We start from the raw sequence: 115,343 nt of genomic DNA, 5'->3' as shown, positions 1-115,343 counted from the left end.
TGCGCGCTTCGCCCTCGTGCTCGCGCACGGCGCGGGCGCGGGCATGACGCACGCGTTCATGGAGACCGTGGCGCAGGGCCTCGCCGAGCGCCGTATGGCCTGCCTGCGCTACCAGTTCCCGTACATGGAACGCGGTTCGAAGCGGCCCGATGCACCGCCGCTCGCGCATGCCACGGTGCGCGCGGCCGTGGCCGGCGCTGCCGCGCATTTCCAGGGGCTGCCCCTGTTCGCGGGCGGCAAGTCCTTCGGCGGGCGCATGACCTCGCAGGCCCAGGCACTGGGCCTGCTGCCCGAGGTGGCCGGGCTGGTCTTCCTCGGCTTCCCGCTGCACGCGGCCGGCAAGCCCTCGATCGATCGCGCGGCGCACCTCCACGAGGTCGACGTGCCGATGCTGTTCGTGCACGGCGCGCAGGACAAGCTCGCGGAACCGTCCTGCTTCGCGCAGGTCGTCGATTCGCTCGGTGACAGGGCGAGCGTCGACGAATACGCGGCCGCCGACCATGGCTTTCATGTGCCGAAGAAATCGGGCCTGACGGACGCGCAGGTGATCGAGCAGATGCTCGATGCGGTGGCGGTGTGGATGCAGGCCTGGCTGCTGCCCTGAGCCCGGCTCAGCGCAGCGCGCGGCAGAAGCGGTCGATGCGCCGGCAGGCCATGTCGAGCGATGCGTCGTCGAGCGCATAGGCGATGCGGAAGTACGGCGCCAGCCCGAAGGCCGCGCCGTGGACCACGCCCACATCCGCCTCGTCGAGCAGCGCGAGCGCAAGGTCCTCGTCGCTGGCCAGCACGGTACCGGCCGCGGTCGTCCGGCCGATCAGTGCCTCGCACGAGACGAAGGCATAGAAGGCGCCCGACGGCCTGTCGCAGCGCAGGCCCGGCGTGGCGTTCAGCGCCGCGACCAGCTGATCGCGGCGCCGCTCGAAGGCGGCGCGCGAATGCGCGATGAAGTCCTGCGGTCCGTTCAGCGCCGCGAGCGCCGCATGCTGCGAGATCGAACTGGCCCCCGAGGTCTGCTGGCCTTGCAGCTTCTCCATGGCATCGAGCAGCCAGCGCGGGCCGGTGCCGAAGCCGATCCGCCATCCGGTCATGGCATAGGCCTTCGACACGCCGTTCATCGTCAGCGTGCGCGCGGCGAGGCGGGGTTCGGCCTGGGCCAGCGTGTGGAAGGCCAGCCCGTCGAAGACCAGGTGCTCGTAGATGTCGTCGGCCAGCACCAGCACCTGGGGATGGCGCAGCAGCACCTCGGCGAGCGCGCGCAGTTCCGCGAGCGTGTACACGGCGCCCGTCGGATTGCTCGGCGAGTTGAGGATCAGCCACCGGGTGCGCGGCGTGATCGCGGCCTCCAGCGCTTCGGGCCCAAGCTTGAAGCCGGACTCGCTACCGCAAGGCACCACGATCGGCCTGGCGCCGCACAACTGCACGATCTCGGGGTAGCTGACCCAGTAAGGCGCCGGCACGATCACCTCGTCGCCGAGGTTCAAGGTCGCCGCGAGCGCGTTGAAGATCACCTGCTTGCCGCCTGAACAGACGATCGTGTCCTGCCAGCCGACGTCCAAGCCGTTCTCGCGCCGGAACTTGGCCGCGACGGCTTCGCGCAGCGCGCGCAGGCCCGCGACCTGCGTGTAGCGCGTATGGCCCTCGCGGATGGCCGCCACGGCCGCGTCGCCGATGTGCGCGGGCGTGTCGAAGTCGGGCTCGCCGGCCGACAGCGAGACGATGCTGGCACCGCCCGCGCGTCGCGCCGCCACCCGGTCCATCATCCGGTAGGTCGCGGAGGGCTGCGCGGCCGCGAGATGCACGTTCAATCGCGCGACCGACGCCGCTGCACTGGCGTCGCTCATGGCGTCTTCCGCTGCAGCGTGTGGTAGCCCATCGCCGCGCGCGCTTCGCCGAGCGTCTTGCCTTGCTCGATCCAGGCGCGGATCTGCGACTCGGCGGTCTCGATCCGGCGCGCGAGTTCCGCGACCTCGCGGGCCCGCGCGCGCGGCACCACCAGCACGCCGTTCGCGTCCGCCACCACGATGTCGCGCGCGACCACGCGGGCCTGGCCGATGGACACGGGGAGGTTCACGCCCTCGACCTGCACGCGGTCCTTGCCGGTGCGCATGAAGCGCCCGCGCGTGAACAACGGGTAGCCGTCGTTCAATGCCTTCGACACGTCGCGGCAGACGCCGTCGATCACGGTGGCGGCGATTCTTCGCCGGCCCGCGTACTGGGTCATGATGTCGCCCCAGACCGTGCAGTCGGTGCGTCCGCCGTTGTCGATGACGAGCACGTCGCCCTCGGCCACGTCGTCGATGAAGTCGCCGACCGAGCCCGCGGGCGTGCTGGCCGGAACGTACTTCACCGTGAAGGCGGGCCCCACGGTCACGCCGGCGTAGTCGGCCAGCGGCGCGAGGCCGAAGCAGTGGCCCGGCAGGCCGAGCTTGTCCATGGCGTCCGAAACGCCGGGGGTATCGAGGCCTTCGAACAGGGCCACGAGGTCCTTGTCTTCTTGTTGCATGGGAATGGCTTTCACTGGGAGTGTGGTGATGGATGTCAGAGGCCGTGCGCCGACAGGGTCCGGTCGAGCCAGCCCTGTTCGACGCGCCCGGTGGCGATCTCCGCCTTGATCGCGTCCTCGGCCCGGGCGGTCTGCGCGACGGCCGCGAGCAGGCGCTCCCCGTCCGCGGGATCGAAGCAGACCACGCCGTCCTCGTCGCCGACCACCACGTCGCCCGGATGCACCACCTGCCCGCCGACGCAGACGTCGCGGTTCATGGAGCCGGGGCCGAACTTGTAGGGCCCGCGATGCGTGCTGCTGCGTGCGTGGCATGGGAAGTCGGCCTCGAAGAAGGCGCGCGTGTCGCGGATCGCGCCGTCGATCACGAAGCCCGCGCAGCCGCGCTGCATCGCGTAGAGCATGATCAGTTCGCCGACCAGCGCGTTGTGCGGATCGCCCGCGCCATCGATCACGAGCACATGGCCGGGCTCGATGTCCTTGAGCGCTCGATAGATCAGCAGGTTGTCGCCGGGCCGCGCCTTGATAGTGAAAGCGGTGCCGACCAGCTTGCGCGCGCGGTGGAAGCGCTGCAGGCCGACGATGCCCGACAGGCGCCGCAGGTTGTCGCTGAGGTGCGGCGTGACGACGTCCCGCAGCGCGGCGGTCAGCGCCTCGGGCGCCAGTTGAGGGACGGGTCCGATGTCGAAGTTGGAAAGGGTCACGGTGTGCTCGCTGGGTGTGGTGGTCTATCGCGCGGCCGCGTAGCTTTCCATCGGCAGGTCGTTGGGGTCCTGCCAGAGCTTCTGCAGCGCGGCGGGCGGCGCCATGTTCAGTCGTACGTTGCGCGGCGGAATGGGTTCGGCGTACCACTTGTTCCACAGCGTCTTCATCTCGCCCGAACGCATCATGTCGCGCAGGGTCCGGTCGGCCAGCGCCTTGAGCGGCGCGTCGTCCTTGCTCAGCATGATCGCCAGCGGCTCGGTGTTGAGCACCTCGCCCACCACGGCGAAGTCGGCCGGCTTCCTCGCATTGGCGATCGACGCATTGAGCAGCCCCGCGTCGATCACCCAGGCGTCGGCCTTGCCCGATTCGAGGATCAGGAAGCTCTCGGCGTGGTCCTTGCCGAGGATCTCGTTGAACTTCAGGCCGGTGGCGCGGCTGTTGCGGCGCAGATGCTGGACCGAGGTCGTGCCCGTGGTCGCCACCACGGTCCTGCCTTCGAGGTCCTTGATCGAGCGGATGCCCGAGGTGGCGCGCACCGCCATGCGCACCTCCTCGATGTAGGTGGTGAGCGTGAAGGCGACGTCCTGCTGGCGGGCCTGGTTGTTGGTGGTGGAGCCGCATTCGAGGTCGACCGCGCCGTTCTTCACCAGCGGCACGCGGTTCTGCGAGGTCACGACCTGGTAGCGGACCTCGAGCTTCTGCAGGTTCAGCTGCTTCCTGATCGCGTCGACGATCCGCTGGCAAATGTCGACCTGGAAGCCCACTGCCTGGTCGCTGCCCAGCACATAGGACATCGGCAGCGAGCTGTCGCGCACGCCGAGCGTGACCACGCCCGTGCTGCGGATGCGCTCGAGGGTCTGGGCCGGCGCTTCGGCGGCGCTGCCCAGCGCGAGCGCGGCCGCCAGGAGGATTGCGATTTTTCTCATGGAATACCTCGGAGGACTGGACGATGTGGATCGGTCTATCGCGCCTCGGCGGGCTGGCGCTCTTCCATCACCGCCGCGAAGTGCCTGTCGTGCATGGCCTCGGCCACCGACTGGCCGGCGCGGATCCGCGCCACCATGCCAGCCTGGTTCGCGGCCGTTCGTTCCGCGATGTCGAGGATCTCGTCGATGCGCGCGGCCGGCACGAACACGCAGCCGCAGCGATCGGCGATCACGAAGTCGTCCTGCGCGACCTCGACGCCCGCGACCTTCACGGGCGCGCCCGAGCCCGTCTGCACCAGGCGGTTGCGGGCACTGACCATGGTCACGCCGCGGCCGTACACCGGGTAGCCGATGGCCTCGCTGCCCTCGATGTCGCGGCTGAAGCCGTCGATCACCGTGCCGCGGATGTGCTTCATGGTGGCGGCATTGGCGACGATGTCGCCCCAGCACGAGACACCCTCGATGCCGCCGGCGATCACGAGGATCCGGTCGTCGCCCTGGCTCTCGGCGATCACGCTGGTGATGGGATGCACCGTCAGGCCGCCGCTGGCCTGCTTGGGCGCCAGCTGGATGGTGGAGGCGCGGCCGACGATCGTCGGGCACTGCCACAGCGGACGCAGGCCCACCGTGGCGCCGGGCAGTTCGAGGAAGTCCAGCGCGTCGGACACGGTGTTGGTGTCCAGGTCGGCGAGGCGGGAGAGTCGTTGGGCGTCGGTGGTCATGGTCTTTCAGGGGCTGGTGGCGCCGAGGGAGGCGATCGGGTCCGTCATGGCGTTCACGGGTGCAAGGGACAGCCGATGTTCCGGGGCCGGGTGCGATACGTCCATTCGCAAGAAGGGAAGAACTTGATACGCTAGGCCTATCGATGATCAACTTCCGCCTGCTCCGCCATCTCTACCTTTTCTCGGTGGTCGCCGAGGAACTTCACTTCCGGCGCGCCGCGGCGCGGCTCGGCATGTCGCAGCCGCCGCTGACCGAGCAGATCCAGGTGCTGGAGGCCGCGCTCAAGGTCCGGCTCTTCGAGCGCTCGAGCAAGGGCGTGCAGCTCACGGCCGAGGGCGCGGCCATCCTGCCGGCCGTGAAGAAGCTGGTGTTCCAGATGGACCGCGTGGAGGTCTCGGTGCAGGAGGCGCTGCGCGGCCGCGGGCGCATGCTGACCATCGGCGCCATCACCACGGCCATGGCCAGCCCCCTGCCCGCGGTGATCGAGCAGCTGAAGGCCGAGGTGCCGGACGCGAGCATCTCGGTGATCGAGATCGACAGTGCCGAGGCGCTGCTCGCGCTCGACGAGGGCGTGATCGACGTGGCCTTCGCGCGCATCGAGGGCGACGCGGGGCAAGGGGTGCAGGCGCGGCCGCTGCGCACCGAGCGCCTCGGCGTCGCCCTGCCCGCGTGGCACCGTCTGGCCGCGCGCAAGACCATCGCGCTGCGCGAGCTGGCGGACGAGGAATTCATCATGTTCCCGCGCGCGGTGAGCCCGAGCTTCTTCGACGGCATCGTCGCGGCCTGCCGCGCGCACGGCTTCACGCCGCGCATCCTGCACGAGTCGCGCTCGGTCACCTCGCAGATCGCCATGGTCGGCTGCAGCCAGGGCATCGCGCTGGTGCCGCTGGGGCTGCAGGAGCTCGGCGGCGAGCGGGTCGCGATCAAGCCCTTGAAGGAACAGGTCGACGTCGTGACCATCGCGGTCGCATGGAGCGCGCGGACGCGCGATCCGATGGTCGAGCGCATCGTCGCCATTGCCGCCGCGGTGGGCGCGGGCGGCGGGGCGCGGAAGTCCGCGGCGAGAAAGTAGGCGAGGCCGCCGCTACTTCGCGACGATCACCACCAGCACCGACGCATCCTCCCCATCGGCCGAACGCAGCTTGTGCGCGATGGTGGAGTCGAACTGCACGCAGTCGCCCACGTTGAGCATCTCCTTGCGGTTGCCGATCTGCAGCTCGATGCGGCCGGTCAGCACGTAGAGGATCTCCTCGCCGTCGTGGTGGCTCATGATCTTGCTGTGGCCGCCCGCGCGCTCGCCGGGGCGCAACACGAAGGCGCGCATCAGCCGGCCCTGGCTGACGCCGGCGACCAGCGACATGTAGGTGCGGGCCTCTTCCTCCGACGGCGCGGGCGCGCGCACGATGGATACGGCATCGGCCACGGTGGAGCGGCCGAACAGGTTCTCGACGGTGACGCCCAGCGCACTCGCGATCTTCAGCGCCGACTCGATGGACGGCTTGGAGATGCCGCGCTCCACCTTCGACAGGTAGCTGCGCGTGAGTCCGGAGTCGCTGGCCAATTGCTCGAGCGTCAACCCGCTCTGCACCCGCAGGAACTTGAGATTCAGCGCCATGTGTCTGTGGTGTCCATGCGGTCGATCTTAGCGTCGGCGCAGCGGGGCCGGGGGCTCAGCAGTCGAGCGGCGCCGGGGCGCCACGGGTCTGCCGGCACCAGTAGTCGAAGGTGGCGTTGACGATCGAGGGCTTGAGCAGGTAGTCGTGCGCCTCGCGCGCGAGCACGTCGTCCACCGGCGTCAGCGGGCCGAAGGCCTGGGCGCGGATCTGCATGCGCGCGGCGCGCTCGAGGTAGACCGACAGGTAGGTCGCCTCCTCGATGGTCTGGCCGGCCGTGAGGTAGCCGTGGTGCGCGAGCACGATGGCGCGCTTGCTGCCGAGCGCGCCCGAGATGATCACGCCCTCCTGGTCGGCGATCGGAACGCCGGGCCATTCTCCGAGGAAGGCGCAGTCCTCGTGCAGCGGCGTCATGTCCATCTGCGAGATCACCAGCGGCTGGCGCGCGGCCGCGAGCGCCGAGGCCCAGGGCGAGTGGGTGTGGATGATCGACTGCACGTCGGGCCGTGCGCGATACACCCACAGGTGGAAGCGCGTGGCGGGGTTGGGCATGCCGGTGCCGGTCAGGGTGTTCAGGTCCTGGTCGACCTCGATGAAGTCCTCGGGCGTGGCCTCGTCGAAGCCGAGGCCGAAGCGCAAGGTCCAGTAGGCGCCGGGGCGTTCCGAGCGCGCGCTGATCTGGCCCGCGAGCCCGGCCTCCTGGCCGGTCATCGCGAGGATGCGGCAGGCATAGGCCAGCGTCTCTTTCATGGTGCGCGGCGCGCCCGCCAGGTGCTGCGCCATCTCGCGGGTGGCGCGCTCGTCGAAGTATTCCTTGCTGCGAAGTTCTGGGGTCATGGTTCGATGGAGAGAAAGTGTGGGGGTGGAAGGAAGAGGCGCGGCGTTCAGGGCACGGCCGCCAGCACCATGTCGACCAGCCGCTGGACCAGCGGCGATTGCGGCTTGCCCGCGCGCGTGATCACGACCACGCGCCGGCGCATCAGCGGCCGTTCGATGCGGACCTTGCGCAGGTCGTTGTCCTGCAGCAGCTTGTCGGGCATGCGGGTGGGCAGGATGCAGGCGCCCATGCCCGCGGCGACCAGCTTGACCAGGGTGTCGACGGTCTCGGCCTCGGCGACGATCGGCAGCTTCAAGCTGCCCTGGCGCACCATCTTGCCGAGCGCATAGTGGGCCGGAAAAGCCACCAGCCTCGGCCGCTCCTCCGTGAGGTCGATGGTCTCGCCATGGGCACTGTCGCGCGTGGCGATCAGGCACATCTCGTCGTCGAACAGCGGCCGCGTGTCCAGCGTTTGCGAGGCGACGGCCGTGTCGTAGACCAGGCCGATGTCGGCCTTGCCGTTCTCCACCAGCTCGGCCGCGTCCGACGAACTGCGGCACATCAGCGACAGCGCGACGTCGCTGCATTCGGCCGAGAAGCGCGCCACGATCTCGCCGAGCAGGTAGTAGCTCAGGGTATGGACCGCCGCCACCCGCACCGTGCCCTGCGACACGCCGTCGTGCTTGCGCACGCAGTCGACCGCGGCGTCGATGCTGCGGTAGGCGGCCTCGGTCTTCTCCTTCAGGCCGCGACCGGCTTCCGTCAGCTCCACGCCGCGCCCGTTGCGCACGAACAGCGGCTGGCCGAGGCAGCTCTCGAGCGTCGCCAACTGGCGGCTCAGGCCGGGCTGGGTCTGGTCCAGCGCCTCGGCGGCGCGCGAGAGCGACTTCAGGCTCGCGATCTTGAGGAAGTACCGCAGCTGGCGGTCGAGGGAGTCCACGCGATCCGATCAGGCGTTCACGTCGACGATCAGGCGCCCGGCGACCTTGCCGTCGATCAGGTCCTGCGCGGCGGGAATCGCCTGCGCGAGGCCGATGGTCGCGGTCATCGCGAGCGTTTCGTCCGCGCCCAGGGTGCGCTGCAACTGGGTCCAGGCCTCCAGGCGCCGGGGCAGCCCGGCCTTCACGCTGTCGATGCCCACGAGCGTCACGCCGCGCAGGATGAAGGGCGCGACGGTCGACGGGAAGTCCATGCCCTGCGCCAGCCCGCAGGCCGCGACCACGCCGCCGTACTTCGTGGCGGCGCAGGCATTGGCCAGCGTATGGCTGCCCACGCAGTCGACGACTGCGGCCCAGCGCTCCCTCTGCAGCGGCTTGCCCGGCGCGGACAGCAGCTCGCGGCCGATCACCTCGTGCGCGCCCAGTGCCTTCAGCCGCGCGGCCTCCTGCGGGCGGCCCGTGGCGGCCACGACCCGGAAGCCGCGCCTGGCCAGCAGGCTGACGGCGAAGCTGCCCACGCCGCCGTTGGCGCCGGTCACCAGCACCTCGCCGGCCTGCGGTCCGATGTCGCGCTCGATCGCGAGCACGCACAGCATGGCCGTCAGGCCCGCGGTGCCGATCGCCATCGCATGGCGGCTCGTGAGGCCCGCCGGCATCGCCACCAGGTACGAGGCCGGCACCCTCGCCTTCTGTGCCAGCCCGCCCCAATGGCCTTCGCCCACGCCCCAGCCCGTGAGGATCACCTTGTCGCCGGCCTTGAAGTCGGGCGACGCGCTCTCGCCGACCGTGCCCGCGAAGTCGATGCCAGGCACCATCGGCCACTGGCGCACGATCGGGCCACGGCCGGTGATGGCGAGCGCGTCCTTGTAGTTGAGGCTCGAGAACTCGACGTCGACCGTGACGTCGCCCTCGGGCAGCGCCGAGGCCTCGAGGGCCTTCACGGTGGCCAGTGTCTTGCCGTCCTGCTGGGTCAGGTGGATCGCGTTGAACATGGGATTCCTTGGGTTCGTCTTCAAAGGGCCGACCGCAGCGAGTCGGCCAGCGCGTAGTGGGTGGCGCAGCGCACCTCGATCACGGCCGGGCCGCGCACGGCCAATGCCTCGGCCATGACCTGCGCGGCCTCGTCCGCATGCCGCACCACATGGCCCGAGGCGCCGAAAGCCCGGGCGAGCGCGGCGAAGTCGGGGTTGCGCAGGTCGGTGCCACTGACGCGGCCCGGATAGGAGCGCTCCTGGAACGAGCGGATCGTTCCGTACGAGGCGTTGTTGGCGACGACGATCTTCAGGTCGATGCCGCGGTCCACCGCGGTCGCGAGCTCGTTGCCGCTCATGAGGAAGCCGCCGTCGCCGCAGAAGGCGATCACCTGCCGCCGAGGATGGCGCAGGCCCGCGGCCAGGCCCGCGGGCACGCCCATGCCCATCGCGCCGCAGGCCGAGCCGAGCAGACGGTTCGACGGCCCGAGCCGCAGCGCGCGATGCACCCAGGCGGCGAAGTTGCCCGAGTCGGTCGTGAGGATCGTGTCGTCGCGCATCGCGCCGCGCACGGCGTTGATCACATGGCCCAGCACGTCCTGCGCGGGCACGCGGGCTTCGTTCCAGCTGTGCGCCGCGTCGCGCGCATACAGGCCCGCGCGCAGCCATTCGCTCCGGTCGGTGGACGGCGGCGTGATGCGCAGCAGCGCGTCCACGAAAGCGCGCGCGGTCGACACCACGCCGAGCGTGGTCGCGAAGTGGCGGCCGATCGCGCCGGCATCGGGGTACACATGCAGCAGCCTCTGCGCGTCGGGCGACTGGCGCGGAACGGTGAAGCCCTGCGTCGACACATCGCCGAGCCGCGTGCCGATGCCGACGACGAGGTCGGCCTGCGCGAACAGCGCCGTGTGGACGGCGGAGGGAAAGAAGCCCAGTTGCCCGAGCCAGTGCGGATGCGTGTTGGGAAAAAGATCCTGGTTCTTGTTCGTGACCGCGACCGGCAACTGCCAGGCCTCGCTGAGCGCGACCAGTTGCTGCCTGAAGGCGCCATCGGCGCAGGCTTCGCCACCGACGATGAGCACCGGCCGCTCGGCCCGCGCGAGCAGCGCGGCGGCATCGTCCATGGCCTGCGCCGACGGCTCGGGTCGCGCGACGCCGAAGCGCGTGGCGGCGCATCGGGGGATCTCCTGGGCCAGCAGGTCTTCGGGCAGCTCGACGATCACCGGGCCCGGCGTGCCGCTGGCCGCGGTCGAGAAGGCGCGCGCCAGGGTCTCGGCGGCCTGCGACGCGAGATGGATGCGGGCGGTCCACTTCGCCATCGGCCCGAACAGGCGCGCCGCATCGATCTCCTGCACCGCGTCGCGCCCCAGGTTCGGCAGGTCGACCTGCCCGACCAGCACCACCAGCGGCAGCGCCTCCTGCGAGGCTACGTGGATGCCGATGGTAGCGTTCGCGAGGCCCGGCCCGCGGCTCACCATCACCACGCCTGGCATGCCCGTCAGCCGCGCATCGGCCGCCGCCGCGAGGCTGGCCGAGCCTTCGTGGCGGCAGGTCATGAGATCGAAGTCCTCGCGGCCGTACAGCGCATCGAGCAAGGGAAGAAAGCTCTCGCCCGGCACGCTGAAGGCGCGCTGCACGCCGTGAAGGGCGAGGCTGTCGGCAAGGAGATCGGCGACGCGGAATGGCATGGATGGATCGGGTTCGAGGCGAAGTGGTTGTGCGTTCATGCGAGGAGAGACCTGGCCAGTCGCAGCGGCGCGGTGGTCAACGCCTGCAGCCGTTCGAACGAGAGACCGTCGACCATGCGGCTCACCACCAGCCCGTCGGGCTCGACCTCGATCACGGCCAGGTCGGTGAAGATGCGCCGCACCACGCCCACGGCGGTCAGCGGGAAGGTGCAGGCCTCGACGATGCGCGACTCGCCCTCCTTCGTCTGGTGCTCCATCAGCACCCAGATCGACTTCGCGCCCACGGCCAGGTCCATCGCGCCGCCCACGGCCGGCGGCGCCGAGCCATCGAGGCCCATGCTCCAGTTGGCGATGTCGCCGCGCGCGTTGACCTGGTAGGCGCCGAGGATGGCGATGTCGAGGTGGCCGCCGCGCATCATCGCGAACGACAGGCCGGTGTCGAAGTAGGAGCCGCCCGGCAGGATGGTGACGGGTGTCTTGCCTGCGTTGATCAGGTCGCGGTCCTCCGCGCCCGGCGCCGGCCGCGGCCCGATGTGCAGGATGCCGTTCTCGCTGTGCGTGATCACGCCCGAGGCTTCGGTGATGTGGTCCGACACCAGCGTCGGAAAACCGATGCCGAGGTTGACGAAGCTGCGCGGCGGCAGCTGGGAGGCCGCCAGCGCGGCCAGTTGTTCGCGCGTGAGTCTGTTCATCCCCGATCTCCCAGGAAGACGCGGTCGACGAAGATGCAGGGCGTCACGATGCATTCGGGATCGAGGCCGCCGACCGGCACGATCTCGTCGACCTCGAACACCACCGTGTCGGCCGCGGTGGCCATCACCGGCGAGTAGTTGCGCGCCGTCTTGTTGTAGACGATGTTGCCCATGGTGTCGGCCTGCCTGCCCTTGAGCAGCGCGAAGTCGGCGCGCAGCGGCTTCTCGAGCACGTAGTCGCGCCCGTCGATGCGTTCCACGCGCTTGCCCTCGGTCAGCACGGTGCCGATGCCCACCGGCGAATAGAAGCCGCCGATGCCCGCGCCGCCGCAGCGGATGCGCTCGATCAGCGTGCCCTGCGGCACCAGCTCGAGCTCGACCGTGCCGGCGCGGTAGGCCACGGTGAAGGCCTTGGCGCTGCGCGGGTACGAGCAGACGATCTTGCGCACGATGCCGGCCGTGAACCAGAGCGACAGGTCGTCCGCATCGGCACCCGCGTTGTTGGAGATCACGGTGAGTTCGCGCACGCCCAGCGCCAGCACGGCTTGGATGATGGCGCGCGGCAGGCCGGCACCGCCGAACCCGCCGACCAGCAGCGTGGCGCCATCGCGCAGGCCCTCGAGCGACTGCGCGGCGCTGTCGACGACCACATGTCTCAGGCTCATGGTTGCTGGGCTCCTTGTTGCTCCCCGCGGGCGAGGGCCGAGGGATAGGCCGCGGCCAGCCCGCGGCCGATGCGGTCGTTGAGCATCTCGGTGCTGCCGTCGGCGAAGGCCGCGAGCCGCACTTCGGACGCGAGCGCGACCAGGCCGCTCGGCGCGGTCGCGCCCACAGCGCCCATCGCGCGGATGCATTGCTCGATGCCCTCGGTGGCGGTCTGGACCGCGATCTTCTTGGCGCTGGCCGCGAGCTCGGGGCCGCAGGTGCCGGCATCGATGCGCCGCGCCGCCTTCACCACGAGCGCATTGGCGGCCTCGAGACGGGCCGCGACCTCCGCGAGCGCCCATTGCAGTCCCTGGTGCGCGAGCAGCGGTTGGCCGAACGCGGTGCGCAGGCCGCAGTACGCAACGGCCGTGCACAGCGCCGCATGCAGCGAGCCCGTGCACATGGCCGCCACGTGCACGCGCGCCGCGTTGATGGCTTCCATCGAAGCGCGGAAGGCTTCGCCGGGGGCGTGGATCAGCGCCCAGTCGGGAACGAAGTGCTGCGCGAAGCGGATCTCGGCGAGCCTGAATTCCATCGCGCCCGGCAGCTCGTGCGGCGTCGCGGCGAAGGCCTTGCCGGCCTCGGGCTCGACCAGGAAGCCCGCGATCGCCTGCGACCCATCGGCCGCGGTGGTGCGCGCGAGCACCATCAGCAGGTTGGCGATGGCGCCGTTGCTGACCCAGGCCTTGCTGCCGTCGAGCAGCCAGCCGCCCTCGGTGCGCACGGCCTGCGAACGCAGTTGCGTGAGGTCGCTGCCGGCCGTGGGTTCCGACATCGCGGGCGCGCCGATCAGCCGGCCGGACAGCAGCCCCGGCAGCAGGCGTTCCTTCTGCACCGCCGAGCCATGCCGCCACAGCCGCGTTGCCATGCCCTGCATGTTGTTGAGGCAGAAGGCCGCGGCGAAGCCATGGCCCGCCATGGTCTGCGCGATGCGGACCTTGCAGAGGAAGGAGGCGCCGAAGCCGCCGCCCTCCTCCGGCACCTGCAGGCCGAGCATGCCCAGCGCGGCCCATTGCGCGATCACCGTGCGTTCGCAGGGCTCGCCGCGCGAACGCGCCTGCGCGAGCCGCGGCGCGAGCACCTCGGTGCAGAAGCGCTCGGTGTCGCGCACCAGCGCCAGCTCGCGCGCCGTGAGGCCGCTGTCCAGTTCGTCGAAGAAGCTCATGGTCAGCGCCTTCCGTCTCAATCGACGATCGGGAAGTTGGAGTCCTTCACGAACTTCTTCCAGTAGTCGATTTCCTTCTTGATGTCGGCCGCGAAGGACGCGGGCGTCGAGCCCTTGATGGCCACCGCGCCGATGGGCGCGAGGCGCTTCTCGAAGTCCTCGCTCGCGATCGCGCGGGTCAGCGCGGCCGAGGCCTTGGCGATGATCTCGGGCGGCGTCTTGGCGGGCGCCACGAGGCCGAACCAGGGCGAGATGTCCATGCGCGCGGCGCCGGCCTGCTGCAGCGTGGGCAGTTGCGGGAACAGCGCCGAGCGCTCGTCGGCCGCGATGGCCAGGGCGCGCAGCTTGCCGGCCTGCACCTGCTGCGCGACGGTGGATTCGGTGAAGAAGCCGACCTGCACCACGCCCGCCATCAGGTCGGTGATGGGCTGGCCGCCGCCCGGGTAGTTCACCAGCGTGAGGTCGACGCCGTTGAGCACGCCGAACAGCGCGCCGCCGAAATGCGAGGACGCGCTGTAGGTCGCGCTGTAGTTGAGTTCGCCGGGATGGGCCTTGGCATAGGCGACGAACTCCTTCACATCCTTCGCGGCCAGCGTGGGGTTCACCACCATCAGCACGCGCTGCTTCGCGAACTTGCCGATGGGCTCGAAGTCGGCCACGGGGTCGTAGGGCAGCTTGCGGAACACGGCCGCCGCGCGGGTCTGCACCGACTCGGCCGTGAGCATCAGCGTGTCGCCGTCGGGCTTCTGCTTCGCGACGTAGGCGGCGGCCACGGTGCCGCCCGCGCCACCGCGGTTTTCGATGATCACCGGCTGACCCAGCTCCTTCGACAACGACTGGCCGACGATGCGCGCCACGATGTCGGTAGGCCCGCCGGGCGGGAAGCCGACCACGAGACGCACGGGCCGCGTGGGCCAGGCCTCCGTGGCCATCGAAGCAGCAGTGGTCGCGACGAATGCGGCGCAGACCAGGGACTTGAGCAAGGGAGAGATTCGCATGTGGATACCTCGGAACGTGGGATGAATATGTCCCATATGACACTTTGTGTCAAATCGGAGAACGAGCGTTTTCCGTTGAATAACAGCTATGCGTCAGAGGGAGAGGAAGGCGTTGTGGCCTGCGGAGGAACGGAGCACCGTTCATGCCAAAAGGAAACTTTGGGTCCTGCTTCGGCGGTGGGCAGGCCTTCGGGACGGTCGTTGGAATGGAGCGAGCTCGGCCCCGCGCTGGAGGCCTCCTGCCGAATGGGCGCGGGCCGCCGGCGCGCCTCGCGGCCGGCGCGCGAGCCATGCATCGCGCGAGATAGCAGCTATGCGGCTGCGGCCCTTCATGCGCGGCCCGCGACGGGCCCGGATGCACGGCCGCGTGCGCCGCGACGGTGCGCTACAGCGCCTCGAGCGCCTGCTTCAGGTCCGCGATCAGGTCGTCCACGTCTTCCAGCCCGACCGAGAGGCGCACCAGCTTCATGGTCACGCCTTCGCTGAGCCGCGCGCCCGGCTCCACCTGCTGGTTGGCGCGGATCAGGGCGCCCGGATGCGTGATCAGCGTCTCGGTGTCGCCGAGGCTGATCGCGCGCGAGATCAGCCGCAGCCGATCGATCATGCGGATCGCGCCCTGCTCGCCCGACTTGAGGTCGAACGAGAGCATGCCGCTGCCGTGCTTCATCTGGCGCTGCGCGATCGCATGGCCCGCGTTGTCGGCCAGGAAGGGATAGCGCACCACCTCCACCGCCGGATGCGCGGCGAGCATCTGCGCGATCTTCAGCGCGCTCTCGCCATGCTGGCGCATGCGCAGCGTCAGGGTCTTGAGGCCGCGCAGCACCAGGAAGCAGAGCATCGGCGACAGCGTGGCACCGGTCAGGTAGCGCAGCCCGGCCTTGCGGATCTTGTGGATGGTGGCGGCGTCGCCCAGCACCACGCCGCCGAGCAGGTCGCCATGGCCGTTGATGTACTTGGTCAGCGAATGCACCACGAGGTCGGCGCCATGGTCCATGGGCCGCTGCAGGGCCGGCGACGCGAAGGTCGAGTCGACCACCACCCTGGCGCCATGCCGGCGGGCGATGTCGGCCAGCGCCCGGATGTCGAGCACCTCGCCGGTCGGGTTGACCGGCGATTCGAAGTACACGATCTTGGTCTTGTCCGACAGCGCCTGCTCGAGATGGCGCGGATCGGAGAAGTCGACGCGCCGCACGCGGATGCCGAAGCGCGGCAGCCCGTCGGCCAGCAGCAGGCCCACGGTCGAATAAGCCGTGTGGTGCGCAATGAGTTCGTCGCCGGCCGACAGCAGGGTCAGCAGCGTGGCGCTGATGGCGCCCATGCCGGAGCCGGTGACCAGGCCCGCCTCGGCGCCCTCGAGGTCGGCCAGGCGGCGCTCGAGCAGCGCCTGCGTGGGGTTGTGCTGGCGGCCGTACACGTACTTCTCGCTCTCGCCCGAGAACACGGCGGCCGCGTCGGCGGTCGATTCGAAGGCATAGGTCGAGGTCAGGTAGATCGGCGGCGACACGGCGCCGAAGGCATCGGCCTCGTGGCCCGCGTGGATGGTCCGGGTCTGGAATCCCGCCGCGTGGGCGGCTTCGTTCGATGGCATCTGTGCTCCTGGTGGTTGTGAATAAGTAACGCGCGGGTCAATGGACGATCTGGCTCAGGAAGAGCCGCGCGCGCTCGGTCTGCGGATCGGCGAAGAAGCGCTCGGGCGCGCCCTGCTCGACGATCTCGCCGCGGTCCATGAAGATCACGCGGTCGGCGACCTTGCGCGCGAAGCCCATCTCGTGCGTCACGCACAGCATCGTCATGCCGCTCTCCTGTGCCAGGCCGATCATCACGTCGAGCACCTCCTTGACCATCTCGGGATCGAGCGCCGAGGTGGGCTCGTCGAACAGCATGACCTTCGGGCCCATGCACAGCGAGCGCGCGATCGCCACGCGCTGCTGCTGGCCGCCCGAGAGCTGGCCCGGGAACTTGCCGGCCTGCTCGGGAATGCGCACGCGCTCAAGGTACTTCATGGCGGTCGCGCGGGCCTCGGCCATCGGCTTCTTCAGCACCCAGACCGGGCCCAGCGTGAGGTTCTCCATCACCGTCAGGTGCGGGAACAGGTTGAAGTGCTGGAACACCATGCCCACGTCGCGGCGGATGGTCTCGATGTGGCGCAGGTTGTTGCTCAGCTCGGTGCGGTCGATGACGATGCGGCCGCTCTGGTGCTGCTCGAGGCGGTTGATGCAGCGGATCAGCGTCGACTTGCCCGAGCCCGACGGGCCGCAGACGACGATGCGCTCGCCGCGCGCCACGTCGAGGTGGATGTCGCGCAGCACGTGGAACTGCCCGTACCACTTGTTGACGGCTTGCATCTGGATGATCGGTTCGGTCACGGCGGAGTCCTTCGTTCTTGTTGGGGTCATGGCGGCGCTACTTGACTGCGTTGTCGCTGGCGTGGCCGGTGGCGAGCGAGCGCTCGAGCGAGCGGCTGTACTTGGAGAGCGAGAAGCAGAAGACGAAATAGATCGCGCCGATGAACAGGTAGGCCTCCACGCCGAAGCCGCCCCAGGCCGGGTCGGCCAGCGCGGCCTTCGCGGCCTGCGTGAGGTCGAAGATGCCGATGATCACGACCAGCGAGGTGTCCTTGAACAGCGCGATGAAGGTGCTGACCAGCGGCGGTATCACGACCTTCAGCGCCTGCGGCAGCACCACGCGCCGCATCTGCTGCGCATACGACAGGCCGATGGACTCGGCGCCCTCGTACTGGCCCTTGGGGATCGACTGTAGGCCGCCGCGCACCACCTCGGCGATGTAGGCCGCGGCGAACAGCACGATGGCCAGCTGCGCGCGCAGCAGCTTGTCGATGCTCATGCCCTCGGGCAGGAACAGCGGCAGCATCACCGAGGACATGAACAGGATGCTGATCAGCGGCACGCCGCGGATCAGTTCGATGTAGCCCACGCACAGCGCCTTGATGGCCGGCATCCTCGAGCGGCGCCCGAGCGCCAGCACCACGCCGAGCGGAAAGGCGAAGGCGATGCCGAAGGTCGAGAGGATCAAGGTCAGCGGCAGGCCGCCCCAGCGCACGTTCTCCACGTAGCTCAGGCCGAACAGGCCGCCCCACATCAGAACCGCGACGAGCGCGAGCACGCCGATCCAAAGCATCGTGAGCCTCAGGTCCCACGTGCGCCGCGCGGCGCTGTAGACCAGCGTGCCGATCAGCGCCAGGGTCGCGAGCAGCGGCCGCCATTGCTCGTCGTAGGGATAGGTGCCGAACAGGATCAGCCGGTGCTTCTCGGCGATGAAGGCCCAGCAGGCGCCGCCGGGCGCGTTTCGGCAGCCCTGCGCGGTCGGCGACGAGAAGGTGGCCTTCACGAGGAGCCAGTCGACCAGCGGCGGCACGGTCATCAGCAGCAGCCACAGGCACAGCAGGGTGCCGAGGATGCCCGCGGGCGACTGGAACAGGCGTGCCCGGATCCATGGCCAGGCACGCAGGGCGCGCTCGGGCGGGCGCGGGGTGGCGGTCGTGCCGCCGGTCAGTGAAGTGGTGGGGTTCATGTCAACGCTCGACGAGCGCGATGCGCCGGTTGTAGGCATTCATGGCGAGCGAGATGCACAGGCTCACCGTCATGAAGGCGGCCATGATGATCAGGATGCCCTCGATGGCCTGGCCGGTCTGGTTCAGGGTCGTGTTCACCACGGAGACGAGGTCGGGATAGCCGATGGCCACGGCCAGCGAGCTGTGCTTGACGAGGTTGAGGTACTGGCTCGTGGCCGGCGGCACCATCACCCGCAGCGCCTGGGGCAGCACCACCAGCCGCAGCGAACGACCGCGCCGCAGGCCCAGCGATTCGGCCGCCTCCCACTGCCCGCGGTTCACCGACTGCACACCCGAGCGCACGATCTCGGCGATGAAGGCCGCGGTGTAGCTCACGAGCCCGACCAGCAGCGCGAACAGCTCGGGCGAGAGGTTCCATCCGCCGGCGAAGCCGAAGCCGCTCGGGTGCGGGACCTCCATCGACAGTTGCGCGCCGCTCAGCGCCCAGGCCAGCACGGGCAGGCCCGCGAACAGTGCCGCCGCCCAGGGCGCGAGCGCCATCGGATGGCCGGTCAGCGCCTGGCGTCTTTTGCTCCAGCGCGCGAGCAGGAAGGTGCCCGCGCCCGCGACGGCCAGCGCGCCGACCATCCATGCGAGCGAGTCGCCGAGCAGCGCCGGCATCAGCAGCCCGCGGTTCGACAGGTACACGCCCGGCAGCGGATGGTGCGCGGCGCGCGGCCCCGGCATGCTCTCGGAGATCAGCGCATACCAGAGCAGCAGCTGCAGCAGCAGCGGCACGTTGCGCACGCATTCCACGTAGGCCGCGGCCAGCCGCGACACCAGCCAGTTGCCCGACAGCCGCGCCACGCCGACCAGGGTGCCGAGCACGGTGGCCAGCACGAGCGCGATGAGCGACACGCGCAGCGTGTTGAGCAGGCCGACGACGATGGCGCGGCGGTAGCTATCGGCCGGCGTGTAGTCGATCGGCGTCTCGCCGATCGCGAAGCCTGCCTCGCGGTCGAGGAAGGCGAAGCCGGTCGAGATGTTGCGTGCCGCCAGGTTGTGCAGCGTGTTCGACACCAGGTACCAGGCGGTCAGCGCCACCAGCGCGACCACGACGACCTGGTAGACCAGCGCGCGCAGGCCGGGGTCGTTCCACGACAGGCGCGCGCGCGGCCGCGGGGGCATGGCGCCCGTGTTTTCTTCGGTCATGGGAAATCCTCGATTCGCTTCGGGTACGGCCGTGCCGGCGGTTGCCCGCCGGCACGGCCTCTCTCGTTCAGGAACGAATCAGCGGATCGGCCAGCCGTACATCAGGCCGCCCTTGGTGTAGAGCGCATTGAGCCCGCGATCGAGCTTCATCGGGCTGCCCGCGCCGACGCTGCGGTCGAAGACCTCGCCGTAGTTGCCCACCTGCTTGATGATCCGGTAGGCCCACTTGTCGTCCACGCCCAGCGCCTTGCCCATGCCGGGCACGGTGCCGAGGATGCGCTGGATGTGCGGCGCCGGATTCTTCAGCGCCTCGTCGACGTTCTTCGAGCTCAGGCCGTACTCCTCGGCCTCCAGCATCGCGTTGAGCGACCAGCGCACGATGTTGAACCAGGCCTCGTCGCCCTGGCGCACCATCGGCCCGAGCGGCTCCTTCGACAGCGGCTCGGGCAGGATCACGTACTTGTCGGTGCTGCCCAGGTTGATGCGCGCCAGCGCCAGCTGCGACTTGTCGAGCGTGATGCCGTCGCAGCGCCCCGACATGAAGGCGCGCTTGATCTCGTCCACGGTGTCGAGCAGCACCGGCTTGAACTCCATCTTCAGTCCGCGGAACCAGTCGGCCAGGTTGAGTTCGGTGGTGGTGCCCGGCAGCACGCAGATGGTGGCGCCCGCGAGCTTCTTCGCGCTGGTGACGTTCGAGTCCTTCGTCACCATGATCCCCTGGCTGTCGTAGTAGTTGACGCCCACGCCGATCAGCCCGAGCGTGGTGTCGCGCGTCAGCGTCTGGGTGGTGTTGCGCGTCAGCACGTCGATCTCGCCGGACTGCAGCGCGGTGAAGCGCGCCTGCGTCGTGAGCGGAACCACGCGGAACTTGGTGGCGTCGCCGAACATCGCCGCGGCGATCGCGCGGCAGGTGTCGACGTCGATGCCCTGCCATTCGCCCTTGCTGTCGGTGAAGGCGAAGCCCGGCAGATTGGTCGACACGCCGCACTGCACCAGGCCCCGTTTCTTGACTGCGTCGAAGGTGGTGCCCGCATGGGCGCGGGTTCCGACGGTGAGGACGAGCAAGGCGCTCAGCGCAAGGCCCAACAGCTTCATGGAGTGTCTCTTTCTGGAATTCTCGGGATCAGGCGGAATGGCTTCGAAGGGCCACGCATCCTTCGCGGCTTGGGTGCCGCCGCGAAGTGCGCGAAGTATCGGGACGATGGCCCGTGAAGGCCATGTACGAAGCGCCATATCAGCTATACCGCCGGGCCGGTCGCCCTCCTCTCATTCGCTGTCCATGAAGACGCGGCGCAGCTACCAGCGATAGGTCGCCGTGGCACTCACCTGCCGCAGGTCGCCATAGGAGCAGAAGTTCGCATCGCAGCCGCCGAAGTAGGCCTTGTTGGTCAGGTTGCGCAGGTTGAGCGCCAGGCTCCAGCGCTCGAAGTCGTAGCCGACCATGGCGTCGAACAGGGTGTAGGCCGGCACCTTGGCCGGGGCGGCACTGCCTTCGCCGCGGGTCGAACCCGAGTAGCGCACGCCGAGGCCCGCCTTGACGCCGTTGGCGAAGCGGTAGTCGACCCACAGCGCGGCGCGCTGCCTGGCGACCGCGTTGGGCTGGGTGCCGATGTCCTTGGGGTTGCTGCTGGCGATGGTCTTGTACTGCGGGATCCAGGTGTAGCTCAGCGACACGTTCATCTTCGGGATCGGCTGGAACAGCGCCTCGAGTTCCAGGCCGCGCGACAGCACCTCGCCCGTCTGGCGCGGCTGGAAGTCGGGGTCGTACGAGAGGTAGTTCCTGCGCCGCAGGTCGAAGACCGCCGCGCTGTAGCTGTCCTTGGTGCCCGGCGGCTGGTAGCGCAGGCCCGCTTCGTACTGCCGGCCGGTCTCGGGATCGAAGGGACGCCGGGTGTCGGGGTTGATCGTGAGCACCGGCGTGAACGATTCGGAGTAGCTCAGGTAGGGCGCCCAGCCGCTGGGCGCCAGGTAGACCAGCCCCGCGCGCTTGGTGAACTTGTGGCTGCGGATGCGCGTGACGCTGTCGGCGAGGCGGTCGGTCGATTCGGTTTCGGCGCTGTCGTAGCGCCCGCCGATCGTCGCCACCCAGTGCTGCGCGAACCTGATCTGGTCCTGCAGGTAGAGGCCGGTCTGGGCCAGCGTGCTGTCGCTGGAAATGTACGGGTCGGGCACCTGCACCGGACCGCCGTAGACGGGCGCGAACACGTCGATGGGCGCGAAGCTGCCGCCGTAGCGGCTGATCTGGTCGTAGCGCGAGCGCTGGTATTCGAGGCCGACCAGCGCGGTGTGCTGCGTGGCGCCGAGCTGGAACCGGGCCTGGGCCTGGTTGTCGACCACGAACTGCTTCGCCTTCTCCTTGCTCGCGAACACGACGCGGTCGAACTGCCGGAAGTTGGCCGGGCTGTCGGCGTTGTCGGGATCGACGGTGCGGTATCCGGCACCGGGCCAGGTCTGCTGCAGGTCGGTGCGCAGGCGGCCGTAGCGCAGGTTCTGGCGCACGGTCCAGGTGTCGCTGAAGCGGTGCTCGAACTGGTAGCCGACCATCCACTGGTTCTGGTCGAAGCGATCGAAGCCGGGCTCGCCCAGGAAGGTCGAGGCGCGGATCCTGCCGTTCGGGTTGGGCAACAGCGTTCCCCTGACCGGCGCCGCGTTGTAGACCACGCCCGAGCGGTCGCGCAGGAACTGGGACAGCAGCGTGAGGCTGGTGTCGGCGGAAGGCTTCCAGGTCAGCGAAGGCGCGAGGTAGAGCCGGTCGTCCTTCTCCTTGGCATCGATCGGCAGCTTGGCGTCGCGCGCGACGCCGGTGATGCGATAGAGCCACTTGCCCTCGTCGTCGAGCGGGCCCGAGAAATCGCCGGCCACCTGGCGCCGGCCGTGGTCGCCGATCTGCAGCTGCATCTCGCGCAGCGGCTGGGTGGTCGGCCGCTTGCTGGTCTGGTTGATGATGCCGCCCGGGCTGCCCTGGCCGAACAGCACCGATGCCGGGCCGCGCAGGACCTCGACCCGCTCCAGGCCGTAGTTGTCGGTCCGCCACAGGCCCCAGGTGTTCATGTTGCGCAGCGGCATGCCGTCCAGGTAGTTGCCGGGCGTGTAGTTGGTGAAGCCGCGCAGCGAGATCCAGTCGAAACGGCTGTCGGCGCTGTAGGCCGAGGTCACGCCGGGCGTGTAGCCCAGCGCCGTGCCCAGCGTCCGCGCGCCGATGGCATCCATGCGCTCGGCCGTGACCACGGAGATCGACTGCGGCGTCTCGATGATCGGCGTGTCGGTCTTGGTGGCGCTCGCGCTGCGCAGCGCCACGTAGCCGCGCACCGGCCCGGTCACGGTCTCTTCCTGCGCGTTGACGGTCACCGGGGGCAGCGTCGCGCCCGGCGCCGGGGCCGTCGACTCCTGCACGATCACCGCCGTGCCGTCGACGCGGGCCGCGAGGCCGCTGCCGGCCAGCAGCCGGTCCAGCGCCTGCCTCGGGCTCAGGGCGCCCGAGACGGCCGGCGCCATCTTGTCGCGCACCAGCGCGGGCTGGACGATCAGCTGCATGCGCGTCTGCAGGGCCCAGTCGCCGAGGGCCTGGCCCAGCGGCTTGGCGGCGATGTCGAAGCGCACGGCACCGGCCGAGAGATCGATGCCGGCGGTCTGGGCGTGCAGCGGTGCGACGGCGAAGACCAGCGCGCAGGCAATGGCCAGCGGCGCGGGGCGCAACGGAAAGCGGGACATGAGGGGTTCTCCAGAGATGAAACGGATGGCAGTCAGCCGTGGAGACGGGCGAGCTTCCGGATACCCCAGGTCGGGCCCGCGAAAAAATCGATGCGCGCGACTAATCGATGCGCGCGACTGCGCGACCCCTCTATCGGGCCAGCACCACTTCCGCGGCGCCGCCCTCGGTCTCTTTCAACCGCACGGGCAGCGAAGCCGGCAGCACGCGCCGGAAGGTCGCCATGTCGCGCGGATCGAACACGCCGGTGATCGGCAGGGCCGCGACGGCGGGGTCCGCGATCACGAGCCGCGGATCGCCATAGCGCGCCAGCTCGGCCAGCGCGCGGTCGAGGCGCTGGTTGTCGAAGCGGACGCGGTGATCGCGCCAGGGCGCGAGGCCGGCGCTGGAGACCGGCGAGACGGCCGACAGCGCGCCTTGCGCATTGCTCGAGACCTGCTGCCCGGGCGACAGCAGCAGGTCCGCCTCGGTGCCCGCGCCGCGCGCTGCCTGCCCGACACGCACCCGACCCTCCTCGACGGCCACGTGCACGCCTTCGCTGCCGGCGATGTCGGGCGTGTGGCGCACGAAGAAGCGCGTGCCCACGACGGTGATGCGCAGCGGTCCGGCCAGCACGTGGAAGGGACGCGCGGGATCGCCCTGCACGGAGAAGGCCGCCTGGCCTTCGAGCAGCCGGACCTCGCGGCGCTGGCGGTAGTAGCTGATCTCCAGCCGGGTCGCGGTGTCGAGCCGCAGGCGGCTGCCGTCGGGCAGCGGCACGTCGAGCTGCTGCCCGCGCCGGGTGGCCATGGCCTGCACGAACACCGGCTGGGCTTCCCAGTGGTTCCAGGCGAGCAGCCCCGTGCCGGCCGCCACGGCCACGACGGCCGCCACCGCGACGGCGGGCACCAGCACGCGGCGCCGCGAGGGCATGGCCGGCATGGCGGGTGTCCCGGCGGGGCTGGCGGCCTCCATGGCGCGGTCGTAGGCCAGGTTGCGTTGCAGCAGGCTTCGCATGTCCTGCGGGATCGCATCGAAGGCCTGCCATTCGCCGCCCCAGCGTTCGAAGGCCTCGCGGTGCAGCGGATCGGCCGCGAGCCAGTCCTGGAAGGCCTGTTCCTCGCGCGCGCCGAAGGCTTCGCCGCGGCGGCGGACAAACCAGTCCAGCGCTTGCTCGCGCATGCGCGAGGCATCGGCTGGCTGGATCGATGGGTGGCTCATGGGGCGTTGGTTCTCGTCGAGGTAGACGTGCGGGCGGTCGAATACCCTAGGTCGGACAGCGGTACGGTTTTCTCACTCGAGCCGCGAGCGGTGGAGCTTCCTGCGCGGCGTGGCGGCGGCGTTGCCGTCGCCGCCCGCGGACAGGTTGCGGCAGCGCTCGCAGGCATCGAGCGCATGCTTGAGGTGCTGTTCCACCATCTTGACCGAAATGCCCATCTGCGCGGCGACCTGGGCATAGCTCAGGCCGTCGAAGCGGTTGAGCATGAAGGCTTCGCGGCAACGCGGCGGCAGATTGTCGATGACCGAAACCAGCGCCAGCAGGCCCTGGCGCGAGGCCAGCGCGGTTTCGGGTTCCCAGCTTCGCGGGCCCGGCGCTTCGACGGGTTCGAGCTGCGCGGGCGGCAGCTCCACGCCGGCGCGTACCCTGCCGTGGCGCTGGTGATCGATCACGAGGTTGCGTGCGGTCTGGTAGAGCAGCGCGCGCGGATCGCCGATGGTCGAGCCCGAGGCCTGCGCCGCATAGACGCGCGCATAGCTTTCCTGCGTCATGTCGGCCGCAACGCTGCGGTCGGACACCTTGCGGGAAAGAAAGCCCAGCAATTCGCGGTAATAACGCTCGAACACAGCCCGCCGAAGTCCTGAAATAGGTTGGTCGAAGTCCCTGGGGCAGGTTGGCTTCGGCGCGGCGTGGCTGACCTGATGCGGTTCGGAAGCGTCCGAACGCGCCGGGATTATCCGCGATGGGATCGGGGCCCCGGCCGATCAGGTTCCGTTCACGCAAGGCTTCTAGCATCCGCGCATGCTGCTCGCACGCATCCGCCGATTCGCCGAAGCGCACCACCGCGCGTGGTGCCTCGCGGGCATCCTGCTGGTGTTCCTGCAGCCGTTCATCGCCGCCCACTTCTGCTGCGACGGCATCGAGGACGAGCCCATGCTGCGGGTGCGCGCGCTCGGGGAAATGAGCCAGTTCGAGGCCGACGACCGCGAGAACCACGCCAGCGACCGCGAGACCACGATCTTTGCGCAGGTGCCCGCGGGCATCGATCACCCCGATACGCTGAGTGCCGGCCTGGGCACGCTGCTGGCGCTGGTGCTCGCGCTGCTGCCGCTGGCGCGGGTCGCCAGCCGGCCGGTCGCGCCCACCGGCCGCATCGGCCCCGAGCAGGTGCCGCCGCGCGGCGGCGCGCCGCCACCCGCCTTCCCCTGGAGGCGCCGCCCTCCCCCCACCGCTCCGCCCCCGACGCACTGAGAGAAGCGACGCCTCGCGCGCCGCCCTTCCCGCCGCGCATGCCCTGCCGCGGCGACCCATCTCTTCCTCGAACGGAGGTTCCCCGTGTTCGTCCTTTTCGGGCGCGCCAGCCGCGCCCGGCGCAGCCCTGCGCCTTTCGCGCGCAGCAGCCCGCCGTCTTCCCTCCTCTTCGTCCCTGCGCGGGAGCGCATGCCATGAGCGACCTGAATCTCACCCTCTTTCAATGGCTGGCGGCCGGCACGCCGCCGGCGCGGCCCGCGCTGTGGCTCGCCACCGCCTTCGCGCTCGGTGGTGCCTGGCTCAGTGCCGGGATCATCGGCTTCGCGATCTGGAAAAAGGCGGCCGACCGGGCCTACCTGTGGATCGTGCTCGCGGCCGCCGGGCCCTGCGCCATGCTCTCCCATGCCATCGCGTTGCGCCTGGACCAGCCGCGCCCCTTCGTGCTGGGCCTGGCCCAGGCCTACATCGAGCATGCGGGCCGCGGCTCGCTGCCCAGCACGCATGCGAGCGTGATGTTCCTCGTGGCCGTGGCCTGCCTGTTGCGCCCGAGCCTGCGCCGTGTCGGGCTCGCACTGCTGGCCTCGGCCATCGTCACGGGCTGGGCGCGCATCTACGTGGGCGTGCATTTCCCGATCGACATCGCCGCCGGGCTCGCCCTGGGCGCGGTGCTCGCGGGTGCGCTCGCCATCGCGCTGCGGCTCGCGCGCCGGCTCCTGCCGGCCGAAGGCGCGGCCCCGGCCACGTGGAGGATGCCGTGAACGCGCAGACATTCTTGCGCCGCGCGCCCGAAGCGGTAGCGGCGGTCGAAGCGATAGCGGCGGCACCGGCGCCGCTGCCGGCGCCCACGCCCCCCGAAGGGCGGACGCTCAGCCTCTCCTGCGTGATCCCCTGCTTCAACGAAGGGCCGAACCTGCGCCGGCTGCTGCCGCTGCTGGAGGACATCCTCTGGTCCACGCACATGAGTTGGGAGATCGTGATCGTCGACGACGGCAGCACCGATGACACGGCCGCGGTGGTCGATGCCTGGTGCGAACTGCCCGGCTTCCGCTGCATCTCGCTGTCGCGCAACTTCGGCAAGGAGGCCGCGCTCACCGCGGGACTGGCCGCGGCGGTGGGCGACGTGGTGGTGCTGCTCGACGGCGACCTGCAACATCCGCCCGAGCTGGTCCACACGATGCTCGCGCAGTGGCGCGCCGGTGCCGAAGTGGTCTATGCCGTGCGCGAGCGGCGCGACGACGAGAGCCCCGTCAAGCGCCTCGGCAGCCGGCTCTTCTATCGCCTGCTCAATGCCTCGGACCGCTTCGCGGTGCCCGAGGACGCGGGCGACTTCCGGCTCATGGACCGCAAGGTGGTCGATGCGCTGATGCGCCTGCCCGAGCGCGGCCGCTTCATGAAGGGCCTGTATGCCTGGATCGGCTTTCGCGCGGTGGCGCTGCCCTACACGCCGGCGCCGCGCGCCGAGGGCCGCTCCAGCTTCAACATGCGCCGCCTCGTGCTGCTGGCGCTCGACGGGCTCACCGCCTTCACCACCTGGCCGCTGCGCATGGTGAGCGTGGCGGGCCTCGCGATCGCGCTGCCGGCCTTCGCCTATGGCCTCTACCTGTGCGCCGAGCGGCTGCTGTTCGGCAATGCGGTGTCGGGCTGGACCACGATCGTCGTGAGCCTGATGTTCTTCATCGGCATCCAGCTGATCTCCACCGGCATCCTCGGCGAGTACATCGCGCGGATCTACGAGGAGTCGAAGGGGCGGCCGCTGTACGTAGTGCGTGGCGAGCGTGGCGGCGGTCTCGCCACGGAGGGTTCATGAGAGCGGATACGCCAGGGCAGGCACGTGTTTTCTGGGTCGGTGTGGTGCTGGTCGCGTGGCTGCTGGCGACCTCGGGGGCGCGGTCCCTGATGGCGCCCGACGAAGGCCGCTACGTGGGCGTCGCGCTCGCCATGCTGCATTCGGGCGACTGGCTGGTGCCGCGGCTCGACGGCCTGCCCTTCTTCCACAAGCCGCCGCTGTTCTACTGGATCGGCGCCGCGGCGATGGGCGTGGCGGGGCCGGTCGAATGGGCCGCGCGGCTGCCCTCGGTGCTGGGCGCCAGCGCCGCCGGCATCGCGCTGTTCGCCTTCCTGCGGCGCTGGACCGACGACCGGCTCGCGCTGTGGTCGACGGTGGTGCTCGCCACCATGCCCTACTTCTTCCTCGGTGCGCAGTTCGCCAACCTCGACATGCTGGTGGCCGGCTGCATCTCGGCGACGGTGCTGCTCGCGGCCTGGGCGGTGCTGGCCCACCACGAGGCGCAACCATGGCGCGGTGCGCTGGCGGGGGCGCATGCCTGCGCCGCGGCCGGGCTGCTCGCCAAGGGGCTGATCGGCCTGCTGCTGCCGTTCCTGGTGCTGCTCGCCTGGTGCGCCTGGACGCGACGGCTGGGCACGCTGTGGCGGCTGTGCCGCTGGCTGCCCGGCTGGGTGCTGCTGCTCGCGCTCGCGGCGCCCTGGTTCGTGGCGATGCAGCGCGCGTACCCGGACTTCTTCGACTACTTCGTGATCACGCAGCACTTCCGGCGCTTCGCCTCGAGCGGCTTCAACAACGAGCAGCCGTTCTGGTTCTATCTGCCCGTGCTGGCCGCGCTGACCCTGCCATGGTCGATCGGCCTGCTGCTGCCGCGCCACAAGAACGCGGCGCCGGACATCGGCACCACCACGCGCGACATCGACCGGCTGATGGGGGTCTGGCTGATCGTCATCGTGGTCTTCTTCTCGCTGCCGCGCTCCAAGCTCGTCGGCTATGTGCTGCCCGTGCTCGCGCCGCTGGCTTTTCTGGTGGCGCGGCGCATCCTGGCCAGCGGCCCGATGCGCGAAGGACGAGGCCTGAAGGTGGCCGCCGCCGCGGCGATGGCGCTGTGCCTCGCGGGCGTGGGCACGCTGGTCGCGATGCCGCCGCCGGGCGCGAGACTGCACCTGCCCGCGGGCCAGCGCATCGGGCCCGGCGACCAGGTGCTGATGCTCGACAGCTACGTCTACGAGATCCCCTTCTACTGGCAGTTGCGCGCGCCGGTGATGGTGCTCGGCGACTGGAAGCAGCAGCCGGAGCGCGACGACTGGCGCAAGGAGCTCGCGGATGCGGCGCGCTTCGACAAGGCCCGGGCCTCGCGGCTGCTGGTCGATGCGTCGCAGCTGCCGGCGATCCTGTGCGCGCCCCGCACCACCTGGCTGGTCGGTCCCAACAATTCGCAGCTTGCGCATCCATGGCTCGCGGGCACGAAGCTGGTGGCGGTCAACGATCGGCTGGCCGTGTGGCGCCATGACGGCGCCACGCGGCGCGGGTCGCACTGCGCGGGCATTCCCGACGCGGCCCCGAACGCGGACGCGCAGCCATGAGCCCATCGCCACGCGAGGCCACTGCCGAGGGCCCGCGCTCGATCTGCATCTGCGTCGACGACTTCGGCATGGGGCATGCGATCAACGAAGCGGCGCTCGTGCTCGCCGAGCGCGAGCGCATCAGCGCCGTGGGTTGCATGGTGCGGCGCGCCGCCTGGCTGTCGGGTGCGCGCCTGCTGCGCCGGCTCGACCGGCAGCGCACCGACATCGGCCTGCACCTGGACCTGACACGCCCGGCCGTGCCCGGCGGCCGCGAACCGGGGCTGCTCGCGCTGCTGCTGGCGCCGCGGCTGCGCCCGGCCGCACGGCTGGCGATCCAGGCGGAGATCCGCACCCAGCTCGCGCGCTTCGAGGACGCGATGGGCCGCGCGCCCGCCTTCGTCGACGGCCACCGGCACGTGCACCAGTTCGCGGGCGTGCGCGAGCTGCTGGTCGCGGAGCTCGCACGCCGCTATCCGGACGCGCCGCCGTGGCTGCGCAGCACCGAACCCGGCTGGCGCCACGGCAGCGACGGCTTCAAGGCGGCCGTCATCCACGGCCTGGGCGGCGCGGCGCTCGCGGCGCTGGCGCGCGAGCACGGCATTCCCACCAGCCGGCGCCTGCTCGGCGTCTATGGCTTCTCGGGCGATGGCCAGGCCTACCGCGCGCGCCTGCTGGCCTGGCTCGCGGTGGCAAGACGGGGCGACGTGCTGATGTGCCATCCCTCGCTGGGCCGGGTGCCCGGCGACCCGCACGGTGCGGCGCGCATGCGCGAGTACGCGGTGCTGCGCGCGCTGGCGTTGCCCGCGGCCGGCGAGCCGGGCGCGATCCGGATCGCGCCGCTGTCGGCGGTGCTCCAGGGCGGCTGAGCGCGCCCGTCGGCGGGAGCGCCGGCGTTGTCCGGTTGCGACGCCTGCGTCCGGCATGCAGACGAAGTTCGTACAATGAGAACTATTCTCAACGAGCTGCGCGGCCTGCCGTCCTCCGATGTCCACCTCCGATGCCTCCGTGCGACTGGTCGCCACGCTGTACGGCGAACACCATTCGTGGCTGCTGCAGATGCTGCGGCGCAAGCTCGGCAACATCGAGAACGCGGCCGACTTGGCGCAGGACACCTTCGCGCGCATCCTGTCGGCCAACGAGACCGGCCCGCTGCGCGAGCCGCGCGCCTACCTCACGACCGTGGCCGGCCGCATCGCGGCGCAGTACTTCCGCCGCCTCGCGCTCGAGCGTGCCTACCTCGAGGCGATCGCCCACCTGCCCGAGGCCACGAGCCCCTCGCCCGAGGCACGCCTGCTGGTGCTCGAGGCGCTGGCCGCGGTCAGCCGCGTGCTCGACGGGCTGAAGCCGCGCACGCGCGAGGTCTTCCTGCTGTCGCAGCTCGACGGCCTGCCCTATGCACAGATCGCGCAGCGGCTCGGCGTGTCGATCCACATCGTGCAGAAGGACATGGTGAAGGCCTATGCGCATTGCTACGACGCCGTCTATGGCGGCTGAGGTCGGCACGGCGCCACGGCGCGCGGTCTTCCAGCCCGCGGGCAATGCGGCGCTCGATCGCGCCATCGTCGCGCAGGCGGTCGAATGGCTGGTGCGGCTGCAATCGGGCGCCGCCTCCGCCGCCGAGCGCGCGGCCTGCGAGCAATGGCGCGGCGCGCACCCCGACCACGAAAAGGCCTGGCAGCGCGTGCGCGGCCTCGGTGCCGACCTGCGCGACGGCGTGCATGGCCTCGCGCCCGAGACGGCCCGCGGCGCCTTGCGCGGCGCCGACGCGGCGCGGCGGCGCTGGGCGCTCAAGGCCTTCGTGTTGGCCGCGAGCGGCGGCGTGGGCGCCTGGGCGCTGCGCGACGACATGGCCTGGTGGCGCGCCGACTACCGCACGGCCACCGGCGAACAGCGCAGCGTGCTGCTGCCGGACGGCACGCGCGTGGTGCTGAACACGCGCAGCGCGATCGACGTGGATTTCAGCGCGGCCGAGCGCGGCATCCGCCTGCTCGGCGGCGAGATCATGGTCAGCTCGGGCCACGATGCGGCCGCGCGGCCGCTGGTCGTGCATGCGGGGCCCGGGCGCGTGGTGCCGATCGGCACGCGCTTCCTGGTGCGCGCGCCCGATGGGCCCGCCACGGGCGAGGTCGTCGTGCTCGAAGGCCTGGTCGAGCTCAGCGTGGCCGGCCGCGAAGGCACGCTGCGCCTGCCCGCGGGCCAAGGCGCGCGCTACGCGGCGGATGGCATCTCGGCACCCGAGTCCAGCAGCGAGAACGCCGCGGGCTGGACCCAGGGCGTGCTGGTGGTCGAGCGCATGCGGCTCGACGACTTCCTCGCGGAGCTGGGGCGCTACCGCCCGGGCGTGCTGCGCTGCGACCCGGCGGTGGGCGCCATCCTCGTGAGCGGCGCGTTTCCGGTCGCGCGGACCGATGCGGTGCTCGACATGCTGGAAGAAACGCTGCCGGTACGTCGCCGTTCGCTCGGCCCTTACTGGACGACGATCGCGGCGCGATAGCGTGGGCACGGGCCGCGAAAAAAGATCGAAGAAAAACGGCAGGTTTCCAGACCTCGTGCATCAAGCAGGAAGAGACACCCCGCAGCGAAGGCTGCGGGGGCCCCATCTTCCAACGATCACGGAGAGTTCTTCCCATGGCATTCGATGCTCGGTCCGCCGCCCGGACCGGCCCCTTCCCGCTCGCGCCCTTCGCCCGCTCCGGCTGCCTGAGCGCGGCGCTGGCGCTGCTCGGCGCCTCGGCCGCTCCAGCGCTGGCCCAGCCCGCGCCGGCCGCCGAAGTGCCGCGCAGCTACGCCATCGGCGCCGGCTCGCTCGACAGCGTGCTGGGCCGCTTCGGCCGCGAGTCGGGCACCATGATCGCGATCGACCCGACCCTGACGCAGGGCCTCGCGAGTCCCGGCCTGCAGGGCAGCTATGCGGTGCACGAGGCCCTGGCCAGGCTGCTGGCCGGCAGCGGGCTCGAGGCGGTGCCGGGGGCCGGCGGCGGCTGGCGCTTGCGCCGGATCGGCGCGCCGGCCACGGGCGCGAGCGCGCTGCCCGACGCGGCGGCCGAGGCCGCGGCGCGCACCGGCACGCTGGCGCCGGTGGTGGTCAGCGCCCAGCGCGAACGGCTCTACGACGTGCAGGACGTGAACGCCGGCGCGCTCGGCGTTCGTTCGCTGCAGGACCTGCCCTTTGCCGTCGGCTCCTACACCGTCGACACCATCGAGAACCAGCGCGCGCGCACCGCGCTCGACGTGCTGCGCAACGATCCCTCGGTCACGCCCACCTCGGGCTTCTCCTCGTTCGACGGCGTCGCGGTGCGCGGCTTCTCGGCCAACTCCTTCAACAACGTGCGCCGCGACGGCCTGCTGGCGAACATCTACAGCGACGTGCCGCTGGAGAACAAGGAGCGCGTCGACGTGCTCAAGGGGCTGTCGGGCTTCCTGTACGGCGTGGGCGAGCCCAGCGGCATCGTCAACTACGTGCTCAAGCGCCCGACGCGCGAGCGCTTCGCCAGCGTGAGCGCCGAGGTGCGCAGCTACGGCGGGCGCTATGCCAGCGTCGATGCCGGCGGTCCGCTCAACGAGGCCGGCACCGTGGGCTACCGCTTCAATGCCGCGAGCGAGCGGGTCGGCGACTTCACCCATTTCGGCGACCTGCGGCGCGACTTCCTCAGCGGCGCGGTGGACATCAAGCTCAACCGCGACGCGCTGCTGCAGCTCGACTTCGACTGGCAGCGAAAGTCGCTGGCCGCCAGCGGCATGATCGGCCCGCGCAGCGACGGACTGCTGGTGCCCGCGCGCAGCTTCGATCCGCGCACGCTGGTCGGCCAGCCCTGGGGCCAGTACAAGACCGACGCGTGGAACCTCGGCGCGCGGCTGAACTACGCGCTCGGCGAGAACTGGGACCTGACGGCGCAGTTCGCGCTGAGCCGCACCAAGCGCAACGCGATCTTCTTCAACGCCTCGAAGGTGGCGCCGAACGGTGACGTGCTCGCCGGCAACACGCGCTACGAGGGCGAGGCCTATCCCACCACCGCGGGCCAGGTGTTCGCGACCGGGCGCTTCGAGACCGGCTCGATCGGGCACGAGGCGGTCATCGGCTACTCGTACTCGAGCCTGCAGTCGCCCGACGGCGACTACCTGCGCTTCCCGCAGTACATCGGCAACATCTATCGGCCGCTGCCCTACTTCGCGCCCTTCATCCCCGAGGACACGCACCTGCCCGCGAGCAAGGCGCGCCAGAGCAGCCTGTTCGCGAGCGACACGATCTCCTTCGGGCCGAACTGGCAGCTGCTGATCGGCGCGCGCCACATCGACTACAGCAGCGACATCGGCAGCAAGTACGACGGCACGCCGAAGTACACGACCAACGTGACCGTGCCCACGGTGAGCGCGATGTACAAGCCCTCGGAGCGCACCACCTTCTACGCGACCTACGGCGAGGGCTTCGAGCAGGGAGCCTATGCGCCGAGCTATGCCGACAACGCGCTGCAGAAGCTCGGGCCGATCAAGAGCCGGCAGTACGAGGTCGGCGTGAAGAGCCGCGTGCGCGACGGGCTGATGGTGACGGCCGCCGCCTTCGACATGGACAAGCCGCTGCAGGCGATCTCGCCGGCCGACAACGTCTTCCGCCAGCAGGGCCGCCAGCGGCATCGCGGCGTGGAGTTCACGGCCAATGGCGAGATCACGCCGCAACTCAGTGGCATCGCCGGCGTGTCCTGGCTCGACGCGCAGCAGCGCGAAACCGGCGACCCCGCGCTCGAGGGCCGCCGCCCGAGCAACGTGGCACGCTTCCAGGCCAACCTGTTCCTCGACTACCGGCTGATGGCGGTGCCGGGGCTGTCGCTCAACACCGGCATCTACCACGTCGGCAACCGGCCGCTGGACCGCGCCAACACGCTGATCGTGCCGAGCTTCACGCGCTGGGACCTGGGCGCGGCCTATGTCACGCGGCTGATGGGCGCGCAATCGATCCTGCGGCTGTCGATCGAGAACGTGACGAACCGGCGTTACTGGAGCTCGGTCAACTACGGCGGCGTGACGCAGGGCAATCCGCGCATCGTCCGGCTGTCGATGACGGCCAACTTCTGAAGGAGGCCCGCATGAAGATCGATGCAAGGGGTGGTCTGCGGCACATGGTCCTGGCGCTCGCGGCCCTGTGCTGCGGCGCGTCGTCGGCCCATGGCGTGTGGGTCGCGCAGCGCGCGGGCGAACTGGCCGTGGTACTCGGCGAAGGCGCGCTCGACGAGGCCTACGAGCCGCGGCAGCTGCGCGAGACGAAGGCCTTCACCGCCACCGGCGCGGCATCGCAGGTGCAGGTGTCGGCGCGTGCGCGCAACGCGGTGGTCGAGCCGGCGAAGGACGCAGCCGTGCTGTGGGTGGCGCTCGAGGACGGTTTCTGGTCGCAGGGCCGCGACGGCAAGTGGGTCAGCGGCTCGCGCCTGCAGGTGCCCGATGCGCGCAAGGCCGGGCACTACATGAAGTACGGCACGACCCTGCTCGCACCGGTCCGCCTGCCGTTCGCGCCGCTCGGTGCCGAGTTGGAGATCGTGCCGCTGGCCGATCCCTTCGCGCTGCGGCGCGGCCAGCGCCTCGCGGTGCGCGTGCTGTCGAAGGGCCGGCCGGTGGCGGGTGTCGAGGTGATCGGCGATTTCACGGGCCACACCGCGGGGCCGCGCGTGAAGACGGACCGCGCGGGCCGCGCCACGGTCACGCTGGGCAGCAGCGGTCTCAACGTGATCGCGGCCTCGCTGGTGCGCCCGCGCGGCGACAGGAGCGAGGCCGACGAGGACGGGCTCGAAGCCACCCTCGCGTTCGTGCTGCCGCGCGCCGGCCACTGAATCGCGCGGGGCCAGGTAGCCACAAGGCACTACAATGCGAAGGATTCCTATTTAGAAACAGAGGGCGGCAGCAGGTCTGCACGAGAAAGCGCATGGTGGTCGGCGAATCAGCCCTGCAGCGGGAGGTCCACGCGCTCTACAGCGATCACCACGGGTGGCTCTGCGGGTGGCTGCGGAGCCGGCTCGGCAACAGCTGCGACGCGGCGGACATCGCGCACGACACCTTCATGCGCGTGTGGACCGGCTACCGCGCCGATGCCATTCCGCCGCTGCGCGAGCCGCGCGCCTACCTCACGACCGTGGCGCGGCGCCTGATGGTCAATCACTTCGAGCGCCAGTCGCTCGAGCGCGCCTACCTGGCCTCGCTGGCCCTGCTGCCCGAGGCGCTGGTGCCCTCGGTCGAGGAACGCGCCATCCTGCTCGAAACGCTGCACGAGCTCGACGCCCTGCTCGACGAACTGCCGCCCCCGGTGCGCACCGCCTTCCTGATGTCGCAGCTCGAAGGCCTGTCCTACGACGAGATCGCCGCGCGGCTGAAGCTCAGCGTGCGCACCGTCACGCGCTACATGGCGCAGGGGTTCCGGCAATGCCTGCGGCTGATGCTGGCGCAGGGCGCGTGAGACCCGCGGGCGCCCCGGTCGATCCCCGGCTGCTCGACGAAGCCGCGCAGTGGCTCGCGCGCCTGCATGCCGGTCGCCCGAGCGCCGCCGACCTGCGGGGCTGCGAGGCATGGCGCAACCAGAGCCCCGAGCACCAGCGCGTCTGGCAGAGCGCCGAACAGTTGAGCCGCCGCTTCGGCGCGGTGCCCGCGGCCGTGGGCATGCCGGTGCTCGACCGGCGCCGGGACGCGGCCGGCCGGCGCGCGCTGCTGCGCACGGTGGCGCTGCTGCTCGGCGTGCCATCGGCTGCATGGATCGGCTATCGCACCCTGCCCTGGCAGGCGATCGGTGCGGACATCAGCACCGCCACCGGCGAGCGCAGGCACCTGACGCTGCCCGACGGCAGCGGGCTCGACCTCAACACCGCATCGGCCGTGAGCCTGGACTTCGACGACACGCAGCGGCTGCTGCGCCACCGGGCCGGGGAAATCCTGATCGAGACCGCGCCCGACCCGCGCCCCTTCCTCGTCCGGACCGCGCATGCCAGCCTGCGTGCGCTGGGCACGCGCTTCGTCGTGCGCAGCGACGACGCGCGCGGCCGGCTCAGCGTGCTGGAAGGCGCGGTCGAGATCCGGCCCGCGCGGGATCCCGGCGCACCCGTCATCGTGCCCGCGGGGCGCCAGGCCTTCTTCAGCGCGACGACCGTGTCGGCGCCGCGCGCGCTGGCGGCCGGCGCCGATGCCTGGGCCCGCGGCGTCCTCTACGCCGAGGAGATGCGGCTCGCGGACTTCGCGGCCGAGCTCGCGCGCTACCGCAGCGGCGCCCTGCATTGCGATCCGGCCGCGGCCGAGATCCGCGTCTCGGGTGCCTTCCAGCTCGACGACACGGACCGAATCCTGGAACTGCTGGCCCAGACCCTGCCGGTGCGCATCGAACCCAGAACACGCTATTGGGTGACCATCGCCGCGCGTTGACCGACCCCACCACCACCCCCCTTTGGCCCGCCACCCCGGCGGGTTCTTTTTTTTTGCGCCGCCCTGTCCGGTTTTCGCGGCTCGCCTGTCATGCAGGACGAGACCCGCTTTCAACGACCGACGACAGGACCCCTCTTCATGACCGAACGGCCCCGCCCTTCCGCTTCCCGAACCCTCCGCGCGGCGCCGCCGCGCCCGCTCGTGCGCAGCGTGCGCGGCGCGCTGTGCCTGCTCGGCCTGTGCGGCACGCTGGCCGCGCCGCTGGCGCGGGCCGCCGATCCCGCCGTGGCCCAGGCTCCCGCGCGCTACGACATTCCCGCCGGCCCGCTGGGCCCGGCGCTGCTGAATTTCGCGGGCCAGGCCGGCGTCAACCTCAGCATGGACCTGGGACGCACGCGCGGCCTCGCGACGCCGGGCCTGCGCGGCGCGTTCGCGGTGCAGGAAGGCTTCGACCGCCTGCTGGCCGGCAGCGGCCTGCGCACGCGCGCGCTGGGCGGCGGCAACTTCACGCTGGAGGCGGCCGATGCGGCGGCACCGGCCAGCCGTCCCACGCCTTCGGGTGCAGCAGCGCCGGCCGTCGAACCCGCGAGCCCGGGCGATGCGCTGGCACCGATCACGGTGACCGACCGCACGCAGAGCAACCTGATGGCGCCCACGCGCCAGGTCACGGTGATCGAGCGCCAGGAGCTCGAGGGCCTGCGCCAGGGTTCCGACAGCGTGGCCACCCTGCTGAGCAAGGTGGTGCCGGGCATGGCCGATTCCAGCCACACCATCACCGACTACGGCCAGACCCTGCGCGGGCGCAACATGCTGGTGCTGGTCGACGGCATCCCGCTCAACACCAACCGCGACTCCTCGCGCAACCTGGCCAACGTCAACCCGGCCGACGTCGAGCAGATCGAGGTGCTGCGCGGCAGCAGCGCGATCTACGGCAGCGGCGCGGCCGGCGGCATCGTCTCCATCCGCACGCGCCAGCCCGACGGGCAGACGCGCGCCGAGACCACCGTGACCGGCGTGACGCCGCTGTCGCGCATCGGTTCGGCGGGCTTCGGCGGCGAGGTGCAGCACTACTTCTCGGGCGCGGGCGAGAAGATCGACTACACGCTGAGCCTCGGCGCGCGCCGCGTCGGCGCCTCCTACGACGCGAAAGGCAACCGCATCGCGCCCGAGCCGAGCCAAGGCGACCTGTTCGACTCGAACATCTACAGCGCCTCGGCCAAGATCGGCTGGCGCATCGATGCGAACCAGCGGCTGCAGCTGTCCGCGAGCCACTACGACGCGAAGCAGGACACCGACTACGGCTCCGATCCCTCGGTGGCGAAGCTGCCCGCGGGCAGCGCCGCGGCTCGGCCGCTGCGCGGGCTGCAGCTGGCCGAGCAGAACCGCGTGAAGAACACGCTGGTGGGCGTCGACTACCAGCACCGCGACATCGCCGGCAGCTCGCTGGCCGCGCAGTTCTACTACCGCGACTTCTTCACCCGCTTCGCGCCCTTCGATGCGCGCGGCGTGTCGGTGCGCGGCGCCAACGTGGACCAGGTGACGCAGAACTCCGAGGTCTACGGCGGCCGGCTGACCATCAAGACGCCACTGGGCGCGGACAAGAAGACGCAACTGACCTGGGGCGCCGACTTCAACCAGGAGCGCAGCGACATGCCGCTGGACGTATTCGATCCGCGCCTGTACGACCTGAGCGGCGGCCTGCGCTTCCTCAAGACCGGCTCGCGCATCTTCATGCCGCCGATCACCACGCGCAGCCTCGGCGGCTTCGCCCAGCTGCAGCACCGTTTCGACGACCGGTGGTCGGTCGAAGGCGGCGTGCGCTACGACCGCGCGCGCACGCGCTTCGACAGCTTCGTGCCGCTGTCGCAATCGCGCGTGGCCAACCCGCGCCCGGTCAACGGCGGCGCGGTCGACTACAAGGGCTGGACCTACAACGCGGGCCTGGTCTTCAACCCGACCAAGGCGCACGACCTCTACCTGTCGTACAGCCAGGGCTTCGAACTGCCCGACATCGGCCTGCAGGTGCGCAATGCCACGCCGGCCTTCAACATCGCGGGCTCCGACCTGCAGCCCGTCAAGACCGACACCTTCGAGCTCGGATGGCGCGGCCGGTTCTCGAACGTGGTCGCGAACCTCGCGGCCTTCCAGTCGCAGTCGGACCTCGGCGCCGTGCAGAGCTTCAACAACGGGCTGAACCTGCTGCGCACCAAGGAGCGCATCCACGGCCTCGAAGGCGCGCTCGACTACTTCAGCGACGACGAGCGCTGGGCCCTGGGCGGCAGCTTCACCTGGATGAAGGGCCGCGAGCTGCCGCAGGGCGCCGCGCGCTACCAGGACATGACCGGCTACCGCATCCCGCCGCTCAAGCTGACGGCCTACGTCGAGTACAAGCCCGACGGCCGGTGGAGCCACCGGCTGCAGGCGACTTCGTATTCGGGCAAGGACTACCGTCTCGATGGCGTGAGCAGCTTCGGGCGCCGCGACACCAGCGGCTACACCACGGTCGACCTGATCAGCCGCTGGAAGATCGACGACAAGAACAACCTGGCGATCGGCGTGGAGAACCTCTTCAACCGGAAGTACTTCCCGCTCTACAGCCAGCTGCTTCGCAGCAACAACAACACGAGCCGCCTGCCGGCGCCCGGAGCGGTGCTGAAGCTGAGCTACACGCACCGCTGGTGAGGCGGTTCGGCGGCGACGCGAAGCTCAGTCGTCCCGCGCTTCGCGGCAGGCTTCGCACAGCACCTGCACTTCGACGGCCTCCACCGCGGCCGCCGGTACGTGGGCCTTGCAGGCATCGGCGATGAGCCGCGACAGCAGGCCCGTGCCCCGGAGGTCGACCCAGCGCCGGCAGCCGGTGCAGACCAGCCGGCCCGCGGCGTCGCAGGCATCGCTGTCGGGCAGGCTGTAGGTCGAGACGGCGCGGCCGTTGCGCTCCACCAGCAGGTGCTGGATCGCGCCCTCGGCCGCCAGCCGCTTGAGCGCCGAATAGATGGCCGACATGTTCATCGGCGTGCCCCGTTGCGTGAGCCTGCGGTGCAGGTCGCGTGGATGCAGGTTGCCGCCCTCGGACTCGGCCATGGCCGCGAGGATGCGCTCGTGCTGCAGCTGGTTGCGGTCGGTGACGCCGGAGTGCGGTCCGAACGCCGGATGGCGCAGGCCCGCCTTGCGGTTGACGAGGCGGGTCATCGCGTCGGGCTGCCACGACGGGCTCGTGGGTGGATTCATCATCGGGCTCCTGAAACCTTCGGCTCGCAGGCAGACACGGCCGGCGGGCAATGAAGCCCGCCGGCCACGCGCATCAGAACTTCGCGTTCAGCGACACGCGGAACGAGCGCGGCGCGCCCGGCGTGATGTTGGTGTTGCTGTTCGCGTTGAGGAAGTACTTGCGGTTGAACAGGTTCTCGACGTTCAGCTGCATCTGCACGTTGCGGTTGAGCGTGAAGAACACGGCCGCGTCGACGCGCGTGTAGCCCGGCAGCACCACGTTCGGGAACGGTGCCGCGTTGGTCACGATCTGCTCGCTCGACGCGAACATCTTGGCCTGGTGGATCACGCCCGCACCCGCGCCCCACATCGGCGTGAAGTCGTAGCGGTTCCACAGCGCGAAGGTGTGCTTGGGCACCTGGCCCACGCGCGCGCCCGCGCGGATCGTGGCCGAGGTGTCGGCCTTGAACTTGGCGTCGGTGTAGGAGTAGCCGCCCGAGACGCTCCAGGCTGGCGTGATGTTGCCGCTCAAGCCGAGCTCGAAGCCCTGGGTACGCTGGCCGTCGCTGAGGATGGTGCGCGCGCCGGTCGGGTCGGTGGGGTCGAGCACCACCACGTTGGAGCGGTCGAGGCGGTAGAGCGCGGCGGTGGCCGCGAGCGCGGGCAGCACGTCCCACTTGGCGCCGATCTCGTAGTTCTTGAACCTCTCGGGTTTGAGCGCCGACGAGCTCAGCGTGAGCGAGGACAGCTGGTCGCCCGCGCGCGGCTGGTAGGCGATGCTGTAGTTCGCGTACAGCGACAGCGGTTCGACCGGCTTGTAGATCACGCCCAGGCGCGGCGACACGAGGTCGTCGTTGGTCTTGAAGCGGTCGCCGTTGCGGTTGTTCTGGAAGTCGACGCGGAAGCGGTCGTAGCGCAGGCCCGCGATCAGCTGGAACTGCGGGCTCAGCTCGATCTGGTCCTGCACGTAGAGCGCCGCGACCTTGGCGGTGCCGCTGTTGTTGGCATCGGTGGCGGACTGGCGGTAGAACACCGGCGCATAGGTCGCCGGCAGCCACAGCGGCACGTTCACGCTGGTGGCCGTGTTGTTGAAGTAGCCGGTGTTGCGGAAGTTGTCGGTGTCCTGCTTGCCGATCTCCGCGCCCACGAGGAACTTGTGCTTCACCGCGCCGGTGTTCAGCGTGAAGCTGACGTCGGTCTGGTTGAAGAAGCTCTTGCGCGTGGTCGCGTTGTCGTAGGCGCTGATCGCCACCGTGGTGCCGAGCGCGTTGACCGCGCCGGGGAACACGTTGCGGTAGAACTTGTCCTGCTCGGACCAGCGCGTGCGGTTGCGCAGCACCACGCCGTTGTCGAACTCGTGCTCGACGAGTGCGTTGAAGGCATCGAGCGAGGACCAGGTCGGGCTGCCGGCCGCGTTGCCGAAGAAGGTCGAGGGATCGGTGACCACCGGCACGCCGCGGAACGAGGTGATGCCGCGGTCGGCGATGCGCTTGTCCTTGAAGTGCTCGTAGCCCAGCGTCACCAGCGTCTTCGCGCTCGGGCGCCAGCTCAGGGTCGGGTTGATGCCCGAGCGCTCGAGCCAGACGCCGTCGCGGTAGCTCTTGGAGTTCTCGTACAGGCCGTTGAGGCGGAACGACAGCTGGTCGTTGATCGGCTGGTTGATGTCCGCCGTCAGGCGGCGGTTGCTGTGCGAGCCCAGCGTGACCGAGGCGCCGTACGAAGGCGTCCACTCGGGCTGCTTGCTCACGCGGTTGATCAGCCCGCCGGTGGCGCCGCGGCCGAAGATCATCGCGTTCGGGCCCTTGAACACTTCCACGCGCTCGATGTTGTAGAGGTCGCGGTAGTACTGGACGTCGTCGCGGATGCCGTCGATGAAGAAGTCGCCGGTGGTGCTGATGCCGCGGAAGATCGGCGTCTCGCGGTTGCCCTCGCCCTGCGCGAAGCCCACGCCCGGCACGTAGCGCGCGGCCTCGGCAATGCTCTGCACCGCGCGGTCGCGCAGCTCGTCGCTGGTCACCACGCTGATCGACTGCGGCGTGTCGCGCAGCGGCGTGTCGGTCTTGGTGGCGGTGGTGCTGCGCTTGGCGGCATAGCCCTGCTCGGTGCCCGTGACGGTGATGGGCGGCAGCGAGTTGCTGCCGTCGGCGGTCTGCGACCAGGCGGTGGATGCGCCGAGGGCCAGGGTGGCGCCGGCGGCGAGCAGGTGAATCGCCCGGACGACGGCGCTGGGCGCGATCGCGGGTGCCATGCCCGGAAGGCGCGGGCTGCGTGACTTGTTCATTTGGAACTGATGAAGGGAAGAGAAGGCGCATTCGCGCCGGCTGCGAAAGAGCGCATCGCCGCTGCCACCTCCCCCTTCTGATCGCGGCCGCGAAAGAGGCGGAAATACGAACGATTCGCAATTTCGAGCAAATGTAGAAGCAGGTAGTAGTACTGTCAAGTGCTACTGATTCGGCGCGATGCGAGGCATCCAAGCCAGGTTCAAGGGAGATAAACGGAAGGTGTCGGCGCTGAAAGCCAAGGATCAGTAGTCTTCAGGAGAACTACTTTCGTGTTGGGGAAATGCCACGCAAGCGCGCACGGCCGCCCCTCCGGCGCGTCCCGGATCCAGACGAATCGGAGGGGTCAGGAGGGCTTGGTCGGGGTCTTCTCGACCCGCGCCGAGCGCACGCCGCTGATCTGGCCGCGCACGACCTTCCAGAAGTTCTTGGTGCCGTCGAGCAGGCGCCAGGCGTTCGAACGGTGCGCGAGCACGCCGACCTCGGGCAGCACGTCGCGCAGGTTCTTCAGGCCGAGGATCTTCAGGTACTTGCGCACGGTGGTCGGGCTGTGGATCAGCAGCACCACGCGCCAGCCGTAGTGACGCCCGAGCAGCAGCATGCCGATCGCGCTTTCGAGGTCGTCGAGGTCGCCGTTGAACTCGTCGACGGCCCGGTCGACGATGCTGAGGATTTCTTGATCGTTCACGGCCACGGCGATACCCCTGAGTGCTGCTGAGCGCTGTTTCTGTTGTCGAAGGCGCGACGGCAGTGTCGCACGCGGCCGTTCGAGGAGGGCCGTGCGATACTTTAACAATGAGAATCGTTGTCATCTCGACGCCGCGCGGATTCACCGATGTTTGACGCCTTCGTCATCACCCTGCGCGAGCTGGCCGAGCTGATCCTGATCGTGGGCTCGCTGCATGTCTGCCTGCGCGAGTCGCGGCGCTTCTCGCTGATCAAGTACGTCGGCTGGGGCCTAGGCCTGGGGCTGGCGCCCGCCGCGGCGCTGTCGGTGCTGCTGATGGACGCCTCCGTCGACCGCAACGTCAGCGCCGGCCTCAGCACCCTGATGGCGATCGGCATCCTGGTCATGGCCACGAGCATGGGCGCTTCGGTGCGGCAGATCCGCGGCCGCGTCCACCTGTTCCACGAAGCCTGGCTCGACAGCCCGGCCGCGCCCTTCCTGGTCGTGGCCTTCGTCGCGCTGTCGGCCTTTCGCGAATCGCTCGAGATCGCGGTCTTCGTGCGCGCGATCGGCGCGCGCGCCGGCATGCTGGATGCCGCGCTGGGCGTGCTGCTGGGCGTCGCCGCCACCGGGCTGCTGCTGCCCGCTTGGAAGTGGCTGCACCTGCGCGCGCGGCTGCTGCTGGCGTTCCGGGTCTCGGCGCTGCTGCTGGCCCTGCTCGCGATCCAGCTGCTGCTCTACAGCGTGGCCGACCTGCTGCGCATCCCCGAGCTGCGCGACGACGGCGTGGCCTGGGCGCTGACCGTGGCGCCCTTCTTCGAGGAGGGCGCGCGCCATGCCTGGCTGTGCGCCGTGCTGATGCTGCCGCCGCTCTACTGGGTGCTGCGCGGCTGGTGGTCGGAGACGGCCGCGCGCGTCGAGTAGTTCAGTCCGGCGTGCCCGCGCTGCAGCGGTTGCACGCGATCCACACCACGATGTCCTCCTTCGAGGCCACGGGCAGTCCCTGGTCGGCCCCGACCTTCGCGACCTGCTCGCGCAACTGGATGTCGTCGGCGACCACGCTGGCACCGCAGCTTCGGCACTGGAAGCGGATGCGCGACGAGGCGCGCTCCTCGCCATAGAGGTAGGTGAACACGGGTCGCCCGCGCACCTGCCGCACCCGCCGCTCGATCACCCGCTTCTTCTCGAGCAGCTGCAGCGTGCGGTACACGCGCGACACCGCGGCGGCATTCGATTCCTCGACCCCGCGCGGATAGAGCTCCTGGGCCGTGCAGGCCTGGCCCGCGTTCGACATCAGCCGGCCGAGGATCTGCAGGCGCTCGGGGTTGACGCGGATGTCCGCGTCCTCGAGGCGGCGCTGAATGGCGGCGTCGTCGAGCGTTGCTTCCCGGTATTTTTCAGCAGGCATGGGCATGGTCGATGGGGCTATACGGTGGCCGCCGCGGTGCGGCGCGCTCTCCAAAAGCATGATGCAGCGCAGTTGCAAAACTGCCGGACGGATTGAAAACAGCAGGTAAAGATGGCTGCATCCGCATGATCGGTTCAGCGCAGGCGGTCGGCGCGCAGCCGCTGCCGGTCGTCGGTCAGCGAGCGCGCCGCCAGGTAGACCGCGCCGGCGGCCGCCACGCCGCCGGCGCCGGTGAGCAGGAACAGCAGCAGGATCTGGTACTTCGCGGCCTCGACCGGGTCCATGCCCGCGAGCAGCTGGCCGGTCATGATGCCGGGCAAGGTGATCACGCCGGCCGCCGACATTTGGTTGACGATCGGGATCATCCCCTTGCGGATGGACGAGCGGATCAGCGCCGCCATCGCCTGGTGAATGGTCGCGCCCAGCGCGAGCCGGGCCTCGATGCGCGCCCGCCCCTCGGTCACGCCTTCGAAGAAACTGTCGAGGCCCAGGCTGGCCGAATTGAGCACGCTGCCGAGCACGATGCCCATCAGCGGGATCGCATAGCGCGGGTCGTACCAGGGCTGCGGCCGGATCGCGGTCATCAGCGCCAGCACCACCGTCGCCACGCTCGACACGCCCACGGCCGCCGCGCCGATGCCGAAGTTGCCGCCGCCGCGCAACCGGTGCGCGGGCCGCACCGCCACCTCGCGCGCCGCGGCCAGGATCATCAGCAGCACGATGGCCAGGGTGGCGCCCGGCGAAGCCGCCGCGAACACGAAGCGCAGCACCAGCCCCACCAGCAGCAGCTGCACCACCATGCGCGCGGCCGCCCACAACACCTGCCGATGCAGTTGCAGCCCCAGCAGCAGCGAGGCGAGCGCGTTCAGCAGCACCAGCACCGTGGCCAGCACCAGGTCGGTGGCGTCGAGATGGATGGGGCTCATGCGACGCTCCCCGCCGGCTGCAACCGGCCCGCGTTCAGTTCGAGATGACGTGCCGCGACGCGCGCGGCCTGCTCGTGCGAATGCGTGACCCAGAGCAGCGTCAGCCCCGCGGCCTGTTCGCGCGCCAGCAGCGCTTCGACCGCGAGCGTGGTGGCGGGGTCGAGCGAGGCGGTGGGTTCGTCGAGCAGCAGCACCACGGGGCGATGCGCGAGCGAGCGCAGCAGGGCCAGCCGCTGGCGCTCGCCGGTCGACAGCCGTGCGATGTCGGCCTGCAGCACGTCGCGCGGCAGGCTCAGCTCAGCGATCCATCCCGCGAGCTCGCCGCGATCGAGGCCGGCCGGGAAGTGCTCGGCCACGCCCATGCCCCACCACGCCGGCTCCGCCGCCTGGTAGATCACGCGCCGGCGCCATTCGGGGCCCGACAGCGTCGCGCGATCGATGCCGTCGAGCACCACGCGGCCCTCGCCCGGGTCGAGGTCGGCCACCAGCCGCAGGAACACGCTCTTGCCCGAGCCCGAGGGACCGAGGATGGCGATGCATTCGCCGCGCGCGGCCTGCAGCGCGATGGGGCCGACATGCAGCGCACGCAGGCCCTCGATGGACAGGTGGGCCGGGCCGGGGGCGGAAGGACGGGAAAGCTCGGGCATGCGCGAAAGAATGGCCAAAGCCCCGAGCTTGCCGATCAAGCTGAACGGCGGCTGAAGCGCCGCCTCCGCGCGCGCCTTCTCAGTACACGTCGCGCCGGTAACGCCCCTCGGCGATCAGGTCGTCGAGCGTGGCACGCCCCAGCGCGGCCTCGAGCGCCTCGTCCACGCCCGCGGCCATGCCGTGCAGGCTGCCGCAGACGAAGATCGCGGCGCCCTCGCCCACCCAGCGGCGCAGGTCGCCCGCATGCTCGCGCAGGCGGTCCTGCACGTAGATGCGCGGCGCATGGTCGCGCGAGAACGCGAGGTCGACGCGCTCGACCTGGCCCCCGGCCTGCCAGTGGCGCAGCTCGTCCATGAAAAAGGCGTCGCGCGCCAGCTGGCGTTCGCCGAACACCAGCCAGTTGCGCCGGTGGCCGCGCTCGATGCGCTCGCGCAGGTGGCCGCGCAGGCCGGCATAACCCGAGCCGTTGCCGACGAAGATGCAGGGGCGGTCGTCGGCCACGGGCGCGAAGCCGGGGTTGGCGAGCAGGCGCAGCGGCACCTGGGCCATCAACGGCGCATGCGCAGTGAGCCAGCCCGAGGCAATGCCGAGGCCCTGCTCATGGCGCGCCTGCCGCACGAGCAGCCGCAGATGGCCCTCCGAGGGCAGGCTCGCGATCGAATAGCGGCGCGTGGCCAGCGGCACCAGCGCATCGACCAGCGCCTGCGCATCGAGGCCTTGCACCAGCGACTGCGGCGCGGGCACGGCACTGCGGGCCAGGGCTTCGGCGAGCGTGCAGTGCCGGCCCTGGAACACGACCGGTGCATCCGCGGTCCAGGGTGTCGCGCGCAACAGGGCCGCTACCGTGTCGGCCGCGAGCCGCGGCTGCAGTTCGGCCAAGGCGCCGGGCCGCCACGCAGCGGCCGCTTCGGGCGGCGCGGCGAGTTCGATCTCGTAGAGCGGCGCGCCCAGGCTGCCGGGATTCAGCAGCCGGCGCGCGCTCAAGGTCCAGGCTTCGAACGCGGGCGCTAGCGGTTCATCGGCCAGCGCCTCGGCCGGCCCCGCATCGGCGCCGCGCAGCGCCACCAGTTGCCGGCGCCAGCGCGCAAGCGCGGCCGTGTCGCCGTTGTCGACCTCGATCATCGGAAACAGCGACTGCGCGCCCGCCGCCACCAGCGCATGGTCGAGCGCATGGCCGAAGCCGCAGAAGCGCGCGTAGTGCCGGTCGCCGAGCGCCAGCAGGCCGTAGCGCAGGTGCGCGAGCGCATCGCCACCGACCTGCACCAGCCGCTGCGCGAAGCGCCGCGCCGCGTCGGGCGGGCCGCCCTCGCCGAAGCTGCTGGCCACCAGCAGCAGGCGCTGGTGATGGCGCAGTTGCTCGGGGTCGAGCCGCGCGAGCGAGGCCACGGTCACGCGCAAGCCGCCGGCCTCGAGCGCGGCGGCGCTGCGCAGTGCGATGCCCTCGGCCGTGCCCGACTGGCTCGCGAAGGCCACGAGCACGCCTTCTGGCGCTGTCGCGCCATCTGCCGACGGCCGCCCTGCCCCAGCGGCAAGCGCTGCGCGTTCCGCGGCCACCGCGCGCTTCTTGCGCCGGCGGTCGAGGTAGAGCATCCAGCCCGTGACGGTGAACACCGGCAGCATCAGCGCCGCCAGCATCATCGCGATGCGTCCCGGCAGCCCGAAATAGGTGCCCATGTGCAGCGGATAGATGGCGGCCAGGAAGCGGCCGCCCAGAGGCTTGGCGTCATGGCGCTCATCCTGCGCGACCTCGCCGCCCGGCAGGCGCACCGTCATGCGGTTGCGCGCGCGCTCGTGGGCCGGATGCGCATCGAGCCAGGTGAACAGCACCGTGGGCGCGGCGCCCGTGGGCACGCGCAGGATGACCTCGCTCCAGCCGCTCGCGGCGGCCTGGCGCTGGAACGTGGCCCAGGCGGGCGCCACGTCGACCGCGCCGGCGTCGTCGCGCTGCATGTTGCGCACGCGCGGCGCATTGCGTGCCTGCGCTGGCGCGCGCGGCTGGCCCGCGAAGGCATCGACGCGGTCGCGCACGGCGTCGAAGGCCCAGTAGACGCCGGTGGTGGTGAACACCAGGTACATCAGCAAGGCGCAGGTGCCGGTCACCGAATGCAGCCCCCAGAGAAAGGGCCGGCCCTTGAGCGCCGGGTCGAAGGTCAGCCACGCGCGCCAGTCGAGCGGCCGCCGCGGCCAGCGCAGGTACAGGCCCGAGAGCGCCAGCACGAACAACCCGATCGCCAGCACGCCGGCCGCGACGCGGCCCGGCTCGCGCGGCAGCAGCAGCCAGCGGTGCAGCGTCTCGACCCATTCGAAGAACTCGGCGCCCACCAGCGGCGGCAGCGGCCGGCCCGCATAGGGATCGAGGTAGACGGTGTCGCCGCGGCGCTCGCCGGGGCGCGGCGCGAAGATCACGCGCGCCGCGGCGCCGGGTTCGGCGAACAGCGCGAGCGTGCCGACCTGGCGGCCGGGAAAGGCCTCGCGCACGGCCGCGAGCAGCTGCGGTGGCGCGAGCGCTTCCTTGTCCTGCACCGCCACATGGCGACCACCGGGATTGAGCGCGTCGATCAGCTCCTCGCGGAACGACAGCACCGCGCCGCTGAGCCCGATCACGAGCAGCACGCTGCCCGCCGTGATGCCCAGCAGCCAGTGCAGCTGGAACCAGGCCTGGCGCCATGTCGGCATCGTCATTCAGCGCGCTCCCGCGGCCCAGTCCACGGCCGCGTCGAAGAGTGCGCGACCGGCCGGTGCCAGGTTGGTGAAGCCGTCGTTGCCGAGGAAGACCATCACGCGGCGCGCGGGCGCGAGCGACTCGTAGTCCATGGTGGCGCCTTTCTCGTAGCCGAAGATGGCCGCCTTCTCGGGCTGGCCGTAGAGGGTGGCGATGGTGGTGGCGCCGAGTCCGGGCCGGCCCCAGCTCATGCCGGCCTGGCGCACATACACATTGGCCACGCCGGCCGGCAGGCCCGCACCCATCGGATGCGGCGCGTTCACCAGCCAGAGGTAGCGCTCCTTCGCGGCCTCGCCGAAATCGACGTCATGGCGCTTGCCCGTCATCGCGAGGTCGTCGAGCAGGTCGTTCTCCCAGGTCAGCAGCGGCACCGGCAGCTGGCGCCAGCCCGGATGCACGTCCTTCGCGGCCACGGTCGACGAGATCACGACCAGCTCGGCGCCCGCCGCCGCGGCCGGCCCCACCGCCTGGTCGAGCACGGCGACCGCGAAGCCGCGCGTGCCCAGGTGCTGCGCGACCTGCTCGTCGACCGCCGCGTTCGGGCTGCCGCGCTGCACCAGCAGCACGAGCTTGCGGCCGGGTGCCGGCTGTGCGCCGGCCGTGCCGGCCAGTCCCGCGGCAAGCGGCATGGCGAGCCGCAGCAGTGCGGACCGGCGATCGATGGAAGCGGCGTCCTTCATGCCTAGAACTCGAAGGTGGTGAGCAACGACACCTGGCGCGCGTCGCCCATGGAGATGAAGTAGGTGTTCGCGGCCGAGGGGTAGTAGGTCTTGTCGAACAGGTTCTTCACGTTGAGCTGGAACTTGACCTTGCGGCCGTGGATGCGCGTGTCGTAGGTGGCGAAGGCATCGGCGGTGGTGTAGCCCGGCAGCACGAAGCTGTTGGCCGAGTCGCCGGGCCGCTTGCCCACGTAGTGCACGCCGCCGCCCACGCGCAGCCGGCCCTCGGCGCCGAAGACCTGGCCGAAGTCGTACACGGCCGACAGCGACGCGGTCTGGCGCGCCACGTTCCACAGGCGGTTGCCGGCGTACAGCGGGTCTTCGGTGGTCTTGGCGTCGATGTAGGCGTAGCTCGCAATCGCGCTCCAGTTCCTGCCGAGCTCGCCGGCCACGTCGAGCTCGAGGCCGCGCGAACGCGCCGCGCCCGAGGTGCGCCAGTCGGTCAGCTTGGTCACGTCGTTGAACTGCGAGACCAGCACGTTCTTCTTGCGGATGTCGAACAGCGCCACGGTGCCGGTGAGGCCGCCGGCCAGGTCGAGCTTGGCGCCGAGCTCCCACGACTTGCCCTGCTCGGGCGCCACCGAGGCATCGACGATGTAGCCCGAGGACAGCGGCGCGATGGTCGAGGTGGGCTTGAGCGACTCGGTGTAGCTGCCGTAGAGCGACAGGCTGTCGCTCCACTTGTAGACCAGCCCCACGCGCGGCAGCACCTTGGAGCCGTCGGTGTCGGTGTTGGCCTTGAACGGACGGCCGCGGCCCGCGGTCTGCGACCACGCCTGGTAGCGCAGCGCGGCCACCGCGATCCAGCGCTCGCCGAGATGGATCGAGTCCTGGAAGAAGAAGGACTGGTTGTGCAGCTTGTCGGTCTGGTCGCTGTCGCTGGCCGACACGGTGGCCGAGGGGAACTCGAGGCCGTAGACCGGGTTGAGGTAGCTGAAGCTGCGCGTGACGGCCTGGCGCAGCAGGTCGGCGCGGTAGATCTTGCGGTACTCGGCGTCCCAGCCGAACTGCAGGTCGTGGCGCATGCCGCCGAGTTCGACGCGGCCGTCGACATAGGCGGTGGCGTAGCTGTCAGTGCTCAGCGCGCCGTGCGTGGCGTCGTTGCTGCGCGTGAGCGTGCCGCGCGTGGTGTTGAGGCCGGTGATGCGCAGCTGGTTGGCGTCGTAGGTCTCGCGGTTGTAGCTGAGGTTCAAGTGGCCGGCCCAGCCGCCGCCGAACTGGTGGTCGACCGAGAGCTGGGCCAGGTGGCTCTCGCCGCGCATCTCGTTCCAGGGCTCGTCCAGGCGTCGGGTCTTGGGCAGGTCCAGCGGGCTCTTGGTGCGCGGGTCGAGCGCGGTGCCGCGGTCGAAGGGCGTCACGAACTTGCGGTACTCGTACCAGAGCACGGCCTGCGTGTCATCGCCATACCAGGCCAGCGAGGGCGCGACCAGCGTCTCGCGGTGGGTGCCGAAGTTGCGCCAGTAGTCCTCGTCGACGCGGTCGACGATCAGCCGGTAGGCCAGGCCGTTCTCGCCGATGGGGCCGGTGGTGTCGAGCGTCTGGCCGCTGCCGTTGCGCCCGCCCGCGTAGCCCGAGGCGCCCAGCGACAGCGCGGTGCGCTGGGTCAGTTGCGGCTTCTTGCTGACCACGTTGATCACGCCGCCCGGGTCCATCAGGCCGTAGAGCAGCGAGGACGGGCCCTTGAGCACCTCCACGCTCTCGGCCGCGGCGTTGAGGCCGCGGCCCTGCACCAGCGGCATGCCGTTGTGCATGATCGAGCCGTCGCGGTTGCCGCCGAAGCCGCGCTTCATCAGCGTGTCCTGCGTGCTGGCCAGGGTGTTGCCCTGGTTGATGCCGCTGACGTTGGCGAGCGCATCGTCGATGTTGCGCGGGCGCTGGTCGCGGATCACCTGCGCGGGCACCACGTTGACCACCTGCGGGATCTCGAGCACCGGCGCGGTGGTGCGCAGGGTCGAGGCGTCGGGCGTGGGCTGGTAGCGGTCGTCGGCGTCGCCGGGAACGGGTGCCGCGCGCGCCACCACGCGCACCGCGGGCAGCGCGCCGGTGCCCTCGATCACGCCGGGCTCGGCCTGCGCGCTCGCCGAGCGACGCAGGATGAATTCGCCGGCACCACCCTCGACCGCCTCGAGGCCCGTGCCCGCGAGCAGCGTGGCGAAGCCGGCCTGCACCGTGAAGCTGCCGTCGAGGCCGCGCGAGTTCAGGTCCCGGGTGTGGGCGGGATCGAAGGACAGCGCCACGCCGGCCGCGGCCGCGAAACGGCCCAGCACCGCGGCCAGCGGGCCGGGCTCGATGCGGTAGGCGCGTGCGGCGCCGGGCGCGTTGGCGCTCGCGGCGGGCCGGGCCGGCTCGGCGGCCAGCGCCGCGACGGGCATGGCGGCCGCCAGCGCCAGCAGGCACAGCAACGCCTTGGAGACGGGGGTGGGTGAGGACGGGTGCGCGTGCATGGGATTCCTTCGGCAGAACTGCAATCCATGGCGCTCGCCATGGTTCTCAGGAGGAAGGCCGAACGAAATCGGAAAAGATGAAAGGCGGCGGAAGATTTTTTGCGCGGGCCCTGGATGCAGGAATCAGGCCGGCACCAGCGAGACCCAGTAGCGCGTGAGGCTGGCCACGCGCACCGGGAAGCTGCGCGCGATCACCGACAGCGCCCTGTCGGTGTCGTGGATCGGAAAGGCGCCCGACACCTTGAGGTTCGCCACCGCCGGATCGCAGGCCAGCCGGCCGCGCCGGTAGCGTGCGAGTTCGGCCACCACTTCCTGCAGCGTCCAGTCGTTGACGACCAGGCTGCCCTGGGCCCAGGCGGCCGAGGCCGCGTCGGCCGCCTGCGGCACGCCCACGCCGTCGCTGCCGATGTCGACCTGCTGGCCGGCCTGCAGCCGCAGCGCGCGTTCGGGCGCATTCGCGGCCCGGACCTCGACCGCGTCGTCGAGCACCGTGACGCGCGTGATGCCGCCCTCGCTGCGCACGGTGAAGCGGGTGCCGAGCGCGAGGATGCGGCCCTGCGCGGTCTCGACCAGGAAGGGGCGCGCATCGTGGCTGCCGGGCATGCGGTGGCGCGCGGTCTCCGCGAGCAGCTCGCCCTCGCGCAGCCGGACCAGCCGGCGCGTGCCGTCGAACACCACGTCGACCGCGCTGCGCGTGTTGAGCAGCAGGCTCGAGCCGTCGGCGAGGTCGATGCTGCGCTGCTCGCCAGTGCCGGTGCGGTAGTCGGCCAGCAGCGCGGGCCAGCTCCCGCCCCCATCGGCCACCTGCCACGACAGGTAGCCGAGCGCGCCGCCCGAGGCCACCAGCGCGACGCCGCGCAGCAGGCGCCGGCGGTCGGTGCGCGCCGCGCCGGCCGCGCGCAGGGTCGAGGCGGCGATGTGGCCGGGCACGCGCTGCAGCGTGGCCTGCATCGCCTCGAGCTTTTCCCAGGCACGGCGGTGTTCCGCATGCGCGCGGTGCCAGCGGCGCCAGGCCTCGTGGTCGGCCGGCGTGGCCTCGCCCGAGCACAGCTGCGCGTACCAGGCGATCGCCTCCTTGCGCACGCGGGCCTCGTGGCCGGCGGGCAGGCCGATGTCGCCGGCCGGCGAATCGAGTTCGAATGCGCTCATGGCGCGAGCAGGTAGCAATGCTCGAGCGCCTTGAGCATGTAGTTGTTGACCGTGCGCACCGTCACCTGCAGCCGCTGCGCGATCTGCGCATAGGTCAGGCCCTCGAGCTGCGAGAGGATGAAGGCCTGGCGGATCGCGGGCTTCATGCCGTCGAGCATGGCGTCGATCGCGCTCAGCGCCTCCAGCACGATCGCGCGCTCTTCGAGCGAGGGCGATTGCGGCTCGGGCAGCGCGGCCAGGGTCTCGAGGTAGGCGCGTTCGAGCGCGCGGCGGCGGTGGAAGTCGACCACCAGCCCGTGGGCGATGGTCGCGAGGTAGGCGCGCGGCTCGGCGGCGGCCACCGGCTCCTTCTTGCCGAGCACGCGGACGAAGGTGTCCTGCGCGAGGTCGGCCGCGTTGTGCGGGCAGCCCAGCTTGCGGCGCAGCCACCCCTGCAGCCACCCGTGGTGGTTGCTGTAGAGCGATTGCACTTCGTGCGGAGGCACGAACTCGGCGGCCGACATGGCATCTCCCCGCAGCGACTGGCTGCGCTCAGGATTTAATACGAATGGTTCTCAATTTTAGCAGTCGACTTCAGGCCTGGGTCCGGCCCAGTTTGAAGTTGCAAACGATTCGCAATTAGAATCAAACGCTTACACCCGCACCGACGCCACGCCGCCCGTGTCGCACAAGCACTCCATCGACTCCCCGCTGATCGCCGCGCTCGTGAGCCACTACGAAGAACTGGTGGACCACGTGCGGCGCCTGAGCTTCGGCCGTGGCGAGCGCGGCGCCGCGCGCGAGATCGTGCACGAGGTCTGCGCCGACCTGATCGAGACGCCGCCGCGCACGCCAATCCACACGCCGCTGGCCTTCCTGCGCATCCTCTCCAAGCGCCGCGCGGTCGACCGCTGGCGCGCCGAGCGCAGCCGTGACGCGCTGATCGAGCTGATGGCCGAGCCGCCCGAGGCGCTCGACCTGCACGAGCCGGCGCGCATCGTCGCCGCGCGCGAGGGCATCGAGGTGTTGGCCGAGGCCATCGCGTCGCTGCCGCAGCGCTGCCGCGAGGTGTTCGTGATGCACAAGGTGCACGAGCTGCCGCAGGCCGAGGTGGCGGCGCACCTGGGCATCTCGGTCAAGGCGGTCGAGAAGCATCTGCGCCGCGGCATGGAGGCCTGCGCCCGCGCGCTGGTGGATTTCCATGGCTGAGCGTCGCGACGCATCGCCGCGTGTCCTCGCTGGCGAACCTGTCGGCGTGCCGCTCGCGCCCCCCGGCGGCGCCGCGCTCGACGAGGCGCTCGACGCCGGCCGCGACACGCTCAAGGCCCTGTTCCCGCTGCCGCCGGCGCGCGCCAAGGCCGCGCCGCGGCGCACCGGACGCACGGTGGGCGCGGCGCTGGCGCTGGTCTTCGCCATGCTGGCCTGCCTCTGGGTGCTCGACCCGGCCTACCGCCACGAGCAGTTCGCCAGCGCCGTCGGCGAGCGCCGCCAGGTCGAGCTGACCGACGGCTCCCGCCTGACGCTCGACACCGGCACCGAGCTCGCGGTGTCGTGGCACCTGCGCAGCCGCCGCGTCGAGCTGCGCCAGGGGCGCGCGCGCTTCGCCGTCGCCAAGGCCGTGGTGCGGCCCTTCGAGGTCGACGCGGGCCGGGCCCAGGTGCGCGTGGTGGGCACGGTGTTCGACGTGCGCCGCGATCCGGCCGAGGTGCAGGTGGTGGTGTACGAGGGCAAGGTCGAGGTGCGGCGCGCCGGCGAGGCGCAGGCCGCGCTGGTGACGCCGGGCCGCGCGCTGCGCGTCGGCAACGACAGCGGCAACGGCCAGCCCGCCGCGGCGCAGCCGGTCGACATCGATGCCGAGGGCGGCTGGCAACAGGGCCGGCTGGTCTTCAGCCGCACGCCGCTGTCGCAGGCACTGGCCGAGATGCAGCGCTACCGGCGCGAACCGGTGCGGCTGCGCGAGGACCCGGCGCGCCCGATCGGCGATCTCGCGCTCTCGGGCACCTTCGACAGCGCCCAGACCGACCGCGCGCTCGAGCTGCTGCCGCGCATCCTGCCGGTGCAGGTCGCGCGCCTGCCCGACGGCACGGTCGAGGTGCGGGCGCGCTGAGCTCGGAAAATTTCTTCGCCGCGAGGTAGGGTTGGCCGCGGCCGGATCCGACAGACCTTCAGAGAGCCCATCACTTTCCGAAGGAACCGACCCCGTGAGCCGCCCTACCGCCCGCATTGCCGGGCTTCTTCGCCAGACCCGGCACCAGATCGTCCTGCCGCTGCAACTGCGCGGCCCCTTCCCGCGCCGTGCCGCGCTGGCCTCGGCCTGCGCGCTGGTCGCCTGCATGGCGCAGGCGCAGGCCGTGCGCCATGCGCTCGACCTGCCGGCCGCCCCGCTCGAGCGCTCGCTCAACGAGCTCGCGCGCCTGACCGGCGTGCAGGTGCTGTTCGCCTCCTCGCTGACGCAAGGGCGCAATGCGCCCGCGCTGCGCGGCAGCTTCAGCGCGCAGGAGGCGCTCGACCGGCTGCTGCAGGGCACGGGCCTGTCGGCGCGGCCGCAGGGCGGCCAGGCCTTCACCGTCGAGCCGGCCTCGCCCGCGGCCGCCGCCGGTGCCGGTGCCGCGCTGCCCGAGATCCGCGTCACGGCCGATGCCGGCCGCGAGAACCCGCTGGGCCCGCCCGTGCGCTTCGCCGCCACGCGCAGCGCCACCGCGACCAAGTCCGACACGCCGCTGCTCGAGGTGCCGCAGACCGTCAACGTCGTGACCGCGCGCGAGATCGACGCCCAGGGCGCGCAGAACCTCGGCCAGACCCTGCGCTACACGGCCGGCGTGCTGTCGGAGACCTTCGGCGCCACCTCGCAGTTCGACATCTACACCCAGGTGCGCGGCTTCCGTCCCGACCTCTACCTCGACGGCGTGCAACTGCCCTACGGCGCCGCCGGCAGCGGCTTCGCGAGCGCGGTGGTCGATCCCTACGTGCTCGAGCGCGTCGAGGTGCTCAAGGGGCCGTCGTCGGGCCTCTATGGCCAGAGCGGCCCCGGCGGCATCGTGAACATGGTGAGCAAGCGCCCGACCGAGACGCCGCAGCGCGAGATCGAGCTGCAGGCCGGCAGCTTCGGGCGCAAGCAGGTCGCGGCCGACCTCAGCGGCCCGCTCAACGCCGAGGGCACGCTGCGCTACCGGCTGGTGGCGCTGGCGCGCGAGGCGGGCACGCAGGTCGACTTCGTCGACAACGACCGCCGGCTGATCGCGCCCTCCATCACCTGGCAGCCCGACGCGCGCACCAGCTTCACGCTGCAGGCCTACCACCAGACCGAGCGCAACGCCCACACGCTGTTCAACTACCTGCCGATCCAGGGCACGCTGCGGCCCAACATCAACGGCCGCCTGCCGTTCGAGCGCTACGCGGGCGAACCGGACTTCGACCGCCTCAGCCGCGACCAGAGCTGGCTCGGCTACAGCTTCGAGCACCGCTTCAGCGACACCGTGAGCTTCCGCCAGAACATGCGCGCCGCGCGCACCGAGTTCGAGGGCCGCGCCATCACCATCCTGCAGACCGGCGGCCTGCTGCCCGACCAGCGTACCTTGCGTCGCACCGCCGCCAACACCGCGGCCAATGCCAGCACCTTCAGCATCGACAACCAGCTCGCGCTGCGCTTCGACACTGGCTCCGTGCGCCACGATGCCCTGATCGGCATCGACCACCGCCGCGAGATCGGCGACTTCGATTTCGGCCGCCGCGCCGCGCCCAGCCTCGACGTCTATGCGCCGGTCTACGGGCAGCCGATCGTCGACCCCGGCTTCAACCTCAGCAACACCACGTCGCGGCTCGAACAGACCGGCCTGTACTTCCAGGACCAGATGCGTCTGGGCGGCTGGATCGCCACGCTGGGCCTGCGGCACGACGATGCCAAGACCCGCACCGTGAACCGGCGCGCCAGCACCGCCACGCAGCAGAGCGACAGCAAGACCACCGGCCGCATCGGCCTGGGCTACCTGTTCGACAACGGCATCGCGCCCTATGTGAGCTATGCGACCTCGTTCCAGCCGGTGTCGGGCAGCAGCTTCGGCGGCGTGCCCTTCCAGCCCACCACCGGCAAGCAGGTCGAGGCCGGCCTCAAGTACCAGCCGGCCAGCGGCATCGGCCTGTTCACCGCCTCGGCCTTCGAGCTCACCGAGCAGAACCGCGTCACGCCCGACCTCGCGAACACCGGCTTCAACGTGCAGACCGGCGAGGTGCGCGTGCGCGGCCTCGAGCTCGAGGCCAAGACCGAGCTGATCCCGGGCCTGAACCTCACGGCCGCCTACGCCTGGCTGCACCACCGCATCACGCGCAGCAACACGCCCTCGGAAGTGGGCGCGCGGCTCTACGGCACGCCCGACCACCAGGGCTCGCTGTGGCTCGACTACGAACTGCAGCGCGGCGCCCTCGCGGGCCTGGGCCTGTCGGCCGGCGTGCGCCGCATCGGCGCCACCTTCGACGCCAGCAACCTCTACCGCATGCCGGCCTACACGCTGGTCGACATCGGCCTGCGCTACGACCTGGGCCGCGCCAGCCCCTCGCTGCGCGGCGCGCGCCTGAGCCTCACGGCCTCGAACCTCGCCGACCGCTACTACATCTCCACCTGCAACACCACCTCGGGCTGCACCCTGGGCAACCGCCGCACGGTGATCGCCTCGCTGAGCTACCAATGGTGAGCCAGGCCCGGCTTCGGCTGTGGTCCGCGGTACACCGCTGGACCAGCCTGATCGCGACCACCCTGCTGCTGCTGACCTGCGTCACCGGGCTGCCGCTGATCTTTCACGACGAGATCGAGGACTGGCTCGACCCGCCGCCCGCGCGCCAGCAGCCGGCCGCCGACGCCGTCGCGCCCGCGCTCGATGCGCTGGTGGCGCGCGCGCTCGCGGCGCATCCCGGCCACGTGGCGGTGTCGCTCGGCTTCTCGCGCCCCGCGCCGGGTTCCACCGAACCGCCCACGGTCGTGATCGCCACCGGCCCCGATCCGCAGGCGCCGTTCGCGCAACTGCGCCGCCACACCTTCGACCTGCGCGACGGCACCTTGCTGCAGTTGCCGCCGCCGCGCACCGGCGGCTTCATGGACACCGTGCTCGAGCTGCACAAGAACCTGCTCGCGGGCCTGCCGGGCGCGCTGCTGCTCGGCGCCATGGGCCTGCTGCTGGTGGCCTCGGTGGTCTCGGGCGTCGTGGTCTACGGGCCCTTCATGCGCAAGCTGCGCTTCGGCACCGTGCGTGCCGGCCGGCGCGCGCGCTGGCTCGACCTGCACAACCTGGTCGGCATCGGCATCGCGGCCTGGTTGCTGGTGGTGGGCACCACCGGCGCGATCAACACGCTGCACGACCCGATCGCCGCGCACTGGCGCGCCGAGGTGCTGCCGCAGATGACCGGGCCCTACCGTGGCCTGCCGCCGCCCGGGCGGATCGGCTCGATCGATGCCGCCGTCGCCACCGCGCGCGCCGCGGCGCCGGGCATGGAGGTGCAGTCGGTGTTCCTGCCGGGCACGAACTTCGCCACGCCGCATCACTTCGGCGTCTACCTGCGCGGTGCCACGCCGCTGTCGATGCGCATCCTCAAGCCCGCGCTGGTCGACGCGGCCACCGGGACCTTGAGCGACATCCGCGAGATGCCGTGGTACGTGAAGGCGCTGTTCGTCTCGCAGCCGCTGCACTTCGGCGACTACGGCGGGCTGCCGATGAAGTGGATGTGGCTGGTGCTGGACCTGCTCGCGATCGCCGTGCTGGTGAGCGGCCTGTACCTGTGGGCCGTACGGCGGCGTCGCGTCGCGGAGGTGCCGCCATCGCGTCCGCGCGGCGAGTCCGAGGCCGCCACCGAAGGCAGCCCCTCGACCTGGCGCATGCCGAAGCTGCTCGCGCTGTGCATCTGCGCGGGGCTCGGCGTGGCCTGCGTCACGACCGACGCGGCGCTCAAGTGGGCGGCCGACCTCGCGTTGGCGATCCCGCTCGCGGTGGTCTTCTGGTTCGTGCTGCGCGGGCTGCGCAGGTAGCGGACCGCGGGGCCGTTTTCAGGTGCGCGCCGCCGCCTGGGCCTCCAGGCGGTCCGCGACCTCCCTGAGCGCCGCCAGCGGCGAGGCCCGCAGCCGCTGAACGACCGCGGCCAGGTAGTGCTTCGGCGCGGTGTCCGGAATGCGTTCGAACCAGCGCACTGCCGTGTCGATCTCGCCCTGCTCGGCCAGCATGCTCGCGTGGCTGCAGCACCCGCGAAAGTCGCCGGCCTCGGCCGACGCCCGATAGAGCGCGCGGGCCCAGTCCCGGTCCCGCGGCACGACGAGGCCGTCCTCGTGGTAGCGGCCGAGCATGTTCATCGAACGCGCATGCCCGAGCGCCGCCGCGCGCCGGTACCAGTCGAAGGCCGCGGCGTGGTCCAGCGCGATGCCGCGCCCCGTCGCCAGCAGGTTGGCGAGGTTGTACATGCCCCAGTCGAGGCCGAGCTCGGCGCTCGCGCGGTAGGCGCTCGCCGCGCGCTGCGGATCGGGCGCGGTGCCCCAGCCATGCTCGAAGCAGCGTCCGAGCATGTTGGCCGCCATCGGATGGCGCTGCTCGGCCGCGCGCTGGAACCAGGCGAAGGCCGAGGCCTCGTTGCGCGCCACGCCGCGGCCACCGAGCAGCCATTGCCCGAGCACTGCCTGCGCTTCGGCATGCCCCGCATGGGCAGCCGCCGACAGCCAGGTCGCGGCGCGCTCGGGCGGGCCGGCGAGCAGCGCGTCCCACTGCGCGCGCGTCAGGGTGTTGAGCGCGCTCGCGTTGGGGAACACGAACGCGGGGGATGCGCCTTCGCTGCTCACGCTCGTCGTCGCATCAAGCGCTTCGTCGATCAGAACGAGAAGTTGCCCGTCAGCGTCACCGAGCGGCCCGGTGCGATGTTCGCGTAGTGCGTCGAGTAGGCCGTGTTGTAGTAGATGCGGTCGGTCAGGTTCTGCACGTTGAGCTGCAGGTTGAAGCTCTTGTTCACGCGGTAGCCGGCCATCGCGTCGATGCGGGTGTAGCCCGGAATGCTGCGCTTGATCAGCGTGGCGCCGCCCGTGCCGGCCGCCCAGGCGAAGCCGCCGTAGACCTCGCTCTGGTAGAAGGCGCCCAGGCCGAAGGTCCAGTCGGAGGTGGGCTTGTAGGTCGCCCAGATGCTCGCGCTGTGCTTCGGCGTGTTCGGGAAGGGCTGGCCCGTGCCGGCGTTGGGTACGTAGACCGTGCGGCCGTTGGCGTCGGTGGTGCTGCTCTGGCCGAGGTTCTTGCCCTTGCTGTCGAGCAGGGTGTAGCCGCCGAAGACCGAGAGCTGGTGCGTGATGTTGCCCGAGAAGCCGAGCTCGAAGCCGCGCACCTGCTTGTCCCCGGCCAGCGACACGGTGCCGTCGGTCGGGTTGGTGATGCGCGCGTTGGTGGTCTCGATCTGGAAGATCGCGCCGGTCAGCGACAGCTTGCGCTCCAGCAGGTCCCACTTGGTGCCGAGCTCGATGCTGCGGTTCTTCTCGGGCTTCAGGTCGATCGCGGTGTTGGCCACGCCGCCCACGGTGCCGCTGAGGGCCTGGCTCTCCGAGCCCTGGCCCAGGCTGTTGCCGCCCGGCGTGGAGGAGGTTCCGATCGAGGCGTAGATGCTGCCGTTGCTGGCGGGCTTGTAGACCACGCCGAACTGGTAGTTCAGCAGCGTGTCGTTGCGCTCGAACTTCGTGCGGATGCCGCTGGTGAGCACCGGCAGCGCCATGCCGCCGGTGGCGGTGGTGCTGGGATAGGGGTTGGTCTGCTGCGTCTTGTAGCTGTCCAGGCGCAGGCCCGCGTTGACGATCCACTGCGGCGACAGCTCGATGCTGTCGAAGCCGTAGAGCGACGCGGTGTCGGTGCGGTAGCTGGTCGGGTTGCCGTTGGGCACGAAGGTGCCCAGCCACGGATCGCTGGACGTGGGGTAGTAAAGGCTCGTGCAGACGAAGCTCGAGCCCACGCCGGCGCCGCCCGGGCACTTCTGCTGCGCCGTGTAGGCGCGGTTGACCTGGGTGTAGCTGTCGTTGTCGGCGCGCTCGCGCGACAGCTCCAGGCCCGTGACGTAGCTGTGCTTGACGCTGCCGGTCTGTAGCTTGCCGCTGAGCTCGGTGGCGTTGGCGAAGGTGTCGATGTCGCGCATGCTGCCGTTGAAGCGGCGCCACACCAGGCCGCGCGCCACGTTGCCCTGGCTGTCGTCGGGCTGGGTCCAGATGTAGTCCATGCTGCTCTTGGTGAAGCGCGTGATGTTGCGCAGCTTCATCTCGGGCGAGATGTCGTGTTCGACCTGCAAGGTGACCGAGTCGGACTTGTCCTTGCGGAAGTCGCGGCCCTCGACGCCGTACCAGTTCTTGCGGTCGAAGCCGTAGGTCGGCTGGAGCTCGACCACGCCGAAGCGCGGGAAGCTCGCGGGCAGGTAGTAGGGAATGCCGCCGTCGGGCACGTCGTCGGTGCGCATGTGGAACAGCGACAGCGTCACGCGCGTGGGCGTGCCCAGGCCCCAGCTGATCGAGGGCGCGATGCCGAAGCGCTTGTTGCTCGGGCCGTTGCGGCCCGCGACGTCGGCGCCGAAGTCCATGAGGTTCAGGCGGAAGGCGCCGTTCTCGCCGAAGCTGCGGTTCCAGTCGATCGTCTCGCGGTGGTACTTGTCGCTGCCCAGTCCGACCGAGCCGAGGAAGAAGTTCTCCTGCTTCGGTGCCTTGGTGTAGAGGTTGATCGTGCCGCCGGCGCCGCCACGTCCGCCCGAGGTCGAGTCCGGTCCCTTGACCACTTCCACCGACTCGAGGTTGAAGACCTCGCGCGTGCTCGGCGCGATGTCGCGCAGGCCGTCGACGAAGGTGCTGGCCTGGCTGTCGTAGCCGCGCAGGAACGGCCGGTCGCCGACCGGGTTGCCGCCCTCCCCGGCGCCGAAGGTGATGCCGGGCGTGGTGCGCAGCGCTTCGGTCAGCGTCGTCGCGTTGATCTGCGTCATCACTTCCTGCGGAATGACGGTGACGGACTTGGGCGTGTCGAGCAGCGGCGCGGTCTGCTTCGAGGACGAGGACTGCTCCACCTTGTAGTCGGGCGCCGCATCGACCTGCACCTCCTTCAGCGCGCCCTGCGCATGCGCCGCGCCGACCGATCCGAGCGCGACCAGGGTGGCGGCGGTCCTGGTGGCGGCGTGCGCGTTGAGATAGCGCGAAGTCGAGTGCTTGCGGCTTCTGATGTAGGTCATGTTGTGAGTGATTTGTCGAGGTGAAAGCGCTGCCGGCGCGCGGCGCCGGCGGTCACGCGGCTGTGCACTGGAGGTGACATCGGCGTAACAAAGTATCCGCAAATGATAATGACTCGCACTATCGATTTACGGCATCTTTACCTTTGGTTTGCAGAACTTGTTGCCGTCTGACGACGCGATGAATTCGAATGAGAACTTATCTCATTACGAATAAAACACGTGCTGCGTGCGCCCGCTCATGCGTCGAATTGCGGTGATGCAGAGCGCCGAATGCCCTCGAGGACGTCGCATTTGTCGAGCGGGACATCGCTATTTCGCCAATGCGTTGAGCAACGGAAATAGAAATGGCAATGCCCCTGGCATTGGCGCGCCAATTCGAATGCATTGCGGACCGAGTCTCCATGGCGACATCGGCATGCGCGAACGGCAATCCGCGCATCGACGACCGCGCCCTAAGCCAGCGCCGAACGCAGCTCCCGCACCCCGCGCCCCAGCTTGCGCCGCAGCAGGCTGCGCACGGTCGCGGCATCGGCATAGCCGACCTCGCTCGCGATCTCCTCGAGGCCCTGGCCGATCGAGACCAGGTGCTGCGCATGCTCGACGCGCAGGTCCTGGAAGAAGGCCAGCGGCGACTTGCCGAGCACGGCCTCCATGCGCCGCTGCAAGGTGCGCGGGCTGACCGCGAGCGCGTCCGCGGCGTCGTGCAGCGAGAAGCCGCGCGCGAGGCGTTCGCGGGCCCAGCGCTCGAAGCGCTCGATCAGCGGATCGGCATGCGCGAGGTGGTCGGGAATGATGTACTGCGCCTGCGAGGGCCGCTTGTCGACCAGCATCAGGCGCGACACCAGCGCGGCGGTCTCGGGACTCGCCTGGCGCATCAGCCACAGCGCGAGGTCGAGATGCCCCATCGCCGCGCCCGCCGTGACCACGCGGCCCGAGGCGACCACCATGCGCGACTCGTCGAGCCGCACCCGCGGATAGCGCTCGCGGAACAGCGGCGCCAGCGGCCACATGGTGGTGGCCTCCTGGCCGTCGAGCAGGCCGGTCTCGGCCAGCAGGAAGCTCGCGATGCAGGCGCCGCCCACGCCGCTGCCCTGGGCATGCCAGCTGCGCAGCATGGCCATGGCATCGCGCACGTCGCGCCGGCCCAGCGCCTCGACCAGGCGCGCGGGCTGCTTGGTGTTGAGCGCGGGCACCAGCACCCAGTCGGGCTGGCGCATTTCGTCCGCGGGGTCCACCCCCATGGTCAGGCCATGCGCGGTGCGGATGCGCTGGCGCACGCCGACCACGCGCAGCTCGAAGGGCGGCCGCGCCGCGCCCTGCTCGGCCGCCACCTCGTTGGCCGCGGAGAACAGGTCGAGGAACACGCTCAGGCCGGTGTCGAACACGCCATCGAGCGCCAGGATCGCGAGCTTCATCATGGCGCGAATGATACCAATATTGTCATTTACGACCATGGCGCCATTGGGAAGGCCCGCCTACGCTAGGGACCATGACATCGCCCATCGACTCCCCCCTGGACCGTTCGGCCTGGACCGCGCTGGTCGGCCTGCAGGCCCACCTGGGCCACGGCAACGCCCTGGCCCGCCGCTACCACCCCGAGGTCGCGCCGTTCGCGGGGCTGGTCGAGGAAAGCCCGGCCGCCTTCGAGGCGCTGCGTGCGCTGCTGGGCCCGGACGATCGCGTCATGGTGCCCACGCTCGCGCCGGTCGCGGGCATCGACGGCCTGCAAGCCAGGCTGCTGGGCCAGGTCCTCCAGATGGTCGCGCTGCAGCCCGGCACGGGCCGCGCGGCGCAGCTGCAAGCCACGCCGTTGAACGCCTCCGACGTGCCCGATGCCCTGGCCCTCGTCGCCCGCACCCGGCCCCTTCGGCCCGCGCACGCTCGAGATGGGCGACTACCTCGGCGTCCGCGACCAGGGCCTGCTCGTGGCCATGGCCGGCGAGCGCATGCGCTTCGACGGCCACGCCGAGATCAGCGCGGTCTGTGTCGACGACGCCTGGCGCGGACGCGGCCTGGCCGCCGGCCTCGTGAACCTGCTGCGCGCGCGCATCGAGGCGCGCGGCGAGACCGCCTTCCTGCACGTGCTCAGCGACAACGCGAATGCGATCGCGCTCTACGAGCGGCTCGGCTTTCGCCATCGCCGCACCCTCTTCCTGCACCAGATCGCCCTGGCCACCGTTTGACTCACCCCGCGCTGCGGCGCACAAGGAAACACCATGAAGATCCAAGGTTCCGTCGTATTCGTGACGGGCGCCAACCGGGGCCTCGGCCTCGAATTCGCCCGCCAGGCGCTGGCGCTCGGCGCCGCCAAGGTCTATGCCGCCGCGCGCGAGCCCTCGCAGATCCCGCTGCTGGGCGTGCTGCCGATCCGGCTCGACGTGCGCGATCCCGCGCAGGTTGCCCAGGCCGCGGCCGATTGCCGCGACGTGACGCTGCTGATCAACAACGCGGGCATCGGCCGGCTCGGCGGCTTCGTCGGCGGTGACGCCGAGACCGACCCCGTGGCCGTCCTGCGCGAGCAGCTCGAGACCAACCTCTTCGGCATGCTGCACATGAGCCGCGCCTTCGCGGGCGTGCTGGGCCGCAACGGCGGCGGCGCGATGCTCAACCTGCTGTCGCTCTTCAGTTGGGCCAACACGCCGATGATCGGCGCCTACGGCGTGAGCAAGGCCGCGGCCTGGGCGCTGACCAACGGCCTGCGCCACGAGCTGCGCGCGCGGGGCACGCAGGTGGTGGGCTTCCATGCCGGCCCGATCGATACCGACATGGTGCGCGCGCTCGAGGTGCCCAAGGCCTCGCCCGAGGACGTGGTGCGCCAGTCGTACGCGGCCATCGAGGCCGGCCAGGAGGAGGTGCTGGTCGACGAGGGCACGCGCCAGGTCAAGGGCGCGCTGTCGCAGGGCATCTACCTGCGGGACGTCATGGCCGGGTGATTTCTGTGGGCAGGAGGACGCGTTGTCCGACGCGCGAAGCGCCGGCATGCGCCGGAAGATGGCTTCATGAAGATCGCCACCTTCAACGTCAACGGCATCCACAGCCGGCTCGACCGGCTGCTCGAATGGCTCGCCGAATCGAAGCCCGACGTGGCCTGCCTGCAGGAACTCAAGTCGCCCGACGCCAAGCTGCCGCTCGCGGCGATCCGGCGCGCGGGCTACGGCGTGGTCGCGCACGGCCAGCCCGCCTGGAACGGCGTGGCCATCCTCGCGCGCGGGCGCGAGCCGATCGAAACCGGGCGCGGCCTGCCGGGCATGGAGGACGACCCGCAGAGCCGCTACCTCGAGGCCGTGGTCGACGGCGTGCTGGTCGGCTGCCTCTACCTGCCCAACGGCAATCCGCAGCCCGGGCCGAAGTTCGACTACAAGCTCCAGTGGTTCGAGGCCTTCCACAAGCATGCGAAGAAGCTGTTCGCGAGCGGCCTGCCCGTGGTGCTCGCGGGCGACTACAACGTCGTGCCCACCGACGCCGACATCTACAACCCCGCCTCGTGGCGCGACGACGCGCTGCTGCAGCCCGAGAGCCGCGCCGCCTACGCGTGCCTGCTGAAGCAGGGCTGGACCGACGCGATTCGCGCGCGCCATCCCGAACGCGCGCCCTTCACCTTCTGGACCTACTGGCGCAACCGCTTCCCGCGCGACGCCGGCCTGCGCATCGACCACCTGCTGCTGAACGCCGAACTCGCGCCGCTGCTGCGCGATGCCGGCGTGGACCGCGACGTGCGCGGCCGCCCCGGCGCGAGCGACCACGCGCCGGCCTGGATCGAACTCGACCTGCCCGCGTCGTCACGCCAGTAACAAAACCGTCACCGGCCGGTGCGAGCATGCGCGGTTCTCACAAGGCGCCCCGTCTTTGCCGCACCGATGCGACTCCTCTTCCGATCGTGCGCGTCGTTCGCGCTGCCGGCGCGCCGCCCTCTGGATGCTCTGCGGGCTCGCGGCGCCGATGCTGGCCGCCGCTGAGCCGGCCGTGGCGCCGCCGCTCGCCGCCGCGCCCGATGCCATCGAGGCGCCGTCCTTCGAGTTCGACCTGCCCGCGCAGCCGCTCGCGCTGGCGCTCGACCGCTTCGCCGACCTCACGGGCCGCGCCGCGCTCTTCAGCAGCACGCTGGTGGCCGGGCGCACGTCCTCCGCCGTGCGCGGGCGCCTCGCGCCGCTGGCCGCGCTGCAGGCGCTGCTGCAGGGCACGGGTCTCGAGGCGGAGGAAGTCAGCGCGGGCCGCGTCGCCGCGCTGGTGCTCAAGCCCGCAGGCCCGCCGCCCTCGGCCCCTGTCGCCGCCGCCCCGCGCGCGGGCCAGGAGAACTACGACAGCCTGATCCAGGCGCGGGTCTGGGAGGCGCTGTGCGCCGCCCCGCTGACCGCGCAGGGCGGCTACCGCTCGCTGCTGCGCTTTCGCATCGATGCGGCCGGCCGCGTGCAGCGCGCGCAGCTGCTCGGCGGCAGCGGCGATGCGCGGCGCGACCTGCTGCTGGTCGAGGCGCTCGAGCGCGTGCGCATCGGCCGCGCGCCACCGCCGCAGATGCCGCAGCCGGTGACGATGCTGATCCTGCCCGAGCAGGGCGGAACCCCGGCCTGCACCGCCGGGAAGCACTGACGATGTCGGAAGAAGTCCGGCTGCTGCTGCTCGACTTCCTGTCGCAGCGCTATGGCGACCTCAAGCGCCGGCTGACGCGCGTGCTGGGCAACGACGACCTCGCGGGCGACGCGCTGCAGGACACCTGGCTGCGCCTGCGGCGGCTCGAGGACCAGGCGCCGATCGTGAATCCGCGCGCCTTCCTGATGCGCATGGCCGTGAACATCGCGATCAACGACCTGCGCAGCCAGAGCCGCGTGGTGCCGCGCAGCGAGGTCGACGCGCTGCTCGAGGTGCCCGACGCGGCGCCCGGCCCCGAGCAGATCGCCGAGTCGCGCTCCGAGATGGAGGCGCTGCAGAAGATCATCGCGCGCATGCCGCAGCGGCGCCGCGACGTGCTGCTGCTCGTGCGCTGGGAAGGCCTGCCGCAGAAGGAGGTGGCGCAGCGCCTGGGCATCTCGCTGCACACCGTCGAGCACGAACTCAAGCGCGCGCAGGATTTCTGCGCCGCCCAGATGGGAAAGAAAAAATAGTTGGCGGATTCGCGCCCCGCCAACTGTCTTGCACCAGTGACACCATGAAGACACCCTCCGCACCGATCGACGATCCCGCCGCAGCCGCCGAGGCGCTGCGCGAGGAGGCGCGCATCTGGTTGAGCCGGCTGGCGGGTGCCGAGCCCACGCAGATGGACGTGCAGGCCTTCCAGCGCTGGCAGCGCACCAGCCCCGCGCACGCGGCCGCCTTCGACGAGGCCAGGCGCCAGTGGGCCTCGATGCGGCTCGCGCTCGGCGGCCTGCTGCGTACCGATCCGAAGTTCGCCGCGCGCCACGAGCGGCTGCGCCATGGCGCCTCGGCCCAACCGGGCCGCCGGGCCTTTCTCGGCGCGGCCGCCGGCGCGGCGGTCGCGGCCGGCGTGGTGGCGGTCGTGCATCCGCCGCTGGGCCTGTGGCCCGCGGCCGGCGAATGGCGCGCCGACGAGCGCACCGCGACCGGCGAGCAGCGGGAGCTCCTGCTGGCGCGGCAGGTGCGCGTCACGCTGAATACGCAGACCAGCGTGCGCCGCCAGGCCGAAGGCCTCGAGCTGATCGCGGGCGAGGCCGCGATCGACCTGCCGGCCGAAGGCGGCGCCCCCTTCGTCGTGAGCGCGGGCGCGGGCCGCGCGCTGGCGGGCGGCGACGGACCGGGCCGCTTCGAGCTCAGCTACCTGCAGGGCAAGGCCTGCCTCAGCTGCCTCGAAGGCACGGTGCGCCTCGAGCATCCCGCGGGCACGCGGCAGCTGCAGGCGCGCCAGCAGCTGGTGTACGACGCGCAGGCCATCAGCGGCGTGCGCGCGATCGAGCCGGCCGACCTGTCGGCCTGGCGCCGCGGCGAGCTGGTGTTCCGGCAGACGCCGCTGGCGCGCGTGGTGGACGAGATCAACCGCTACCGGCCCGGCCGCGTGGTGCTGCTGGCGGCCTCGCGGCGCGACGACCCGGTCAGCGGGCGCTTCTCGATCGCGGTGCTCGACGAGGCGCTGCTGCAGATCCAGCACTCGTTCGACCTGCAGGCGCGTTCGTTGCCCGGTGGATTGCTGGTCTTGAGCTGAGCCGGCCGCGCAAGAAAAGAGCGCGCGAAAAAGAGAGAAGAAAAAAGTTGGCGGATTCCACCGCCCTCCCGTGTCTTGCAAGGACGGCCCGTCGCGATGCGAAGGGCGGCACCACACGACGACTTCACTCATTGGCGGGAATCTCACATGAACACGCGCGCGCGCATCGGCAGGCCACGACAGTCCCTGGAACCAGGGCGGGAGCATTTCAGTCTGGCGCCGATCGCGCGCGCCATCGCACTGGTGCTGGTGGCCGGCGGCGTGGTCGGCCCGGCCCAGGCACAGCGCGCCTTCAGCGGCGCCTGGTTCAATGCCAAGGGCACGGCGCAGAGCACGGCCGCGGCCACGGGCTACCTGCCGAACGGGCAGCCGGCCTCCAGCCTCACGAACCCGCAGGCGCTGCAGCAGCGCAACAACGCGCAGTGGCAGCGCTCGCTCAACAACCTGAACCTGGCCGCGCAGTCGATCGCGGCGCAGCAGGCCGCGCAGGCGGCGGCGCGGCAGGCGGCGCAGAACGACGACTCGGTGCCCGACGGCCTGGTCGACGGCGGCCTCAAGGTCGACAGCCAGAGCCTCAGCGCGGGCTGGCTCAACGCCAAGGCGCCGCAGCAGAGCCTGGCCGAGGGCCGCACGCAGGTGCGCATCGAGCAGACCGCGGAGAAGGCGATCCTCAACTGGGAGAGCTTCAACGTCGGGCGCAACACCACGGTGCAGTTCGACCAGCGCGCCGGCACCCTGCCCGACGGCAGCAACGGCTGGGTGGCGCTCAACCGCGTCAACGATCCCAGCGGCAGGCCGAGCCGCATCGCGGGACAGATCAAGGCAGACGGCTCGGTCTACATCGTCAACCGCAACGGCATCGTCTTCACCGGCAGCAGCCAGGTCGACACGCGCTCGCTGGTGGCCAGCGCGCTGCGCCTGACCGACCGGCAGTTCATGGCCGGCATCAACACCAACGAGCTGCTCAAGGATCCCTACGGCAGTCCCACCAACACGCCGGCGCCGCAGTTCGGCGAGTTCCCCGAGGTCGCGCCCTACACCATCGACACCACGGTCGAGAACTCGGCGCCCTGGTTCACGCCCTCGCACGTGCCCGGCAGCGTGAGCGTGCAGGCCGGCGCGCGGCTCACGGCGCAGAAGGGCGGCAAGCTCATGCTGTTCGCGCCCAAGGTCGCGAATGCCGGCACCCTCTCGGCGCCCGACGGCCAGGTGGTGATGGCGGCCGGCGAGAACGTGTGGCTGTCGAGCGTGCCCTCGAACGCCGGGCCCGACACCGTGCCCTACTACCTGAGCCCGGCGCGCGGCTTCGAGGTCGCGGCCTCCGCGGTGCCGGCCATCGCCTTCGGCTACTACGGCGCGATGTACGGCATCGGCCAGCTCTCGCCCTCCGATTCGCAGCAGCGCTGGGTCAAGGGCGTGCGCGACACCGTCATGCCCGCGATGGTGGCGCGCGCCGCCGAGGTCGGCTACCAGGTCGACAACAGCGGCCAGATCGACGCGCCGCGCGGCGACATCACGCTCACCGGCCGCACCATCGCGCAGAACGGCATCCTGCAGGCGAGCTCGGCGCTCAACAATCGCGAGGGCTCGATCCGGCTGCAAGGCTGGAGCCAGGGCCTGCTGAGCCGCGAGGGCGAGTTCGCGGTGCCGATGTTCTGGGACGCTGGCACGGTCACTTTCGGGCGCGGCAGCGTGACCGCCGTGATGCCCGACCTCACTGACAAGACCGAGCTCGAGCTCGGCGCGCTGGCCACGCGCTACCGGCCCGGGCGCATCGTCGTGGGCGGCGAGCGCATCGACGTCCAGCGCGACGCGCGCCTGGTCGCGCCCGCCGGCGAGATCCGGCTGCTGGCCACGGCCCAGCCCTCGGGCGTGGTGCCCGACAAGCCCGCCAACAACGACGCCAGCCTGCGCGACGGCAGCCGCATCTACATCGACGATGGCGCCTGGCTCAGCGTGGCCGGGCTGCAGGACATCCCGCTCTCGATGGCCAGCAACCTAGTCACGGCCGACCTGCGCATCAACGAGCTGCGCGATTCGCCGCTGTACCGCGATTCGTGGCTGCGCGGCCAGAAGGTGGTGGTCGACCGGCGCGTGCGCGGCGTGTTCGGCAATGGCCCGATGGCCGGCGTGCTGTGGATCGGCGAGAACGACCCGGGCGCCTGGGTCGGCACGCCGCTGGCCGATGTGTCGACGTGGGTCAACCTCAGCAAGACCACGGTCGGCGAACTCGCCACCCTGGGCGGCCACATCAACCTCAAGGCCGGCGGCTCGGTCATCACGCGCGCCGGCTCGATGCTCGACATCGCGGGCGGCTCCGTGAAGTACGGCGACGGCTGGATCGACACCACCAAGCTGCTGAGCGCCGACGGCCGTGTGGTCGACATCGGCCGCGCCACGCCCGACATGCAGTACGTCGGCATCGCCGGGCGCTTCAGCGACAGCCATGCGCGCTGGGGCGTCACCGACGACTGGCGCAGCGCGCTGATCGGCCGGCCGCGCTTCGAGCCCGGCTACACCGAGGGCCGCGATGCCGGCTCGATCCAGGTCTTCGCGGGCGAGGCCTACATCCTCGAAGGCGGCATCTGGGGCGGCACGGTCGCGGGCGAACGCGCCACCCAGCCGGTGACGCAAAGCCGCGGCGGCCGCCTGGTGCTGGGCAACGCCGACAACCCCGCGTTCTCGTTCTCGCCCGGCCAGCTGATCCTCGGCAACCGACCCGAACTGCTGCCGGCCGACTTCACGCTCGAGAGCCCGGTCGACAGCCGCTTCTTCACGGTCGACGGCGAGGGCCGCTACACCAAGACCAGCTGGCTCTCGACCGACACGCTCGAGGCCGCCGGCCTCGGCGCCATGACCTTCAACGTCGGCAAGGGCTTCCTGCTCGAGAAGGACGCCGTGCTCAGGCTCGAGCCCGGCGCCGCGCTCAACGTCGGCCTGGCGACCCTCGACACCAACGTGCCCGTGGCCATCGAGGGCACGGTCCGCGCGCCCGGCGGCTCGGTCAACCTGCCATCGGGGCAGGTCAAGCTCGGCGCGAGCGCGCGCATCGACGTCTCGGGTTCCTGGGTCAACACGGTCGCCGACGGACCCGACCGGCTGCAGCACGCGATCAAGGGCGGCTCGATCATCCTGGGCGCGCTGCAGGCCGAGACGGGCGCGGTGCTCGACGTGTCGGGCGGCGGCCAGGTCTCGGGCAGCGCAACGAAGCGCAGCGTCACGACCGGCAACGCCGGCGCGATCCAGCTGCTGACGCTGGGCAGCGCCGACACCCTCGATCGGCTCGACCTGCGCGCCTTCTCGGCCGGCTCGGGCGGCGCGCTGTCGATCAACGCGAACGGCTACGACGTGCAACTGGGTGGCAACAACGACGGCGGCGACGCGCTGCTGCACCTGCCCGCGGACCTCTACGCCTCGCGCGGTTTCCGTTCGCTGACCGTCGACAACGCCAAGGGCATCGTGGTGCCCGAGGGCGTGGCGGTCTCGCTGCGGCCGCAGGCCATCGATCTCGGCGGCGTCGATGCCACGCGCATCGCCTCGGGCGCGAACCTGGCCGAGCTGGGCCCGCTGCGCGCGCTGCCGCTCGAGCAGCGGCTCGCGCGCGCACCCGCCTCGCTGCTGCTGGCGGGCAACACGGTGGAGGTCGGCACGGGCGCGCGCATCGAGGTCGACACCGGCGGCTCGCTCCAGCTCGGCAACGACAGCGGCGCGATCGGCGTCGTGCCCGGCAGCATCGTCGTGCGCGGCACGCTCGAGGCGCCGGCCGGCCGCATCGGCCTCTACAGCGCCGGCGAGCTCCGGCTCGCGGACGGCGCGAGCCTGCTGGCGCGCGGCGTGCCGGCGATCCATCGCGACGGGCCCGTCGGCCGCAGCGGCAGCGTGCTCGACGGCGGCCGCGTGCTGCTGCGCGGCGACGTGCAGCTCGACGCGGGCAGCCTGATCGACGTGTCGGGCAGCGCGGGCGAGATCGACGTGCCGCGCCAGGGCTTCGCGCGCGATCGCGGTGTCGCGACGCTCGCGCTGGCCAGCGATGGCGGCAGCATCGAGATCGAGGGCCATGCCCAGGTGCTGGGCACCCTGCGCGCCCGCGCGGGCGGTGCCGGCGCGCGCGGCGGCAGCCTGAAGCTCACCAGCGCCGGCGGCGCGGAATCGCCGGCCGACCAGCTCAAATGGATCATGCTGCAGTTCGCGGGCGGCGAAGGCGTCGCCAAGTGGGCGGACGCGATCGGCGTCGACTACAGCAGCTACTTCTCGACGGCCGCCGGCCCCTTCGTGTTCACGCGCGAGATGGTCGAGCTGTTCGAGGCCCTGCCCGATGCGGCCGACTTCCGGGTCGTGAACAAGGTGCCGGCCGCCGGCGGCGGCCCCGCCCTGCCCGATGCCACGGCCTTCTTCGCCGACGGCTACCTCGAGGAGATCCTCAACTTCGGCCCCGGCTTCGACCTGCGCGGCGTGTTCACGGGCGCGGCCAGCGCCAAGCCGCCCTCGGTGCTGCTGGCTTCGGCCGTCAACGAGGGCGGCTTCGACCAGTTCGCGATCCAGACGCCGAAGACGGTGCGCCTCGACGGCGTGCACCTCCAGCTCGGCCGATCGATCACCATCGGCGGCACGCTCGCGAACGCGGGCCGCGCCGATGCCAGCCTGCGGGCGCCGCGCATCGTGCTGTCGACGCCCTCGGTGACACCCGGCAACGCGGCCGCCGAGCGCGCCGGCAGCCTGAACCTCGATGCCACGCTGATCGACATCGACGGCGGCGCCGCGATCCGCGGCTTCGCCGACACGGTGCTGACGGCGCGCGACCTGCGCATCGCCGACAACGTCGAGGCGCCCGGTGCCGTGCTCGACGTCGAGGGCCGTCTGCTGATGCAGGCGGCGCAGGTCTATCCGGCCACCGGCGCCAAGGCCACGATCCGCGCCACCGATGCGATCCGCATCGAGCGCAACGGCGAGGCCGAAACGCCGCTGTCGGCCGCCGGCAGCCTGACGCTCGAAGCGCCGCGCATCGCGCAGAACGGCGTGCTGCGCGCGCCCTTCGGCCAGATCGTGCTGAAGGCGGGCGAAAGCGTGACGCTGGGCGCGGGCAGCATCACCTCGGTGTCGGGCGACGGCCTGGTGCTGCCCTACGGCGCGCTGCGCAACAACGAGTTCTGGACCGACCCGACCCGGCCCCAGACCGAGGCCGCGGTCGACCTAAACGCACCGCCCGAGAAGCGCATCACGCTCGATGCACCGAGCGTGGAACTGGCGGCGGGCTCGGTGGTCGACGTGGCCGGCGGCGGCGACCTGCATGCGCGCGAGTTCGTGCCCGGCACCGGCGGCTCGCACGACCTGCTCGCCATGCCCGGCGTGTTCGCGATCCTGCCCGCGAGCCGGGCCGCCATGGCGCCGGGCGCCGCGGTGGGCGAACGCATCTGGCTCGCGGGCGGCCAGGGCCTGGAGGCCGGCTGGTATGCCGTGCTGCCCGCGAGCTATGCGGCGCTGCCGGGTGCCTTCGCGGTCATGCCCGGCGGCGGCGTGGCCTCGGCCAGCGCGACCCGCACCGTGGCCGTGGCCGACGGCTCGATGGTGGTCTCGGGCTACCGGGGCGATGGGCTGACCGGCGCGCGCGAGGTCGGCTACACCGCCTGGCGCGTGCTGCCGGGCCAGGCGCTGCGCGGCTACAGCGAATACAACGAGGCGCTGGCCAGCGAGTTCTTCTCGTCCGATGCCTTCCGGCTCACGCAGTACCGCCGCACCGGCACCGACATCGCGATCCCGCGGCTGCCGGTGGATGCCGGCTCGCTGGTGCTGCGCGCCACCGACTCGCTCAAGCTCGACGGCCGCCTCGACATGAAGGCGGCGGCCGGCGGGCGCGGCGGCATGCTGGACATCGCGGCGCAGAAGATCGCCGTGGTGGGCGCGGGCCAGGACGGCGGCGCGCTGCGCGCCCAGGGCTACCTGGTGATCGACGCGGCCTCGCTGTCGAACACCGGCGCGGCCAGCCTGCTGATCGGCGGCGTGCGCACCGGCGACCCGCTGGGCATGCGCGTCGAGGTCACGGCCAGCGACATCGTGGTGCGCAACGACGGGCAGTCGGCGCTGTCGGGCCCCGAACTGATCCTCGCGGCGAGCGGCCAGGTCACGGTCGAGTCGGACAGCGTGCTCACGGCGCGCGGCGGCACGGCCAGCACCGGCAGCCTGGTGATCGCGCCGCAGGCCAAGGCGATCTACACCGACCCCGACGGCTGGCTCGACGACAACTACGACGGCGTGATCGACGCCAAGGACGCGCTCGACGACGTGCTGACCGCGAAGGCGCGCGACTGGGGCGCGCTGATCCGGCTGTCGAACGCGGGCGACGCGCGCGTGCTGCGCGAGGGCGTGGACCTGAGCGAAGGCGGCCGCGCGCTGATCCAGGAAGGCGCGGTGCTGCAGGGCGGCGCCTCGCTGACCATCGACGCCACGCGCGGCACCACCCTCGCCTCGTCGGCGCAGGTCTCGGGCAGCGGCATCACCCTGAGCGGCGGCCGCGTGGGCTTCGGCGGCGGCAGCGAGGGGCTGGTGTTCGACCAGCGCGCGCTGGCCCAGCTCGCGAATGCCGAGCGGCTGCGGCTGCGCAGCTACACCAGCATGGATTTCCATGGCGACATCGACTTCGGCCGCGCCGGCCTCGGCAACGTGACGCTCGACGCGGCCACGCTGGCGGGCTACGGCAACGCGAGCGTGGTGCTGCGCGCCCAGGGCCTGACCCTGGAGAACAGCGTGGCGGCGGTGGCCGATGCCGCCGCGCTGCCGGTGGGCACCGGCACGCTGGCGATCCGCGCCGACGAGCTGGTGCTGGGCACGGGCGACAAGTCGGTGCAGGGCTTCGGCCAGCTGGAACTGGCCGCCACGCGGCGCATCCTCGGCGAAGGCAGCGGCTCGCTCGATGCCGGCGCGGCCGACATCCGGCTCGCCACGCCGCTGCTGACGGCGCGCGCTGCGGCGACGCAGGCCCTGCGCACCACCGGCCTGCTGGCGCTCGCGGGCGGCCAAGGCGCCGCGACCGAGGCCGACCCGGCCGATGGCCAGGGCGCGCGCCTCACGCTGGCCGGCGGCCGCGTCGACCTGGCGTCGCAGGTGCTCGCGCGCGGCGGCTCGGTCAACGTGACCGCGGCCAGCGGCGACCTGCGGTTGCGCGAAGGCGCGGCGATCGACGTCTCGGGCTTCGAGAAGCGCTTCTTCGACGTCACCCAGTACGGCGACGCGGGCTCGATCGCCCTCACCGCGATCGGCGGCTCGGTGCGGCTCGACGCCGGCGCCGCGCTGCGCCTGGCGGGCGCCCCGGCCGGCGGCGCGGCCGGCACCCTCGCGCTCACCGTGACCGGCAACGGCGCCGTGGTGCTCGACGGCCTGCTCGATGCCCATGCCGCGAGCGGGCAACGCGCCGGCTCGATCTCGTACGACAGCGCCTCGCTGCCCGACTTCGCGGGCCTGAGCGCGCGGCTCAACGACGCCGGCTTCCAGGCCTCGCGCTCGTTCCGCGTGCGCAGCGGCGACGTGCTGCTCGACGGCACCACGCGGGCCGAGGACTTCCTGCTGGTGGCCGACCAGGGCCACGTCACGCTAGCCGGCATGCTCGACACGCGCTCGGCCTATGGCGGGCGCATCCGCGTGGTGGCCGGCGACGGCATCACGATGAACGCGAACGCCGCCCTGCTTGCCGGCGCCACCGGCCCGCTGGGCTATGGCTCGGTCACGCTCGACGCGGCCGATGGCGCGCTCGACCTGCGCGGCGGCCGTATCGACGTGGGCGGCGGCCAGGGCGGCCGCGTGCGCCTGCGCGCCGGCCAGACGGCGGCGCACGACGACCTGCGGGTGACGGCACTGAATGCCGACATCGTCGGCGCGCAGTCGGCCGTGCTCGAGGGCGTGGCGCGCTACGACGTGGCCGACTACGACGGCCTGAGCGTCGACTCGGTGAAGGCCGACGCCATCGCGCATGCGCGCACTTTCGAGGGCAAGGCGCAGGCCATCGCGGCGCGGCTCGGCGCCAGCGGCATCGCCGTGATGCCCGGCATCGAGATCGGCAGCGCGGGCGATCTGGCGCTGCAGTCGGACTGGAACCTGGCGCAGGATTTCGCCACCGCGCGCGAAGGCTCGCTGACCCTGCGCGCCGGCGGCAATCTGCTGCTCAACGGATCGATCAGCGACGGTTTCTCCGATGCGACCACCGCCGGCAGCCTGCAGACCGGCCGCTCGTGGAACCTCGCGCTGGTGGCCGGCGCCGACCGCGGCTCGGCCGATGCGCTGGCGCTGGTGCCGCTGGCCGCGCAGGCGGCCGGCCAGGGCACGATCACGCTCGGCGCGGCCGACGCCGGCAAGCTGGTGCGCACCGGCACCGGCGAGATCGAGCTGCGCGCCGGGCGCGACCTGGTGCTGGCCGACAAGGTGTCGGCCATCTACACGGCCGGGCGCCGCGACACCACCACCTACGACGACTTCACTGCACCGGCCGACGCGGCCTACGGCATCGACGGCGGCAGCATGCGGCTGGTGGCCCAGGGCTCGGTGCATGCCAAGCCCACCGACCAGAGCTTCGTCGAATGGCTGCGGCGCCAGGGCCAGGGCAACTGGCGCACCGGCCTGTTCTCCGACTGGTCCGACGAATGGGGCACGCGCTTCACCGGCATGCAGCCGAGCTGGTGGATCGACCCGGGCCAGTTCCAGGGCCTGGGCGCGCTCGGCGGCGGCAACCTGGCGCTGGAGGCCGGCGGCGACCTCGACAACGTGGTGGCGGTGCTGCCGACCAATGCCCGCCTGCGCGGCGCGCTGGCACCGGGCCAGGCGGCCACGCTCGAGATGCGCAACGGCGGCCTGTTCGACATCAAGGCGGGCGGCACGATCCGCGCCGGCCACTACTACGTCGGCCGCGGCGCCGGCAGCATCACGGCCGGCGAGATGGCGGTCGGCCGCACCGTCACCGCCACCGACGCCAATGGCGTCCACACCTGGGACATCGCGCCGATCCTCGCGCTCGGCGACGCCACGCTCGACGTGCGCACCCAGGGCAACCTGCGCCTGGAGACCGTGGTCGACCCGCTGCTGCTGCAGGCACCGCTGGTGTTCGATCCCTGCTGCGGTCCGGTCGATCCGGGCGCCTACATGAGCGGCCACACCAACCGCACGGCGCTGCGGCTGGTCTCGCTCGGCGGCGACCTCACGCTGGTCGACACCACCTATGCCGAGAGCCGCCAGATTCCCTACATGCCGATCTTCCGCGACCCCGACGGCTCGCCCTATGCCGAGAGCGCGATCGGCCAGGGCGGCAACCGCTACCCGGCCGCGACGCAGGTCGTGGCCATGAGCGGCTCGGTGATCGTGCAGGGGCCGGTCTACACCATGACCGCGCCGATGGCCGTGACGCCGGAGTTCGGCTATATCGCGGCGCGCGCACCGGGCGCGCCGGCACCGCAGGCCGACTTCCAGCTGCTGGCGGCGCAGGACCTGGTGTTCCGCTCCGAGGGCACGGGGTCGCTGGTCAGCGTGCCGCGCATCGTGCTCTCGCGCGCAGCGCCCGAACTCATCCCCTCGCCGCTGATGCCGCGCGGCCGCGAGGAGGAGTCGGGCTCGGGCATCGGCCTGGACGGCGTGCTGCAGAACACCTTCGGCTCGTCCTACTCGCGCCAGCTCGGGCTCAACAATCCCGAGAAGATGCCGCTCGACGGCGACCACTCGCCGAGCCGCATCTATGCGCTCGGCGGCTCCATCCTCGGCGCCACAGTGGCGACCAACGAGGAGAGCTGGATCCGCGCCGGCCACGACATCCGCCAGGTCTCGTACAACCTGCGCAACCTGCATGGCAGCGACGTCTCGATCGTCTCGGCCGGCAACGACGTCATCGGCAGCGCGACCGACGTGGTCGGCAGCAGCCCCGGCATCGTGATCGAGGGGCCCGGCGCGCTGCTGGTGAGCGCGGGGCGCGACATCTTCGCGCCCGGTGCGCGCGACGGCAACACCTTCCCGCTGACCATCCAGTCGGTCGGCAACCAGAGCTATGCCTTCAACGCGAGCGAGCCGCGCACCCAGACCTTCGTCAAGGGCCTGCCCGAGCGCGGCGCCTCGATCACGCTGATGGCCGGCCTGCAGGGCAAGGAGCCCGACTACGCCGCCTTCGCGCAGGCCTACCTCGACCCCGCGCGCGCGGCCAGCATGCCGGCCTACCTGACACAGACGCTCGACGGGCGCACGCTGCCGCTGTACCTCACCGACGACGTGCGCCTGCTCGACGGCGGCGGCAAGAAGTTCGAGCGGCGCGGCCTGGTCTCGTTCGTGCAGGAGGCCGTGGGCGAGACGCTGGCCCCGCTCGATGCCTGGGCCCGCTTCCAGACCCTGCCCGCGCCCGCGCGCGAACGCTTCCTGCGCGAGGTCTACATGCAGGAGCTGCGCAATGCCGGGCGCGACCAGCTGCTGCCCGGCGTCGACGACCTGCCGCTCAACGGCGGCTACAACCGCGGCTACGGCGCCATCGCGACGCTGTTCCCCGGCAACGGCTGGAAGGGCGACGTGCAGATGGCCGACGGCAGCGTGCGCACCCTGCAGGGCGGCGGCATCGAGGTGCTGGCGCCCGGCGGCGGCCTGCAGGTGGCGGCGCTGGGCCAGGCGCCGGCCGACGGCCGCGGCCTGGTCACCTTGGGCGACGGCGACATCCACGTGTTCACCGCGCGCGACGTGCTGCTCAACCGCTCGCGCATGCTGACCTTCGCGGGCGGCGACGAGATCATCTGGTCGACGCTCGGCGACATCGATGCGGGCCGCGGCGCGAAGACCACGCGCTCGTTCCGCCAGCCGGTGATCGAGACCGATGCAGACGGCATCACGCGCGCGCTCGAAAAGGCCGACATCACGGGCTCGGGCATCGGCACCGTCGAGGGCTTCGAGAACGTGGTGCCGGGCGACGTCGACCTGGTCGCGCCGAAGGGCACGGTCAACGCGGGCGATGCGGGCATCCGCGTCAGCGGCAACCTCAACATCGCCGCGCTGCATGTGCTCAACGCCGCCAACATCGAGGTCAAGGGCGAATCGAAGGGCCTGCCGGTGGTGACGGCCGTCAACGTCGGCGCGCTCACCAACGCGAGCGCCGCGGCCTCGCAGGCCGCCAACGCCGCGCAGGAGACGGTGCAGCGCGAGCGCGCCGCGAGCCGCCAGGCCCTGCCCTCGGTGTTCACGGTGCGCGTGCTGGGCTTCGGCAACGAACCGGCCGAAGGCCGCGAGCCGCCGCCCGAAGCCCGGCCCGGCGTGGTGCGCTACGAGCCGAACCACCGCGTGCAGGTGATCGGGCATGGCGCCGAACTCAAGCCCGACCTGCTGGCACGGCTGACCGAAGAAGAGCGGCGCCGCCTGCAACAGCGCGACTGACGCGTCCGTCACGCGCAGCGAGCGCGCCCTGTCCCGGCGGGACGGGGCGCGACCTCGCCGTTCCCGCCCTCAGGAAAGCAGACCCGTCATGGACATGAGCATCCACGTTCACCTGGCCACGCCCGAGGCCGGCGCCGAGCCCGGCCGCGCGCTGCGCGACTGCCTGGTGGCGAACTACCAGCGGCTGCATCGCCGGCTGCAGCGGCACCTGGGCTGCGCCGACCGCGCCAGCGACTGCCTGCACGATGCCTGGCTGCGGCTCGGCGACATGGCGGCGATGCCGGCGGTGCAGGCGCCCGAGGCCTATGTCTATCGCGTCGCCTGCAACGTGGCGCTGGACCGGCTGCGCGGCGAGCACGCGTCGCTGCGGGTCCACGAGCCCGAGCTCACGGTCGAGGCCTTCGCCGATCCCTCGCCGGGCCCCGAGGCCGTGGCCGAGGCGCGCTCCGAGCTGCGGGCGCTCGAGCGCGCGATGCAGCGGCTGCCGCGCCGCCATCGCGCGGTGCTCGAGGCGCTGCGTATCGAGGAGATGACGCGCCAGGAAGTGGCGCGGCGCTATCAGCTCTCGCTGCGCAATGTAGACACGGCGTTGCGGTTGGCGCTGCGGCATTGCGCGCCGTGCGCGGCCGCCGATTGATGCCGCCTCAGCGCAGCGGCCGCCGCGCGGTGCTCGGGCCCGCGAGCACTTGCTGCCCGCTGTGCTGCGCGCAGTAGCTCAGCGCCTGCTGCAGGGCGGTGTCGACGCTGCGCAGCGACAGGCCATAGCGGCTCGCGACCTCGTGCCGCGTCATCTCCTCGATGCGCAGCGCCTCGAGCACCGCGCGATGGCGGCGCGGCAGGCGTTGCATCGCGCGGTCCACGGCCTGCAGCCTCGAGCGCGACTCGCTGATCAGCTCGGGCCCCGGCGCCGGGTCGATCAGCTGGTCGAGCTCGATCTCGCCGCCCTGCCGCGCGTGGCGGTTGGCGCGCAGCTGGTCGACGGCCGCATTGCAGGCCATGCGGAACACATAGGCCTCGGGCGCCTGCACCGCCTGCGCCACGCCGAGGTCGCCCAGGCGCAGCCAGGTGTCGTGCAGGCAGTCGGCCGCGAGGTCGCCGCAGCCGAGGCGGCGCGCGAGGCGCTGGCGCAGGCGCTCGTAGTTCGCGACCAGGAAGTCGCGCAGCGCCGGGCCCTGGGGCATGCCCTCGGGCCGCTGCAGCGCGTGCTGGATGCTCATGTCCATCGCGGTTCGATCCTTGACCTGGGTTCGGGGCCGCGGTGCGCGGCGAAGCCCTCCCCCGCCCGCGCTGCGCGAGGCAGGCGGGATGCGGGGAGGTCCGTGGCGGGAGCGCTAGCGGTCCTGCAGCAGCCGGCGGCGCTCGTCCTCGGTGAGCCGCGCCAGCTGGCCGGGCCGGAAGTCCTGGCCGCGGCCCACGAGCTGCACCAGGTTCGCCGGGTCGTAGCGCTCCTTCGGCGGCAGGCTGGCACCGGTGGAAGGCTTGGGCACCTCGTCGCGGCCCTCGGGCTGCTCGTTGCCGAAGCCCAGCACACGCACCGTGAACACCGAGGGCAAGGCCTGGCGCGCGGCCGTGCGTTCGCGCTGCACCGTGTCCTGCGCAGCCATCGCGGCTTGCGATGCAGCGGCGCTGGCATTGGTGAGCGCGCCGACGTTGACCGACGCGATCACCGGCAACCCGGCCGACTCGCCCTTGACCTGGATGTTGGCCGCGTTGACCACCTGCAAGGCCGCGAGGTTCACGTTGCCCGAGACGCGAATCCCCGCCTCGCCCGCGTCGATGGTCCCGAGAGGCGCGATCAGGTCCACGTCGCCCGGCGGCACTTCCGGAATCGGATCGAGCGTCGCGATGCCGGCACCGGTGCTCGGCACGTTGGGCGAGAGCTTCACGTTGCCCAGCGCGTCGTACTCGCGCTTGGGCGGCGTGTAGACCAGCGTGGTCTTCGAACCGCGCCCAGCGTTGATGTCGCCCTCGGCCGACCAGCCGAGGATGTCGCCGCCGAAGGTGGTCATGATGCGTGACAGGCCCAGCAGGATGCTGCCCTTGCTGTACATCTGGATGTCGCCCTCGCCCTGCGTGAGCAGGCCGGCGGGCGTGACCTCGTCGCCCGTCGCGGGCACCACGCCTTCCACGCCCACGACCGTGCTGCCGCCCGGCGTCAGGGTCTGGATCGCGCCGCCGGCCACGGTGCGCACGCCGGCATTGGTGCTGGCGCCCTGGAACAGCGTGATGTCGCCGTTGCGCGCCACCGGCCGGCCGGCCGCGTCGAGCGTGGGGAACAGCGCGGCGATGGCCTCGCGGCCGCGCAGGTAGCTGCCGTAGCGCTTGCTGTCCACGTCGTTGTACTCGCGTCCACCGGCCGTGAGTTCGGCATAGAACACCTGGCGCACGAACACGCGCTGCTGCTCGCCGGGCAGCGCCTCGAAATAGCGCAGCGCCTCGGCCGCCGAGCCCGAGAAGCCGAAGCGTTCGCCCAGCCAGGCCGCCAGCTCCGCGTCGTAGGTCTTCGCGACCTTGCCTGGCTGGTCGGCCAGCGCGCCCGAGGCATCGATCAGGTTGGCCGGATCGAGGTAGCGCTTCGCGAAGCCCGCGACATCGCTCGCGCCCTCGCCCGGCGTGCCCGCGCCCAGGCCGGCCTGCAGCACGATGCCCGCGCCCGGGCGCTTGTCGGCCGCCGAGACCGGCCCGAGGCTGGTGAGGCTCGCGCGGTTGCCGAGGTAGATGTCGCCGCCCGCGCTCACCTCGAGCGTGCCCGGGCCGAGGATCGCGAAGCCGGTGGCGCTGCCCTGGTTGAAGATGTCGCCGCCCGCGGCCACCATCGACACCTCGGCGGCGCTGCCGTGCGCGATCAGGCCACCGCTGTTGACGACGTCGCCGCCGGCCAGCATGCGCAGCGGCTTCGAGGCCAGGAAGTACTGGCCCTGCGTGCCGTCGAAGCTGCTGCCGATGTTGCGCACCTCGCCGATCGCGACGCTCTGGATGTCGCCGCGCAGCGCATAGACGTGCGAGACGGTGCCGCTGCCGGCCATGCTGTCGTCGCTCAGCGTGTTGGGGCCGAACATGAACGGCGTGCCGCCGGTGCCGTTGTAGCGTCCGTTGTAGGGGCTGTAGGCGTTCGCGTAGATGATCAGGTTCGCGATGCCGTCGATCGCCGAGGTGCCGCCGCGCCAGTAGTTGCTCGCGAGCAGCGCCGCGTCGTCGAAGTCGCCGGGCGCCATCGCGCGCCAGGCCGGCCGCAACGGCGTGGCGATGGCGTCGGCCGAGCTGCCCAGCAAGCCGATCGGCGAGCCGGCGTTGCTGGTGTTGTTCGCGCTCACGCCCGACACGCGGTTGCCGGCCAGCAGCTCGAGCTGGCCGGTGGGCGACGGCATCAGGTAGTCGTCCTGCTGCCGGCCCGCGAAGTAGATGCTGCCGCCGGGCGCCACCGCGCGCAGCACCGAGGGCAGGAACGCGGTCGTGGTGTCGGACGCGGTGCCCAGCGGCGAGAGGTTGCCGCCGGCCGAGAACAGCTCGATCGCGGTGGCGTTGGTCCACAGCGTGTACCAGCTCGAGGCGGCGCCCTCGCTGCCGTCGGCCAGGCTGACCCGGGTCTCCAGCCGCTGGATGCCGCGGCCCGGATCGATCACGCCGCGCAGCACCAGGTCGCCCAGCGTCTGCACGCTGACCCGGCCGTCGCCCGGCGCGAACACCGCGCCGCCGCGGCTGGCGGCCGAATAGGCGATGTAGGGGTCGAGGCCGCGCGGGTCGTCGTTGAGGCTCACGCTGTAGCTCTTGAGCTGCATCACGCCGAGGCTGGCCGCGCGCAGCGCGGTGTCGCCGCGCAGGTTGGCGTACTGGCCGCCGTAGATCCGGCCATCGGCCTGCACCGAGAGCAGGCCGCCGCCGGTCTGCGCCACCGTGCCGTCGATCACGCGGCCGCTGCCGCCGACCGCGACCACGATGCCGCGGCCGCTGGTGGGCAGGTCGGTGTCGGCGAGGTCGGTGCCGATGTCGCCGCCCGCGCGCACCCGCGCGTTGCCGCCGCCCAAGGCGCCCAGGCCCGCGTAGGCCGCGAGACCGAGGCCCGCGTAGTCGGCATACACGCCGGGGCCGTCGAGCACGTAGGAGCCGAACATCACGCCCCAGCCGGTGGCCTGGCCGAGTTCGCCGGCGCCCTGGCGCAGCAGCCAGCCGCCGACCAGCTCGGAATTGCTCCCCTGCAGGCCGCGGATGTTGCCGCCGGCCGCCAGCGTGAAGTCGCCGCCGCCGGTCGTGTACCACATGCGGTTCGGGTCGATGGCCGCGAGGTAGCCGTCGCGGTCGCCGAGGTTGCTGCCCAGCGTGGTGCCGTCGGGCTGCAGTTCGCGCGGTGCGTTCCAGGCCGTGCCGGCGCCCGTGCCCGGCACCCAGGTGCCCGCGGTGTACACGCCGTAGAGGCTTTGCTGCGTGTAGTCGCCCGCGGCGAACAGCTCGAGGTCGCCGGTGCCGGTGCGCACCACGCTCGTGCCGGGTGCCTGCGGCCCCAGGCCCTTGCCCTGCAGGTTGACCTGGAACGGATCGTTGAGCGTGATGCCGCGGCCCTGCGAACGCACGGCGCGCGAATCGCTGCTGCCCAGGTCGGCGCCGCCCACCAGCCGCATCGACCACGAGGCGCTGCCCGCGCCGAGCATCGGCGCGATGGCCCAGATTGCGCGGCTGCCGGTCTGCGCCAGCGCGCTGCTCACGAACATGCCGGCCGGCAGCACGCTGCCGGCCGCGAGCTCGACCGGGTCGGCCAGCTCGAGGCCGTTGAGCACGGCCACGTCGGTGCCGGCGCGCCAGGTCGTGGCCGCCATGCGCATCCCGTAGATCGCGACGTTGCTGAACTGGATCGCGTTCATGCCCGCGCGCAGCACGGTGCCGGCCGGCAGCCGCAGGTTCGCCGTGGTGGTGCCGATCACGCCGACCAGCGTCGAGGTGTTGGTGCCCGCGGGAATCACGCGGCCGGTCGGCAGGATGATGTCGGCCGTCGTGACCACGTTCGCCTTCACGCGGTTGTTCAGGGTGTTGCCGCCGAGCACCACGTCCATCGGCAGCGGTGCGTCGTTCGACAAGGTCAGCAGCGTGTTGGCCGGCAGCGCGAGGTCGAAGCCGAGCACGCCCCCATACGGCAGCTGGCTGCCCGCGGCGAGCGTGAGGCCGCCCGCGGGCACCTGGTAGTCGGTCTCCAGCGTGACCGAGTTCAGCACCTCGCGGTAGACCTTGCTGTCGGGCGAGTCGGGCGGCGGCGCGAAGCCGTCGTTGATGCTGCCGTCGATGTGCAGCTCGCCGCCCGCGCGCAAGGTGAGCACGCCGGCCTCGCCCGCCCCGCGCGTGCCGTTCGCGCCGGGGCCGTAGCGGTAGCCCGAGAGATCGAGGTCGCCCACGGTGTGCAGGTCGCCGCTGCTGCGGATCTCCACGCCGGGGCGCAGGTGGAAGGCGTCGCCGTCGATCTTCAGGCCCGCCAGCCGGCCCTGCAGGCCGGCGTTATTCCAGGCCGCGTCGATGAAGGCGCGGCTGCGCGCGTCGATCTGGTCGAGGCCGACCATGCCGTCGGCGCCGACCGGGCTGCCGTTGGCATCGCCGTTGTTCTGCTTGACGCTGCCGTTGGCGTCGGTCGGCTGGTAGGTCCAGAAGGCATTGACCGCCACGCTCTTCGCGCCGCGGATGTTCAGCGGCGCGGGCGCGTCGATGCGCAGGTCGCCGCTGGTCTCGCCGGTGCGCGGCGCGTTGATGTCGAGCTGGCCGCGCGCGATGCCGTCGGCCGCGCGCAGGTCGAAGCTGGCGCCGCCGGCCAGCCGCACCGTGCCCTGGCTCGAGCTCAGCGCGATGCGCGCGCGGTTCGCGGCATCGATCGGCGCGCCGCGGCTGTCCACGGCCAGCGCGCCGGCATGCGCGTCGAGCAGCGCCGAGGCCTCGAGCGCGAGCTCGTCGCGCGCCGACAGCACGATGCTGCCGACGCCGTGGCCCGAGGCGTCGAGCGTGCCGCCGATGCGCAGGCTGCCGCCGTCCACCGCGATCGTGATCTCGTGCGCGCGCACGCCGTCGCCCACGCGCAGGTCGCCGTTCTTCACCGTGAAGCTGCGCGCGCCGAAGAAGCCGGCCTCGCCGAGCTGGCGGTTGAGCTGCGCGAAGGCATCGTCGCCGATGCGCGCAGTCGTCAGCGCGAAGCGGCCGTCGGCGAAGTCCGCGCCGCCGCCCGCGGCGCGCAGCGTGCCCGCGAGGCTCACGCTGCCGTTGGCGGCGCTGGCCGAGAACGAGCCCGCGTCCTGCCGCGCGGCCGAGACGTCCACGCGCGAGCCGGCCGCCAGGTCGATGTTGCCCTGCGCGCTCTCGAGCTTCAGGTCGCCGCCCCAGCTCGACTTGCGCACGTCGAAGAAGTCGATGCTGCGGCCCGCGAGGTCGATGGCCGCGCCGTCGCCGAGCGCGATGTCGCCGTCGGCGCGCACCGAGAGCCGGCCGCTGGGCAGCGCCAGCGCGGTGTCGAGCCGCACCGAGCGCGCCTCGAGCGCCAGGCTGGCACCGAGCGTGTCGAGCGCCGCGGTGTCGGCACGGGCGCCGGTATCGGGCGCGATCGCTTCCAGGCGCCCGCCCGCCACGTACTTCATGCTCGAGCCGGCCTCGCCGGTCCACAGCGGCGTGACGATGCGCAGGTCGCCGCCCGTGCGGCTGCCGTCGGCGGCCTGGGTGCCGCCCACGGTGAGGCTGCCGGCGTTGTTCGCGCTCACGCGGTCCGCGGCATGGATCTCCACGCCGGCGAAGCCCAGCGCGAGGCGGTCGAGCGCGGTCTGGCGCTGCGGCCGGCTCAGCGCGTCGTAGCCGAACAGCACCGTCTGCGCGTCGATCACCAGCCGGCCGCTGCCAGTGCCCGGTCCGCCGGCCTGCACCGGCGCGGGCGCCACGCTGGCATAGGGGTTGTCGGCGCTGCCGACGCCGGTGCCGATGCCGTTCCACACCAGGTTGCGAGTGGCGATGCGCACGGTGTCGCCGGCACTGCCCCAGCCGTAGAAGGCCGGCGTGGCGAACACCATCTGCACCGGCGAGTCGCCGGTGTCGAGCGTGACCGTGCCGTAGAAGTTGAAGGCGCCGCCGGCCGTGAGGTTGAGCCGCTCGAGCGCCGGCACGCCGGCTTCGGCCGAGGGGCGCAGCAGCCGGTCGAGCACGGCCTGCGTCAGGTGCCAGCCCTGCGGCTGCACGCCCGCCGCCGCGGCCGCGGCCAGGCTCTCGGCGGTGCCGATGCTGATCTGGTTCTGCGCCACCGTGAGGTAACGCGCGCCCATGTCGACCTCGCCGAGCTCGAGCGCGCCCGGTGCCGCGAAGGCGATGGTGCCTTCGGTGCGCAGCCGCGCGCCGTCGGCCACGGCGATGGTGCTCGTGCCCGCCGAGGGCAGGAAGTCGAGCAGGCCGTTGCCCACGGCCAGCACCGCCGGGCCGCCCGCGAACTGCCCCGACGAGAGGCTGTTGGCATACACGTAGCCCAGCGCCGAATCGATGACCCGGCCGCCGAAGCCGCGCGTGTCGATGCCGGCGCCGCCCTCGAGCGAGATCGCGTCGCCGACCAGGAACACCTGCCCCGCCTTGAGCACCGTGCCGTCGCGCAGCACCACGCCCGGATGCTCGCGGCCGTCCTGGCCGAAGTACATGCGCGCGCTCTCGCCCAGGGTGCTGGCGCCGTCAAAATAGCGCCAGGCGCCGCCGATGGCCAGCGAGGGCGCCGCGAAGGCGTTGAGTGCGCTGTCGGCCAGCGACAGCCGGCTGCCGTCGCGCACCGCGTCGACGGCATCGCGCGGGCGGACCTCGATGAGCTTGCCGTCGGACCCGACGAACATCAGGCCGTCGATGCCGCGCGCCTCGCCACGCGTCGCGCCGCCGAACAAAGCCGTGCCCTCGAAGCGCAGCGGCTCCTGCACCTTGTCGCTGGCGCGCAGCTGCAGGTCGAGGATCTTGCCGTCCTCGGGCAGGCGCGAGCGCACCGTGCCGAACTGCTCGGCCTGCGCGAGCAGGAACTCGCTGAAGCCGGTCTCGTTGTACTGGGCCAGGTCGCGCACCGCATCGGCGGGCGTGAGCAGCACCTGCGTGGGCACCGCCGCGCGCTTGGCGGTGCCGGCCACGCGCTGCACGGCGCTGGCGAGCCACGAGCCGCCTGCGGCCGTCACGGTGCCCGCCGTGCCCAGGCTGCGCAGCGGCAGTTGCGCGCCGAGCTCGACGCGGAAGGCGCCGGGCATCAGCGCGAAGCTTGCGGGCATCAAGGTGTAGGTGCCCGCGGGCAGGCCGGGCACGCCGGCGCCGATCTCGATCTGCGCGCCGATGGCCGGATCGCCCGCGCCCTTGTCGAGGATCACCGGCGCATAGCCCGGATCGTGGCCCGGAACGATCGCGTAGACGCCGTTGCCCGGCTGGCTGAAGCGGCGCAGCGAGGCATTGGCGGGGTTGGTGTTGACCAGCGGCGTGCTGAGCACGTTGACCGAGCCGCCGCGGCCCGAGGTGAAGCCCTCGCCATGCAGCACGCCGCCGCCCGAGAGGTCGAGCACCGCGCCGGCCTCGCCCACCAGCCGCGTGGCGCCGATGCTGATGCCGCTGACCAGCGCGTCGGTGTCGGCCGACTTGGTGCCGCTGTTGTCGCCGCGGCTCACGTAGGTGTCGGCGAGGTTGTACTGCGTGGTGTAGCGGCCGTTCTTCGCGAGGCCGGCATAGCTCACGCCGTCCACCGTGCCGCCGAAGGGCATCTCCATGCCGGCGGCGCTGACCGAGGTCAGGCTGCCGTCGCGCAGGATCACCGTGGGATCGGTGAGCTTCGCGTTCACCGGGCCGAAGCCCGGGCCGCCGTTGAGCACCAGCACGGCCTGCCAGTCGGTGCCCAGAAAACCGCCCAGCGTGTTGATCGAGATGTTGCCCAGCGGCGCGCGCACCACGCCGCCCTGGTCGACGGTGCCGCCGAGCAGCACCAATTGGCCGAAGGCCGAGTACGGCACCTCGGGCACGCCGCCGGTGCTGGAGCGGATGATAAGCGTGCTGTCGGGCGCGATGCCCGTGGGGCGGTTGCCCGCGACCAGCGCCGCGTAGGCGCCCGACATCGGATAGACCTGCGCGGCGCGCACCTCGAGGTTGCCGCTGACGTTGAAGCCGCCGGCCAGGCGCACGTCGCCGCTGCTGTGCAGCGCCACGTCGGCGAAGCCGTCGAGCACGATCCGGTTCTGCGGCAGCGAGCCGACGCCGTCGGGCGAGCCCGCGCCCTTCACGCCGGTGGCGCCCGAGAGCACCGCGCCGTAGAGGTCGATCAGGTCGGCCGACAGGGTCAGCGCGCTGCGGCCCGCGGGCGCGGCACCGCCGCCGGCCAGCGCGAGGCCCGGCATGAAGGTCGGCGGCAGCGTCTCCTTCAGGTCCCAGTTGCCGCCGTCCAGGCGGATGTAGGGCGCGGCGATGCGCACCTGCGCATCGGGCGTGCCGTCGGCCACGGTCAGCACGCCGCGCTTCAGGTTCAGGCTGCGGCCGAGTTGCAGATCGAGGTCGCCGTCGAACAGGATGCGGTCGTGCGCCGACAGCGTGAGCGCGTCGAAGCCGCCGGCGCGCACCTGGTCGGCGCCGAGCGTGGCCTGGCCGTAGACCAGCCGCGCATCGGCCTCGCCGGGCGCGAGGTCGGACGCCAGGCCGCTGGGCGCGGCGTTCTGCACCAGCCGCACCGTGTAGAGCTGGTTGCGCGCCGCGCCGACCGGCTCGCGCGTGGGGTCCTGCAGCCGTTCCTGCAGGTACAGGCCCAGCGAGCCGCCGAAGGCGTTGGCGCCGCCGGCCTGCGCGCGCAAGGTGCCGTCGAGCACGATGCCGCTGTACGAGCGCATCTCGATGCCGCCGCCATCGCCCGCCAGCATCACCGTGCGCGACAGCGCCGGGCCGTTCGCGCCCGCGGCCGCGTCGACCTCGGCCGCTGCGCCCGAGGCATCGAGCAAGGCGCCGGGACGCACGATCACGTAGGCATCGCTGAGGCCCACGGCGATGGTGCCGCCGCCGGGCGCCACGCCGTAGGCGCGGCCCTGCGTGTCGCGCGCCACGTGGGCACGGCCGGCCACGTCGAGCACCGCGGCCTCGCCGATCCACACCGATTGGCCCGCGGTCGAGAGCAGCACGTTCGCGCCCTGCGCCTGCGGCAGGCTCGCGAGGTCGATGCGGCCGCCCCAGGCATCGAGCCGGCCTTCGACGCTGAGCTGCCCGTCGGCACGCAGCGCGATCGCCGCGCCCGGATCGACCGCGACCCGCGCTTCGCGGCCGATGCGCAGCGGCGCATGGTCGGTGGCGTTCAGCGCGCCGGCCGTGAGCGACAGGCTCGCGCCCGCGCGCTGCGTGAGCGTGGCGGCCTCCGCGTCCTCCGCATACACGGGCGGCGTCCAGCGCGACAGCGCCGCCTCGGGCGCGGCGCCCGTGGGCACGAGCCGCGTGCGCTCGGCATCGACGCGCAGCACCGGCATCGCGACCTCGAGCCGCGTGCCGTCGCCGACCTCGAGGCCGTCGCGACCCTGGATCGCGTAGCGCGAGAAACCCTGCTGGAACAGGCCGGTGTCGAGCAGCGTGCCCGCACGCAACGGCAGCGCCGCGAGCGCGGTGCTGCCGCCCAGCACCAGGGCGCCGGCGGGAATGCGCAGCTCGCTGTCGACCACCGTGCCCGCGGCATAGCGCGTGGTCACCGGCGCGATCGGCACGCCGGCGGGGAAGGCATCGGCCGGAATGGTGTAGCCCGCGGGCAGCGTGCCGTTGAAGCGGCTCAGGGCGGTGCCCGCGGGCACCACGCTGCCGCCGAAGTAGTAGATGCCGCTGGTCGACTGCACGTAGAGGCCGCCGGCCGGCACCACCCAGTCGGCCGCGACCGTGAGCGAGGCGCCCGCATCGATCTGCGGTGCCGTGGCCGCGGCCAGCGTCTGCCCCGCCGCGATCGCGCGTACCGTCACCGCGAAATCCGCGGGCACGGTGCCGCCGGCCGCCACCAGGTAGTCGCGCTCGAGCTGCAGGTTGACCGCGGTGGTCTCGCCCGCGGCCAGCGTGCCGTTCAGGCCATGCACGCCGGCGCCGATGCCCACCGCGCGGCCCGAGCCGAGGGTCAGCGTGCCGCCGCCCGCGACGCCGAAGCCGCGGATCTCGCCATCCAGCCGCAGCGGTGCGTCGATCGGCGCGTCGCCCGGCAGCACGGCATAGCCCGCGAACAGCGTCACGTCGCCGCCATGGCCCGCGACCAGCGCGCCATCGGCCTTCAAGGCCGCGCCCGAGGAGCTGTCGATCAGGCTGCCGGCCGCGAGCGTCACGGCACCCGCGCTGCGGATGTCGACCGTGCCGCCGTCGACGTAGGGCAGGCCCTGGCCGTTGCCCGGATCGAGCTGCAGGTTGGTCCACAGGCCGCGCGTGTCGAGGGTCGCGCCGTTCGCTATCGTCACCGCGGTCGGATGGCCGGGGTCGGACGGCATCAGCGTCTCGACCGTCACGCCGGTGGTGGCGGTCGTCTTGAGCACATTGCCCAGCGCGATGCTGCCGCCGCGCGCCGTGAGGTCCGCGTTCACCTCGACCTGCTGCGCATGCAGCGCGATGCGGCCACCGGGCACCACCGCGAGCGCGCCGTCGACGCGCACGCTGTCGCGGCCCACGGCGATCAGCGCGCCGAGGCCCCAGCCGTCGAGGCGGTCGCTGTCGACACGGAGCGCATCCTTGCGCGCCTGCGGCAGCGGGCCGTCGGGCGCGATGCCGTCACCGAGCGCGGGCTGGTCGCCGCCGAACACGATGTGGTCCACGGTCGGTGCGAGGTTGTGGAACACGCCGGTCGGGCCGTTCTTTGCATCGGTGTTGAAGGCGCTGGTGTAGTTGCCGAGGATCAGTTGCGCGGCGAGCGCCGCGGCATCATGCGATTGGCCGTAGCCATCCATTCCGTCATCGCGCTTGATCGTTTGCCGCGGGCCCTGGTACACCCGCGACGTGATGTCGCCCTCGAGCACCGCGGCACCGGTCGAGACGATCAACTGCCCCGCGTCGCGCCCCACCGTGTAGCCGTTCTCGAGCCGCTGCTGCGGTCCGATCAGCGGGTTGTAGAAGAAGCCCGTGGTCTTGTCGCCCCAGCGCTTGTGCGCGTCTTCATAGCCCTTGTAGAGGCCCGTGTACTGCACATCGGCGGGCGCGCTCGACACTTCATAGAGGCGGCCGTCGGCCCCCTTGAGCCAGCTCTGCTTGATCATCCCGGTCTGCACGTCCAGCGTGCCGCCCGAGAGGTTGATGTTCGAGCCCGCCTGCGCGACCAGCTCGTTGCCCGCGAACACCACGCTGCCGCCCTGCGCGCCCCACTCGCCCACCGTGTGGCCCTGCAGGCCCAGGTAGCCGCCGACCTCGAGCAGGCCACCCGGCGTGTACCAGCGCTCCTTGTCGTAGCCGCCCACACCGGCCGCCACGCGCAGCAGCTTGCGCCGGTCGATCCACACGTTGCTGTTGTTGAGCATCGTGGTGTCGCGGTTCAGCGGTGCGTCGCGCTGCTCGTTGCCCTGGATGTTGATCTCGACGTTGTTCGAGGACATCGCGACCTGGACGCCGACCGCGCCCGAGACGTCGAGGCGCGCGCCATTGGCGACGGTGCTGCGACCCGTTCTGGCACTGACCGCGATCTGGCCGCCGGTGGCCAGCGTGGTGGATCCGCCCTCGAACACCACGCCGCCGCCCGAGACGATCTCGATGCGCGACTGGTCGCGCCGGTCATCGAGCCGCGCGAGGTTGTCGAAGACATCGGCCGCCGCGACACGGCGCGCCAGGTCCTGCACGGCAGAGTCGGCGATCAGCGCATCGCGCTGGCTGTCGAGCGCGGTGCGGCCATTCTGGTCGTCGAGCAGGATGGCGTTGAGGCCACGCGCTGTCACCGTGACGCTGCCGAGCTTGTCGCTGGCCGCGTTCAGCAGATGGATGGTGCCGCGCGTGTCGACCGTCGTCGTGGACACGGCCACGCCGTCCTGCACCACCTTGCGGCCCGCGAGCGTGATGTCGCCTTCGGGTGCCTGCAGCAGGCCGGTGTTGGTCACCGCGCCCGCCGTGCTGTCGGCATTGAACTGCGGCGCCACTTCATTGCCGCGCGTGGTGGAGGTCTGGTTCGCCGCGGTGCCTTGGCCGGGCCGCACGATGAAGAAGTCACCGGCGGCCATCTGCACCTGGCCGCGCGGCGTGGTGATGGCACCCGCGTTGCTGACTTCCTTGCCGAGCAGCAGCGCATAGCCGCCGCCTTGCGTGACCGTCGTTGTCGGCGTGGTGTTGATGCGAGCGCCTGCCTGCACTTCGACCTTGCCGTCGGCATCGGTGAAGCTCGGCGTGTAGGCGCCGTTCGCCTGCGCGCTGTAGATGCCGCGCGTCTTGAACTGGTCATCGCCGATCTTCGCGGCCGCGGCCACGAGATTGCGTGTATCTGTCTGGCTCGATCCGCTGAACACGATGCCGTTGCGGTTCGCGATCAACACCGTGCCATCGGCCTTGATCTGCCCCTGGATCTGCGAGGGTCGCGCCTGCGGATCGTTGACGCGATTGAGCACCGCCCAATCGGCCTGCTGCCTGAAATCGACCGTGGTGCGCTTGCCGACGTTGAAGGTCTCCCAATTGAGGATCGCGCGATCGCCGGTCTGTTGGATCGTGACAGTCGTGTGGCCGTCGCCGCCTTGCGATTGCACGGGCGCCTGGGCATTGAGCCAACCAGCGGTCAGCGAGTTGGTGTCGACGCGCAACCCGCCATCGGCCAGACCATCAGGCACGGAAGAAGGATCATCCAGCGCCGCTTGCCGTGCGGCAGCCTGTGCAGCCTGCTGCGCCGCAATGCTCTGCGCGGCCAGGTTCAGATTGCCGAGCGAACGCTGCAACTGCTCGCGCGCCTGCTGCTGTTGCGCACTCGGCGTATTGAGCGAGGACACCGGCAGGCCATTGGGCAAGCGCCCGGTGGCAATCGCCTGTCCCTGCGCGATGTTCTTCTGCGCCATCCACGCCGCACTGAACGCACGCTGCTGCGCATGCGCGGCACCCGCCGCGCCGATCGCGGCCAGCATCAGCGTGATGACCCTCGCCACCGGTGCCATCCTGAAGACGGAAAGCTCCCCGCCCACTCCGTTGTCCTTCGCGCCGCGCCCTCTTGTGTTCATGCCAGTTCCGCCGTGGTTGAGTCGATGCCATGCGGCCGCCCTGCGACGGGCGGCCATGGATGCAGAGGCATTCGCTTCGCACGCCATGCAAAGCAACACCCCATTGCGGCTATGACGTGCGACCTCGGCGCGATCCCCCAACTATTTTTCGCGGCGGGAATGGCGCGCGCGTGAAGCCGCGCGCGTCATCGCGCGGTCACATCCGGGGGTGGAAAAAACGAAGGCGCTCAGCTCAGCACGAGCACGCCGGCGGGCAGCCGCCGGGCCTTGAGCTGGAACGAGTGCTGGAGCTGCGAGAGCGCGGATTCGAGCGAGGCGACGAAGAAGCGTCCGCTGACGGGATCGCTGCCGGCGGCCTCGTTCATCAGCAGCACGCGGCCGGGCCGGTAGCGGTTGATCTCGTCGATGACCTGCGCGAGCGGCACCTGGCTGAACACCAGCTCGCCGCTGCGCCAGGCCGAGACGGCCGCGGGTTCGATGCCGACCACGCCGCCGATCGACGCCGTGTCGTAGAGGGTCTGCTGCCGCGCCTGCAGCAGGCGTTCGCCGGCCGGATGCGCGACGCGCACCGTGCCCTCGAGGCAGCTCACGCAGACCCGGCCCGCGAGGTAGCGCACCTCGAAGCGGCCCGACTCGGCCATGCTGCGGCCTGGGCCGGCCGCGACCTGGAAGGCGGGGCTGCCCGCGCGCAGGTCGATGGCGGCCTCGCCCGCCAGCAGCTCCATGCCGACGACGCGGCCACCGGCCTCGACGCGTCGCACGCTGGTCTGGGTGTTCAGCAGCACGTCGATGCGCTCGGCCAGCGCGATGGCCTGCTGCTCGCCGGTGCCGGTGTGGAAGTCGGCGGTCCAGGTGCTGGCTGCGGGCCACAGGCCGAGCGGCGGCCGCACCACCGCGATGCCGGCCACCGCCAGCGCGCCCACGGCCGCGCCGACGAAGGCACGGCGGCCCAGGGCCGGTTTGGGCATCGCGCCGCGCAGCGCCTGTCGGTGATGGGCCAGGGTCTGCGGATCCTCGCGCAGCAGCTCGCCGAGCGCGGGCTTGAGCAGCTGCCAGCGGCGCCGCGCCTCCTCGAAGGCCGCCTGGTGCGCGGGGCTGGCGCGCTTCCATTGCAGGAAGGCCTCGGCGTCGGTGTCGCTCGCGCGCCCCGAAGTGAGCTGGCGCAGCCAGGCCGCGGCCTGGCGCTGCAGTTCCTCGGGTGGCGCGATGCCGTCGTGGGGCGATGTCTTCATGGCTTCAGGGCCGGCGATGCCTCGCGGGAATCCTTGTCTTCACCTGCTATGACGTTCGGCACCGGCCAAATCCCCCAACTATCTCTTGTCATGGTTCATGCGCGCTTCGCAGTAGTCGTGGGCGCGCTTGAGTTCGTGCTCGACCGTGCGCACCGACACGCCCAGCAGGCGCGCCACGTCCTTCTGCGCCATGCCTTCCCAGCGCACCAGGATCAATATCTCGCGCCGGCGCTGCGGCAGGCCGCGCATCACCTTCACCAGCGCATCGAGCTCGGAACGCGCCTCGGCGCTGCGCGCCGGGTCCGGCGCGGGGTCGGCCAGCTCCAGCAGGTCCTCGACGTCGTCGCTCGACAGGGTGCGCCCCTGCTTGCGCCGGATGTCGATGGCGATGTTGACCGCCATGTGCATCAGGTAGGCGGTCGGGCTCTGGATCGCGTCGTCGGCGGGCTGGCTCTGCACGCGCAGCCAGGTGTCCTGCAGCGCGTCGCCGGCCAGGTCGCCGTTGCGCAGCACGCGCGTGAGCCGCAGCTTGAGGCTGGCATAGCGCTCGACCAGGTAGTCGAGCAATGCGGGTTGCGCGCCTTCGGACATGTCAGCGCGCCGCGTTGCAGTAAGGCGCGTCGCGCCGGGTGCGCGGCAGCACGATCAGGGTCAGCGGCTGCGGCATGGCCGCGGGCGGCGGCTGGTCCATGCGCACGCCGCGCAGCGTCTGCAGCAGCGCCGCATCGCGCGCGCCATCGCCGCTCGAGCCCAGGAGGCGCGGGCGCAGGATGCTGCCCGCCGCGTCCACCTCGAAGCGCAGCAGCGAACGGTAGCTGCCCGGCGCGGTGCGCGGATTGGCGCACAGCGCGGCCCAGACGCGGGCCTGGAGCCGCGCGTCGTAGCCGTCGTCGTCCTCGTCGGCGGCAGGCGCGTTGCCGAGGACCGGCGGCGGCGCCGGTGCCGTCGCCTCCTTGAGCACGAAGGCCTCGGCCGGTCCCTCGTCGGGCCGTTCGGCGACCAGGCCCGTGCCCTCGAGCAGCAGGCGCAGCGCCGATTCGGGCGAATGGCGGCCCTGCACGGCCGAGGAGATGCGGCCCTGCACGGTCGCGCTGCGAAACAGCGTCGAGCGCCGCGACTGCGCGGCATAGCGGCCCAGCGCATCGTCCAGCGGCAGGGCGGGAATGTCGAAGTCGAGCAGCGCCGCGGCCGCCTCGGGAACCGGCGGCTGCGTCGCGTTGTCCGCGGCCCAGGCGGGAGTCGCCAGCGTGCACACCATGCAGGTCGCGGCCCGGAGCCTGCTCAGGAGGCGCGCGTGAAGGCGCATCCGCAGCGGGTCTCGACGGCGGCCGTGCCGCACCCAGGGCGTGGCCGCGGGCGGGACGATGGGAAAAGGGGGTGGACCGACACGGCGCAGGCACTGTTGGGAGCCCGCGATCTTGGCGCCCGACGATGACTGATTTGTTACTACATCGCCGCGACACCCGGATGGCTGCGCAGGAAGTGCGCGACATCCTCGGTCGCGAGGCCCCGCTGCGCGTTGTAGGTGAGACCGACATCCCAGGCCACGCCGGGCTCGCGCGCGAACGCCAGCCGGTACTTGCGCATCGTGTCCTGCGGCTGCTTCGCGAGCTCGTCCTCGAGCATCGGCACGCTCCACTCGATGCGTTCGACCCGGCGCTGGAAGCGCTGCTCGACAAGATCGGCCAGCCGGCCATAGCTCAAGGTCTCGCCCGCGGTGAAGAAGATGCCGCTGTGGTCGACCGGTTGGGTGAAGAGGATGTCCGCCGTGAGCCGGCCGATGTCCTCGGGCGTGGTCACCGTCACGCGCGTGTCCCAGCTGCCCAGCGCGTTGACGCGCAGGCCTTTGAGGTCCACCACGCCGAAGGCCGGTTCGAACAGGAAGCTCGTGAACATCCCGGTCGACACGATGAGCCAGCGCGTCGCCTGCTGCGAGCGCAGCATCGCGCGCACCGCGATCTGCTCGTCGAACAGGCCGCCCGCGCTGCCGGCCTCGATGGTGTCGTAGTCGATGCCGAACTGCCATGGCACATAGCGCGCGACGCCGGCCTCGAGCGCCGCGGCCGTGAGCTTGCGCTGCGTGCCCGGACCGCCGACGAAGCCCGTGCAATTGACCACCGTATGGAACGCGCGAAAGATCCGGGCCAGCCCGTGCGCATCGGACGCGGCGATGTCGGCATGGATGACGGCCACCTTCAACGCCGCCAGTTCTTCGAGCAGCGCGCGCCGCACGGGCGATGGCGACGACGCCGTGTCGGGCCGCAGCAGCACCGAGATTCGCGTGTCTTCACCACCGGCCCTCGCGGCCAGCGCGCGAATCACGCGCGATCCCAATTCCCCGGCGCCCACCACCAGGATCTCGAGGGCGTCTTGTCTTGTCTGCGGCATGGATGCATCTCCGATCAAAATCGGCAGTTGGACCCGGCACCCCCCAATGAAAGAAGGCACACGCGTGATACCGCAGGAAAAAATCGAAGCGCTGATCCGGCAATCGCAAGCCGCTTGCGATGCGCTCAGCGACGACGACGACGGACTCAAGCGCGAAGTGCTCGCGCATGCCGGCAGCCGCTGGTCGCTGGGCGTGGTGCATGCGCTGGGCGTGTCGGGCCGTCTGCGCCATGCCGAACTGGGGCGCCGGCTTGCGGGCGTGACGCAGCGCATGCTGACGCGCACGCTGCGGGCGCTGGAGCGCGACGGCCTCGTGCTGCGCTTCGACCACCGGGAGGTGCCGCCGCGCGTCGAGTACGAGCTCACGAGCCTGGGCCGCGGCCTGCTCTACCAGATGATTCCGCTGTGGACCTGGGTGATCGAGAACGCCGAGGGCTTCAGAGAACGGCGCCGCGCGTTCGATGCGGTGCATGGCCAGCCCGAGGGTCCGACAGCATGAGCATCCGCATCCGCCAGGAAACGCCCGCCGACGCCCCGGCCATCGAGGCCGTCACCATCGCGGCCTTCGAACACGCCGCGCACACCAGCCACACCGAGCAGTTCATCGTGCGGGCGCTGCGCGCGCGGGGCCAGCTCGCGGTGTCGCTGGTCGCCATCGAGGACGAAGGGATCGTCGGCCATGTGGCCGTGTCTCCCATTCGCATCGATGGTCGGGCGGGCGATTGGTACGGCCTGGGTCCCCTCTCGGTACGGCCCGGCTGCCAGGGCCGGGGCATCGGTTCGCAGCTGATGGCGCAGGCCCTGGACGCGCTGCGCCTGCGGCGCGCCGGTGGCTGCGTGCTGCTGGGCGATCCGGCCTACTACGCGCGCTTCGGCTTCCGAGCCGAGCCCGGCCTGACGCTGCCGGGCGTGCCGCCCGAGTACTTCATGGCGCTCGCGCTGGCAGGAGCGGTGCCAACGGGCAGCGTCGCGTACAGCGAGGCCTTCGACGCAACGGCCTGAACTAGCCGCGCGCCAGGAATCGCTCGGCCGCCGCCACCCCTTCGCTCTCGCTGCGCACGAAGTCGAAGGACAGCCCCAGCACCTTGCCCGCGCCCTGCGCCGCCAGCCGCACCGCCGCGGGAATCGTGCGCTCGCCGGTGACGAACACCAGGCCCGCGCAGAACGCGCGCATGCGCTCCTTGTGGCGCTTGAAGAACAGCGCGCGGCGCTTGCGGTCCTCGTGGCTTTCCTCGGGGTGGTCGCCGGGCAGGTGGTCGGTCAGCAGCACGAAGCGCTCGCCGCGCTCGAGCAGCGTGGCCAGTTGCGCCTCGGTGTCGGTGTCCTGCGAATGGGCCTGCGGGTCTTCCTTCAGGAACACCAGCGGAAATCTCGTCGTGTCGAACAGCATCGCGTTCTCTCCAGAAAAATGGGAAGCCTTCGTGGGGCGCTCGATTCCTCAGTACAGCTCGTGTTTGACCGCGTGGTCGTAATGCGCGTCGATCTGCGCGATCTGGTCCGTGCCGAGCTCGGCCGAGGCATCGGCGCGCCGGCCCAGCGCGGCCAGCATCTGGCCCACGGTCGGCAGCGCATCGCGCGCGAGGCGGGCGCTGTCCTGCCACAGCCGGGCGCGGTTGATGGCCTTGCCGCAATGCAGCAGCACCTCGTCGATCCGCACCACGGTCGCGGTCTTGGGAACGCGCTCGCCCTCGCGCAGTTCGTTCAGCAGCTCGGCATCGGTCGAGACCCGGCCGCGGCCGTTGATGCGCAGGAAGAGTTCGAGGCCCGGGAACAGGAACACCATCGCGAGCCGCTCGTCGCGCCGCAGGTTGCGCATCGACTCGATGCGGTTGTTGCCGGGCCAGTCGGCGAAGGCGACCGTGTGCGCATCCAGCACATGGACGAAGCCCGGCGGGCCGCCGCGTGGCGAGGCATCGAGCCCCTGCGCGCTGCCGGTGGCGAGGCAGAAGAAGGTGGCCCGCGCGAGATAGGCCTCATGGAAGTCGACCAGGCGATCGAGCACCGCCTTCTGGGTCATCTCGGAGGGCGCGGCGTACAGCGCGTCGAGGTCGGGTTCCGGGGCCGGGTCGTCGAAGGAAGGGCGAGGTCTTGGGTTCATGGCGCCCAGCGTACGGACAAAGGCCTTGGCGGCTGTAGACTGGATCGGCCAATCGATAGCTCTCATCCGCCATGACCGATCCCATTCTTCGCCTGGCCGGCCTGGTCGACCGACCGGACGGCCCGGTCCTCATCGCGGCCGAGGGCAGCCAGGGCGAGGAGTTGGCCTCGGGCCCGCACCGCCATGCGCGCGGCCAGCTGTTCGGCTCGCTGCGCGGGCTGCTGTCGGTCGGCGTCGAGGACGGCGTCTGGATCGTGCCGGCCATCCACGCGGTCTGGCTACCGCCGCACCAGGAGCATTCGGGGCGTTCGCACGGGCCCTTCCATGGCTGGAGCGTCTACGTGGCGGAGCCGGCCTGCGCCACCCTGCCGCCACGGCCCTGCACGATCCGCACCTCGGGCCTGCTGCGCGAGGCGGTGCTGCGCGCCTGCAGCTGGCCGCTCGAGGCGCCCAAGCCGCTGGACGAAAGCCGCGCGCACGTGGCGGCGGTCATCCTCGACGAGATCCGCAGCCTGCCGGTGGAGCCCTTCGGCCTGCCGCTGCCGAGCGACCCGCGGCTGCAGCGCATCGCGCACGCGCTGATCGCCGAGCCCGCGGACCAGCGCGACCTCGAGCAATGGGCGCGCTGGGCGGCAGTGAGTTCGCGCACGCTGAGCCGGCGCTTCGTGCTCGAGACCGGCTTCAACTTCACGGCCTGGCGGCAGCGCGCGCGCATGATGCGCTCGCTCGAGATGCTCGCGGCCGGCGTCCCGGTGACGGCGATCGCGCTCGACCTCGGCTATTCGACCGCGAGCGCGTTCATCGGGCTGTTCCGCCGCAGCTTCGGCGAGACGCCGGCGAGCTACCGGGCGCGGCTGTGAACGCGGCGCTCAGCGCTGCAACTGGCGCAGCTCGTCGCTGGTGTTGGCGTTGAAGAAGGCGGCCGCGTCGTCGAACGCCACCTGCACCCTGCGGTGCTGCGCGGTCCATTGGCCGAACTTGCGCTCGCCCGCCTGCAGGAAGGCGAGCAGGCTCGGCGCCAGGCCGGTGCGCAGCAGGCAGAACACGGGCTGCGCGCGCAGCTCGCCGTCTTCGCGCGTGGCGGCCATCGCGATTTCGGCGCCCTGCGCGGCCGCGGCCTCGGCCAGCCGGTCGACCAGGTCCGACGGAAAGTCCGGCGTGTCGCAGGGCACGGTGACCAGCCAATCGGTGCGCGCATGCTCGAGCCCGGTCAGCAGGCCCGCGAGCGGCCCCGCATAGCCTTCGATGGAATCGGACCACACGGGCACGCCCATCGCTTCGTAGTCGGGCAGGTTGCGGTTGGCGCTGAGCATGGCCGTGCCCACCTGCGGCTGCAGGCGGCGCAGCGCATGCAGCGCCAGCGGCATGCCGCGGTGGTCCTGCAGGCCCTTGTCGACGCCGCCCATGCGGCTGCCGCGGCCGCCGGCCAGCACCAGGCCCGTGATGTCTTCGCGCGCGATGGGATTCATGCGCGCATTCTCGCTGGCGCCCTACGACCTCAGCGTTTGCAGCGCCGAGGTCCAGCGCAGCAGTTCGTCGAGCATCGCCTTCGCGGCCGCCGCGTTGGCGGGGTTGGCCGACAGGCCGCCCTCGGCCTGCAGCTGCTGGCCCACGTTGGTGAACGCGACCGCCTCGAGCATGGGCACCACCTTGAGCGTGCCGAGCAGCTGCTTGGTGACCTGCACCGCGCGGATGCCGCCCGACATGCCGCCGTAGCTCACGAAGCCGACGGCCTTGTACTGCCATTCGCGCACGAGGTAGTTCAGGGCATTGACCAGCGCGCCCGGCGGCGCGAAGTTGTATTCGGGCAGCACGAACAGGAAGGCATCGGCCTCGGCGACGCTCGCGCTCCAGGCGCGCGTGTGCTCGTGCGTGTAGCGCTGCAGGCGCGGATGCTCGGGCTCGTCGAACACCGGCAGGCCGAAGGCGGCCAGGTCGACGAGACGGGCGTCGAAGCCGCCGTGCGCTTCGGCGATGCCGTGCGCCCATTGGGCGACGGCCGGGCCCACGCGGCCAGGCCGCGTGCTGCAGATCAGGGTATGGAGGATGGGACGGGTCATCGCCGAATCCTAAGTCATGGCGTGGCCAGTCCGAGGCGCGCGAGGGTCGCGGCCTTGAGGCGGCTGTCCTCGCGCACCTGGCGCTCGAAGTCCTTGCCCGGCTGGAAGTCGACCACCTGGTTGGCGCCACGGGCCCAGGCCTGGTACCTGGGCGAGGCCACGGCCTCGTGGCACGAGGACTCGAGGCGCGCGACCACCGCGTCGGGCGTCTTCGCGGGCACCAGCACGCCGCCGAAGCTCGCCTGCACCACGGGCACGCCCGACTCCTTGAGGGTGGGCACGTCGGGGAACGAGGGATGGCGCTTGTCGGTGTAGACCGCGATCAGGCGCAGCGCGCCCGATTGCAAGTGGCCGGTGATCGAGCTCGCGAGCACGGCGCCGAAGCTCAGGCGCTCGCTCAGCAGGTCCTGCAGCATCGGCGCGTCGCCCTTGTAGGGCACGTGCGTGAGCGCAACTTTGGTGGCGGCCTCGATGTCCGAGGTGCCCAGGTGCGGGATCGAGCCGGTGCCCGAGGTGCCGTAGCTGACCTTGCCCGGTTCCTTCCTCGCATCGGCCAGGATGTCCTGCACGCTGCGGTACGGCGACCTGGCCGGCACCGCGATCGCGAAGATGTTGTCGAACACCTTGCAGACGTAGCGGAAGGAATCGAGCCCGTAGTTCAGCGCCTTGAGCCGGTGCGGCTCGCTGGTCAGCGGCACGGCGGGCGTGAAGACCACGGTGTAGCCATCGGCGCGCGCGCCGGCGCCCATGTTCAGGCCGATGGTGCCGGCCGCGCCGTCGCGGTTGATCACCGCGAAGGGCTGGCCGAGGTTCTCGGACATGGCTTGCGCGAGGCTGCGCGCATTGATGTCGAGCCCGCCGCCGGCGGCGAAGGGCACGATCATCTGGATCGGGCGCGAGGGATAGTCGGAGGCCGCCGCGGCGGGCAGCGCGGCGCACAGCGCAGCGAGCAGCAGCGCGCTGCGGCGATCGAATCGTCGGTTCATGGGAATGCCGCCGGCGGGTTACTCGGCGCGGATGCCGTTGCGCAGCACGCCGATGGCGTCGACCTCGATCTCGACGATGTCGCCGGGCTTCATCCACACCGGCGGGTTGCGCTTGGCGCCCACGCCGCCCGGCGTGCCGGTCACGATCACGTCGCCCGCGGCCAGCGGCGTGAAGGCCGAGATGTGCGCGATCTGGCGCGGAATGCTGTGGATCAGCTTGTCGGTGGTGGTGCGCTGCATCTCCTGGCCGTTGAGCCGCGTCACCAGCGTCATCACGCGCCCGTCGGCGATCTCGTCGCGCGTGACCATCCAGGGGCCGAAGCCGCCGGTGCGCCAGAAGTTCTTGCCGGCGGTCCATTGCGGCGTGGCGGTCTGCCAGTCGCGGATGCTGCCGTCGTTGTAGCAGGCATAGCCCGCGATGTGCGCCCAGGCATCGGCTTCGGCGATGCGCCGGCCGCCGCGGCCGATCACGACTGCGATCTCGCCCTCGTAGTCCAGGCGCGTCGACTCGGGCGGCAGCACGATGTCCTCGCCATGCGCGAGCTGCGATTCGGCCACGCGCAGGAACAGCGTGGGCTGCTCGGTGATCTCGCGGCCGGTCTCGCGCACGTGCTCGCCGTAGTTGAGGCCCACGCAGACGATCTTGCCGGGGTTGGGAATCACGGGCAGCAACTGAAGCTCGCTCAGCGCCAGCGTGGCGCTCGCCTGGCCGACGGCCGTGGCGGCCTCGCCCAGCAGGTCGGCCGCGATCAGCGCCTTCAGGTCCGCGGCGCGCTCGCCGAAGATCTGGCGCAGGTCGACGACGCGGTCCGCGCGGTCGCCGGTCACCGCGCCGTAGCTGTCGGTGCCGTTGAGTTGGTAGCTGATGAGTTTCATGGTCTGTCCGTGAGGAGTGATGGGAATAGAACTACGCCAGCCGACCTCCAATGCGCTGAGCGCCCTCGGTGATCAGGTGAACCATCTTGTCGAGGTCGACGATGGACAGGCGCGAGGTGTCGAAGACCAGCTGGATGGCGGCCCATGCGCCCCCGTCGGCCTTCGGGATCGGCGCGGCCACGGCCGCGAGCTGCGGTTCGAGTTCGCCGATCGACACGTAGTGGCCGGCCTTGCGGATCCCCGCGTAGAGACGGCGGAATTCGCTCCACTCGGCCGGCAGCCCGCTGTGCACGACCTCGTCGTGGCGGGCATCGAAGACCTTGCGCAACTGCGGCGGCGCGAAGGTCGAGAGCAGCACCTTGGGCGCGGCGCCCAGGAACAGCGGGCGCGGCCGGCCGCGCCCGTAGGCCAGCGTCGGCGGCGCGCCGCCCATCTCGCGATGGGTGTCGAGCACCTGCATGCCGAAGATGCCCGAGCTCACGCAGTCGAAGCCGGTGGCGGCCACCAGTTCGCGCATCACCGGGATGCCTTCGCGCAGTACCGGGTCGGCATTGCGGATGTAGTGGTCCAGCAGGATGATCCGCGGCCCGAGCGCGTAGTGCGAGTCCTCCACGCGCTGCAGCAGCCCGGCCTCGAGCAACAGCCGCACGTAGCGGTAGCCTGTGGGCAGCGAGACCTCGAGCGCCGCGGAGATGTCGTCCGCCGTGCGCGTCAGGTGGGTGTCGTCGAACAGGTCGAGCACCCCCAGCATGCGCCCCAGGCTGGACATGGATTTTTCCGGCACGCCAATTCCTCCAGAGTGTCATGGCGCGACGGGGAGGTGTTGCGAGATGCGATCCAGATCGTGCCCCGTGCGCGCGACGCCGACGATATATCGGTCGGGGCGCAGTATCACCGCCCGCGCCTCGTGGGCCTCGAGCCAGTGGCGCAGCGGCGCGTCGGGTCGGTCGATGACGATGGCATCGGCGCGGCGCCAGCGTTCGGCCGTGGCGGGCGCGGCGGCCGCGAGCGCCTCGGGGCTGCCGATCACCGCGCTGCGCCGGCCCAGCAGCTCGTCGAGCAGGCGGCCGTCGGCCAGCCGCGGCTGGGGAAAGGGCCGCCCGGCGGGCGAGCCGGCATCGGCATCGAAGGCGCCCTGGCCCAGCAGCTGCGGCGGCAGCTCGAAGATCTCGGGGCGCCCGGCGCGAAAGCGCGCATCGCGCTCGGCCGCGCGAACGGGATCGGTGGTCTGGATGATGTTGCCCAGCCGTACCGCGAGTTCGATCAATGCACGCACGTGCGGCGCGCGTTCCGACTCGTAGGTGTCGAGCAGCGTCTCGGGCGCGCCGCGCGCGAGCACGGCCTCGAGCTTCCAGGCGAGGTTGGCCGCGTCGCGGATGCCCGCGCACATGCCCTGCCCGAGGAACGGCGGCGTCTGGTGGCAGGCATCGCCGGCCAGCAGCAGCCGGCCCTGGCGCCAGCCCTGCGCGATGACGGAATGGAAGGTGTAGATGGCGGCGCGCTCGAGCCGCGCCTGCTCGGGCTTGACCCAGGGCGCGACCAGCCGCCACAGCGTGTCGGGTTGCACCAGCGCTTCGCGGTCGTCGTCGGGCAGCACCATGATCTCCCAGCGCCGCCGGTCGCCGACCACGTTGCAATAGGTCATGGGCCGCGCCGGGTCGCAGTGCTGCACCGTGTGGTCGGGCAGCGCGACCGGTTGCCGCAGCAGCACGTCGAACACCAGCCAGGGCTGGCGCAGCCCGAGGTCGACCATCGCGCTGCCCATCTGCCGGCGCACCGGCGAGCGCGCGCCGTCGCAGCCGACGACATAGCGCGCGCGCAGCGTGATGTTTTCTTGCCGGTGCAGGTCGCGCACGCTCAGCGTGGCGCCGTCCGCGTCCTGCGCGATGCCGGTCAGCTCGTGCCGCAGCCGCAGCTCCACGTTGGGAAAGCGCGCGAGGCCTTCGCGCAGCACGGCCTCGAGTTCGGGCTGGTGGAAGTAGTAGTTGTTGGCGCAGCCATGCGGGCCGAGCGCGGCGCTGCCGCCGCGGATCAGCATCGTCTCGCCCGCGCCGTTGACGAAATGCATGCCCTGCTCGCCGGGGCGCGCGATGGCCAGCACCCGCTCGCGCAGGCCCGCGCCCTGCAGGATGCGCAGCACCTCGCCGTCGAAGTGGATCGCGCGCGGCAGCGGGAAGATGCCGGCCTCCTTCTCGAGCACCAGCACCGACAGCCCGGCCGCGCCCAGCAGGTTGGCGAGCGTGGCGCCGGTCGGCCCGAGTCCGACGATCGCGACGTCGTGCATGCGCATCGCTTCAGCCACGCTGGTCTTCCTGCATGCGGCGTGCCACCTCGGCCTGCCATTGGGCGCGGCTCATGAACTTGGGGAAGCGCTTCGCGATGGCCTCGGCCTGCGCGAGGATGGCTTCGTCGGACTGCGACAGGTCGATGGTCTCGCGCAGCGGCTGGTCACAGTACCAGGGCGTGTCCATGAACAGTTCGAGCCGGTTGCCCTCGGGGTCGCGGCAGTAGACGGAGATGGCGTTGCCGTGCGTGACCGGATGCATCTCGCTCGCGCCCTCGGCCAGCAGCCGGTCGTGGAAGCGGCGCAGCGCGCCGAGGTCGGGCACGCGGAACGAGATCTGGTTGACCACGTTGAAGCCCGGGTTGGCGGGCCGCCCGGTGGCCAGCACGAGCTGGTGGTGCTCGCGCGGATCGCGGCTCAGGAACACCAGCTGCACCGGGCCCAGGTCGCCCGCGTCGGTCTGCGTGAAGCGCAGCGCCTGCTTGTAGAAGCGCGCCATGCGCGGCATGTCGCTCACGTAGAGGCCGATGTGGCTGAACTGCAGGTCCGAAGGGACGAAATCCGTCATCTCGATGTCTCCAAACGATAAATCGCACGGAGCTTTTCCGTTTCGATGTCGAAATACTATAGTTATTCTCGTATTTTGACAATAACTACGTTTTCCATATCATCGCGACCGGTGCAAACCGCACCCAAGATCGAATGGAGACAAACCGATGAACGTTTCGAAGACGCGGGGCCGCCGCTGGCTGGCCCCTGGATGCATCGCCGCCGCGGGCCTGCTGGCGAGCGCGGCCTGGGCCCAGGCCGACTACCCGAGCAAGGCCGTGCGGATCATTGCCCCCTTCCCCGCCGGCAGCGGCCCCGACGCGAACGCGCGCGAGATCGCGGCCGAGCTCACGAAGCTGCTGGGCCAGAGCTTCTATGTGGAGAACCGCCCCGGGGCCTCGAACATCATCGGCACCGAGGTCGCCGCGAAGGCGCCGGCCGACGGCTACTCGCTCTACATCGGCACCACCAGTTCGCTGTCGGTGGTGCCGCATCTCTATTCGAAGCTGCCCTTCGATGCCGAGAAGGACTTCGCGCCCGTGAGCCTGCTCGGCGTGCTCAACACCGGCCTGATCGCCACGCCCGGCGTGGAGGCACGCGACGCGCGCGCACTGATCGCCGCGCTCAAGGCCCGGCCCGATTCGGTGGCGGTCGCGACCGCGGGCATCGGCAGCTATTCGCACCTGTCGGCCCTGTGGTTCAACAGCGCCGCGGGCGTGAAGACCAACCTCGTGCCCTACAACAGCAGCAGCCCCTACGTCGACCTGATCGCGGGACAGGTGCAGCTGATGTTCGACGGCCTGCCGGCCGCCGCGGGCAACATCCACACCGGCAAGCTCAAGCTGCTGGCCATCACCGGCAAGGAGCGCGCGCCGAGCTTCCCCGACGTGCCCACCTTCGCCGAGGCCGGCCTGCCCGACTACGCGCCGATCGCCTGGCAAGGGCTGCTCGCGCCCGCGGGCACGCCCAAGCCCGTGCTCGAGAAGCTCAGCGCGGCGATGCGCAAGGCCTGCCAGTCGAGCGAGCTCGCGCGCAAGTGGCGCGACTACGGCGGCGAGCTGCGCTGCAACACGCCCGCGGAGTTCAAGGCCTTCATCGATGCCGACCGCGCGATGTGGGGCAAGGTGATCCGCGAGGCGCGGGTGAAGCTCGATTGAGCGCGGCGTGCGTTCTCCGCATCGCGCGGGTTCAGGGCCGGCGCAGCCACGCGCGCGCCTGTTCGCGCAGTTCGCGCTCGGCCTCCGAGTCGGCGGTCGGCAGGTCGAGCGGAACCTCGTGTCCGGCCTGCAGCAGGCGGTAGCCGAGGTAGCGGTACGGCCGCGGCAGGCGCGACAGCCGCTTCGCATCGAGCGCGAGCGTGGCGCCCTCGGCGTCCGCGACGAGGCTGTCCATGTCGTAGACGGCCGTGCGCCTTGCCAGCCTCCACGCGCCCTCCTCCCGCGCGAGCAGGTCGATGAAACGGAAGTGGCATTCCCATCGCACCGGCGTGCCGTCCAGGCTGCCGAAGCCGATCATCATCACGGCCGACTCGGCCCAGGCGCGTTCGCCCTCCACCTCGCACAGCATGCCGAGCATGCGGTGCCGGTTGAAGCTGCGGCCCTGCAATCGGTGCGAGGCCTCCACAAAATCGACATGGCGGCCGCGGAACCAGCTCACGGCGATGTCTCCCGCGGGCGTGAAGCAGTCGTTCAGCGCGGCCCAGCGCGCGTTGTCGCGGCAAAAGGCCCAGCGCTGGATCAGTTCGGCGATGGCGGCCTGGTGGAGGGGCGGTTCGGTCTTCGATGGCATGGCGCTTTCTCGAGGGTGAAGGGCGCATCGCGCCCCGGGATGGGAGGTTCAGAAGGTGTGCTTCACGCCCAGCATGAAGCCGCTCTGGGAGCCGCCGGGCGTGTTCGTGAGGCCGGGATAGCCGTTGACCGGCAGCGCCAGGCTGCCGCTGTTGCGGATGTGGCCCGCGGTCGCATAGACCAGCGAGCGCTTCGACAGGAAGTAGCTGGCGCGGAACACGGCCAGCCGCGCCCCGTTGGCGGTGTGGCGGTCATCGAGCTTGAACAGCTGCGCCTCGAACAGCCACGGGCCGCTCGGGTAGGTGCCGCCGAGCCACCACAGGTCGCTGCGCGGCTGCGTCGCGCTGCCTTCGTTGTCGCGCCGCAGGTAGCCCGCGGCGAGCTTGACCTCGCCCAGCTTCAGGTAGCCGTTGAGCGTGGCCCGCGTGTCGCTGCGGTCGCTATTGGACAGGCCACCGAAGGCACCGGGGCCGCCCTGGATCCGGTCGGCGCCGAGCGCGACACCCCACGACGCCTGCTCGTACTTGAGCATGCCCGACAGCGTGCGGCAGGCCCGTGCGTCGCCGGGCAGTTCGCCCGCGCAGTTGGTGCCGCCCGGGCTGTTGGTCGCGACCACGTCGCGGCCCAGGCTGTAGAGCGCGCCGACGCTCCACGCGCCGAAGCTGCCGCGGTAGGCGATCGCGTTGTCGGCACGGATGTTCGCGAGGTAGGGATCGAGCGAGCTCGAGCTGTAGGCACCGGGTCCCATGATGTCCGACTCGGTCATCGACCAGAACAGGAAGGTCAGCTGCCGACCCAGCGTGACCGTGCCCCAGTCGCCCGCCAGGCCGACCGTGGAGGTGCGGCCGAAACTGCGCCCGCCGTTGGCGATGACCCCGGTGTCGGCGTTGAAGCCCATCTCGAGGTTGAAGATCGCGCGCGTGCCGCCACCCAGGTCCTCGGCGCCACGGAAGCCCAGGCGCGAAGGCAGGGTGCCGAACTGCATGCGCGTGACGCCGATCGCGCCCGGCCCGCCATGGCCCTGCACGTGCTCGACCCCGAGGTCGAGCAGGCCGTAGGTCTGCAGGCTGCCCTGCGCCCGGGCGGGCGTGGCCGCGGCGAGTGCCGCGACGAGCGCGAGGGCCATGACGGCCCGTTTTTCTTGTCTCATGTCTTCTGGTCCTCGTGGGGGTGGATGCCGGTCTTCGCGGGTGCGCCGCATCGACGGCCCCCGCACGGTAGCCATGGCCTCGCGGGGCCAGAAGACGGCAATTTCTCGCGCTCGATCGCCGGCGGCTATCGCCAGCGCGTGGCGTTTGGCACCGGGGACGCTCGATGAAGCTGCACCAGTTGCGCGACTTCGTGGCCGTGGCCTCCACCGGCAGCCTGCGCGCGGCGGCGCGGCGCCTGGGGCTCACGCAGCCCTCGCTCTCGAAGAGCATCCAGCAGCTCGAGAAGGAACTGGGCAGCGCGCTGTTCGAACGGCATGCGCGCGGCGCCGTGCTGAGCTTCGCGGGCCGCGCCTTCCTGCCGCGCGCCGAGACGGTGCTCAACGAACTGCAGCGCGCCGCCTCCGAACTCCAGCACCTCGGCGGCGCGGGCGGCCATGTGAACATGGCCGTGTCGGCGGCCGCCGCGCTCACGGCCCTGCCCGAGGCGCTGACCGAATTCCGCAGGCGCTATCCCGACGCCGCGGTGCGCGTGGTCTCGGGCACCTTCGCCGTGATGTTCAGCGAGCTGCGCGCGGGCGCGCTCGACTTCTCGATCGGGCCCCGGCCGGCCGTGTCGCTGAGCGAGGAGTTCTGCGTCGAACACCTGTTCACCAACACGCGCGCCGTCGTGTGCCGCGCCGACCATCCGCTGCGCCATGCGAGATCGCTGGGCGAACTCACCGAGGCCCAGTGGCTGGTGCCCGGTGCGATGGGCCTGGCCGCGGCGGAGCACGACCAGGTCTTCCTGGGGCTGGGCCTGCCGGTGCCGCGATCGGTGGTGCAGTGCGAGTACCCGACGGCCCTGCTCTCGCTGCTGGCCCGCACCGACATGCTCGCCATCGTTCCGCGCCAGTACGCTGACGCCCGGCCCTTCGACAGCTTCCTGGTCGAGATCCCGATCGGCGAGACGCTGCCGGGCGCGGAGATCGTGCTGATCGCGAAAGCCGCCATGCCGCTCACGCCCGCGGCCGAGCACATGCTGACCTTGCTGCGCCGGCACATCGAGTACCACGTCACGGCCCACCGCGGCGACACGCAGCCATAACCGCGACCTATCTTCATCGACGCCGCGGCATCTGCCGCCGTGCGAACGCGCTGCCTAGACTCCCGCCGCATGAAAGTCCTTGCCCATCTGGCCGCCGCCGCGGCCGCGCTGCTTTTCTCGCCGGGCGCATGCGCCGACGACTGGCCCGTGAAGCCGGTGCGCGTGGTCCTGCCCACGGCGGCGGGCAGCGCGCCGGACGTCATCGCACGCCTGCTCGGCGAGCGGCTCGGCCAGCTCTGGAAGCAGCCCGTGATCGTGGAGAACAAGCCGGGCGCCAGCGGCGTCATCGGCATCTCGGCCTTCAAGCAGGCGCCGGCCGACCAGCACGGCTTCCTGCTCGCGCAGGCGGCGGTCATCGCGGTGACGCCGCGCACGCTGGCGAACCCGCGCTTCGATGTCGACGCGGACATGACGCCGATCGCGCTCGTCGCGCTGAGCCCCATGATGATCCTCGCGCGCCAGGACTTCGGCGCGAACACGCTCGCCGAGGCCTTCGCGCTCGCGCGTTCGGGCAGGCAGCCGATCACGGTGGCCGCCACGGGCCAGTACTCGATTCCGCACCTGTCGGCCGAGTACATCCGGAAAGCCGCGGGGCTGGATGTCAACATCGTTTCCTTCGGCAGCACCGGAGGCGCCCTCAATGCCCTCGTCAATGGCGATGCGCAACTGATGGTCGACGGCATTCCGGGCGTGGGCGCGATGCGCCAGTCCGGGCGCATCAAGGCGCTGGCCACCACCGCCTCGGAGCGCCTGCCGGGCGAGCCTGGACTCCCGACGTTGGCAGAGACGCTGCCGGGCAGCCCGGAACTCAGCGGCTGGTTCGTGCTGTTCGGCCGGAAGAACGCGAGCGCCGAGGTGGTCGAGCGCGTGAACCGCGACGTCCGCCAGGTGCTGCAGGATCCCCGGCTCGCGGCGCGCTTCGTGGAACTCGGCGTGTTCCCGCGTGCGTTGACGCCGGCCGAGACCGCGCGCTTCGTGGCCGACGAGCGGCAGCGCTGGGGGCGGGTGCTCGACGGGCTGAAGATCGAGGCGCGCTGAGCCGGCGATGACGCAGCAGTCGTCGCGCTCTTGAACATTCACTACTGTATGGAAAAGTCAGGGTAAGCCCGGGCTGCGTGTCGCTTTGTCCTCCCTATCATCCGCTCCGACCATTCACATGTGTATGGTGAATGATCGAACTGGCGACCCAAACCGGAGACAACATGACTCGCAACAGATCGATAGCCTTTGCTCTTTCCTGCACCCTGGCCGCGCTCGCCGCCGGCTGCGGAGGCGGCAGCGGCGGGGGTGGAGACGCGGCCGCGCTGGCGGCCGCGATCGCGGCGGCCAACGCGGCCGCCGCCGGGGCCAACGGGCCGGGCTCCGCACCGCCGACCTCGCGGGCCGCGTTCAAGGAGCGCTGCGGCGGATTGGTCGGCAAGGCCGTCGGACCGGGCAGCATCGCCACGGCCGAAGTGATGGCCGCGTCCGCCACCACGCTGCAGACCTGCCAGGTGCGTGGCGCCATCGTGAGCTCGCCCACCTCGACCATCAACTTCCGCATCGACCTGCCCGAGGACTCGGTGTGGAACCAGCGGCTGGTGCAGATCGGCGGTGGCGGCTACGACGGCGTGGTCGTCGGGCCCGACCTGGTGATGCTGGCCAATGGCGACGTCTACAAGCGCGGCTACGCGTGGGTCAGCGCGGACGGCGGCGTGCAGGTGCCCGACCTGAGCTCGACGCTCAACAACCCCTCGGCCTTCGACAACTTCGCCTTCGCCTACCACCCACAGGTGCTGAAGGCGGCCAGCGCCGCGATCCAGTCGATCTACGGCAAGCCCGCCGCCAGGACCTACTTCTACGGCATGTCCACCGGCGGCCGCGAGGCGCTGCTGCAGGCGCAGCGCTATCCGCAGAGCTACGACGGCATCGTGGCTGGCGAGCCGGTGGTCGACTACAGCAACGTGATCCAGCGCGGGATCGCGCTGGCCAAGCTGGCGTTCTCGAACAACGGCGCGGGCTGGCTCAGCCCGGCCAAGATCAAGCTGTTCGGCGATGCCCAGATGGCGGCCTGCGACGGCCTCGATGGCGCGGTCGACGGCGTCATCTCCCATGTCAGCGCCTGCCGCTTCGACGTGCGCACGCTGCGCTGCCCGGGCGGCGCGGACAGCGGCGACAGCTGCCTGTCTGATCCGCAGATCGCGTCGGTCGACTTCATGCGCTCGGACTTCACGCTGCCCGTGCCGGTGGCGAACGGCATCACCAGGGCGCCGGCCTGGGGCGTGGGCGGCGAGGCGGCGGCGGCCGGCAACTGGACCATCGCGCAGTTCGGCGCCAGCCCGACGGCGCCGGCGAGCCAGCTCTACTTCTTCTCCGACTGGTGGCTCAAGTACCAGGTGACCTCGAACGTCAACACGACGGTGCTCGGCTACACGCCGGGGTCCGATCCGGCGCGCTGGCTCGAGCTCTCCGAGAAGGTCAACGCGACGAATCCCGACCTGTCGGCCTTCGCGGGACGCGGCGCCAAGCTGCTGCTGTGGGCCGGTGCGAGCGACAACCTGGTGCCGCCCGGCTATGCCACGGACTACTACCAGAGCGTGGTCGGCAAGCTGGGCCAGGAGACGACCGATGCCTTCATGCGCTTCTACATGCTGCCGGGCGTGGTCCATGGCCCGGGCGGCCCGGGTGCCGGCATCGTCGACAACCTCGCGATCCTCGAGAACTGGGTCGAGAAGGGCAAGGCGCCCGACGATTCGCTCACGGCGGCGCGGCTCGCGGCCGACGGCAAGCGCGTGGAGATGACGCGTCCGCTGTGCCGCTACCCGACCTGGCCGAAGTACCGCGGCGCCGGCGACCAGAACCTGGCGGCCAGCTTCAGCTGCGCCTACGACTGAAGCAGCGGCGTGCTAGCGCGCCGGGGCCTTGCCGGGCTCCGGTGCCAGCAGCATCTGCGCCACGAAGCGGCGGCGCTCGGCCTTGTCGGCGGTGGAGCCCTGGTTCCTGAACAGCGACTCCGACTGCATGTAGCAATAGAGCGTGAAGGCGCGCGAGCGCGCCGACTTGGCGTCGAAGCCGCACGAGAGGAAGCATTCCTCGATGTAGGCGAGCCGCTTGGCATCGACCTCGTCGACGATCATGCGCGCCATCTCGTCGCGCCGGGCCCAGGCACGGACCGCGAGCTCGACCGACGCGCCCTTCATGGCCGCGCGGCCATGGAACGGCAGCTCGACCAGCTCGACGATCAGGTCCTGCGCCTCGACGCCCTGCTTGCGGTAGCGCGCGATGATCTGCTCGGTCTGCGCCTCCTGCCAGCTCACGAGGATGCGCTTGAGCAGGTCGTCGCGGTCGACGAAGTGCCAGTAGAAGGAACCGCGCGTCACCTGCAGGAGCTTGGCCAGCACGTCGACACGGACCGCGTCGATGCTCTTGTCGATCAGCAGTTCCGTCGCGGCCACGATCCAGTCGGCGGGCCCGAGCTGGGACCGCTCGGAGGCCGGTTTGGCGCCGGCCTCGCTCTTGCGCTGCAGGGCGGCCGAGGCCTTGCGCGGGCGCGGTTTGCCAGGGGTGGTCGTCAGCATGCGCCGATGATAGCGGAGGCCCGCATGCACCAGAGTCAGGGCCCATTCCCTTGGGCAAACCCTGAGCCGCTCGTCCGGATCCGGCTGCTAGCATCGCCACACCATACACATCTGTACGTGTATTGAGAAACGCGAAAAAGCTTCTTCCCCGACCTCATCGAAAGCCATGCAGTACCAGTTCCTGACCCTCGAACTCCAGGAGGAGATCGCCCACCTGCACCTGAACCGCGCCGACAAGCGCAATGCCCTCAACGACGGCCTGGTGCTGGAGTTGCGGCATGCGTTCGAGAACCTGCCCGGCCATGTGCGCGCCGCCGTGCTAGGCGGCCATGGCGCCCACTTCTGCGCCGGGCTCGACCTGTCCGAACTGGCCCACCGCGATCCGCCGCAGGCGGTGCAGCACTCGCGCATGTGGCATGCGGCGCTCGATGCCATCCAGTTCGGCCCGGTGCCCGTGATCGCCGCGCTGCACGGGGCGGTGATCGGCGGCGGCCTCGAGCTGGCCGCGGCCTGCCATGTGCGCGTGGCCGATGCCACCGCCTTCTACGCGCTGCCCGAAGGCACGCGGGGCATCTTCGTCGGCGGCGGCGGATCGGTGCGCATTCCCAAGCTGATCGGCGTCGCGCGCATGGCCGACATGATGCTCACCGGCCGCGTGTACCGTGCTGACGAGGGCGAGCGCGTCGGCTTCTCGCAGTACCTCGTGGCCGAGGGCAAGGCCTGCTCGCACGCGCTCCTGCTGGCCAACCAGGTGGCGCGCAATGCGCCGCTGACCAACTTCGCGGTGATGCAGGCGCTGCCGCGCATCGCGGAACAGCCCGCGGACCACGGGCTGATGACCGAAGCGCTGATGAGCGCCATCACGCAGAGCGCGCCCGAGGCGAAGCTGCGCGTGCAGGCCTTCCTCGACGGCGCGGGCGCCAAGGTGCGCACGCCGCAGGCCGGCGCGGACATCGCGCCCGCCGCCTGAGCCACGACATTCACAACGACCGAGGAGACTTTCATGCAGACACGACGGACCTTCATTCAGGCAGCGGGCGGCGGTGCCCTCGCCTCGCTGCTGCCGCTCGCGGCTTCGGCCCAGGCACTGGACCAGGTCAAGATCTATTACGGCTTTCCCGCGGGCAGTGCCGGCGACAGCGTGGCGCGCCGCATCGGCGAGAAGGTCGCGGGCTCCGCGTACTCGCGCAACGTCGCGGTGGTCGACAACCGGCCGGGGGCGGGCGGGCGCATCGCGCTCGAGGTGCTGAAGTCGGCGCCGGCCGACGGATCGGTGCTGGCGCTGTCGCCGTTCTCCTGCACCTCGATCTATCCGCATGTCTACTCGAAGCTCAGCTACGACGCGAACAAGGACTTCGTGGCCGTGTCGATCGGCGCGATCATGCACCACGGCCTCGCGGTGGGACCGAAGGTGCCGGCCAGCGTGGTCACGGTGCGGGACTTCCTGGCCTGGGCCAAGGCGAACCCGCAGGAGGCGAACTACGGCTCGCCGGCCGCGGGCTCCACGCCGCACTTCATCGGCGCCCTGCTCGGCCTCACGGCCAACGTCGACCTGCGGCACGTGCCCTATCGCGGCTCGGTGCCCGGCATCACCGACGTGGTGGGCGGGCAGATCGCCGCCATGGTCACGCCGAGCGGCGACTTCCTGGCCAACCACCGCGCGGGCAAGCTGCGGATGATCGCGACCTCGGGCCGCCAGCGCTCGCCGTTCTCGCCCGAGGTGCAGACCTTCGCGGAACAGGGCTTCGCCGAGCTCACGACCGAGGAATGGTTCGGCTTCTATGCGCCGGCACAGACGCCGGCCGCCGCGATCGCGCGCGCCAACGCCGCCGTCAATGCCGCGGTCAAGGAGCGCGCCGTCATCGACAGCCTGAGCGTCGTCGGCCTGATCGCGCGCGGTTCGACCGCGGACGAGATGGCGAAGTCGCAGCGGGCCGAGTTCGAGCGCTGGGGGCCGCTGGTCAAGCGCATCGGCTTCACGGCGGAGTCGTAGGCCAGAGACACGAGGCCTTCGCGGCCCGGGGCACCGTTCAGTGCTTCACGAATCGAGATGGCGCTCGCGGCTCCACTGCTCGACGAAGGTCCTCGCATCCTCTTTCAACGCACCGACGACATCAGGGCCGTCCGTGCCTGCCACCACGAGGCGGCGCCGGACGATGCCGCCCAGATCCAGATCGGCATGGCCCGATGCGAAGGCCGCGCCTTGCGCGGTCGTGAC

92 protein-coding genes (2 of these 92 cut by a window edge) are annotated in these 115,343 nt (G+C 71.3%); 36 read left to right on the top strand and 56 right to left on the bottom strand.

What is annotated here, in order from left to right:
• Positions 1–604, top strand: partial view of an alpha/beta hydrolase family protein gene (locus AC07RV_RS02870; protein ID WP_296782260.1) — the 3' portion only. Its footprint begins 77 nt before the window's first position; the window shows 604 of its 681 coding nt (coding positions 78–681); the start codon falls outside the window, past its left edge; it ends in the stop codon at positions 602–604.
• Between the two features lie 7 nt (positions 605–611).
• Here AC07RV_RS02870 and AC07RV_RS02865 read toward each other — a convergent pair whose 3' ends face one another.
• The 5 genes from AC07RV_RS02865 to AC07RV_RS02845 are packed head-to-tail and all read right to left on the bottom strand — an operon-like array spanning position 612 to position 4,853.
• A complete protein-coding gene (locus AC07RV_RS02865; RefSeq protein WP_296782258.1) occupies positions 612–1,841 on the bottom strand; it encodes a pyridoxal phosphate-dependent aminotransferase in 1,230 nt (409 codons plus the stop codon).
• Entirely contained in the window at positions 1,838–2,503 is a 666-nt protein-coding gene (locus AC07RV_RS02860) for an RraA family protein (protein ID WP_296782256.1), read from the bottom strand. Before AC07RV_RS02860 ends, AC07RV_RS02865 begins: the two co-directional genes overlap by 4 nt.
• A gap of 35 nt (positions 2,504–2,538) precedes the next feature.
• On the bottom strand, positions 2,539–3,204 hold the full coding sequence (locus AC07RV_RS02855; RefSeq protein WP_296782254.1) for an RraA family protein: 666 nt from the start codon (positions 3,202–3,204) through the stop codon (positions 2,539–2,541).
• A 24-nt stretch (positions 3,205–3,228) separates the two neighbouring features.
• Positions 3,229–4,131, bottom strand: a complete 903-nt coding sequence (locus AC07RV_RS02850) for an amino acid ABC transporter substrate-binding protein (protein ID WP_296782253.1) — start codon at positions 4,129–4,131, stop codon at positions 3,229–3,231.
• A 35-nt stretch (positions 4,132–4,166) separates the two neighbouring features.
• The gene (locus AC07RV_RS02845; RefSeq protein WP_296782251.1) at positions 4,167–4,853 is read right to left on the bottom strand and encodes an RraA family protein; all 687 of its coding nucleotides are present in this window, start codon (positions 4,851–4,853) and stop codon (positions 4,167–4,169) included.
• 143 nt (positions 4,854–4,996) lie between these two features.
• On the opposite strand from AC07RV_RS02845, the gene AC07RV_RS02840 reads away from it, so the two are divergent.
• Positions 4,997–5,926, top strand: coding sequence for a LysR family transcriptional regulator (locus tag AC07RV_RS02840; protein WP_296782249.1), 930 nt, complete (start codon positions 4,997–4,999; stop codon positions 5,924–5,926).
• Positions 5,927–5,938: 12 nt separating this feature from the next.
• Here AC07RV_RS02840 and AC07RV_RS02835 read toward each other — a convergent pair whose 3' ends face one another.
• The 17 genes from AC07RV_RS02835 to AC07RV_RS02755 all read right to left on the bottom strand — a co-directional run bounded on the left by AC07RV_RS02835 (position 5,939) and on the right by AC07RV_RS02755 (position 24,697).
• Entirely contained in the window at positions 5,939–6,469 is a 531-nt protein-coding gene (locus tag AC07RV_RS02835; RefSeq protein ID WP_296782247.1) for a helix-turn-helix domain-containing protein, read from the bottom strand.
• Between the two features lie 55 nt (positions 6,470–6,524).
• A complete protein-coding gene (locus AC07RV_RS02830; protein WP_209539440.1) occupies positions 6,525–7,304 on the bottom strand; it encodes an aldolase in 780 nt (259 codons plus the stop codon).
• Positions 7,305–7,351: 47 nt separating this feature from the next.
• On the bottom strand, positions 7,352–8,224 hold the full coding sequence (locus AC07RV_RS02825) for a LysR family transcriptional regulator (RefSeq protein WP_296782244.1): 873 nt from the start codon (positions 8,222–8,224) through the stop codon (positions 7,352–7,354).
• 9 nt (positions 8,225–8,233) lie between these two features.
• Positions 8,234–9,214: an acrylyl-CoA reductase (NADPH) gene (gene acuI / locus AC07RV_RS02820; RefSeq protein WP_296782242.1), complete on the bottom strand. Its 981-nt coding sequence runs from the start codon at positions 9,212–9,214 to the stop codon at positions 8,234–8,236.
• A gap of 20 nt (positions 9,215–9,234) precedes the next feature.
• The gene (locus AC07RV_RS02815) at positions 9,235–10,881 is read right to left on the bottom strand and encodes a thiamine pyrophosphate-dependent enzyme (RefSeq protein WP_296782240.1); all 1,647 of its coding nucleotides are present in this window, start codon (positions 10,879–10,881) and stop codon (positions 9,235–9,237) included.
• Positions 10,882–10,916: 35 nt separating this feature from the next.
• Positions 10,917–11,573, bottom strand: a complete 657-nt coding sequence (locus AC07RV_RS02810; RefSeq protein WP_296782238.1) for a 3-oxoacid CoA-transferase subunit B — start codon at positions 11,571–11,573, stop codon at positions 10,917–10,919.
• Complete coding sequence (locus tag AC07RV_RS02805) at positions 11,570–12,238, bottom strand: 3-oxoacid CoA-transferase subunit A (protein ID WP_296782236.1); 669 nt, start codon at positions 12,236–12,238, stop codon at positions 11,570–11,572. Before AC07RV_RS02805 ends, AC07RV_RS02810 begins: the two co-directional genes overlap by 4 nt.
• On the bottom strand, positions 12,235–13,443 hold the full coding sequence (locus AC07RV_RS02800; protein WP_296782234.1) for an acyl-CoA dehydrogenase family protein: 1,209 nt from the start codon (positions 13,441–13,443) through the stop codon (positions 12,235–12,237). Before AC07RV_RS02800 ends, AC07RV_RS02805 begins: the two co-directional genes overlap by 4 nt.
• Positions 13,444–13,460: 17 nt before the next feature.
• Positions 13,461–14,441: a Bug family tripartite tricarboxylate transporter substrate binding protein gene (locus tag AC07RV_RS02795; protein ID WP_296782231.1), complete on the bottom strand. Its 981-nt coding sequence runs from the start codon at positions 14,439–14,441 to the stop codon at positions 13,461–13,463.
• 385 nt (positions 14,442–14,826) lie between these two features.
• Positions 14,827–16,029, bottom strand: a complete 1,203-nt coding sequence (locus tag AC07RV_RS02790) for a trans-sulfuration enzyme family protein (RefSeq protein WP_296782229.1) — start codon at positions 16,027–16,029, stop codon at positions 14,827–14,829.
• A 37-nt stretch (positions 16,030–16,066) separates the two neighbouring features.
• Positions 16,067–16,837: an amino acid ABC transporter ATP-binding protein gene (locus AC07RV_RS02785; RefSeq protein WP_444814006.1), complete on the bottom strand. Its 771-nt coding sequence runs from the start codon at positions 16,835–16,837 to the stop codon at positions 16,067–16,069.
• Positions 16,838–16,844: 7 nt separating this feature from the next.
• Complete coding sequence (locus AC07RV_RS02780; RefSeq protein WP_296782226.1) at positions 16,845–17,972, bottom strand: amino acid ABC transporter permease; 1,128 nt, start codon at positions 17,970–17,972, stop codon at positions 16,845–16,847.
• Position 17,973: 1 nt separating this feature from the next.
• Positions 17,974–19,164, bottom strand: a complete 1,191-nt coding sequence (locus AC07RV_RS02775) for an amino acid ABC transporter permease (protein ID WP_296782225.1) — start codon at positions 19,162–19,164, stop codon at positions 17,974–17,976.
• A gap of 78 nt (positions 19,165–19,242) precedes the next feature.
• Positions 19,243–20,259 carry an amino acid ABC transporter substrate-binding protein gene (locus AC07RV_RS02770; RefSeq protein ID WP_203207329.1) on the bottom strand — a complete coding sequence of 339 codons (1,017 nt, stop codon included), beginning with the start codon at positions 20,257–20,259 and terminating at the stop codon, positions 19,243–19,245.
• Positions 20,260–20,460: 201 nt separating this feature from the next.
• A complete protein-coding gene (locus tag AC07RV_RS02765; RefSeq protein WP_296782221.1) occupies positions 20,461–22,875 on the bottom strand; it encodes a TonB-dependent siderophore receptor in 2,415 nt (804 codons plus the stop codon).
• Positions 22,876–23,005: 130 nt separating this feature from the next.
• Entirely contained in the window at positions 23,006–24,073 is a 1,068-nt protein-coding gene (locus AC07RV_RS02760; RefSeq protein ID WP_296782219.1) for a FecR family protein, read from the bottom strand.
• A gap of 72 nt (positions 24,074–24,145) precedes the next feature.
• Complete coding sequence (locus AC07RV_RS02755; RefSeq protein WP_296782217.1) at positions 24,146–24,697, bottom strand: RNA polymerase sigma factor; 552 nt, start codon at positions 24,695–24,697, stop codon at positions 24,146–24,148.
• Positions 24,698–24,872: 175 nt separating this feature from the next.
• Between AC07RV_RS02755 and AC07RV_RS02750 the strand changes: the two genes are divergently transcribed.
• The 12 genes from AC07RV_RS02750 to AC07RV_RS02695 all read left to right on the top strand — a co-directional run bounded on the left by AC07RV_RS02750 (position 24,873) and on the right by AC07RV_RS02695 (position 38,747).
• Positions 24,873–25,322, top strand: a complete 450-nt coding sequence (locus AC07RV_RS02750; protein ID WP_296782215.1) for a hypothetical protein — start codon at positions 24,873–24,875, stop codon at positions 25,320–25,322.
• Between the two features lie 194 nt (positions 25,323–25,516).
• Positions 25,517–26,080 carry a phosphatase PAP2 family protein gene (locus AC07RV_RS02745; protein ID WP_296782213.1) on the top strand — a complete coding sequence of 188 codons (564 nt, stop codon included), beginning with the start codon at positions 25,517–25,519 and terminating at the stop codon, positions 26,078–26,080.
• Complete coding sequence (locus AC07RV_RS02740) at positions 26,077–27,129, top strand: glycosyltransferase family 2 protein (RefSeq protein ID WP_444814616.1); 1,053 nt, start codon at positions 26,077–26,079, stop codon at positions 27,127–27,129. Before AC07RV_RS02745 ends, AC07RV_RS02740 begins: the two co-directional genes overlap by 4 nt.
• A complete protein-coding gene (locus AC07RV_RS02735; protein WP_296782211.1) occupies positions 27,126–28,691 on the top strand; it encodes an ArnT family glycosyltransferase in 1,566 nt (521 codons plus the stop codon). Before AC07RV_RS02740 ends, AC07RV_RS02735 begins: the two co-directional genes overlap by 4 nt.
• A complete protein-coding gene (locus AC07RV_RS02730) occupies positions 28,688–29,539 on the top strand; it encodes a ChbG/HpnK family deacetylase (protein WP_296782208.1) in 852 nt (283 codons plus the stop codon). Before AC07RV_RS02735 ends, AC07RV_RS02730 begins: the two co-directional genes overlap by 4 nt.
• Before the next feature lie 118 nt (positions 29,540–29,657).
• A complete protein-coding gene (locus tag AC07RV_RS02725) occupies positions 29,658–30,167 on the top strand; it encodes a sigma-70 family RNA polymerase sigma factor (RefSeq protein WP_296782206.1) in 510 nt (169 codons plus the stop codon).
• Positions 30,157–31,167, top strand: coding sequence for a FecR family protein (locus AC07RV_RS02720; RefSeq protein ID WP_296782204.1), 1,011 nt, complete (start codon positions 30,157–30,159; stop codon positions 31,165–31,167). The genes AC07RV_RS02725 and AC07RV_RS02720 overlap by 11 nt, the downstream gene beginning before the upstream one ends.
• 134 nt (positions 31,168–31,301) lie before the next feature.
• Positions 31,302–33,743, top strand: coding sequence for a TonB-dependent siderophore receptor (locus tag AC07RV_RS02715; RefSeq protein ID WP_296782202.1), 2,442 nt, complete (start codon positions 31,302–31,304; stop codon positions 33,741–33,743).
• Positions 33,744–33,754: 11 nt separating this feature from the next.
• A complete protein-coding gene (locus AC07RV_RS02710) occupies positions 33,755–34,492 on the top strand; it encodes a DUF4198 domain-containing protein (RefSeq protein WP_296782200.1) in 738 nt (245 codons plus the stop codon).
• Between the two features lie 92 nt (positions 34,493–34,584).
• Positions 34,585–35,112: a sigma-70 family RNA polymerase sigma factor gene (locus AC07RV_RS02705; protein ID WP_296782198.1), complete on the top strand. Its 528-nt coding sequence runs from the start codon at positions 34,585–34,587 to the stop codon at positions 35,110–35,112.
• On the top strand, positions 35,109–36,065 hold the full coding sequence (locus AC07RV_RS02700; RefSeq protein WP_366929011.1) for a FecR domain-containing protein: 957 nt from the start codon (positions 35,109–35,111) through the stop codon (positions 36,063–36,065). Before AC07RV_RS02705 ends, AC07RV_RS02700 begins: the two co-directional genes overlap by 4 nt.
• Positions 36,066–36,203: 138 nt before the next feature.
• On the top strand, positions 36,204–38,747 hold the full coding sequence (locus AC07RV_RS02695) for a TonB-dependent receptor (protein ID WP_296782194.1): 2,544 nt from the start codon (positions 36,204–36,206) through the stop codon (positions 38,745–38,747).
• A 24-nt stretch (positions 38,748–38,771) separates the two neighbouring features.
• On the opposite strand, the gene AC07RV_RS02690 is transcribed toward AC07RV_RS02695, so the two are convergent.
• The 3 genes from AC07RV_RS02690 to AC07RV_RS02680 all read right to left on the bottom strand — a co-directional run bounded on the left by AC07RV_RS02690 (position 38,772) and on the right by AC07RV_RS02680 (position 42,239).
• Positions 38,772–39,293 carry a hypothetical protein gene (locus AC07RV_RS02690; protein WP_296782192.1) on the bottom strand — a complete coding sequence of 174 codons (522 nt, stop codon included), beginning with the start codon at positions 39,291–39,293 and terminating at the stop codon, positions 38,772–38,774.
• 73 nt (positions 39,294–39,366) lie between these two features.
• Complete coding sequence (locus AC07RV_RS02685) at positions 39,367–41,553, bottom strand: TonB-dependent receptor (RefSeq protein ID WP_296782190.1); 2,187 nt, start codon at positions 41,551–41,553, stop codon at positions 39,367–39,369.
• A 344-nt stretch (positions 41,554–41,897) separates the two neighbouring features.
• Positions 41,898–42,239: a hypothetical protein gene (locus AC07RV_RS02680; RefSeq protein ID WP_093350187.1), complete on the bottom strand. Its 342-nt coding sequence runs from the start codon at positions 42,237–42,239 to the stop codon at positions 41,898–41,900.
• Positions 42,240–42,386: 147 nt separating this feature from the next.
• Between AC07RV_RS02680 and AC07RV_RS02675 the strand changes: the two genes are divergently transcribed.
• Complete coding sequence (locus AC07RV_RS02675; protein WP_296782187.1) at positions 42,387–43,142, top strand: FTR1 family protein; 756 nt, start codon at positions 42,387–42,389, stop codon at positions 43,140–43,142.
• 1 nt (position 43,143) lies between these two features.
• Here AC07RV_RS02675 and AC07RV_RS02670 read toward each other — a convergent pair whose 3' ends face one another.
• The 8 genes from AC07RV_RS02670 to AC07RV_RS02635 form a co-directional block, all read right to left on the bottom strand.
• Positions 43,144–43,626 carry a transcriptional repressor gene (locus tag AC07RV_RS02670; RefSeq protein WP_296782185.1) on the bottom strand — a complete coding sequence of 161 codons (483 nt, stop codon included), beginning with the start codon at positions 43,624–43,626 and terminating at the stop codon, positions 43,144–43,146.
• 134 nt (positions 43,627–43,760) lie between these two features.
• A complete protein-coding gene (locus AC07RV_RS02665) occupies positions 43,761–44,552 on the bottom strand; it encodes an ABC transporter permease (protein WP_208511771.1) in 792 nt (263 codons plus the stop codon).
• The gene (locus AC07RV_RS02660) at positions 44,549–45,199 is read right to left on the bottom strand and encodes an ABC transporter ATP-binding protein (RefSeq protein ID WP_296782183.1); all 651 of its coding nucleotides are present in this window, start codon (positions 45,197–45,199) and stop codon (positions 44,549–44,551) included. The genes AC07RV_RS02665 and AC07RV_RS02660 overlap by 4 nt, the downstream gene beginning before the upstream one ends.
• A 79-nt stretch (positions 45,200–45,278) precedes the next feature.
• Positions 45,279–47,876, bottom strand: coding sequence for a sulfite reductase flavoprotein subunit alpha (locus AC07RV_RS02655; protein WP_296782520.1), 2,598 nt, complete (start codon positions 47,874–47,876; stop codon positions 45,279–45,281).
• Positions 47,877–47,882: 6 nt separating this feature from the next.
• Positions 47,883–48,602: a hypothetical protein gene (locus tag AC07RV_RS02650; protein ID WP_444814371.1), complete on the bottom strand. Its 720-nt coding sequence runs from the start codon at positions 48,600–48,602 to the stop codon at positions 47,883–47,885.
• Positions 48,603–48,604: 2 nt separating this feature from the next.
• Entirely contained in the window at positions 48,605–51,085 is a 2,481-nt protein-coding gene (locus tag AC07RV_RS02645) for a TonB-dependent siderophore receptor (RefSeq protein ID WP_296782181.1), read from the bottom strand.
• A 123-nt stretch (positions 51,086–51,208) separates the two neighbouring features.
• Positions 51,209–52,234 (bottom strand): FecR domain-containing protein, encoded by a 1,026-nt coding sequence (locus AC07RV_RS02640; protein ID WP_296782179.1) that lies wholly within the window; start codon positions 52,232–52,234, stop codon positions 51,209–51,211.
• The gene (locus AC07RV_RS02635) at positions 52,231–52,737 is read right to left on the bottom strand and encodes a sigma-70 family RNA polymerase sigma factor (RefSeq protein ID WP_208510176.1); all 507 of its coding nucleotides are present in this window, start codon (positions 52,735–52,737) and stop codon (positions 52,231–52,233) included. The genes AC07RV_RS02640 and AC07RV_RS02635 overlap by 4 nt, the downstream gene beginning before the upstream one ends.
• Before the next feature lie 157 nt (positions 52,738–52,894).
• Between AC07RV_RS02635 and AC07RV_RS02630 the strand changes: the two genes are divergently transcribed.
• From AC07RV_RS02630 to AC07RV_RS02615, 4 genes are all read left to right on the top strand, one after another.
• A complete protein-coding gene (locus AC07RV_RS02630) occupies positions 52,895–53,422 on the top strand; it encodes an RNA polymerase sigma factor (RefSeq protein ID WP_296782176.1) in 528 nt (175 codons plus the stop codon).
• 46 nt (positions 53,423–53,468) lie between these two features.
• Complete coding sequence (locus tag AC07RV_RS02625; protein WP_296782174.1) at positions 53,469–54,320, top strand: FecR family protein; 852 nt, start codon at positions 53,469–53,471, stop codon at positions 54,318–54,320.
• Positions 54,321–54,414: 94 nt separating this feature from the next.
• Positions 54,415–56,901 carry a TonB-dependent siderophore receptor gene (locus tag AC07RV_RS02620; protein ID WP_296782172.1) on the top strand — a complete coding sequence of 829 codons (2,487 nt, stop codon included), beginning with the start codon at positions 54,415–54,417 and terminating at the stop codon, positions 56,899–56,901.
• Complete coding sequence (locus AC07RV_RS02615) at positions 56,895–58,226, top strand: PepSY-associated TM helix domain-containing protein (RefSeq protein WP_296782170.1); 1,332 nt, start codon at positions 56,895–56,897, stop codon at positions 58,224–58,226. The genes AC07RV_RS02620 and AC07RV_RS02615 overlap by 7 nt, the downstream gene beginning before the upstream one ends.
• Before the next feature lie 18 nt (positions 58,227–58,244).
• Here AC07RV_RS02615 and AC07RV_RS02610 read toward each other — a convergent pair whose 3' ends face one another.
• The 4 genes from AC07RV_RS02610 to AC07RV_RS02595 form a co-directional block, all read right to left on the bottom strand.
• A complete protein-coding gene (locus AC07RV_RS02610; RefSeq protein WP_444814431.1) occupies positions 58,245–59,024 on the bottom strand; it encodes a tetratricopeptide repeat protein in 780 nt (259 codons plus the stop codon).
• A 29-nt stretch (positions 59,025–59,053) separates the two neighbouring features.
• Positions 59,054–61,420, bottom strand: a complete 2,367-nt coding sequence (locus AC07RV_RS02605) for a TonB-dependent receptor (RefSeq protein ID WP_296782168.1) — start codon at positions 61,418–61,420, stop codon at positions 59,054–59,056.
• Between the two features lie 452 nt (positions 61,421–61,872).
• The gene (locus AC07RV_RS02600) at positions 61,873–62,835 is read right to left on the bottom strand and encodes a GlxA family transcriptional regulator (RefSeq protein WP_296782514.1); all 963 of its coding nucleotides are present in this window, start codon (positions 62,833–62,835) and stop codon (positions 61,873–61,875) included.
• A gap of 65 nt (positions 62,836–62,900) precedes the next feature.
• On the bottom strand, positions 62,901–63,221 hold the full coding sequence (locus AC07RV_RS02595) for a hypothetical protein (RefSeq protein ID WP_366929010.1): 321 nt from the start codon (positions 63,219–63,221) through the stop codon (positions 62,901–62,903).
• Positions 63,222–63,252: 31 nt separating this feature from the next.
• Here AC07RV_RS02595 and AC07RV_RS02590 point away from each other — a divergent pair, with 31 nt between their 5' ends.
• The 8 genes from AC07RV_RS02590 (at position 63,253) to AC07RV_RS02555 (ending at position 79,584) form a co-directional block, all read left to right on the top strand.
• Positions 63,253–63,603, top strand: coding sequence for a GNAT family N-acetyltransferase (locus AC07RV_RS02590; RefSeq protein ID WP_366929009.1), 351 nt, complete (start codon positions 63,253–63,255; stop codon positions 63,601–63,603).
• 33 nt (positions 63,604–63,636) lie between these two features.
• On the top strand, positions 63,637–64,353 hold the full coding sequence (locus tag AC07RV_RS02585) for an SDR family oxidoreductase (RefSeq protein ID WP_296782166.1): 717 nt from the start codon (positions 63,637–63,639) through the stop codon (positions 64,351–64,353).
• 66 nt (positions 64,354–64,419) lie between these two features.
• Positions 64,420–65,211: an exodeoxyribonuclease III gene (locus tag AC07RV_RS02580; protein WP_296782165.1), complete on the top strand. Its 792-nt coding sequence runs from the start codon at positions 64,420–64,422 to the stop codon at positions 65,209–65,211.
• A 148-nt stretch (positions 65,212–65,359) separates the two neighbouring features.
• Positions 65,360–66,007, top strand: coding sequence for a TonB C-terminal domain-containing protein (locus tag AC07RV_RS02575; protein ID WP_296782164.1), 648 nt, complete (start codon positions 65,360–65,362; stop codon positions 66,005–66,007).
• A gap of 2 nt (positions 66,008–66,009) precedes the next feature.
• Positions 66,010–66,519: an RNA polymerase sigma factor gene (locus AC07RV_RS02570; RefSeq protein ID WP_093349976.1), complete on the top strand. Its 510-nt coding sequence runs from the start codon at positions 66,010–66,012 to the stop codon at positions 66,517–66,519.
• A gap of 44 nt (positions 66,520–66,563) precedes the next feature.
• Positions 66,564–67,571, top strand: a complete 1,008-nt coding sequence (locus AC07RV_RS02565) for a FecR family protein (protein WP_296782162.1) — start codon at positions 66,564–66,566, stop codon at positions 67,569–67,571.
• Positions 67,572–67,718: 147 nt separating this feature from the next.
• Complete coding sequence (locus AC07RV_RS02560) at positions 67,719–78,947, top strand: filamentous hemagglutinin family protein (protein ID WP_296782160.1); 11,229 nt, start codon at positions 67,719–67,721, stop codon at positions 78,945–78,947.
• Between the two features lie 94 nt (positions 78,948–79,041).
• Complete coding sequence (locus AC07RV_RS02555) at positions 79,042–79,584, top strand: RNA polymerase sigma factor (protein ID WP_296782158.1); 543 nt, start codon at positions 79,042–79,044, stop codon at positions 79,582–79,584.
• A 7-nt stretch (positions 79,585–79,591) separates the two neighbouring features.
• Here AC07RV_RS02555 and AC07RV_RS02550 read toward each other — a convergent pair whose 3' ends face one another.
• The 6 genes from AC07RV_RS02550 to AC07RV_RS02525 all read right to left on the bottom strand — a co-directional run bounded on the left by AC07RV_RS02550 (position 79,592) and on the right by AC07RV_RS02525 (position 96,693).
• Positions 79,592–80,170 (bottom strand): RNA polymerase sigma factor, encoded by a 579-nt coding sequence (locus AC07RV_RS02550; protein WP_444814402.1) that lies wholly within the window; start codon positions 80,168–80,170, stop codon positions 79,592–79,594.
• Positions 80,171–80,278: 108 nt separating this feature from the next.
• Positions 80,279–93,010 carry a filamentous hemagglutinin family protein gene (locus AC07RV_RS02545; RefSeq protein WP_492713614.1) on the bottom strand — a complete coding sequence of 4,244 codons (12,732 nt, stop codon included), beginning with the start codon at positions 93,008–93,010 and terminating at the stop codon, positions 80,279–80,281.
• 290 nt (positions 93,011–93,300) lie between these two features.
• Positions 93,301–94,305, bottom strand: coding sequence for a FecR family protein (locus AC07RV_RS02540; protein ID WP_296775828.1), 1,005 nt, complete (start codon positions 94,303–94,305; stop codon positions 93,301–93,303).
• Between the two features lie 78 nt (positions 94,306–94,383).
• Entirely contained in the window at positions 94,384–94,896 is a 513-nt protein-coding gene (locus tag AC07RV_RS02535; protein WP_093349994.1) for an RNA polymerase sigma factor, read from the bottom strand.
• Position 94,897: 1 nt separating this feature from the next.
• Complete coding sequence (locus tag AC07RV_RS02530; RefSeq protein WP_296775824.1) at positions 94,898–95,563, bottom strand: TonB C-terminal domain-containing protein; 666 nt, start codon at positions 95,561–95,563, stop codon at positions 94,898–94,900.
• A 188-nt stretch (positions 95,564–95,751) separates the two neighbouring features.
• Positions 95,752–96,693 (bottom strand): aromatic alcohol reductase, encoded by a 942-nt coding sequence (locus AC07RV_RS02525; protein ID WP_296775822.1) that lies wholly within the window; start codon positions 96,691–96,693, stop codon positions 95,752–95,754.
• Positions 96,694–96,739: 46 nt separating this feature from the next.
• Between AC07RV_RS02525 and AC07RV_RS02520 the strand changes: the two genes are divergently transcribed.
• Both AC07RV_RS02520 and AC07RV_RS02515 read left to right on the top strand, forming a co-directional pair.
• The gene (locus AC07RV_RS02520) at positions 96,740–97,192 is read left to right on the top strand and encodes a winged helix-turn-helix transcriptional regulator (protein ID WP_296775819.1); all 453 of its coding nucleotides are present in this window, start codon (positions 96,740–96,742) and stop codon (positions 97,190–97,192) included.
• Entirely contained in the window at positions 97,189–97,695 is a 507-nt protein-coding gene (locus tag AC07RV_RS02515) for a GNAT family N-acetyltransferase (RefSeq protein WP_296775816.1), read from the top strand. Before AC07RV_RS02520 ends, AC07RV_RS02515 begins: the two co-directional genes overlap by 4 nt.
• A gap of 1 nt (position 97,696) precedes the next feature.
• Here AC07RV_RS02515 and AC07RV_RS02510 read toward each other — a convergent pair whose 3' ends face one another.
• Complete coding sequence (locus AC07RV_RS02510) at positions 97,697–98,083, bottom strand: hypothetical protein (RefSeq protein ID WP_296775814.1); 387 nt, start codon at positions 98,081–98,083, stop codon at positions 97,697–97,699.
• Positions 98,084–98,131: 48 nt separating this feature from the next.
• Positions 98,132–98,791 (bottom strand): pyridoxamine 5'-phosphate oxidase family protein, encoded by a 660-nt coding sequence (locus AC07RV_RS02505; protein WP_296775811.1) that lies wholly within the window; start codon positions 98,789–98,791, stop codon positions 98,132–98,134.
• A 71-nt stretch (positions 98,792–98,862) separates the two neighbouring features.
• On the opposite strand from AC07RV_RS02505, the gene AC07RV_RS02500 reads away from it, so the two are divergent.
• Positions 98,863–99,651: an AraC family transcriptional regulator gene (locus AC07RV_RS02500; protein ID WP_296775809.1), complete on the top strand. Its 789-nt coding sequence runs from the start codon at positions 98,863–98,865 to the stop codon at positions 99,649–99,651.
• Between the two features lie 9 nt (positions 99,652–99,660).
• On the opposite strand, the gene mobA is transcribed toward AC07RV_RS02500, so the two are convergent.
• From mobA to AC07RV_RS02465, 7 genes are read right to left on the bottom strand one after another with little or no spacing between them, the layout of a single operon-like run.
• On the bottom strand, positions 99,661–100,260 hold the full coding sequence (gene mobA / locus AC07RV_RS02495; RefSeq protein ID WP_296775806.1) for a molybdenum cofactor guanylyltransferase MobA: 600 nt from the start codon (positions 100,258–100,260) through the stop codon (positions 99,661–99,663).
• Positions 100,261–100,281: 21 nt separating this feature from the next.
• Positions 100,282–100,851, bottom strand: a complete 570-nt coding sequence (locus AC07RV_RS02490; protein WP_296775804.1) for an NADPH-dependent FMN reductase — start codon at positions 100,849–100,851, stop codon at positions 100,282–100,284.
• A gap of 14 nt (positions 100,852–100,865) precedes the next feature.
• Positions 100,866–101,837, bottom strand: a complete 972-nt coding sequence (locus AC07RV_RS02485) for a tripartite tricarboxylate transporter substrate binding protein (RefSeq protein ID WP_296775802.1) — start codon at positions 101,835–101,837, stop codon at positions 100,866–100,868.
• Positions 101,838–101,855: 18 nt separating this feature from the next.
• Complete coding sequence (locus AC07RV_RS02480) at positions 101,856–102,713, bottom strand: fumarylacetoacetate hydrolase family protein (RefSeq protein WP_296775798.1); 858 nt, start codon at positions 102,711–102,713, stop codon at positions 101,856–101,858.
• A 31-nt stretch (positions 102,714–102,744) separates the two neighbouring features.
• Positions 102,745–103,482 (bottom strand): IclR family transcriptional regulator, encoded by a 738-nt coding sequence (locus AC07RV_RS02475; RefSeq protein ID WP_296775795.1) that lies wholly within the window; start codon positions 103,480–103,482, stop codon positions 102,745–102,747.
• A 33-nt stretch (positions 103,483–103,515) separates the two neighbouring features.
• The gene (gene mhpA, locus AC07RV_RS02470; RefSeq protein ID WP_296775792.1) at positions 103,516–105,015 is read right to left on the bottom strand and encodes a bifunctional 3-(3-hydroxy-phenyl)propionate/3-hydroxycinnamic acid hydroxylase MhpA; all 1,500 of its coding nucleotides are present in this window, start codon (positions 105,013–105,015) and stop codon (positions 103,516–103,518) included.
• Entirely contained in the window at positions 105,008–105,565 is a 558-nt protein-coding gene (locus AC07RV_RS02465) for a VOC family protein (RefSeq protein ID WP_296775789.1), read from the bottom strand. Before AC07RV_RS02465 ends, mhpA begins: the two co-directional genes overlap by 8 nt.
• A gap of 148 nt (positions 105,566–105,713) precedes the next feature.
• Between AC07RV_RS02465 and AC07RV_RS02460 the strand changes: the two genes are divergently transcribed.
• Positions 105,714–106,703 carry a Bug family tripartite tricarboxylate transporter substrate binding protein gene (locus AC07RV_RS02460; protein ID WP_296775786.1) on the top strand — a complete coding sequence of 330 codons (990 nt, stop codon included), beginning with the start codon at positions 105,714–105,716 and terminating at the stop codon, positions 106,701–106,703.
• Between the two features lie 31 nt (positions 106,704–106,734).
• Here the strand turns inward: AC07RV_RS02460 and AC07RV_RS02455 are convergent, their stop codons facing one another.
• Positions 106,735–107,334 carry a nuclear transport factor 2 family protein gene (locus AC07RV_RS02455; protein WP_296775782.1) on the bottom strand — a complete coding sequence of 200 codons (600 nt, stop codon included), beginning with the start codon at positions 107,332–107,334 and terminating at the stop codon, positions 106,735–106,737.
• A gap of 48 nt (positions 107,335–107,382) precedes the next feature.
• Positions 107,383–108,483 (bottom strand): porin, encoded by a 1,101-nt coding sequence (locus tag AC07RV_RS02450; RefSeq protein ID WP_296775779.1) that lies wholly within the window; start codon positions 108,481–108,483, stop codon positions 107,383–107,385.
• Positions 108,484–108,647: 164 nt separating this feature from the next.
• Between AC07RV_RS02450 and AC07RV_RS02445 the strand changes: the two genes are divergently transcribed.
• The 3 genes from AC07RV_RS02445 (at position 108,648) to AC07RV_RS02435 (ending at position 112,441) form a co-directional block, all read left to right on the top strand.
• Positions 108,648–109,568 carry a LysR substrate-binding domain-containing protein gene (locus AC07RV_RS02445; protein ID WP_296775778.1) on the top strand — a complete coding sequence of 307 codons (921 nt, stop codon included), beginning with the start codon at positions 108,648–108,650 and terminating at the stop codon, positions 109,566–109,568.
• 69 nt (positions 109,569–109,637) lie between these two features.
• On the top strand, positions 109,638–110,606 hold the full coding sequence (locus tag AC07RV_RS02440; protein ID WP_296775775.1) for a Bug family tripartite tricarboxylate transporter substrate binding protein: 969 nt from the start codon (positions 109,638–109,640) through the stop codon (positions 110,604–110,606).
• A gap of 164 nt (positions 110,607–110,770) precedes the next feature.
• Positions 110,771–112,441, top strand: coding sequence for a tannase/feruloyl esterase family alpha/beta hydrolase (locus AC07RV_RS02435; protein ID WP_296775772.1), 1,671 nt, complete (start codon positions 110,771–110,773; stop codon positions 112,439–112,441).
• Positions 112,442–112,453: 12 nt separating this feature from the next.
• Here AC07RV_RS02435 and AC07RV_RS02430 read toward each other — a convergent pair whose 3' ends face one another.
• Positions 112,454–113,125, bottom strand: a complete 672-nt coding sequence (locus AC07RV_RS02430; RefSeq protein WP_093350042.1) for a TetR/AcrR family transcriptional regulator — start codon at positions 113,123–113,125, stop codon at positions 112,454–112,456.
• 166 nt (positions 113,126–113,291) lie between these two features.
• Between AC07RV_RS02430 and AC07RV_RS02425 the strand changes: the two genes are divergently transcribed.
• Both AC07RV_RS02425 and AC07RV_RS02420 read left to right on the top strand, forming a co-directional pair.
• Complete coding sequence (locus tag AC07RV_RS02425; protein WP_296775768.1) at positions 113,292–114,095, top strand: crotonase/enoyl-CoA hydratase family protein; 804 nt, start codon at positions 113,292–113,294, stop codon at positions 114,093–114,095.
• Positions 114,096–114,128: 33 nt separating this feature from the next.
• Entirely contained in the window at positions 114,129–115,118 is a 990-nt protein-coding gene (locus tag AC07RV_RS02420; RefSeq protein WP_296775764.1) for a Bug family tripartite tricarboxylate transporter substrate binding protein, read from the top strand.
• Positions 115,119–115,163: 45 nt separating this feature from the next.
• Here AC07RV_RS02420 and AC07RV_RS02415 read toward each other — a convergent pair whose 3' ends face one another.
• Positions 115,164–115,343 carry the 3' portion of a hypothetical protein gene (locus AC07RV_RS02415; RefSeq protein WP_093350050.1) on the bottom strand. The gene runs 57 nt beyond the window's last position, so 180 of the gene's 237 nt are visible here — the last part of the coding sequence; its start codon lies beyond the right edge, outside the window; its stop codon occupies positions 115,164–115,166.

The organism is Variovorax sp. GW821-FHT09B01 (genome assembly GCF_059418345.1).
The sequence above is the reverse complement of the archived record's forward strand: the minus strand, read 5'-3'. Positions and strand labels throughout refer to the sequence as shown.

Coding starts and splice junctions, on each gene's coding strand:
- AC07RV_RS02480 (WP_296775798.1), bottom strand. CDS start 102,713: ATGAAACTCATCAGCTACCAACTCAACGGCACCGACAGCTACGGCGCG.
- AC07RV_RS02715 (WP_296782202.1), top strand. CDS start 31,302: ATGGCATTCGATGCTCGGTCCGCCGCCCGGACCGGCCCCTTCCCGCTC.
- AC07RV_RS02710 (WP_296782200.1), top strand. CDS start 33,755: ATGAAGATCGATGCAAGGGGTGGTCTGCGGCACATGGTCCTGGCGCTC.
- AC07RV_RS02690 (WP_296782192.1), bottom strand. CDS start 39,293: ATGAATCCACCCACGAGCCCGTCGTGGCAGCCCGACGCGATGACCCGC.
- AC07RV_RS02570 (WP_093349976.1), top strand. CDS start 66,010: ATGTCGGAAGAAGTCCGGCTGCTGCTGCTCGACTTCCTGTCGCAGCGC.
- AC07RV_RS02750 (WP_296782215.1), top strand. CDS start 24,873: ATGCTGCTCGCACGCATCCGCCGATTCGCCGAAGCGCACCACCGCGCG.
- AC07RV_RS02565 (WP_296782162.1), top strand. CDS start 66,564: ATGAAGACACCCTCCGCACCGATCGACGATCCCGCCGCAGCCGCCGAG.
- AC07RV_RS02600 (WP_296782514.1), bottom strand. CDS start 62,835: ATGAAGCTCGCGATCCTGGCGCTCGATGGCGTGTTCGACACCGGCCTG.
- AC07RV_RS02655 (WP_296782520.1), bottom strand. CDS start 47,876: ATGCCGACATGGCGCCAGGCCTGGTTCCAGCTGCACTGGCTGCTGGGC.
- AC07RV_RS02780 (WP_296782226.1), bottom strand. CDS start 17,972: ATGAACCCCACCACTTCACTGACCGGCGGCACGACCGCCACCCCGCGC.
- AC07RV_RS02685 (WP_296782190.1), bottom strand. CDS start 41,553: ATGAACAAGTCACGCAGCCCGCGCCTTCCGGGCATGGCACCCGCGATC.
- AC07RV_RS02605 (WP_296782168.1), bottom strand. CDS start 61,420: ATGACCTACATCAGAAGCCGCAAGCACTCGACTTCGCGCTATCTCAAC.
- AC07RV_RS02585 (WP_296782166.1), top strand. CDS start 63,637: ATGAAGATCCAAGGTTCCGTCGTATTCGTGACGGGCGCCAACCGGGGC.
- AC07RV_RS02510 (WP_296775814.1), bottom strand. CDS start 98,083: ATGCTGTTCGACACGACGAGATTTCCGCTGGTGTTCCTGAAGGAAGAC.
- AC07RV_RS02560 (WP_296782160.1), top strand. CDS start 67,719: ATGAACACGCGCGCGCGCATCGGCAGGCCACGACAGTCCCTGGAACCA.
- AC07RV_RS02795 (WP_296782231.1), bottom strand. CDS start 14,441: ATGCGAATCTCTCCCTTGCTCAAGTCCCTGGTCTGCGCCGCATTCGTC.
- AC07RV_RS02430 (WP_093350042.1), bottom strand. CDS start 113,125: ATGCTGACGACCACCCCTGGCAAACCGCGCCCGCGCAAGGCCTCGGCC.
- AC07RV_RS02445 (WP_296775778.1), top strand. CDS start 108,648: ATGAAGCTGCACCAGTTGCGCGACTTCGTGGCCGTGGCCTCCACCGGC.
- AC07RV_RS02440 (WP_296775775.1), top strand. CDS start 109,638: ATGAAAGTCCTTGCCCATCTGGCCGCCGCCGCGGCCGCGCTGCTTTTC.
- AC07RV_RS02460 (WP_296775786.1), top strand. CDS start 105,714: ATGAACGTTTCGAAGACGCGGGGCCGCCGCTGGCTGGCCCCTGGATGC.
- AC07RV_RS02515 (WP_296775816.1), top strand. CDS start 97,189: ATGAGCATCCGCATCCGCCAGGAAACGCCCGCCGACGCCCCGGCCATC.
- AC07RV_RS02785 (WP_444814006.1), bottom strand. CDS start 16,837: ATGACCCCAACAAGAACGAAGGACTCCGCCGTGACCGAACCGATCATC.
- AC07RV_RS02865 (WP_296782258.1), bottom strand. CDS start 1,841: ATGAGCGACGCCAGTGCAGCGGCGTCGGTCGCGCGATTGAACGTGCAT.
- AC07RV_RS02475 (WP_296775795.1), bottom strand. CDS start 103,482: ATGTCCAGCCTGGGGCGCATGCTGGGGGTGCTCGACCTGTTCGACGAC.
- AC07RV_RS02665 (WP_208511771.1), bottom strand. CDS start 44,552: ATGAGCCCCATCCATCTCGACGCCACCGACCTGGTGCTGGCCACGGTG.
- AC07RV_RS02450 (WP_296775779.1), bottom strand. CDS start 108,483: ATGAGACAAGAAAAACGGGCCGTCATGGCCCTCGCGCTCGTCGCGGCA.
- AC07RV_RS02730 (WP_296782208.1), top strand. CDS start 28,688: ATGAGCCCATCGCCACGCGAGGCCACTGCCGAGGGCCCGCGCTCGATC.
- AC07RV_RS02760 (WP_296782219.1), bottom strand. CDS start 24,073: ATGAGCCACCCATCGATCCAGCCAGCCGATGCCTCGCGCATGCGCGAG.
- AC07RV_RS02790 (WP_296782229.1), bottom strand. CDS start 16,029: ATGCCATCGAACGAAGCCGCCCACGCGGCGGGATTCCAGACCCGGACC.
- AC07RV_RS02525 (WP_296775822.1), bottom strand. CDS start 96,693: ATGCCGCAGACAAGACAAGACGCCCTCGAGATCCTGGTGGTGGGCGCC.
- AC07RV_RS02550 (WP_444814402.1), bottom strand. CDS start 80,170: ATGGACATGAGCATCCAGCACGCGCTGCAGCGGCCCGAGGGCATGCCC.
- AC07RV_RS02490 (WP_296775804.1), bottom strand. CDS start 100,851: ATGACCCGTCCCATCCTCCATACCCTGATCTGCAGCACGCGGCCTGGC.
- AC07RV_RS02660 (WP_296782183.1), bottom strand. CDS start 45,199: ATGCCCGAGCTTTCCCGTCCTTCCGCCCCCGGCCCGGCCCACCTGTCC.
- AC07RV_RS02640 (WP_296782179.1), bottom strand. CDS start 52,234: ATGAGCGCATTCGAACTCGATTCGCCGGCCGGCGACATCGGCCTGCCC.
- AC07RV_RS02765 (WP_296782221.1), bottom strand. CDS start 22,875: ATGTCCCGCTTTCCGTTGCGCCCCGCGCCGCTGGCCATTGCCTGCGCG.
- AC07RV_RS02835 (WP_296782247.1), bottom strand. CDS start 6,469: ATGGCGCTGAATCTCAAGTTCCTGCGGGTGCAGAGCGGGTTGACGCTC.
- AC07RV_RS02830 (WP_209539440.1), bottom strand. CDS start 7,304: ATGACCCCAGAACTTCGCAGCAAGGAATACTTCGACGAGCGCGCCACC.
- AC07RV_RS02845 (WP_296782251.1), bottom strand. CDS start 4,853: ATGACCACCGACGCCCAACGACTCTCCCGCCTCGCCGACCTGGACACC.
- AC07RV_RS02420 (WP_296775764.1), top strand. CDS start 114,129: ATGCAGACACGACGGACCTTCATTCAGGCAGCGGGCGGCGGTGCCCTC.
- AC07RV_RS02815 (WP_296782240.1), bottom strand. CDS start 10,881: ATGCCATTCCGCGTCGCCGATCTCCTTGCCGACAGCCTCGCCCTTCAC.
- AC07RV_RS02540 (WP_296775828.1), bottom strand. CDS start 94,305: ATGAAGACATCGCCCCACGACGGCATCGCGCCACCCGAGGAACTGCAG.
- AC07RV_RS02770 (WP_203207329.1), bottom strand. CDS start 20,259: ATGAAGCTGTTGGGCCTTGCGCTGAGCGCCTTGCTCGTCCTCACCGTC.
- AC07RV_RS02720 (WP_296782204.1), top strand. CDS start 30,157: ATGGCGGCTGAGGTCGGCACGGCGCCACGGCGCGCGGTCTTCCAGCCC.
- AC07RV_RS02850 (WP_296782253.1), bottom strand. CDS start 4,131: ATGAGAAAAATCGCAATCCTCCTGGCGGCCGCGCTCGCGCTGGGCAGC.
- AC07RV_RS02485 (WP_296775802.1), bottom strand. CDS start 101,837: ATGAACCGACGATTCGATCGCCGCAGCGCGCTGCTGCTCGCTGCGCTG.
- AC07RV_RS02530 (WP_296775824.1), bottom strand. CDS start 95,563: ATGGTGTGCACGCTGGCGACTCCCGCCTGGGCCGCGGACAACGCGACG.
- AC07RV_RS02745 (WP_296782213.1), top strand. CDS start 25,517: ATGAGCGACCTGAATCTCACCCTCTTTCAATGGCTGGCGGCCGGCACG.
- AC07RV_RS02800 (WP_296782234.1), bottom strand. CDS start 13,443: ATGAGCTTCTTCGACGAACTGGACAGCGGCCTCACGGCGCGCGAGCTG.
- AC07RV_RS02775 (WP_296782225.1), bottom strand. CDS start 19,164: ATGACCGAAGAAAACACGGGCGCCATGCCCCCGCGGCCGCGCGCGCGC.
- AC07RV_RS02425 (WP_296775768.1), top strand. CDS start 113,292: ATGCAGTACCAGTTCCTGACCCTCGAACTCCAGGAGGAGATCGCCCAC.
- AC07RV_RS02670 (WP_296782185.1), bottom strand. CDS start 43,626: ATGCCTGCTGAAAAATACCGGGAAGCAACGCTCGACGACGCCGCCATT.
- AC07RV_RS02545 (WP_492713614.1), bottom strand. CDS start 93,010: ATGGCACCGGTGGCGAGGGTCATCACGCTGATGCTGGCCGCGATCGGC.
- AC07RV_RS02535 (WP_093349994.1), bottom strand. CDS start 94,896: ATGTCCGAAGGCGCGCAACCCGCATTGCTCGACTACCTGGTCGAGCGC.
- AC07RV_RS02580 (WP_296782165.1), top strand. CDS start 64,420: ATGAAGATCGCCACCTTCAACGTCAACGGCATCCACAGCCGGCTCGAC.
- AC07RV_RS02590 (WP_366929009.1), top strand. CDS start 63,253: ATGCCCTGGCCCTCGTCGCCCGCACCCGGCCCCTTCGGCCCGCGCACG.
- AC07RV_RS02695 (WP_296782194.1), top strand. CDS start 36,204: ATGACCGAACGGCCCCGCCCTTCCGCTTCCCGAACCCTCCGCGCGGCG.
- AC07RV_RS02520 (WP_296775819.1), top strand. CDS start 96,740: ATGAAAGAAGGCACACGCGTGATACCGCAGGAAAAAATCGAAGCGCTG.
- AC07RV_RS02675 (WP_296782187.1), top strand. CDS start 42,387: ATGTTTGACGCCTTCGTCATCACCCTGCGCGAGCTGGCCGAGCTGATC.
- mobA (WP_296775806.1), bottom strand. CDS start 100,260: ATGAATCCCATCGCGCGCGAAGACATCACGGGCCTGGTGCTGGCCGGC.
- AC07RV_RS02645 (WP_296782181.1), bottom strand. CDS start 51,085: ATGCACGCGCACCCGTCCTCACCCACCCCCGTCTCCAAGGCGTTGCTG.
- acuI (WP_296782242.1), bottom strand. CDS start 9,214: ATGTTCAACGCGATCCACCTGACCCAGCAGGACGGCAAGACACTGGCC.
- AC07RV_RS02575 (WP_296782164.1), top strand. CDS start 65,360: ATGCTGGCCGCCGCTGAGCCGGCCGTGGCGCCGCCGCTCGCCGCCGCG.
- AC07RV_RS02455 (WP_296775782.1), bottom strand. CDS start 107,334: ATGCCATCGAAGACCGAACCGCCCCTCCACCAGGCCGCCATCGCCGAA.
- AC07RV_RS02505 (WP_296775811.1), bottom strand. CDS start 98,791: ATGAACCCAAGACCTCGCCCTTCCTTCGACGACCCGGCCCCGGAACCC.
- AC07RV_RS02705 (WP_296782198.1), top strand. CDS start 34,585: ATGGTGGTCGGCGAATCAGCCCTGCAGCGGGAGGTCCACGCGCTCTAC.
- AC07RV_RS02635 (WP_208510176.1), bottom strand. CDS start 52,737: ATGTCGGCCGCCGAGTTCGTGCCTCCGCACGAAGTGCAATCGCTCTAC.
- AC07RV_RS02465 (WP_296775789.1), bottom strand. CDS start 105,565: ATGACGGATTTCGTCCCTTCGGACCTGCAGTTCAGCCACATCGGCCTC.
- AC07RV_RS02735 (WP_296782211.1), top strand. CDS start 27,126: ATGAGAGCGGATACGCCAGGGCAGGCACGTGTTTTCTGGGTCGGTGTG.
- AC07RV_RS02840 (WP_296782249.1), top strand. CDS start 4,997: ATGATCAACTTCCGCCTGCTCCGCCATCTCTACCTTTTCTCGGTGGTC.
- AC07RV_RS02860 (WP_296782256.1), bottom strand. CDS start 2,503: ATGCAACAAGAAGACAAGGACCTCGTGGCCCTGTTCGAAGGCCTCGAT.
- AC07RV_RS02435 (WP_296775772.1), top strand. CDS start 110,771: ATGACTCGCAACAGATCGATAGCCTTTGCTCTTTCCTGCACCCTGGCC.
- AC07RV_RS02555 (WP_296782158.1), top strand. CDS start 79,042: ATGAGCATCCACGTTCACCTGGCCACGCCCGAGGCCGGCGCCGAGCCC.
- AC07RV_RS02805 (WP_296782236.1), bottom strand. CDS start 12,238: ATGAGCCTGAGACATGTGGTCGTCGACAGCGCCGCGCAGTCGCTCGAG.
- AC07RV_RS02615 (WP_296782170.1), top strand. CDS start 56,895: ATGGTGAGCCAGGCCCGGCTTCGGCTGTGGTCCGCGGTACACCGCTGG.
- AC07RV_RS02500 (WP_296775809.1), top strand. CDS start 98,863: ATGACCGATCCCATTCTTCGCCTGGCCGGCCTGGTCGACCGACCGGAC.
- AC07RV_RS02650 (WP_444814371.1), bottom strand. CDS start 48,602: ATGAAGGACGCCGCTTCCATCGATCGCCGGTCCGCACTGCTGCGGCTC.
- AC07RV_RS02810 (WP_296782238.1), bottom strand. CDS start 11,573: ATGAACAGACTCACGCGCGAACAACTGGCCGCGCTGGCGGCCTCCCAG.
- AC07RV_RS02725 (WP_296782206.1), top strand. CDS start 29,658: ATGTCCACCTCCGATGCCTCCGTGCGACTGGTCGCCACGCTGTACGGC.